Annotated in this window: 105 protein-coding genes and 1 pseudogene (1 of these 106 running past the window's edge); 56 read left to right on the top strand and 50 right to left on the bottom strand. The window is 70.6% G+C overall.

The genetic code is table 11. The features are described 5' to 3' along the window. Positions 1–22: the 3' portion of a hypothetical protein gene (locus AC067Z_RS26565; protein ID WP_478792119.1), read on the top strand. It extends 539 nt beyond the left edge of the window; 22 of the gene's 561 nt are visible here — the last part of the coding sequence; its start codon lies beyond the left edge, outside the window; it ends in the stop codon at positions 20–22. A 115-nt stretch (positions 23–137) separates the two neighbouring features. Further along, positions 138–269 carry a hypothetical protein gene (locus AC067Z_RS26560; RefSeq protein ID WP_478792118.1) on the top strand — a complete coding sequence of 44 codons (132 nt, stop codon included), beginning with the start codon at positions 138–140 and terminating at the stop codon, positions 267–269. 74 nt (positions 270–343) lie between these two features. Here AC067Z_RS26560 and AC067Z_RS26555 read toward each other — a convergent pair whose 3' ends face one another. Together AC067Z_RS26555 and AC067Z_RS26550 are read right to left on the bottom strand one after the other, a co-directional pair. Next, on the bottom strand, positions 344–1,063 hold the full coding sequence (locus AC067Z_RS26555; protein WP_478792117.1) for an SMI1/KNR4 family protein: 720 nt from the start codon (positions 1,061–1,063) through the stop codon (positions 344–346). 155 nt (positions 1,064–1,218) lie between these two features. Beyond that, the gene (locus AC067Z_RS26550; protein WP_478792116.1) at positions 1,219–1,653 is read right to left on the bottom strand and encodes a VOC family protein; all 435 of its coding nucleotides are present in this window, start codon (positions 1,651–1,653) and stop codon (positions 1,219–1,221) included. A 532-nt stretch (positions 1,654–2,185) separates the two neighbouring features. Here AC067Z_RS26550 and AC067Z_RS26545 point away from each other — a divergent pair. Beyond that, positions 2,186–2,908, top strand: coding sequence for an RNA polymerase sigma factor (locus AC067Z_RS26545; protein WP_478792115.1), 723 nt, complete (start codon positions 2,186–2,188; stop codon positions 2,906–2,908). Beyond that, positions 2,908–3,906 carry a hypothetical protein gene (locus AC067Z_RS26540; protein ID WP_478792114.1) on the top strand — a complete coding sequence of 333 codons (999 nt, stop codon included), beginning with the start codon at positions 2,908–2,910 and terminating at the stop codon, positions 3,904–3,906. The genes AC067Z_RS26545 and AC067Z_RS26540 overlap by 1 nt, the downstream gene beginning before the upstream one ends. A gap of 221 nt (positions 3,907–4,127) precedes the next feature. Here the strand turns inward: AC067Z_RS26540 and AC067Z_RS26535 are convergent, their stop codons facing one another. After that, complete coding sequence (locus AC067Z_RS26535; protein ID WP_478792113.1) at positions 4,128–4,994, bottom strand: L,D-transpeptidase family protein; 867 nt, start codon at positions 4,992–4,994, stop codon at positions 4,128–4,130. 302 nt (positions 4,995–5,296) lie between these two features. Between AC067Z_RS26535 and AC067Z_RS26530 the strand changes: the two genes are divergently transcribed. Then, the gene (locus AC067Z_RS26530) at positions 5,297–6,877 is read left to right on the top strand and encodes an acyl-CoA mutase large subunit family protein (protein ID WP_478792112.1); all 1,581 of its coding nucleotides are present in this window, start codon (positions 5,297–5,299) and stop codon (positions 6,875–6,877) included. A gap of 88 nt (positions 6,878–6,965) precedes the next feature. Beyond that, positions 6,966–7,619, top strand: a complete 654-nt coding sequence (gene leuE, locus AC067Z_RS26525) for a leucine efflux protein LeuE (protein ID WP_478792111.1) — start codon at positions 6,966–6,968, stop codon at positions 7,617–7,619. On the opposite strand, the gene AC067Z_RS26520 is transcribed toward leuE, so the two are convergent. Next, on the bottom strand, positions 7,606–9,018 hold the full coding sequence (locus AC067Z_RS26520) for an FAD-dependent monooxygenase (protein ID WP_478792110.1): 1,413 nt from the start codon (positions 9,016–9,018) through the stop codon (positions 7,606–7,608). The two genes, leuE and AC067Z_RS26520, sit on opposite strands and share 14 nt — an antisense overlap. A 38-nt stretch (positions 9,019–9,056) precedes the next feature. Between AC067Z_RS26520 and AC067Z_RS26515 the strand changes: the two genes are divergently transcribed. Further along, a complete protein-coding gene (locus tag AC067Z_RS26515; protein ID WP_478792109.1) occupies positions 9,057–9,722 on the top strand; it encodes a TetR/AcrR family transcriptional regulator C-terminal domain-containing protein in 666 nt (221 codons plus the stop codon). A 141-nt stretch (positions 9,723–9,863) separates the two neighbouring features. On the opposite strand, the gene AC067Z_RS26510 is transcribed toward AC067Z_RS26515, so the two are convergent. Both AC067Z_RS26510 and AC067Z_RS26505 read right to left on the bottom strand, forming a co-directional pair. Further along, on the bottom strand, positions 9,864–11,192 hold the full coding sequence (locus AC067Z_RS26510) for a polysialyltransferase family glycosyltransferase (RefSeq protein WP_478792108.1): 1,329 nt from the start codon (positions 11,190–11,192) through the stop codon (positions 9,864–9,866). Further along, positions 11,192–12,175, bottom strand: coding sequence for a glycosyltransferase family 2 protein (locus tag AC067Z_RS26505; protein WP_478792107.1), 984 nt, complete (start codon positions 12,173–12,175; stop codon positions 11,192–11,194). Before AC067Z_RS26505 ends, AC067Z_RS26510 begins: the two co-directional genes overlap by 1 nt. A 187-nt stretch (positions 12,176–12,362) precedes the next feature. Here AC067Z_RS26505 and AC067Z_RS26500 point away from each other — a divergent pair, with 187 nt between their 5' ends. The 12 genes from AC067Z_RS26500 to AC067Z_RS26445 all read left to right on the top strand — a co-directional run bounded on the left by AC067Z_RS26500 (position 12,363) and on the right by AC067Z_RS26445 (position 26,484). Further along, positions 12,363–13,679 (top strand): DUF6716 putative glycosyltransferase, encoded by a 1,317-nt coding sequence (locus AC067Z_RS26500; protein ID WP_478792106.1) that lies wholly within the window; start codon positions 12,363–12,365, stop codon positions 13,677–13,679. A gap of 41 nt (positions 13,680–13,720) precedes the next feature. Next, on the top strand, positions 13,721–14,995 hold the full coding sequence (locus AC067Z_RS26495; RefSeq protein ID WP_478792105.1) for a cytidylyltransferase domain-containing protein: 1,275 nt from the start codon (positions 13,721–13,723) through the stop codon (positions 14,993–14,995). A gap of 14 nt (positions 14,996–15,009) precedes the next feature. Then, complete coding sequence (locus tag AC067Z_RS26490; RefSeq protein WP_478792104.1) at positions 15,010–15,933, top strand: N-acetylneuraminate synthase family protein; 924 nt, start codon at positions 15,010–15,012, stop codon at positions 15,931–15,933. Between the two features lie 177 nt (positions 15,934–16,110). After that, positions 16,111–17,139 carry a hypothetical protein gene (locus tag AC067Z_RS26485; RefSeq protein ID WP_478792103.1) on the top strand — a complete coding sequence of 343 codons (1,029 nt, stop codon included), beginning with the start codon at positions 16,111–16,113 and terminating at the stop codon, positions 17,137–17,139. 176 nt (positions 17,140–17,315) lie between these two features. Beyond that, complete coding sequence (locus AC067Z_RS26480) at positions 17,316–18,590, top strand: amidohydrolase (protein ID WP_478792187.1); 1,275 nt, start codon at positions 17,316–17,318, stop codon at positions 18,588–18,590. A gap of 280 nt (positions 18,591–18,870) precedes the next feature. Next, positions 18,871–19,920, top strand: coding sequence for a BMP family lipoprotein (locus AC067Z_RS26475; RefSeq protein ID WP_478792102.1), 1,050 nt, complete (start codon positions 18,871–18,873; stop codon positions 19,918–19,920). A 291-nt stretch (positions 19,921–20,211) separates the two neighbouring features. Next, entirely contained in the window at positions 20,212–21,756 is a 1,545-nt protein-coding gene (locus AC067Z_RS26470; RefSeq protein ID WP_478792101.1) for an ABC transporter ATP-binding protein, read from the top strand. Beyond that, positions 21,753–22,862, top strand: a complete 1,110-nt coding sequence (locus tag AC067Z_RS26465; RefSeq protein ID WP_478792100.1) for an ABC transporter permease — start codon at positions 21,753–21,755, stop codon at positions 22,860–22,862. The genes AC067Z_RS26470 and AC067Z_RS26465 overlap by 4 nt, the downstream gene beginning before the upstream one ends. Positions 22,863–22,953: 91 nt before the next feature. Further along, entirely contained in the window at positions 22,954–24,225 is a 1,272-nt protein-coding gene (locus AC067Z_RS26460) for an ABC transporter permease (protein WP_478792099.1), read from the top strand. Beyond that, the gene (locus tag AC067Z_RS26455; RefSeq protein ID WP_478792098.1) at positions 24,222–24,632 is read left to right on the top strand and encodes a cytidine deaminase; all 411 of its coding nucleotides are present in this window, start codon (positions 24,222–24,224) and stop codon (positions 24,630–24,632) included. The genes AC067Z_RS26460 and AC067Z_RS26455 overlap by 4 nt, the downstream gene beginning before the upstream one ends. Positions 24,633–24,743: 111 nt before the next feature. After that, entirely contained in the window at positions 24,744–26,021 is a 1,278-nt protein-coding gene (locus AC067Z_RS26450; RefSeq protein ID WP_478792097.1) for a thymidine phosphorylase, read from the top strand. A 103-nt stretch (positions 26,022–26,124) separates the two neighbouring features. Continuing rightward, positions 26,125–26,484, top strand: coding sequence for an STAS domain-containing protein (locus tag AC067Z_RS26445; protein ID WP_478792096.1), 360 nt, complete (start codon positions 26,125–26,127; stop codon positions 26,482–26,484). Positions 26,485–26,492: 8 nt separating this feature from the next. Here the strand turns inward: AC067Z_RS26445 and AC067Z_RS26440 are convergent, their stop codons facing one another. The 3 genes from AC067Z_RS26440 to AC067Z_RS26430 all read right to left on the bottom strand — a co-directional run bounded on the left by AC067Z_RS26440 (position 26,493) and on the right by AC067Z_RS26430 (position 29,755). Next, the gene (locus AC067Z_RS26440; RefSeq protein ID WP_478792095.1) at positions 26,493–27,515 is read right to left on the bottom strand and encodes a sigma-70 family RNA polymerase sigma factor; all 1,023 of its coding nucleotides are present in this window, start codon (positions 27,513–27,515) and stop codon (positions 26,493–26,495) included. A 137-nt stretch (positions 27,516–27,652) separates the two neighbouring features. Then, on the bottom strand, positions 27,653–28,351 hold the full coding sequence (locus tag AC067Z_RS26435) for a L,D-transpeptidase family protein (RefSeq protein WP_478792094.1): 699 nt from the start codon (positions 28,349–28,351) through the stop codon (positions 27,653–27,655). A gap of 126 nt (positions 28,352–28,477) precedes the next feature. After that, positions 28,478–29,755, bottom strand: a complete 1,278-nt coding sequence (locus AC067Z_RS26430; RefSeq protein ID WP_478792093.1) for an MFS transporter — start codon at positions 29,753–29,755, stop codon at positions 28,478–28,480. Positions 29,756–29,817: 62 nt separating this feature from the next. Between AC067Z_RS26430 and AC067Z_RS26425 the strand changes: the two genes are divergently transcribed. After that, positions 29,818–30,780: a LysR family transcriptional regulator gene (locus AC067Z_RS26425; RefSeq protein ID WP_478792092.1), complete on the top strand. Its 963-nt coding sequence runs from the start codon at positions 29,818–29,820 to the stop codon at positions 30,778–30,780. Between the two features lie 37 nt (positions 30,781–30,817). Here AC067Z_RS26425 and AC067Z_RS26420 read toward each other — a convergent pair whose 3' ends face one another. Next, positions 30,818–31,678, bottom strand: coding sequence for an alpha/beta hydrolase (locus AC067Z_RS26420; protein ID WP_478792091.1), 861 nt, complete (start codon positions 31,676–31,678; stop codon positions 30,818–30,820). 115 nt (positions 31,679–31,793) lie between these two features. Between AC067Z_RS26420 and AC067Z_RS26415 the strand changes: the two genes are divergently transcribed. From AC067Z_RS26415 to AC067Z_RS26405, 3 genes are all read left to right on the top strand, one after another. Further along, positions 31,794–32,930 (top strand): adenosine deaminase, encoded by a 1,137-nt coding sequence (locus AC067Z_RS26415; RefSeq protein WP_478792090.1) that lies wholly within the window; start codon positions 31,794–31,796, stop codon positions 32,928–32,930. Between the two features lie 144 nt (positions 32,931–33,074). Further along, positions 33,075–33,443 carry an ATP-binding protein gene (locus AC067Z_RS26410; RefSeq protein ID WP_478792089.1) on the top strand — a complete coding sequence of 123 codons (369 nt, stop codon included), beginning with the start codon at positions 33,075–33,077 and terminating at the stop codon, positions 33,441–33,443. A gap of 82 nt (positions 33,444–33,525) precedes the next feature. Continuing rightward, the gene (locus AC067Z_RS26405) at positions 33,526–34,290 is read left to right on the top strand and encodes a hypothetical protein (RefSeq protein ID WP_478792088.1); all 765 of its coding nucleotides are present in this window, start codon (positions 33,526–33,528) and stop codon (positions 34,288–34,290) included. 28 nt (positions 34,291–34,318) lie between these two features. On the opposite strand, the gene AC067Z_RS26400 is transcribed toward AC067Z_RS26405, so the two are convergent. The 5 genes from AC067Z_RS26400 to afsQ1 form a co-directional block, all read right to left on the bottom strand. Beyond that, positions 34,319–34,528, bottom strand: coding sequence for a PspC domain-containing protein (locus AC067Z_RS26400; RefSeq protein WP_478792087.1), 210 nt, complete (start codon positions 34,526–34,528; stop codon positions 34,319–34,321). A gap of 89 nt (positions 34,529–34,617) precedes the next feature. Continuing rightward, positions 34,618–35,211: a VanZ family protein gene (locus AC067Z_RS26395; protein ID WP_478792086.1), complete on the bottom strand. Its 594-nt coding sequence runs from the start codon at positions 35,209–35,211 to the stop codon at positions 34,618–34,620. A gap of 74 nt (positions 35,212–35,285) precedes the next feature. After that, positions 35,286–35,915, bottom strand: coding sequence for a hypothetical protein (locus AC067Z_RS26390; protein ID WP_478792085.1), 630 nt, complete (start codon positions 35,913–35,915; stop codon positions 35,286–35,288). Next, positions 35,912–37,510, bottom strand: coding sequence for an ATP-binding protein (locus AC067Z_RS26385; protein ID WP_478792084.1), 1,599 nt, complete (start codon positions 37,508–37,510; stop codon positions 35,912–35,914). Before AC067Z_RS26385 ends, AC067Z_RS26390 begins: the two co-directional genes overlap by 4 nt. A 40-nt stretch (positions 37,511–37,550) precedes the next feature. Beyond that, entirely contained in the window at positions 37,551–38,228 is a 678-nt protein-coding gene (afsQ1, locus tag AC067Z_RS26380; protein ID WP_478792083.1) for a two-component system response regulator AfsQ1, read from the bottom strand. Positions 38,229–38,408: 180 nt separating this feature from the next. Between afsQ1 and AC067Z_RS26375 the strand changes: the two genes are divergently transcribed. Beyond that, positions 38,409–39,143 carry a SigE family RNA polymerase sigma factor gene (locus AC067Z_RS26375; protein WP_478792082.1) on the top strand — a complete coding sequence of 245 codons (735 nt, stop codon included), beginning with the start codon at positions 38,409–38,411 and terminating at the stop codon, positions 39,141–39,143. A 186-nt stretch (positions 39,144–39,329) separates the two neighbouring features. Here the strand turns inward: AC067Z_RS26375 and AC067Z_RS26370 are convergent, their stop codons facing one another. Then, entirely contained in the window at positions 39,330–39,968 is a 639-nt protein-coding gene (locus tag AC067Z_RS26370) for a uridine kinase family protein (protein ID WP_478792081.1), read from the bottom strand. A 131-nt stretch (positions 39,969–40,099) separates the two neighbouring features. On the opposite strand from AC067Z_RS26370, the gene AC067Z_RS26365 reads away from it, so the two are divergent. Then, positions 40,100–40,504, top strand: a complete 405-nt coding sequence (locus AC067Z_RS26365) for a hypothetical protein (RefSeq protein WP_478792080.1) — start codon at positions 40,100–40,102, stop codon at positions 40,502–40,504. Positions 40,505–40,592: 88 nt separating this feature from the next. On the opposite strand, the gene AC067Z_RS26360 is transcribed toward AC067Z_RS26365, so the two are convergent. The 3 genes from AC067Z_RS26360 to deoC are packed head-to-tail and all read right to left on the bottom strand — an operon-like array spanning position 40,593 to position 43,862. Continuing rightward, on the bottom strand, positions 40,593–41,480 hold the full coding sequence (locus tag AC067Z_RS26360) for an aldehyde dehydrogenase family protein (RefSeq protein ID WP_478792079.1): 888 nt from the start codon (positions 41,478–41,480) through the stop codon (positions 40,593–40,595). Continuing rightward, a complete protein-coding gene (locus AC067Z_RS26355; RefSeq protein ID WP_478792078.1) occupies positions 41,473–42,909 on the bottom strand; it encodes an aldehyde dehydrogenase family protein in 1,437 nt (478 codons plus the stop codon). Before AC067Z_RS26355 ends, AC067Z_RS26360 begins: the two co-directional genes overlap by 8 nt. Positions 42,910–42,914: 5 nt before the next feature. Further along, positions 42,915–43,862 (bottom strand): deoxyribose-phosphate aldolase, encoded by a 948-nt coding sequence (deoC, locus tag AC067Z_RS26350; protein ID WP_478792186.1) that lies wholly within the window; start codon positions 43,860–43,862, stop codon positions 42,915–42,917. Between the two features lie 144 nt (positions 43,863–44,006). Here deoC and AC067Z_RS26345 point away from each other — a divergent pair, with 144 nt between their 5' ends. Beyond that, positions 44,007–44,639: a PH domain-containing protein gene (locus AC067Z_RS26345; RefSeq protein WP_478792077.1), complete on the top strand. Its 633-nt coding sequence runs from the start codon at positions 44,007–44,009 to the stop codon at positions 44,637–44,639. A gap of 567 nt (positions 44,640–45,206) precedes the next feature. Here the strand turns inward: AC067Z_RS26345 and AC067Z_RS26340 are convergent. The 3 genes from AC067Z_RS26340 to AC067Z_RS26330 form a co-directional block, all read right to left on the bottom strand. After that, positions 45,207–46,856, bottom strand: a complete 1,650-nt coding sequence (locus AC067Z_RS26340) for a phospho-sugar mutase (RefSeq protein ID WP_478792076.1) — start codon at positions 46,854–46,856, stop codon at positions 45,207–45,209. Positions 46,857–47,423: 567 nt separating this feature from the next. Further along, the gene (locus AC067Z_RS26335) at positions 47,424–48,254 is read right to left on the bottom strand and encodes a purine-nucleoside phosphorylase (protein ID WP_478792075.1); all 831 of its coding nucleotides are present in this window, start codon (positions 48,252–48,254) and stop codon (positions 47,424–47,426) included. 169 nt (positions 48,255–48,423) lie between these two features. Then, positions 48,424–48,861, bottom strand: a complete 438-nt coding sequence (locus tag AC067Z_RS26330) for a gamma-glutamylcyclotransferase family protein (protein WP_478792074.1) — start codon at positions 48,859–48,861, stop codon at positions 48,424–48,426. Positions 48,862–49,098: 237 nt separating this feature from the next. On the opposite strand from AC067Z_RS26330, the gene AC067Z_RS26325 reads away from it, so the two are divergent. Beyond that, positions 49,099–50,538 carry an NAD(P)H-quinone dehydrogenase gene (locus AC067Z_RS26325; protein ID WP_478792073.1) on the top strand — a complete coding sequence of 480 codons (1,440 nt, stop codon included), beginning with the start codon at positions 49,099–49,101 and terminating at the stop codon, positions 50,536–50,538. A 201-nt stretch (positions 50,539–50,739) separates the two neighbouring features. Next, complete coding sequence (locus tag AC067Z_RS26320; protein ID WP_478792185.1) at positions 50,740–51,633, top strand: DeoR/GlpR family DNA-binding transcription regulator; 894 nt, start codon at positions 50,740–50,742, stop codon at positions 51,631–51,633. 74 nt (positions 51,634–51,707) lie between these two features. Here the strand turns inward: AC067Z_RS26320 and AC067Z_RS26315 are convergent, their stop codons facing one another. Together AC067Z_RS26315 and AC067Z_RS26310 are read right to left on the bottom strand one after the other, a co-directional pair. Continuing rightward, complete coding sequence (locus AC067Z_RS26315; protein ID WP_478792072.1) at positions 51,708–52,274, bottom strand: TetR/AcrR family transcriptional regulator; 567 nt, start codon at positions 52,272–52,274, stop codon at positions 51,708–51,710. Positions 52,275–52,405: 131 nt separating this feature from the next. Then, positions 52,406–54,157, bottom strand: coding sequence for an acetyl/propionyl/methylcrotonyl-CoA carboxylase subunit alpha (locus AC067Z_RS26310; RefSeq protein ID WP_478792071.1), 1,752 nt, complete (start codon positions 54,155–54,157; stop codon positions 52,406–52,408). 354 nt (positions 54,158–54,511) lie between these two features. Here AC067Z_RS26310 and AC067Z_RS26305 point away from each other — a divergent pair, with 354 nt between their 5' ends. Next, a complete protein-coding gene (locus AC067Z_RS26305) occupies positions 54,512–54,967 on the top strand; it encodes a hypothetical protein (RefSeq protein WP_478792070.1) in 456 nt (151 codons plus the stop codon). A gap of 41 nt (positions 54,968–55,008) precedes the next feature. On the opposite strand, the gene AC067Z_RS26300 is transcribed toward AC067Z_RS26305, so the two are convergent. From AC067Z_RS26300 to AC067Z_RS26285, 4 genes are all read right to left on the bottom strand, one after another. Continuing rightward, the gene (locus AC067Z_RS26300) at positions 55,009–55,623 is read right to left on the bottom strand and encodes a Maf family protein (protein WP_478792069.1); all 615 of its coding nucleotides are present in this window, start codon (positions 55,621–55,623) and stop codon (positions 55,009–55,011) included. 671 nt (positions 55,624–56,294) lie between these two features. Continuing rightward, positions 56,295–56,423, bottom strand: a complete 129-nt coding sequence (gene mmpB / locus AC067Z_RS26295; RefSeq protein WP_478792068.1) for a morphogenic membrane protein MmpB — start codon at positions 56,421–56,423, stop codon at positions 56,295–56,297. 126 nt (positions 56,424–56,549) lie between these two features. Further along, positions 56,550–56,759 (bottom strand): acyl-CoA carboxylase epsilon subunit, encoded by a 210-nt coding sequence (locus tag AC067Z_RS26290; protein WP_478792067.1) that lies wholly within the window; start codon positions 56,757–56,759, stop codon positions 56,550–56,552. Positions 56,760–56,772: 13 nt separating this feature from the next. Further along, a complete protein-coding gene (locus AC067Z_RS26285; protein ID WP_478792066.1) occupies positions 56,773–58,365 on the bottom strand; it encodes an acyl-CoA carboxylase subunit beta in 1,593 nt (530 codons plus the stop codon). Positions 58,366–58,499: 134 nt separating this feature from the next. Here AC067Z_RS26285 and AC067Z_RS26280 point away from each other — a divergent pair, with 134 nt between their 5' ends. The 5 genes from AC067Z_RS26280 (at position 58,500) to hutH (ending at position 64,464) form a co-directional block, all read left to right on the top strand. Next, complete coding sequence (locus tag AC067Z_RS26280; protein WP_478792065.1) at positions 58,500–59,375, top strand: biotin--[acetyl-CoA-carboxylase] ligase; 876 nt, start codon at positions 58,500–58,502, stop codon at positions 59,373–59,375. Positions 59,376–59,548: 173 nt separating this feature from the next. Continuing rightward, positions 59,549–60,703, top strand: coding sequence for an adenylate/guanylate cyclase domain-containing protein (locus tag AC067Z_RS26275; RefSeq protein ID WP_478792064.1), 1,155 nt, complete (start codon positions 59,549–59,551; stop codon positions 60,701–60,703). Positions 60,704–60,817: 114 nt separating this feature from the next. Then, on the top strand, positions 60,818–61,618 hold the full coding sequence (locus AC067Z_RS26270; RefSeq protein WP_478792063.1) for an enoyl-CoA hydratase/isomerase family protein: 801 nt from the start codon (positions 60,818–60,820) through the stop codon (positions 61,616–61,618). A 53-nt stretch (positions 61,619–61,671) separates the two neighbouring features. Beyond that, a complete protein-coding gene (locus tag AC067Z_RS26265) occupies positions 61,672–62,844 on the top strand; it encodes a GGDEF domain-containing protein (RefSeq protein ID WP_478792062.1) in 1,173 nt (390 codons plus the stop codon). A 78-nt stretch (positions 62,845–62,922) separates the two neighbouring features. Beyond that, positions 62,923–64,464: a histidine ammonia-lyase gene (gene hutH / locus AC067Z_RS26260; protein WP_478792184.1), complete on the top strand. Its 1,542-nt coding sequence runs from the start codon at positions 62,923–62,925 to the stop codon at positions 64,462–64,464. Positions 64,465–64,537: 73 nt separating this feature from the next. On the opposite strand, the gene AC067Z_RS26255 is transcribed toward hutH, so the two are convergent. Next, entirely contained in the window at positions 64,538–64,825 is a 288-nt protein-coding gene (locus tag AC067Z_RS26255; protein WP_478792061.1) for an LAETG motif-containing sortase-dependent surface protein, read from the bottom strand. 108 nt (positions 64,826–64,933) lie between these two features. On the opposite strand from AC067Z_RS26255, the gene AC067Z_RS26250 reads away from it, so the two are divergent. Further along, positions 64,934–65,305, top strand: coding sequence for a hypothetical protein (locus tag AC067Z_RS26250; RefSeq protein ID WP_478792060.1), 372 nt, complete (start codon positions 64,934–64,936; stop codon positions 65,303–65,305). 332 nt (positions 65,306–65,637) lie between these two features. After that, positions 65,638–66,903 carry a L,D-transpeptidase gene (locus AC067Z_RS26245; protein WP_478792059.1) on the top strand — a complete coding sequence of 422 codons (1,266 nt, stop codon included), beginning with the start codon at positions 65,638–65,640 and terminating at the stop codon, positions 66,901–66,903. Positions 66,904–66,972: 69 nt separating this feature from the next. Here AC067Z_RS26245 and AC067Z_RS26240 read toward each other — a convergent pair whose 3' ends face one another. Next, positions 66,973–67,836 carry a helix-turn-helix transcriptional regulator gene (locus AC067Z_RS26240; protein WP_478792058.1) on the bottom strand — a complete coding sequence of 288 codons (864 nt, stop codon included), beginning with the start codon at positions 67,834–67,836 and terminating at the stop codon, positions 66,973–66,975. Between the two features lie 127 nt (positions 67,837–67,963). Between AC067Z_RS26240 and AC067Z_RS26235 the strand changes: the two genes are divergently transcribed. After that, positions 67,964–69,016 (top strand): NAD(P)-dependent alcohol dehydrogenase, encoded by a 1,053-nt coding sequence (locus tag AC067Z_RS26235; RefSeq protein ID WP_478792057.1) that lies wholly within the window; start codon positions 67,964–67,966, stop codon positions 69,014–69,016. A 149-nt stretch (positions 69,017–69,165) separates the two neighbouring features. After that, complete coding sequence (locus AC067Z_RS26230; protein ID WP_478792056.1) at positions 69,166–69,651, top strand: hypothetical protein; 486 nt, start codon at positions 69,166–69,168, stop codon at positions 69,649–69,651. Positions 69,652–69,672: 21 nt separating this feature from the next. On the opposite strand, the gene AC067Z_RS26225 is transcribed toward AC067Z_RS26230, so the two are convergent. Next, positions 69,673–70,047, bottom strand: a complete 375-nt coding sequence (locus AC067Z_RS26225; RefSeq protein WP_478792055.1) for a VOC family protein — start codon at positions 70,045–70,047, stop codon at positions 69,673–69,675. Between the two features lie 46 nt (positions 70,048–70,093). Beyond that, positions 70,094–71,689, bottom strand: coding sequence for a hypothetical protein (locus AC067Z_RS26220; RefSeq protein ID WP_478792054.1), 1,596 nt, complete (start codon positions 71,687–71,689; stop codon positions 70,094–70,096). 97 nt (positions 71,690–71,786) lie between these two features. Between AC067Z_RS26220 and AC067Z_RS26215 the strand changes: the two genes are divergently transcribed. Further along, positions 71,787–72,188 (top strand): PPOX class F420-dependent oxidoreductase, encoded by a 402-nt coding sequence (locus AC067Z_RS26215; protein ID WP_478792053.1) that lies wholly within the window; start codon positions 71,787–71,789, stop codon positions 72,186–72,188. 280 nt (positions 72,189–72,468) lie between these two features. Next, positions 72,469–73,083: an HdeD family acid-resistance protein gene (locus AC067Z_RS26210; RefSeq protein WP_478792052.1), complete on the top strand. Its 615-nt coding sequence runs from the start codon at positions 72,469–72,471 to the stop codon at positions 73,081–73,083. A gap of 914 nt (positions 73,084–73,997) precedes the next feature. Here AC067Z_RS26210 and AC067Z_RS26205 read toward each other — a convergent pair. The 3 genes from AC067Z_RS26205 to AC067Z_RS26195 all read right to left on the bottom strand — a co-directional run bounded on the left by AC067Z_RS26205 (position 73,998) and on the right by AC067Z_RS26195 (position 76,196). Beyond that, a complete protein-coding gene (locus tag AC067Z_RS26205) occupies positions 73,998–74,297 on the bottom strand; it encodes a DUF3885 domain-containing protein (protein ID WP_478792183.1) in 300 nt (99 codons plus the stop codon). Positions 74,298–74,317: 20 nt separating this feature from the next. Next, positions 74,318–74,986, bottom strand: a complete 669-nt coding sequence (gene msrA / locus AC067Z_RS26200; RefSeq protein WP_478792051.1) for a peptide-methionine (S)-S-oxide reductase MsrA — start codon at positions 74,984–74,986, stop codon at positions 74,318–74,320. Between the two features lie 106 nt (positions 74,987–75,092). Beyond that, the gene (locus AC067Z_RS26195; RefSeq protein ID WP_478792050.1) at positions 75,093–76,196 is read right to left on the bottom strand and encodes a hypothetical protein; all 1,104 of its coding nucleotides are present in this window, start codon (positions 76,194–76,196) and stop codon (positions 75,093–75,095) included. Between the two features lie 87 nt (positions 76,197–76,283). Here AC067Z_RS26195 and AC067Z_RS26190 point away from each other — a divergent pair, with 87 nt between their 5' ends. Further along, positions 76,284–77,438 (top strand): cystathionine gamma-synthase, encoded by a 1,155-nt coding sequence (locus AC067Z_RS26190; protein WP_478792049.1) that lies wholly within the window; start codon positions 76,284–76,286, stop codon positions 77,436–77,438. Positions 77,439–77,530: 92 nt separating this feature from the next. Here the strand turns inward: AC067Z_RS26190 and AC067Z_RS26185 are convergent, their stop codons facing one another. The 4 genes from AC067Z_RS26185 to AC067Z_RS26170 all read right to left on the bottom strand — a co-directional run bounded on the left by AC067Z_RS26185 (position 77,531) and on the right by AC067Z_RS26170 (position 79,137). Further along, positions 77,531–77,722, bottom strand: a complete 192-nt coding sequence (locus AC067Z_RS26185; protein WP_478792048.1) for a DUF1059 domain-containing protein — start codon at positions 77,720–77,722, stop codon at positions 77,531–77,533. Between the two features lie 100 nt (positions 77,723–77,822). Then, on the bottom strand, positions 77,823–78,074 hold the full coding sequence (locus AC067Z_RS26180) for a hypothetical protein (protein ID WP_478792047.1): 252 nt from the start codon (positions 78,072–78,074) through the stop codon (positions 77,823–77,825). Beyond that, complete coding sequence (locus AC067Z_RS26175) at positions 78,071–78,556, bottom strand: sigma factor-like helix-turn-helix DNA-binding protein (protein WP_478792046.1); 486 nt, start codon at positions 78,554–78,556, stop codon at positions 78,071–78,073. Before AC067Z_RS26175 ends, AC067Z_RS26180 begins: the two co-directional genes overlap by 4 nt. 68 nt (positions 78,557–78,624) lie before the next feature. After that, positions 78,625–79,137: a MarR family winged helix-turn-helix transcriptional regulator gene (locus AC067Z_RS26170; RefSeq protein ID WP_478792045.1), complete on the bottom strand. Its 513-nt coding sequence runs from the start codon at positions 79,135–79,137 to the stop codon at positions 78,625–78,627. 153 nt (positions 79,138–79,290) lie between these two features. Here AC067Z_RS26170 and ilvA point away from each other — a divergent pair, with 153 nt between their 5' ends. The 3 genes from ilvA to AC067Z_RS26155 all read left to right on the top strand — a co-directional run bounded on the left by ilvA (position 79,291) and on the right by AC067Z_RS26155 (position 82,634). Then, positions 79,291–80,520 (top strand): threonine ammonia-lyase, encoded by a 1,230-nt coding sequence (ilvA, locus tag AC067Z_RS26165; RefSeq protein ID WP_478792044.1) that lies wholly within the window; start codon positions 79,291–79,293, stop codon positions 80,518–80,520. A 225-nt stretch (positions 80,521–80,745) separates the two neighbouring features. Further along, positions 80,746–81,780, top strand: a complete 1,035-nt coding sequence (locus tag AC067Z_RS26160; protein ID WP_478792043.1) for an ATP-binding cassette domain-containing protein — start codon at positions 80,746–80,748, stop codon at positions 81,778–81,780. Further along, the gene (locus tag AC067Z_RS26155) at positions 81,777–82,634 is read left to right on the top strand and encodes an ABC transporter permease (protein WP_478792042.1); all 858 of its coding nucleotides are present in this window, start codon (positions 81,777–81,779) and stop codon (positions 82,632–82,634) included. Before AC067Z_RS26160 ends, AC067Z_RS26155 begins: the two co-directional genes overlap by 4 nt. A gap of 68 nt (positions 82,635–82,702) precedes the next feature. On the opposite strand, the gene greA is transcribed toward AC067Z_RS26155, so the two are convergent. Together greA and AC067Z_RS26145 are read right to left on the bottom strand one after the other, a co-directional pair. Then, positions 82,703–83,200: a transcription elongation factor GreA gene (gene greA, locus AC067Z_RS26150; RefSeq protein WP_478792041.1), complete on the bottom strand. Its 498-nt coding sequence runs from the start codon at positions 83,198–83,200 to the stop codon at positions 82,703–82,705. 187 nt (positions 83,201–83,387) lie between these two features. Continuing rightward, positions 83,388–83,795: a DUF4307 domain-containing protein gene (locus AC067Z_RS26145; RefSeq protein WP_478792040.1), complete on the bottom strand. Its 408-nt coding sequence runs from the start codon at positions 83,793–83,795 to the stop codon at positions 83,388–83,390. A 97-nt stretch (positions 83,796–83,892) separates the two neighbouring features. Between AC067Z_RS26145 and mca the strand changes: the two genes are divergently transcribed. Then, complete coding sequence (mca, locus tag AC067Z_RS26140) at positions 83,893–84,774, top strand: mycothiol conjugate amidase Mca (RefSeq protein ID WP_478792039.1); 882 nt, start codon at positions 83,893–83,895, stop codon at positions 84,772–84,774. Next, the gene (locus AC067Z_RS26135; RefSeq protein ID WP_478792038.1) at positions 84,767–85,015 is read left to right on the top strand and encodes a hypothetical protein; all 249 of its coding nucleotides are present in this window, start codon (positions 84,767–84,769) and stop codon (positions 85,013–85,015) included. Before mca ends, AC067Z_RS26135 begins: the two co-directional genes overlap by 8 nt. Positions 85,016–85,126: 111 nt before the next feature. Here AC067Z_RS26135 and AC067Z_RS26130 read toward each other — a convergent pair whose 3' ends face one another. Then, entirely contained in the window at positions 85,127–88,333 is a 3,207-nt protein-coding gene (locus tag AC067Z_RS26130; RefSeq protein WP_478792037.1) for a tetratricopeptide repeat protein, read from the bottom strand. A gap of 166 nt (positions 88,334–88,499) precedes the next feature. Here AC067Z_RS26130 and AC067Z_RS26125 point away from each other — a divergent pair, with 166 nt between their 5' ends. The 5 genes from AC067Z_RS26125 to AC067Z_RS26105 all read left to right on the top strand — a co-directional run bounded on the left by AC067Z_RS26125 (position 88,500) and on the right by AC067Z_RS26105 (position 97,390). Next, the gene (locus tag AC067Z_RS26125; RefSeq protein WP_478792036.1) at positions 88,500–90,518 is read left to right on the top strand and encodes a thioredoxin domain-containing protein; all 2,019 of its coding nucleotides are present in this window, start codon (positions 88,500–88,502) and stop codon (positions 90,516–90,518) included. A 169-nt stretch (positions 90,519–90,687) separates the two neighbouring features. Further along, the gene (locus AC067Z_RS26120; RefSeq protein WP_478792035.1) at positions 90,688–91,959 is read left to right on the top strand and encodes a glycosyltransferase; all 1,272 of its coding nucleotides are present in this window, start codon (positions 90,688–90,690) and stop codon (positions 91,957–91,959) included. After that, positions 91,956–93,683 (top strand): ArnT family glycosyltransferase, encoded by a 1,728-nt coding sequence (locus AC067Z_RS26115; protein ID WP_478792034.1) that lies wholly within the window; start codon positions 91,956–91,958, stop codon positions 93,681–93,683. The genes AC067Z_RS26120 and AC067Z_RS26115 overlap by 4 nt, the downstream gene beginning before the upstream one ends. Further along, positions 93,680–94,882: a glycosyltransferase gene (locus AC067Z_RS26110; RefSeq protein ID WP_478792033.1), complete on the top strand. Its 1,203-nt coding sequence runs from the start codon at positions 93,680–93,682 to the stop codon at positions 94,880–94,882. The genes AC067Z_RS26115 and AC067Z_RS26110 overlap by 4 nt, the downstream gene beginning before the upstream one ends. A gap of 138 nt (positions 94,883–95,020) precedes the next feature. Further along, the gene (locus AC067Z_RS26105) at positions 95,021–97,390 is read left to right on the top strand and encodes a galactose oxidase-like domain-containing protein (RefSeq protein ID WP_478792182.1); all 2,370 of its coding nucleotides are present in this window, start codon (positions 95,021–95,023) and stop codon (positions 97,388–97,390) included. 95 nt (positions 97,391–97,485) lie between these two features. Here the strand turns inward: AC067Z_RS26105 and AC067Z_RS26100 are convergent, their stop codons facing one another. After that, on the bottom strand, positions 97,486–100,482 hold the full coding sequence (locus AC067Z_RS26100; protein ID WP_478792181.1) for an ABC transporter substrate-binding protein: 2,997 nt from the start codon (positions 100,480–100,482) through the stop codon (positions 97,486–97,488). 208 nt (positions 100,483–100,690) lie between these two features. Here AC067Z_RS26100 and AC067Z_RS26095 point away from each other — a divergent pair, with 208 nt between their 5' ends. Further along, on the top strand, positions 100,691–101,743 hold the full coding sequence (locus AC067Z_RS26095; RefSeq protein WP_478792032.1) for a chitinase: 1,053 nt from the start codon (positions 100,691–100,693) through the stop codon (positions 101,741–101,743). Between the two features lie 5 nt (positions 101,744–101,748). Here the strand turns inward: AC067Z_RS26095 and AC067Z_RS26090 are convergent, their stop codons facing one another. The 3 genes from AC067Z_RS26090 to trhA all read right to left on the bottom strand — a co-directional run bounded on the left by AC067Z_RS26090 (position 101,749) and on the right by trhA (position 104,654). Continuing rightward, entirely contained in the window at positions 101,749–102,372 is a 624-nt protein-coding gene (locus tag AC067Z_RS26090; RefSeq protein ID WP_478792031.1) for a TetR/AcrR family transcriptional regulator, read from the bottom strand. Positions 102,373–102,377: 5 nt separating this feature from the next. After that, on the bottom strand, positions 102,378–103,838 hold the full coding sequence (locus tag AC067Z_RS26085; protein ID WP_478792180.1) for an MFS transporter: 1,461 nt from the start codon (positions 103,836–103,838) through the stop codon (positions 102,378–102,380). Between the two features lie 138 nt (positions 103,839–103,976). Further along, the gene (trhA, locus tag AC067Z_RS26080) at positions 103,977–104,654 is read right to left on the bottom strand and encodes a PAQR family membrane homeostasis protein TrhA (RefSeq protein WP_478792030.1); all 678 of its coding nucleotides are present in this window, start codon (positions 104,652–104,654) and stop codon (positions 103,977–103,979) included. Positions 104,655–104,881: 227 nt separating this feature from the next. Here trhA and AC067Z_RS26075 point away from each other — a divergent pair, with 227 nt between their 5' ends. Both AC067Z_RS26075 and AC067Z_RS26070 read left to right on the top strand, forming a co-directional pair. Continuing rightward, the gene (locus AC067Z_RS26075; protein ID WP_478792029.1) at positions 104,882–106,699 is read left to right on the top strand and encodes a phosphoenolpyruvate carboxykinase (GTP); all 1,818 of its coding nucleotides are present in this window, start codon (positions 104,882–104,884) and stop codon (positions 106,697–106,699) included. A 220-nt stretch (positions 106,700–106,919) separates the two neighbouring features. Further along, entirely contained in the window at positions 106,920–108,656 is a 1,737-nt protein-coding gene (locus tag AC067Z_RS26070) for an Ig-like domain repeat protein (RefSeq protein WP_478792028.1), read from the top strand. Between the two features lie 97 nt (positions 108,657–108,753). Here the strand turns inward: AC067Z_RS26070 and AC067Z_RS26065 are convergent, their stop codons facing one another. Both AC067Z_RS26065 and AC067Z_RS26060 read right to left on the bottom strand, forming a co-directional pair. After that, positions 108,754–109,140, bottom strand: a complete 387-nt coding sequence (locus AC067Z_RS26065; RefSeq protein ID WP_478792027.1) for an SCO4983 family protein — start codon at positions 109,138–109,140, stop codon at positions 108,754–108,756. Positions 109,141–109,234: 94 nt separating this feature from the next. Further along, on the bottom strand, positions 109,235–110,446 hold the full coding sequence (locus AC067Z_RS26060; RefSeq protein WP_478792026.1) for a pyridoxal phosphate-dependent aminotransferase: 1,212 nt from the start codon (positions 110,444–110,446) through the stop codon (positions 109,235–109,237). Between the two features lie 375 nt (positions 110,447–110,821). On the opposite strand from AC067Z_RS26060, the gene AC067Z_RS26055 reads away from it, so the two are divergent. Then, positions 110,822–111,613: a putative protein N(5)-glutamine methyltransferase gene (locus AC067Z_RS26055; protein WP_478792025.1), complete on the top strand. Its 792-nt coding sequence runs from the start codon at positions 110,822–110,824 to the stop codon at positions 111,611–111,613. A gap of 83 nt (positions 111,614–111,696) precedes the next feature. Here AC067Z_RS26055 and AC067Z_RS26050 read toward each other — a convergent pair whose 3' ends face one another. Together AC067Z_RS26050 and AC067Z_RS26045 are read right to left on the bottom strand one after the other, a co-directional pair. Beyond that, entirely contained in the window at positions 111,697–111,933 is a 237-nt protein-coding gene (locus AC067Z_RS26050) for a chaplin (RefSeq protein ID WP_478792024.1), read from the bottom strand. Between the two features lie 291 nt (positions 111,934–112,224). Then, entirely contained in the window at positions 112,225–112,635 is a 411-nt protein-coding gene (locus tag AC067Z_RS26045) for a rodlin (protein ID WP_478792023.1), read from the bottom strand. Between the two features lie 226 nt (positions 112,636–112,861). On the opposite strand from AC067Z_RS26045, the pseudogene AC067Z_RS26040 reads away from it, so the two are divergent. Then, positions 112,862–113,024: pseudogene (locus AC067Z_RS26040) on the top strand (vitamin K epoxide reductase family protein); the annotation flags it as partial.

Raw genomic sequence — 113,024 nt, 5'->3', positions numbered from 1 at the left:
CCGCGCCCGCGTCACCGGCTGAGGCCGGGGTCGGCACGCCGCCGGCACCTGTGTGACTTTTTCCGGGGCCGTGACGCAGTGACGCATGAGCCGACTGGTCATCGAGCGGACAGAGCGCACGATGCGATGGAGGCACTGTGGGACGGCAGTTCTGGCGGACGATCCGGATGGCGATCGAGGAAGACAATTGGACGGCCCGGCTTGCCGTCGTCCTCCTCACGACAGCGCCGGCCGCGCTCGGCGCGTACGCGATCACCGCAGGCAGGTAGTCCCGACGGCGAGCCGGCCCCACCGTGCGGTTCCGGGCCCGCGGCCACGAAGGCCGCGGAGTTCGTGTCGGACCTCAACCCAGCCAGTCGCCGCCGAACGTCTCCCGGAAGGCGTCGAGGGCCTCCTGGGTGCGGCCCCTGGCCTGGAGCCAGACGTCCGCCTCGACACGGAGCAGCACGTCGCCGCGCCGGAACCAGCGGACGCACGGGTCCGTGACCGGATACGGCGGGAACGGCAGCCTCGTCCCGCCCTGTTCCAGCTCTTCGACGAACTCGTCCTCCGGCGCGTCCAGGCCGTCGACCAGTTCCTCCGGCGCGTGCGTCGCCTCGGACAGCACGATCTCCAGGAACGCGAGCGACGTCCGGTCCAGCCAGCCCTCCCACTTCTCGGAGCTCTTATCGGCCATGTCGGGGCGCATCAGGACCGGCGGGTCGTCGTGTGCCAGGTCCGTGAGCAGGATGCCCCAGCGGGCCGCTCCCTGGTTCTCGTCGCGGAAGACCAGCGCCTCGCCGGCCTCGTCGATGCACAGCTCGGCAGGGGTGCGCAGCGTGTCGTGGTTCGAGGTCAGGTCCCCGCGCCTGCCGAGCAGTGCGTACGCCTCGCGCAGGGCCGCCGGCAGCCGCAGTCCCAGCCGTGCCTCGGCCGCCGCGAGTTCGGCCTCGGACGATCCGTCACCGTCGCCGAGGGCGGCGCCCGTCCAGTGCTGCGCGAAGCCGCGGACGAATTCCCATGCCGCGTGCCGGTCCTCGACGGCCGCAGCCAGCGACCGGACCATGTCGAACTCGTGTGTCATGCGGCGACCGTACCGGCGGGCTCGGACAGCAAGCCCGGGCCCGCGAGCCGGGCCGGGTGCCCCTGCCCGCTCGGCGACTCCTTGAGCCGGACGTACCGTGGCGCCGCGCCGCGCGCCTCAGCGGTTGTCGCAGCGGCCGAGCCGCGCCGCCCGCCTCAGAGGCTGCCGAAGTCCGGGATGGCGACCGAGCCGTCGTCCGCGAGCGGGAAGCCGGGGTTGTGCGCGATCTCCCAGGCGTGGCCGTCCGGGTCGGTGAAAGCGCTGGAGTAGAAGCCCAAGGCGTTGGTGGCCGCCGGTTTGGTGATGGTCGCTCCGGCCCTCTCCGCGGTCGCGAGCAGATCGTCGACCTCGGCCCGGGAGCGGACGTTGTGCGCCAGAGCGATCCCGCCGAAGCCGGTCGCGGGTCCGTCCTGCAGTCCGCAGTCCCGGGCGAGCTTGTCGCGCCCCCACAGGACCAGGCCCAGGCCACCCGCCTGGAAGAAGACGGTCTCCTCGACCTCCTGCCCGCGCCAGCCCAGGGCTTCGTAGAAGGCCTTGGCCCGCGCCAGGTCGAGGACCCCCAGGGTGACCAGAGTGATGCGCTGCTCCATGCGATCACGCTAACTCCGGCCGTCCGGCGGCGCTCCGCGTTCGAGCCCGCACGTGTCCGGCCGGAGGCCGTTCCCCTGCGCGCGCAGGGGAACGAAAGGTCGGGGTGGGGAATGAAAAGTCGGGGGCGACGGCTTCACGCCCGGGGTGCGTCCCCTCCACAGGGCGCGCACAGGTGTGCCCTCCGCCGGACGCAAGGCATGCCTCGGCCGGTATCGAATCCATTACGGAATGACGGGCCGATTTCGGGCGGGATCCGGCTGCTGCGACCGCTCCACGGGCCCCGATTGAAGGACGACCGGGGCCGCCACCCCCCACAGGAGAGGCCCCGGTCGTCGTTCGCGACGGGGTCGCAGTGGAACCCCGTACTAATCTCAGCGCCGTGCGTGCTGTTTCTGTCACACCGCGCTGCATTGTTAGGTTGTTGCGGGTTCTACTAGGCATGGACGTGCACCCGGACGACGACGTAGCGTGCTGGTTCGCGCAGGGTGGCGCGGCAGTGGTGACCAGCTGCAATTCAGACAGGTTGAGGTAGTGCTGGGGGACGACGCGGAGCTGACCGCCGCGGTGCTCGCGGCTCAGGACGGGGACGAAGGCGCCTTCCGGACTGTGTACCGCGCCGTGCATCCGCGGCTGATCGGCTATGTGCGCACGCTCGTCGGTGAGTCGGAAGCCGAGGATGTGGCCTCCGAGGCCTGGCTGCAGATCGCACGGGACTTGGACCGCTTCACCGGGGACGCCGACCGCTTTCGCGGCTGGGCGGCCCGGATCGCCCGCAACCGCGCGCTCGACCACATACGCATGCGTGGGCGCAGACCCGCCGTCGGTGGCGACGAGACCGAGCTGACGGGCAAGCCCGCCGAGTCCGACACCGCGGACGAGGCGATGGAGTCCATCACCACCAACAGCACCATGGCGCTGATCGCGCAGCTGCCGCAGGACCAGGCCGAGGCCGTCGTGTTGCGGGTCGTCGTGGGGCTCGACGCCAAGAGCGCCGCGCAGGCACTCGGCAAACGTCCTGGGGCCGTACGCACCGCCGCCCATCGCGGACTGAAACGGCTCGCCGAACTGCTCGGTGCGGACGGCGCCGCCTTCCCGGAGAATCCGCAGGTCATCGATGGGTTTTCCGACCGGACGGAAGGGGAAGGTGCTGCTCCGGATCTCAACGGCCTACCCGTGCAGCGTGGCCGCAGACCCGGTGCCTCGGCGCCCGCCGGTGTGACGCATTTGCGCTCGCGGACGCAGAAGGACATGTGATGGCCGACGAGCGGTACGAGTGGCTTGACGGGGCTGCGGCAGAACGCCTGCTGCGTGGCGAGCCCGTCGAGGCCGCCGACGAACACGCCCGCGCCCAGGCCGCACGGCTCCTCCACGCCCTGGACGCCGCGAGCGACCCCGGATACCGCTACCACGACGGCGAACTGCCCGGCGAGGCGGCCGCGATGGCCGCGTTCCGCAAGTCCAGGGCCGATGCTGCGGCACCGGCGGGCGACTCCCTCGGCACCGTACGGGTCTCCCGGCCGGCCGTGCCGGTGCGCACGCTCCGCTTCGGCCGCCCCGTGCGCTTCGGGATCGCCGCCGCGGTGGCAGGTTTCGCGCTCGGCGGGGTCGCCGTCGCGGCCGGTACCGGCGTGCTGCCCGCGCCCTTCGGCGGAGACGAGACACCGCTCCCGGCGGCCTCCGTCTCGGCGGCCGCGACACCCGGCCCCCTCGTATCCGATTCGCCGAGCGACGACGGCGGCGTCACCACTTCGCCCGGCGCCGTCACCACGTCCCCGTCGGCGCCCGCGCCGAGCGGCACGCCGTCCGGTACGCCCCGCGGCCACGACGGCACGGCCACCCCCGGCGGTCCGGGCGACAACGAGGGCGGACAGGCCACGCCCCGCGACGGCGAGCGGGACAAGAGGGCCGAACTGCGCCGCAGGGCCATCGAGGCTTGCAAGGACTACCGCAGCGGACACATCGCCCCCGAGCGCAAGAAGCGGCTCGAGGAGATGGCGAACGGCGCGGAGCGGGTGCAGCGGTTCTGCGACCGGCTGCTGAGCGGCGGCTCCGGCGGCGGCAGCAATGGCGACGGCGACAGGGACAACGACGGCTCCGGTGACGGCGACCAGGGCTCCGACGGCGAGAGCGGTTCCGGCGGCTCCGACGACTCCGGCGGGTCAGGCTCCGACACTCCGCCCGTCTCCTGGACGCTCGAGCCCCGGACATCCGTGTCCGCGCCCCCGGCGTCTGCCTCGCTCAGCGCCGGCTGAGCCCCTCTGACCTGCGGATTTACCGCGTGTCGTTCAAGGTGTGACGTTTTTCGGGCTTACGGCGCAGTAAGAAGTGAGCCGACTGGTCATCGGCCGCGCGAAGAGCCGGGGTTCCCCCCGTACCTACGGCTCAGCGCATATGGCGCGGGCGGGACACGTTCCCCCGGTCCCGCCCGCGCCCTCTCTTCTCTCTCGAGTTGTCACTGCCGCTCAGCCGGCGCTCACCAGTAGATGACGACCTTGTCGCCCGCGCGCACCTGGTCGAAGAGCGCCGCGATCTTCCCCTTGTCCCGGACGTTCACGCAGCCGTGCGAGGCGCCGTTGTAGCCGCGGGCCGCGAAGTCGGACGAGTAGTGGACCGCCTGGCCGCCGCTGAAGAACATCGCGTACGGCATGGGCGTGTGGTAGATCGTCGAGACGTGGTCCCGTGACTTCCAGCCGACGTTGAACGAGCCCTCGCGGGTGGGCGTGTACTGCGAGCCGAAGCGGACGTCCATCGTCGACACGACCTTGCCGTCGACCATCCAGGACAGCGTGCGCGTGGTCTTGCTGATGCACATCACGCGGCCCGTCATGCAGCGCGGGTCCAGCTTCGCCTTCGGCTTCTCGACGTCCTTGCCGTCCAGTTCGGCGCGCGTCGGCTTGGTCGTCATGCCGAGCAGCTTCTGCCAGGTGACGGTGTCCGTGCTGCCGGTGGCGGGCAGTTCGCGCTTGCCCTGGAAACCCTTGACGGCCGTGGTGGTGACAGGACCGTACGAGCCGGTCGGCTTGTCGTCGAACCAGCCGATCTGGGCCAGCCGCGCCTGCAGTTCGCGTACCTGTTCGCCCTGCGCGCCGGGGGCCATGAGGATCTTCGGCGCGGGGGTGGTCGCGGTGGGCGACGGCGACCGGGTCGGCTCGGCCGACTCGGACGGGGACGTCGACGCGGAAGGCGACGGCTCCGCCGTCGTCGGTGCCGACGCCTTCGGCTTGTTGTCCACCGCCGGCGCGTCCGTCGCGGCCTGCGCCGTGCAGCCGGCGGTGACAGCGGCCACTACGAGCGCGGCCGCGGCGGCCAGTGTTCTGACCGCAACGTTTTTCCTGAGCATGATCGCCCCCCTTTGTCCTTGTGCCTGATGAGACAGCTTCCCCTGCGGCCCGGTTGCCCATTCCCACGCATCATGGAGGTAACAGTTGGGGGACGGCGACGCTACGACGCGGACGGCGTGCCGCGGGACCCTGACCGGTTCGGCGTCGTTCTGGCGGTGCTGCTGCCCCCGTTCGGGTCAGCCATGGGCGGGCTGTGAGCAAGGTCCCAGCGTGCGGCACTCCACCCGTCGCACGGGCGCCGCTACAGTCCGTCGCGGGGGTTCGTTACCAGCCAGTAGCTTCAAGTGGGAGGCACAGAGATATGGCGCGCGAGTCCGAGTCGGGACTGCCCATCGAGCCGGTCTACGGTCCGGCGGACCTGGCGGGCTGGGACCCGGCCGAGAAGCTGGGTGAGCCCGGCGCGTACCCGTTCACACGTGGCGTCTACCCGTCGATGTACACCGGCCGGCCCTGGACGATGCGCCAGTACGCGGGCTTCGGCACCGCCGTCGAGTCCAACGCGCGCTACAAGCAGCTGATCGCCAACGGCACCATGGGCCTGTCCGTCGCCTTCGACCTGCCCACCCAGATGGGTCACGACTCCGACGCCCCGATCGCGCACGGCGAGGTCGGCAAGGTCGGCGTCGCCATCGACTCGATCGACGACATGCGCGTGCTGTTCGGCGGGATCCCGCTCGACAAGGTCTCCACGTCGATGACCATCAACGCACCCGCCGCGCTGCTCCTGCTGCTCTACCAACTCGTCGGCGAGGAGCAGGGCGTCCCTGCGGACAAGCTGACCGGCACGATCCAGAACGACGTGCTGAAGGAGTACATCGCCCGGGGCACGTACATCTTCCCGCCCAAGCCCTCGCTGCGGCTGATCGCCGACATCTTCAAGTACTGCAGGGCCGAGATCCCGAAGTGGAACACCATCTCGATCTCCGGCTACCACATGGCGGAGGCCGGGGCATCGCCCGCGCAGGAGATCGCGTTCACGCTCGCCGACGGCATCGAGTACGTGCGCACCGCGGTCGCCGCCGGCATGGACGTCGACGACTTCGCTCCCCGTCTGTCGTTCTTCTTCGTCGCACGCACGACGATCCTCGAAGAGGTCGCCAAGTTCCGTGCCGCCCGCCGCATCTGGGCGCGGGTGATGAAGGACGAGTTCGGCGCGAGGAACCCGAAGTCGCTGATGCTGCGCTTCCACACGCAGACGGCGGGTGTGCAGCTGACCGCGCAGCAGCCCGAGGTGAACCTGGTCCGCGTCGCGGTGCAGGGCCTCGCGGCGGTCATGGGCGGTACGCAGTCGCTGCACACCAACTCGTTCGACGAGGCCATCGCGCTCCCCACGGACAAGAGCGCGCGCCTCGCGCTGCGGACGCAGCAGGTCCTCGCGTACGAGACCGATGTGACCGCCACCGTGGACCCGTTCGCCGGTTCGTACGTCGTCGAGAAGCTGACGGACGACGTCGAGGCCGCGGCGGTCTCCCTGATGGAGCGGGTCGAGGACCAGGGCGGTGCGGTCAGCGCGATCGAGCGCGGCTTCCAGAAGAGCGAGATCGAACGCTCCGCCTACCGCGTCGCCCAGGAGACCGACTCGGGCGAGCGCGTCGTCGTGGGCGTCAACCGCTTCACCCTCGACGCCGAGGAGCCGTACGAGCCGCTGCGTGTCGACCCGGCCATCGAGGCGCAGCAGGCCGAACGGCTCGCCCGGCTGCGCGCCGAGCGCGACCAGGGAGCTGTCGACGAGGCGCTGGCCGCGCTGAAGAAGGCCGCCGAGGGCACGGACAACGTGCTCTACCCGATGAAGGACGCGCTCAAGGCGCGGGCCACGGTCGGCGAGGTGTGCAACGCGCTGCGCGAGGTGTGGGGCACGTACACGCCCAGCGACGTGTTCTGAGGCGGGGCTGCGGGATGAGCGGAGGTGGCCATTCCGCCCTGTGAAACCGGAAAGCGGAGTGTCGTACCCGTGTGCGACACTCCGCTTCATGCTGGGTGTAACCGATCTGCCGACCTACCTCGTGGGTCTCGTCCTCATCATTCTTCTGCCGGGACCGAACTCCCTCTATGTGCTGTCCGTCGCCGCCCGCAAGGGCACCCGGACCGGTTACAAGGCGGCGGCCGGAGTCTTCACCGGGGACACGATCCTGATGACACTCGCCGCGCTCGGCGCGGCCTCGCTGCTCCAGACCACGCCGCTGCTCTTCACGGTCGTGAAGTACGCGGGCGCGGGCTATCTGACGTGGATGGCGATCGGCATGCTGCGGGCGGCATGGAGCATGTGGCGCACCCGCGGCGAGACAGCCGCGGCCGACGACGTACCGGCGGCGACCGGGGCGGCCGAGCGCCCGTACCGCCGCGCGCTGATCATCAGCCTCGTCAACCCGAAGGCGATCCTCTTCCTGATCTCCTTCTTCGTGCAGTTCGTCGACCCGTCCTACGCCTACCCGGCGTTGTCCTTCGTGGTCCTGGGCACCCTGCTCCAGCTCGGCAGCTTCCTGTACCTGACCACGCTGATCTTCGGGGGTTCCCGTCTCGCGACCGCCTTCCGCCGCCGCAGGCGGCTGTCGGCGACGGCGACGTCGGCGGCCGGTGCGCTGTTCCTCGGCTTCGCCGTGAAGCTTTCTCTCAGCAGCGCATGACGCGTTCCAGGTGGGCGGGGAGGCCCGTCGCCGTGTCGCCCGCCCAGCCGACGTAACCGTCCGGCCGGATCAGGAACAGGCCCTTGCCGTACGGCTCGCGGGCCGCGATGCGGTGGACGTGGACGCCCTCCGGCAGGGAGGGTAGCGGCGCGTCCGTGCCCACGGCGAGCAGGGTGAAATGCGGGCCGCGCAGGAGGTCGAAGATGCGCCGCCCGTCGGACAGACGCCCGTCGGGTGCCCGGTCGCCCGCCTCCAGAGCGCCCGCCGAGCCGTCGGCTAGCGGGCCGCCGCGGTAGCCGAGTCCGAGCTGACGTGTCTCGCTGCCGCGACGGGCGGTGCCGCGGTGGATCCGGGTCGACAGGCCGAGCATGTCGGCGGCGACGGGACGGCGCTCCTCCTCGTAGCTGTCGAGCAGCCCCTCCGGGGCGCCCTCGCGCAGCACCTGGCCGAGCTTCCAGCCGAGGTTGTACGCGTCCTGCACACTCGTGTTGAGGCCCTGGCCGCCTGCGGGGGAGTGGACATGGGCCGTGTCCCCGGCGAGGAAGATCCGCCCGACGCGGAACCGCTCGGCGAGCGCGGCGCGCGGCCGGAAGTCGGAGGACCAGCGCACCTCGGTGACCTGGTCCGGCCGCAGATGGGTACGGGCGGCGACGACGGCGCGCACGCCGTCCGGTGAGATGTCCGGCTCGCCGTCCAGGAACTGTGCGACCAACTGGAAGTCGTCGGTGCCGGGCAGCGGGCAGATCGCGAGGAAACCCGCGTCCGCGCCGAACATGTGCCAGTTGTCGCGGTCGAGATCCGGTACGCGGATGTCCGCGACGAGCATCGGCGCCGGGTCCACGCTCTCCCCGTCCATCGCGATGCCGAGCGCGCGGCGGACCGTGCTGCGGCCGCCGTCGGCGGCCACGGCGTACTCGGCGCGCACGGTGATCCCCGTCGAGAGGGTCGCCGTGACGCCGGCCGCGTCCTGTGCCATGCCCGTCACCGCATGGCCGAAGGCCACGTCGCCGCCGAGCGCGCGCAGCCGGGCCAGCAGGATCTCCTGCGTGCGCCACTGCGGCAGCAGCCAGGGCTCGCGGTACGGCTCGGCGTCGAAGGGGCCGGAGTCGCCGCGGCCGAGGATGTCGTGTTCTGCGACCCGTCGCCCGTCCTGCCAGACCATGCCGACGGGTGCGCTGCCGCCCGCGGCCAGTGCCGCGTCCACGACGCCGAGGTCGTCGAAGACCTCCATCGTGCGGGGCTGGATGCCCTTGCCGCGCGAGCCGGGAAAGAGCCCGTCCGCCTTCTCGGCGACGAAGACGTCCACGCCGCGGCGGGTCAGATCGCAGGCGAGGGTCAGGCCCGTGGGACCGGCACCGACGACGAGCACCGAGGTTTCCTTAACGCTGTTAAGTTCCATGGTCCCGAGCATGTGCTTAACGCCGTTAAGCTGTCAAGGTGGGAACGACGAAGATCGACCGCGCCAAGGTCGCCGACACGGCGCTGCGCCTGCTGAACGAGGTGGGCCTGGAGGGCCTGACTCTGCGCGCCATCGCGAAGGAGCTGGACGTCAAGGCGCCCGCCCTCTACTGGCACTTCAAGGACAAGCAGGCGCTGCTCGACGAGATGGCGACGGAGATGCTGCGGCGGATGACGGCGGAAGCGGCGTCGTCCGCGCCGCCCGCGGACTGGCGCGAGGGCCTCACGGCGGCGATGCGCGGCCTGCGGTCATACCTGCTGCGGTACCGCGACGGCGCGAAGGTCTACAGCGGCACGCACTTCACGGACACGAGCTACGGGGCGCCGATGGAGGCGCATCTGCGCATGCTCGTGGACGCGGGCTTCACACCGGGTGCGGCTGCACGGGCGTGGCTGACGGCGTACAGCTACACGATCGGTTACGTGATCGAGGAACAGACGACGAGCCGCCCGGACGAGGCGGGCGCGGAGGCGTACGACCTGACGGCGCGAGCGGAGCGCCTGTCGGAGTACCCCACGGCTGCGGCGGCGGGCGAAGAGCTCTTCGCGAACCAGGAGCAGGGTTTCGAGGCGGGCCTGTCGGCGGTGGTGGTGGGTGTGGGTGCGGTGCTGGGGCCGGTGAAGTCCGGCCCGTCCCGCGATTGAGGACACCGCGGGAAGCACGTTACGGGGTCCGGGGCCTGCCCCGGCTCCGGGAAGAGGGGGCGGGCACAGCCCGCCGCAGGCGCCCCCGCGGTGCAGCCCCCGCCCCCGCTACCGCGCGCCCACGCGCTACCGCAGCACCCGCTACCGCAGTACCCGCTTCAAGCGTCGCGCCCGCCGCACCACTCGCCGCACCGTCGCATTCCGCGGGACCGGGATGCCGCCCGGCAGACCCAGCACCGTCAGACGGCGGCGCTTGAAGTACCGCAGCGTGCTTGCGTCCAGCGACGTGCGGAGGAAGCGTTCCGCCTCCGGACGCAGGTCCGGGCGGATCTGCGGCTGCATCGCGAAGCCCACCGCGCTCAGCAGGCCGTCGAGCCGTTCGTCCGCCTGTGCCGGCGCGCCCGTCGCGCCCGTCGCCAGGTCGGGCACGAGCGCGTCGACGATGGTCAGCGGCACCCGGTTGCTGTTCTGGTACGGCGTCAGCCGGTCCAGCAGCGGCTCCGTGCCCAGACGGGCCACGGGAATGCCGTAGAACGTGGCCGCGGTGAACAGCGCCGTGGAGAAGCAGCCCGCCACCAGCGCCGGACGCAGCTGCCGGTACAGCACCTCCGCGAGCACCGGCCGTTCCACGACGGTCAGTTCGACGCCCAACTCCCGGGCCTCACGTTCCAGGGTGTGCATCCACGCGGCCGGGGCCGTCGGGTGCGGCTTGAACACGATCCGGCGGTGGCCGAGTTCTGCCGCGCCCCGCAGCATGCGCAGGTGCTGGCTCTCCTCCTCCTCCGCCGTGATGATGCCGAGCGCGGCGAGATACTGGCCGAGCAGCAGCGCGGGTCCGTCCGCAGAGGCACCTGCCCCGGAACCGTCCGGTTCCTGCGCCGGGTCGGACAGTTCCGCGACGACCTTGAGGAAAGCTTCCGTCGGCACCAGCTGCGGTGCGGCCTCGAACTCCGCAAGCAGCAGCGGTTTCAGACCGGGCACCAGGTCCAGATGGAACAGGCGCCGCACCCGTTCGCCGACCAGCGGGTCGATCTTGTTGCGGGTGGGGCCGTAGCTCATCAGCCCGTCCGCGTACACATCCAGTGCCGCGTCCGGGAAGAGCTGGGCGATCGCCAGGGCCGGGGCCACCTGGATCGACTCGACGGCCAGCTCGATGCAGTCGTCACCGAGCGCCCACAGCTGCCGCAGATACCTCTCCCACAGGGGGACGTCGTCCGAGCGGGGCGACCAACCTCCCGGATGGAAGGGGGAGATGGTCTCGTTCCAGGAGAGTACGCCGTCGAAGCGGCCGCGCAGCCGCTCGAAGCCGGGCATCTCGTCCAGCGGGGGCGTGGTCTCCGGAGTGGCCGCATTGTTGGAGACCAGCAGCAGCCTCCGGTCGGCGGCAGCGAAGCAGCCGCTGTCGATCGCGGCGGCCAACGTCGCGGCCCCGTAGAGGGAGGAGGCGAAGAAGATCTGGGTGGTGGGCATCAGGCCACGGCCTCCACGGACAGCGGGGCGGGTCGCCGGCGAACCCTGCGCAGCCGGGAGGCGCGCTCGGAGTCCATCGAGTCGAGTGCTTCGTTCAGTACGTCCTGCGGCATACGTTTCAGCGCGGCAGCGCACATCGAGCGCAGTTTGCGTGCCACGGCGGGCTCGTACCTTTCGATCGATCCCAAGTGGTGGGAAATGAGTGCGCAGTAGGTACGGACGGCTTTCGGCATCAGGAGGGCGGATTCCTCGTCCTTTGCCGTCTCGTCGAGCACCTGGTCGAATGCGCGGATGAAATCGAGCTGGCGGATATCACCGATCTGTGTGAGCGACGAAGCGACTCCGCGACGGTAGAAGATTCCCAGCTGACTGATCACGGCGAAGGTTTCCGCGTCCCGGTGCAGCCGCCAGATCCACGGCCGGTCCTCGGCGGTGCGCAGACCGTGCGTGAAGTGCAGCAGCCCCCGGTCGACGAGCCGGCGGTGGTACATCCCGGCCCACGCGTACGGGTAGTCGACGGCGGTCGAGCGGGTGGAGGGCAGGATCCACTCGCGCGGCCGCAGCACCTCACCGCGCCGGCCGACCGGGACCCGGTGCACCGAGCGCCCACGCCCGGTGCACTGCACGTGATCGGTGCGGACGAAGTCGCAGCCCAGATCCTCCATGGCGGTCAGCAGACCCGCGAAATGGCCGGGGGCCAGCCAGTCGTCGCCGTCGAGGAAGGCGAGGTACTCGCCCCGCGCCGCGTCCAGACCGGTGTTGCGGGCGGTGGCCAGCCCCCCGTTCTGCTCGTGTCTGAGCAGGACCGCGCCCGGGATCTCCCGCTCCGCCCGCTCCAGGATCTCCGGCGTCCCGTCCGTCGAGCAGTCGTCGACAAGGAGGAACTCGAAGTCTTCGCGGGCGTTCGCCTGCAGGCTTCTGAGTGTGTCGGGGGCGTATGTCTGCACGTTGTAGAACGGCACGATGACGGAGAGCTTAACCACCCGCATGAGGCTAGGGGCCACCACGGCATTCGCACTGACACGAAGAGGGATGGCAGGTGAACGCTGGGCGTCGGGCTTATTAACCAGTCCGCTTTCCAGCCCGGAGCCCCGTTCGTAGGCGCTCTGTTAACCCGTTGTTGCGGCTGAGTTGGGCCGTGAAACGAAATGCCTTCCTAGCGTCCTCGACGTGCCAACACGTACCAGTGAGGCCGTACGGGTAGCCGTACTGGCCGACTCCGACACCCGGTGGAAATGGGGTGCGCTCACCGCGCGCCGCATCGCCCCGAGCACCTCCGTCGAGCTGAGCGGATTCCTGCTGCGCGGCCGGGCCACTCCGACGGCCCGCCAGCTCGCCGAGGTGGGTGTGCGCGCCGACGCGCTGCGCGAGGTGACGGGGAACGACTTCCTGCGGGAGGTCAAGGACGGTTCGTACGACATCGTTGTACTCGCGCTGGTCGGAGGCGGAGTGCAGGCCATGCTGCACGGCCTTGCCGCGCTCGGCATGGAGCGCCGGCCCGTCGTCGTCACCGGCTACGTCGGCGTCGTCTACGAGAAGCTCGCCGACGGTCTGCTGCTGCGCCACGGAGCAGACGTCGTCCTCGCCAACTCCCGCCACGACGCGGACCGTTTCCGCGCCGTGTACGAGGGGGTCGGCGCCGACGCGTCGGCCGTCACGGAAGCCGCACTGCCCTTCCTCGGCGGCGCGTCGTACGAGGCGGAGGAGGGCCGCGACACCGTCGTCTTCGCCGTCCAGCCCTCCGTGCCCGACAGCCGCGCCGACCGTGCCTATCTGCTGCGCCGCCTCGTGGAGCACGCCCGGCTGCACCCCCGGCGCGAGGTGCTGCTCAAGCTGCGCTCGCGGCCCGGCGAGCACACCACGCACCTCGAAGAGGTGCCGTACCAGAAGCTGGCGGAGAAGCTGCCCGGCGGCCTGCCGCCCAACTTCCGCCTCGTGTACGGGAACATGGGCGACGTCCTGGACCGGACGGACCTCCTGGTCACCGTGTCCTCGACCGCCGCGCTCGAATCGCTGCACCGCGGCATCCCCACCGCCGTCCTCAGCGACCTCGGCGTCCGCGAGGTGCTCGGCAACCACCACTTCCTCGGCTCGGGCCTCCTGACCTCCTGGGACCGGCTCGACGGCGGCCACCGCCCGACCCCCAACCCCGACTGGCTGGCCCGTCAGGGCGTCGCCGCGGACGGGTCGTACGACAACGCCTTCGACAACGCCCGCGCGCGGGTCGCCGAACTGCTGCTCGCCCCCGGACTCGGGCCCGTCGAGCCGTACTACACACCGAGCACCGCGCCCGGCTATCTGCCGAACATCCTCGCCCGCCACCATCTCGCCCCCGACGGCACGCCGCTGACCGGCGTGGCCCCCAGGACCGAGGTCACGGGCGTACGGCGAGTGGTGCGCGACGCGGTCCGCGAGGCCGCCCGCGGCGCCTACCGCCACGGCGTCCAGCGCGTCGCCCCCGTCATCCGCCGGATGGGCGAGCTGTGACCGCCCCGACCCCCCTGCAACCGCCCCCTTCAGGAGCCCCGATGACCGTACTCGCCGTGATCCCCGCCCGGGGCGGATCCAAGGGCGTCCCGGCCAAGAACCTGGCACCCGTTGCCGGTGTGCCGCTCGTCGCGCGCGCCGTCAGGGCCTGCCTCGACGCCCCGCTGATCACCCATGTCGCCGTCTCCACCGACGACGCCGACATCGCGGCCGCCGCGCGCAGGGCCGGCGCCGAGGTCGTGCAGCGGCCCGCCGCGATCGCCGGTGACACCGCGACCAGCGAGTCCGCCGTCCTGCACGCCATGGACGCGCACGAGGCGGTGTACGGCTCACCCGTCGACGTGGTGCTGCTCGTCCAGTGCACCAGCCCGTTCATCGTCCGCGAGGACATCGAGGGCGTCGCCCGCGCCGTCGTCGAGGACGGCGCGGACAGCGCGGTGACGGTCGCGCCCTTCCACGGCTTCGTCTGGCGGGAGAACGACACCGCGGGTGCCCCCGGCGAGCGGGCCGAGCAGGCCGTCGGCTCCACCGCGGTCCTCACCGCCACCGCCACCGCGGCAGGTTCCGGATACGGCGTCAACCACGACTCGTCCTTCCGGCCCCGCCGCCAGGACCGCCCGCAGGACTTCCTGGAGACCGGTGCCGCGTACGCGATGCGGGCATCCGGATTCCGCGAGTCCGGGCATCGCTTCTTCGGCCGCACCGCCCTGGTGCGCACCGACCCCGCCCGTGTCCTCGAGGTCGACGACCCGCACGAACTGGCCCGCGCCCGGGCCCTCGCGCCGCTGCTCGACGCGACCGCGCTGCCCGCCCGCGAGGACATCGACGCGGTCGTGCTCGACTTCGACGGCACCCAGACCGACGACCGCGTCCTCATCGACGCGGACGGCCGCGAGATCGTCGCCGTCCACCGCGGTGACGGCCTCGGCGTCGCCCATCTGCGCAAGGCCGGACTGGAACTGCTGATCCTGTCCACCGAGCAGAACCCGGTCGTCGCCGCCCGCGCCCGAAAGCTCCGGATCCCCGTCCTGCACGGAATCGACCGCAAGGACCTCGCACTCAAGCAGTGGTGCGAGGAGCAGGGGATCGCGCCCGAGCGCGTGCTCTACGTCGGCAACGACGTCAACGACCTCCCGTGCTTCCACCTCGTCGGCTGGCCCGTGGCCGTCGCGAGCGCGCACGACTCCGTACGGGCCGCCGCGCGGGCTGTCACCGCCAAACCCGGTGGCGAGGGCGCGATCCGCGAGATCGCCGCCTGGCTTCTCGGCCCGCACCTCAACACCCCTGAAACCACCCCCCTGTCCCCCAAGAAGTAAAGGAAATACCCCCCATGAGCACGTCCCGTCTGCGCACCCTCGGCAGCAAGACCGCCGGCCCCGGCCACCCCGTGTACATCACTGGTGAGATCGGCATCAACCACAACGGCGACCTGGAGAACGCGTTCAAGCTCATCGACGCCGCCGCCGACGCCGGCTGCGACGCGGTCAAGTTCCAGAAGCGCACCCCCGAGATCTGCACCCCCCGCGACCAGTGGGACATCGAGCGCGACACCCCCTGGGGCCGGATGACGTACATCGACTACCGCCACCGCGTCGAGTTCGGCGAGGACGAGTACCGCCAGATCGACGAGCACTGCAAGAAGCGCGGCATCGACTGGTTCGCCTCCCCGTGGGACACCGAGGCCGTCGCGTTCCTGGAGAAGTTCGACGTCCCCGCCCACAAGGTCGCCTCCGCGTCGCTCACCGACGACGAGCTGCTGCGCGCCCTGCGCGCCACGAACCGCACGATCATCCTGTCGACGGGCATGTCCACCCCGAAGCAGATCCGCCACGCGGTCGAGGTCCTGGGCAGCGACAACATCCTGCTGTGCCACGCCACCTCGACGTACCCGGCGAAGGCCGAGGAGCTCAACCTGCGCGTCATCAACACCCTGCAGGCCGAGTACCCGAACGTGCCGATCGGCTACTCCGGCCACGAGACCGGTCTGCAGACCACCCTCGCCGCCGTCGCCCTCGGCGCCGCGTTCGTCGAGCGCCACATCACCCTCGACCGCGCCATGTGGGGCTCCGACCAGGCTGCCTCCGTGGAGCCGCAGGGCCTGACCCGTCTCGTCCGTGACATCCGCGTCGTCGAGGAGTCCCTCGGTGACGGCGTCAAGAAGGTCTACGAGAGCGAGCTCGGCCCGATGAAGAAGCTGCGCCGCGTCGCCGGCGTCGTCGCCGAGGCGGACGAGCGTGAGCCTGCCGCGGTCTGACGAGCGGGCCCGCGCCGCCCGGACCCGGTACCGCGTTCCGTGCGGTGCCCCCGGCTGCGGGAAGCGGCGGTGTGGGGAGACGCCACCACGCGGTGGCGTCGCCCCACACCGCGCCCCGCATCGGGTCACCCACGCCCCGCAATCCCTGGCCCGCCCGGAATCACGAGGTGACACCCAGTGAATCTCGCCTTCGTCGAGAGTCCGGTCCAGCTCCTGAACATCCTGGAGTGGGCACACGCCGCCAGGACTCCAGCCGCCGACCTCACCGTGGTCGTCCTGTCGCCGACCGACCCCATGTCGCGGGGACAGCTGCGCCGCATGGCGGAGCTGGCCCGCGACGAAGGGTTCGCCGTCCGCTGGCAGGAGGCCCGCGGCGGCGCCGGGGCGCCCCTGCGGACCATCCGCGAGCTCGGCCCGATACTGCGCCGTGCCGAGCGGATCGTGATCGGGGACCCGTTCTCCCGTTACGTACAGCTGCTGCTGACCCTCGTCGGCGGCAAGGACCTGACCGTGGTGGACGACGGCACGGCGACCATGGAGTTCGTCGCGCAGGTCGCCCGGGGCGAGCAGCTGGTGCGTTGGCACCGGCGCGGCGGGCGCCGCGGGCCGCGTGAGCTGGTGCTCGCACCGGTGACGTTCCTGGCGCGGCGCAGGCTCACCCCGTCGAGGGCCCGCACCGTCGAGGTCTTCACCTCGATGCCGGTGGAGCCGCCGCCGGGGATCAGGGTGACGGTGAACGACTTCGCGTGGACGCGCGCGCGTTTCGGTCCGCCGACCCTCACCCGCGGAGCCGACATGGTCGGCACGTCGCTGGTCGAGACGGGGGTGGTGGACCTTGAGCAGTACCTGGAGGCGGTCGGTTCGCTCGCCCGCTCCCACGGTGCGACGCGCTATTTCGCCCACCGCAGGGAGAGCGCGGACAAGCTCCACCGGCTCGCCGCGGAGACGGGACTCGAGGTGGTCCGCCCGGACCTCCCGCTGGAGCTGATCGCCCGCCGGGGCCCGATAGGCTCAACGGTGCTCAGTTTTCCGTCGACCGTCGTGCACACCCTGCCGCTGGCCCTGGCCGGCACGGGCATCCAGGTCGCGGTGTGCGACATCGCGCCGGAGTGGCTGCGGGAGAGCGCCTCGCCGCGCGCCCAGGGCTTCCTCGCGGTTGTGACGGGCACGGCCCGGGATGTGCACCGGCTGGCCGCGCCCGTTTGAAGGGGCGGAACGGTGACCGAAAGTCGCCCCGGAAAAAGAGTGGAGTGAGCTTACCCACTACGACTGACGACCATGCGCCTCGGACCAGGTTTTCTTCCCCTATGAGGCTGATCTTTTGTTGATCGCACGGTAGTTGGGGCCCGAAGGGGCATACCCTTCACTGGGTGAACCAGTTGATGTCCCGCGATTCAGAAGAAGCCGAACAGCCCGGCGCAGACGCGGCCCCCCTCATGGGCGGCGTACCGGGCGACGCGGCGCTGCCCGGCCGGCTGTCCGAATCCCTGCGTACGGAGCTGATCGCCTTCCGGCGCGACCTCCACATGCATCCCGAACTCGGCAACCAGGAGTTCCGGACCACCGCCGCGATCAAGGACCGCCTGGAAAAGGCGGGCCTGCGGCCGCGTGTGCTCTCCATGGGCACCGGCCTCATCTGCGACATCGGCACCGGCTCCGCCCTGGCGCAGGGCAAGCCGCTGTTCGCGATCCGCGCCGACATCGACGCACTCCCCATTCCCGACACCAAGACCGGGGTGCCCTACCGCTCCACCGTGCCCGACCGGGCCCACGCCTGCGGTCACGACGTCCACACCACCAGCGTCCTGGGCGCCGGGCTGGTGCTGGCCGAGCTGGACCGGCAGGGGCTGCTCACCCAGCCCGTGCGACTGCTCTTCCAGCCCGCGGAGGAGGTGCTGCCCGGCGGTGCGGCGGACGCCATCGTCTCCGGGGTGCTCGAGGGCGTCGGGAAGATCATCGCGGTGCACTGCGACCCTCGGGTCGACGCGGGGTCGATCGGGCTGCGGCCCGGCCCCATCACCTCGGCCTGCGACCGCCTGGAGGTCACACTCGACGGCCCCGGCGGGCACACCGCCCGGCCGCATCTGACGACCGACCTGGTCACGGCCGCGGCGAAGATCGCCACCGAGGTCCCCGCGCTGCTCTCCCGACGGGTCGACTCCCGCTCGGGACTCGCCGTCACCTGGGGTCGTATCGAGGCGGGCCACGCCCCCAACGTCATCCCGCAGCACGCCGAACTCTCCGGCACGGTCCGCTGCCTGGACCTGGCCGGTTGGCGTGCCGCCCCGGACCTGGTGCACGCCGCGATCGACGAGATCGCCACCCTGCACCGGGCCAAGTCGCAGATCGACTACATTCGCGGAGTCCCGCCCGTCGTCAACGACCCCGCCGTCACGGAACTGCTGCGCGACGCGCATGCCGCGCGGCGCGGCGTGTATGCGATCGAGGACACCGAACAGAGCCTCGGCGGCGAGGACTTCTCCTGGTACCTGGAGCACGTGCCCGGCGCGATGGCCCGGCTCGGCGTGCGTACGCCGGGTGACACCACCCGTCGTGACCTGCACAGGGGCGACTTCGACGTCGACGAGGAAGCCATCACGGCCGGCGTCGAGCTGTTCACCGCCGCGGCGCTGCTGGACGGCCTGCAGGCGCAGTGAAGTTCTCCCGGGTCTGGTTGCCGTGCGCGGCCGGACCCGGGAGCGTACGGTGCCAGGCATGGGTACGGCCCGGGCGACACCGGCGCGCAGCCCGCGCGACACGCCGGGGCACGGCCGGGAGCACGGCCGCCCTGCCGCGCCGCACAAGGCGCGTGGCTCGTTCGCGACGATCCGATAACGACTGATGAACGGGTCTTTAACTGACATCTACGCGCGTTACGATCGCCGCGAACCCAGCGCCGGAAGTGGCGCTTTCGGTCAGGTTTAAAGGAGCCTCCCAGTGCGCCGGATCACCAGGATCGCCACCGCGGGCATTGCGTCCGCGGCTCTCGCACTGTCTGTCACCGCGTGTGGCAGCGACTCGTCGTCCAGCGCAGGATCGGACGACAACGGCGGCAAGGCCGCCATTGCCTACGACATCGGTGGCCGCGGCGACCAGTCGTTCAACGACGCCGCCTTCGCCGGTCTGGAAAAGGCCGAGAAGGAACTCGACATCACGGGCACCGAGCAGGAGCCCACCGAGGGCGAAGGTGACCCGGACAAGGTCCAGCGGCTCACCGCCCTGGCCCGTGCCGGCAACAACCCGGTGATCGGCGTCGGCTTCGCCTACGCGCCGGCCATCGCCGAGGTCGCCCCGAAGTTCCCGAAGGTCACCTTCGGGCTCATCGACGACACGTCGAAGACCGGCCCCAACATCGCCAACCTGGTCTTCAACGAGGAGCAGGGCTCCTACCTGGCCGGCGTCGCCGCCGCCAAGGTGACCAAGTCCAAGACCGTCGGCTTCATCGGCGGTGTCGAGACCCCGCTGATCAAGAAGTTCGAGGCGGGCTTCGTCCAGGGCGTCAAGGACACCAACAAGGACGTCAACGTCAAGGTCCAGTACCTGACGCAGCCGCCGGACTTCGGTGGCTTCTCCAAGCCCGACCTCGGCAAGGCCGCCGCGGAGGGCCAGCTGGACGCGGGCGCCGACGTGATCTACGCCGCCGCCGGTCTCGCCGGTGCCGGCGCCATCGAGGCGACCGCCAAGGCGGGCAAGTGGGCCATCGGCGTCGACTCCGACCAGTACAACCAGAAGGGTCTTGCCGCCTACAAGGACAGGATCCTGACCTCGGTGACCAAGAACGTCTCGGGCGCCGTGTTCAACCTGATCAAGTCGGTCCAGGACGGCAAGCCGCAGAACGGTGAGGTCCGCTACGGCCTCGAGGACAACGGCGTGGGTCTGGCCACCTCCAACCCGGCCTTCACCGAGATGACCGATGTCATCGCCGCGGTCGACAAGGCCAAGGCCGACATCACCGCCGGCAAGATCAAGGTCGACACGGCTCCGTAACCCGGTCTCCGATCGAGGCGTTCGGACCACGGTCCGGGGCCCGCGGCGCGCGACGAACAGTCGCCGCTGCGGGGCCCGGGCCGAGTTATGGCCATCGGTTTTTGCTCTTCGGCATTGCTACGCGCGTAGATACCTCTCCGGCGCGATAACTTCGCCCCCAACCCCTGCCCGCCGAGCTCCGCCTTCCCGCCTGCCCGACAGCAGCTCCCGCGCCTGCCCCCGGGCTCCCTTTCCCGCCAAGGAGAGTGCGTCATCAACGCGTCCAGTTCGTCACCGCCGTCGGCTGCTGCCGTGGAACTGCGCGGCATCACCAAGCGCTTCCCCGGCGTCGTCGCCAATCACGACATCGACATCACCGTCCGCAAGGGCAGTGTCCACGCCCTCGTGGGTGAGAACGGCGCCGGCAAGTCGACGCTGATGAAGATCCTCTACGGCATGCAGAAGCCGGACGAGGGCACCATCACCGTCGACGGCAACCAGGTCACGTTCTCCAGCCCCGCCGACGCCATTGCCCGCGGCATCGGCATGGTCCACCAGCACTTCATGCTGGCCGACAACCTCACCGTGCTGGAGAACGTCGTCCTCGGGGGCGAGAAGCTGTACGGCATCGGCTCCCGCGCCCGCAAGAAGATCCAGGAGATCTCCGACGCCTACGGCCTCGGGGTCCGCCCCGACGTCCTCGTCGAGCAGCTCGGCGTCGCCGACCGCCAGCGCGTCGAGATCCTCAAGGTCCTCTACCGCGGCGCCCGCACCCTGATCCTCGACGAGCCGACCGCCGTGCTCGTCCCGCAGGAGGTCGACGCGCTCTTCGACAACCTTCGCGAGCTCAAGGCCGAGGGCCTGACGGTCATCTTCATCTCCCACAAGCTGGGCGAGGTGCTGTCGGTCGCCGACGAGATCACCGTGATCCGGCGCGGCACCACCGTCGGCACCGCCGACCCGAGGACCACCACGACCAAGCAGCTCGCCGAGCTGATGGTCGGCAGCGAGCTGCCCTCGCCGGAGACCCGCGAGTCGACCGTCACCGACGTCCCGATGCTGAAGGTCGACGGCCTCAGGCTCACCGAGACCGACCCCGACGGCGTCGTCCGCGAGGTCCTCGCCGGTATCGGCTTCACCATCCACAAGGGTGAGGTCATGGGCATCGCCGGCGTCGAGGGCAACGGCCAGACCGAGCTCATCGAGGCACTGATCGGCCTGCGCATCCCCGACGGCGGCGTCATCACCCTCGACACCGCCGACATCTCCACCGCGCCCACCCGCAAGCGGCGCGAGGGCGGCATCGGCTACATCCCCGAGGACCGCCACCGGCACGGGCTGCTGCTGGAGTCCCCGCTGTGGGAGAACCGCATCCTCGGCCATGTCACCGAGCGGCCCAACAGCAAGAAGGGCCTGCTCGACCTCCGGGCGGCCCGCAAGGACACCGAGCGCATCGTCCGCGAGTACGACGTCCGCACCCCCGGCATCGAGGTCACCGCGGCCTCCCTCTCGGGCGGCAACCAACAGAAGCTGATCGTCGGCCGCGAGATGAGCCACGCGCCCAAGCTGCTGATCGCCGCCCACCCGACCCGCGGTGTGGACGTCGGCGCACAGGCCCAGATCTGGGACCAGATCCGGGAGGCGCGCCGCGAGGGCCTGGCCGTCCTGCTGATCTCCGCCGACCTGGACGAGCTCATCGGGCTCTCCGACACCCTGCGGGTGATGTACCGGGGCCGGCTGGTCGCGGACGCGGACCCCGCCACAATCACCCCCGAGGAGCTGGGCTCTGCCATGACCGGCGCTGCCACCGGACACCTCGAAGCACCCGAGCAGCCTGAGAACGGTGAGGGCCGATGAAGAAGTTCGACAAGGACCGGCTGATCCTGGCCCTGGCCGGCCCGGTGCTCGCGCTGGTCGTGGCCTTCCTGCTCACGTCCGTGGTGCTGCTCCTCTCGGACCGCAGCCCCTTCGAGCCGTACGTGCTCATGGCGAAGCAGCTCGAGTTCACCGATGTCCAGGTGCTGATCATCAATCAGACCGGCATCTACTACCTCGCCGCGCTCGCCGTCGCCATCGGCTTCCGGATGAACCTGTTCAACATCGGTGTCGACGGCCAGTACCGCCTCGCGGTCATGCTCGCCGCCGTCGTCGGTGCCGCGGTCGAGCTGCCCGGCCCGCTGCACATCCTGCTGATCGTGGTCGTCGCCATGGCCGTCGGTGCCTTCTGGGCCGGTATCGCGGGTGTCCTCAAGACGACCCGCGGCGTCAGCGAGGTCGTCTCCACGATCATGCTGAACGCCATCGCGACCAGCCTGATCGCCTGGATGATCCTGCCGAAGAACCTCGGCGTGCAGCCGGAGGGCTCCAACGACCTGACGACCGGTGAGATCGCCGAGTCCGGCTGGTTCCCCGGCGTCGACACGGGCGACGGCGGGTTCATCTACGGCTTCACATTTGTCGCCTTCGCGCTGGGACTCGTCTACTGGTTCGTCCTCAACCGCACCCGCTTCGGCTTCGACCTGCGCGCCACCGGTGCCAGTGAGTCCGCCGCCCAGGCGAGCGGCGTCGACTCCAAGAAGATGATCCTCACCGCGATGCTGATCTCCGGTGCGGTCGCCGGTCTGGCAGGTATGCCGATGCTGCTGGGCCAGACCCACACCTACAGCCTCAGCTTCCCCGTCGGTGTCGGCTTCACCGGCATCACGATCGCCCTGCTGGGCCGCAACAACCCGATCGGCATCTTCTTCGCGGCCCTGCTCGTCGCCTTCCTCGACAAGACGGCCGAGGGCCTCGCGCTGGAGGGCTACGAGAAGGAGATCGCCACGATCATGCAGGGCCTGATCGTGATCGCGGTCGTCGTGTCCTACGAACTCGTCCGCCAGTACGGGCTGCGCCGTCAGCAGCAGAAGGTCGGCGAGGAACTTGCCGCCCAGGCCAAGAAGAAGCAGGAGGTCGTCCTGTGAGCGACGCACGCGCGGCCGCCGGGCCGCAGACGAACACGAAAGCCGCGCCTCTGCGCCGCGCGGGCGGAGAAGCAAGCGGAAAGAGGACGGCATGACCGAGTCCACGAGCACGGTCTCGATGGCGAGCACCGCGCCCAAGAAGGGCGGCGGCCGCCGCAAACTGTCCCTGCCCGTGATCCTGCTGATCATCGCGGGCGGCCTGGTGCTGTTCTCGGTGGTCCGGCTGATCAGCGGTGCCAACGACCTCACCTCCGTGGGCCAGGTCTCCGGTGCCCTCCAGCTCGCCGTGCCCATCGGCCTCGCCGGCCTCGGCGGCCTCTGGGCGGAACGGGCCGGTGTGATCAACATCGGCCTCGAGGGCATGATGATCCTCGGCACCTGGTTCGGCGCATGGGCCGGCTACCAGTGGGGGCCGTGGACCGGTGTGCTGGTCGGTATCGCAGGCGGCGCCCTCGGCGGCGCGCTGCACGCGCTGATGACGGTGACGTTCAACGTCAACCACATCGTCTCCGGTGTGGCCATCACCATCCTGGCCACCGGGCTGACCCGGTACCTGTCGAACTTCACCTTCGCCAACGCCGAGGGCGGCTCGTCCAAGCAGTCGCCGCGCATCGAACAGATCGACCGGATCACGATCCCGGGACTGTCCGACTGGCTCGCGGATGTGCAGGGCAGGCACTGGTTCTTCGTCTCGGACCTGGCCGGTGTGCTGGGCGGCCTGATCACCAACCTGTCGCTTCTGACGGTCGTGGCGCTGCTGCTGGTCCCCGGCACCTGGTGGGTGCTGTGGCGCACGTCCTTCGGCCTGCGGCTGCGGTCCTGCGGCGAGAACCCGATCGCCGCCGAGTCCCTCGGTGTCAACGTCTACAAGTACAAGTACATCGCCGTCATCGTCTCCGGTGGGCTCGCCGGCCTCGGCGGTGCCTTCCTCGCCATCGTCTCCACCGGCATCTACCAGGAGGGTCAGACCGGCGGCCGCGGCTACATCGGTCTCGCCGCCATGATCTTCGGCAACTGGATGCCGGGCGGTATGGCGCTGGGCGCCGGTCTCTTCGGCTTCACCGACAGCCTCAAGCTGCGTGGCGGCGCCGAGAACGTCCACGCGATGCTCCTGCTGCTGGCGATCCTGCTCGTGCTGGTGTTCGCCTGGCAGCTGTACAAGAAGAAGCACTGGCAGGCCGCGATCTGCCTCGCCGTGGCGGCGGGGCTGTTCGCCTGGTACTCGCTGACCGACGCGCTGCCGAGCCAATTCGTCGACGCCGCGCCGTACGTCACCACGCTGCTCGTCCTCGCGCTGTCCGCGCAGCGGCTGCGCCCGCCGAAGGCGGACGGTCTGCCGTACAAGAGGGGTCAGGGCAAGTGACGACTCCGGCCCCGGTCCGGAAGCCGGCCGACTGGGAAGCGCTGCGGGAGCGGGCGCGCGAGGCCATGTCGCACGCGTACGCGCCCTACTCGGGCTACCCCGTCGGTGCGGCGGCCCTCGTCGACGACGGCCGTACGGTCACCGGCTGCAATGTCGAGAACGCGTCGTACGGGCTCGGACTGTGCGCCGAGTGCGGGCTCGTCTCGCAGCTTCAGGCGACCGGCGGCGGACGCCTGACGCACTTCACGTGCGTGGACGGCCGGGGCGAAACCCTCGTGCCGTGCGGCCGGTGCCGTCAGCTGCTGTCCGAGTTCGGCGGGCCGGATCTGCTGCTGGACACCCCGGGCGGGATCCTGTCGCTGTCCGAGATGCTTCCGCAGGCCTTCGGACCGGCCCATCTCGGGTAACGCACCGATCTTCCGCGGCCCTCCCGTTCCGGTGGGAGGGCCGCTCCCATACCCTTGTTCTATGCGCGTAGAGCCGCCCTCTGTGCGTGGAACCACTCTGGAGGAAATGCCATGGACGTCATCTCCGTCATCCGCACCAAGCGGGACCGGGGCGCGCTGAGCCCCGAGCAGATCGACTGGGTCATCGACGCCTACACGCGCGGCGAGGTCGCCGACGAGCAGATGTCGGCCCTGGCGATGGCCATCCTGCTGAACGGGATGGACCGCACGGAGATCGCCCGTTGGACCGCCGCGATGATCGCCAGCGGCGAGCGCATGGACTTCTCCTCGCTGTCCCGGCCGACCTCCGACAAGCACTCCACCGGCGGCGTCGGCGACAAGATCACGCTGCCGCTCGCGCCGCTCGTGGCCGCCTGCGGCGTAGCCGTCCCGCAGCTCTCCGGGCGCGGCCTCGGCCACACCGGCGGAACGCTCGACAAGCTGGAGTCGATCCCCGGCTGGCGCGCCCTGCTCTCCAACGAGGAGATGCTGCACGTCCTCGACACCACCGGCGCGGTCATCTGCGCGGCGGGTGACGGACTGGCCCCCGCCGACAAGAAGCTGTACGCACTGCGCGACGTCACCGGCACCGTCGAGGCCATCCCGCTGATCGCCTCCTCGATCATGTCGAAGAAGATCGCCGAGGGCACCGGCTCGCTCGTCCTCGACGTCAAGGTCGGCACCGGCGCGTTCATGAAGAACATCGAGGACGCCCGCGAACTGGCCTCCACCATGGTCGCGCTGGGCACCGACAGCGGCGTGAAGACGGTCGCCCTGCTCACCGACATGGCCACCCCGCTCGGCCTCACCGCGGGCAACGCGCTCGAGGTCCGCGAGTCGGTCGAGGTCCTGGCCGGCGGCGGCCCCGCGGACGTCGTCGAACTGACCCTCGCGCTCGCCCACGAGATGCTCGACGCGGCCGGCATCAAGGACGCCGACCCGGCGAAGGCGCTCGCGGACGGTTCCGCGATGGACGTCTGGCGCCGGATGATCGCGGCCCAGGGCGGCGACCCGGACGCCAGCCTGCCCGTCGCCCGTGAGCAGCACGTCGTCACGGCGCCCGCATCCGGCGTCCTGACCCAGCTCGACGCCTACGACATCGGCATCGCCGCCTGGCGCCTCGGTGCGGGCCGCGCCCGCAAGGAGGACCGGGTCCAGGCGGGCGCGGGAGTCGAACTGCACGCCAAGCCGGGCGACACGGTGACGGCGGGGCAGCCGCTGCTGACGCTGCACACGGACACGCCGGAGAAGTTCGCCTACGCGCTGAAGTCCCTGGAGGGTGCGTACCACGTGTCCCCGGAGGGCACGGCGTTCACCGCGAACCCGATCGTGCTGGACCGGATCGCCTGACGCGCGATGCCGCCCAGCTCAACGGCGGCCGGTGGGCATCCGCCGGTCCCGTTGAGCCCGGGCGGGCACGCACGTACCGCGCACGCCGATGCACCCTGCGGCGATGAGTTTCCACGGCCTCGGTCGTCTCTTCCATGTGGACGCCATGGAGCCGATCGTCATGCGCATCACCGGGAGGGTCGTCCCGAGTGATGTGCCGCGCCTGTGCGAGCAGTTGAGCACGAGGTTGCGGGACGACGGCCCCGTCCCCGGTGATGTGGTCTGCGACGTGGGCGGACTCGCGCAGCTCAGCCTGGCCGTCATCGACGCCCTCGCCCGCCTCCGGCTCACCGCCCGCCGCCATGGCGCCCGCATCCGGGTGGTGAACGCCGGGCCGGAGCTCACCGCGCTGCTGGAACTGGTGGGGCTGGCGGGTCTGCTGCTCCCGGACCCGGAAGAGGCGGCCGAGCGCCCCAAGCCCTGACCCGCCGGTCAGGACACCTGAGGGCTGTCCTCCTCCACCACCGGCGCGCCCGCCTTGTCCAGCCGCGCAGGCAGGTCGAACAGCGGGAACCAGCGCTTCGTGTCGAGGAAGAAGTCCATCCCGCCGACCTTGCCGTCCGAGAGCTCCAGCACGATCAGCGCCCACGGCTCGTAGCCCTCGCCTTCCTGGCTCGGGTGGTAGTGGGCGAACGCCGGGGCGCCGTTGGCCACCGTCGGGACGAGCTTCGAGCCGCGGCAGACCTCGCCGACGCCGAGCATCCAGCCCACGATGTCGTCGTGGCCGCGCAGCCACAGGTCGTACGGCGGCATGGACATCGTCGCGTCCTCGTGGAGCAGCGCCGTCAGCGCCTTCATGTCGTAGCCCTCGAAGGCCGCGACATAGCGTTCCAGCAGATCGCGCTGCTCCTCGTCGAGCGGGTCCGCCGCGTCCGACTCGGACGGCTCCTGCTCGGCGAGCGTCGCGCGGGCACGCTGCAGCGCACTGTTGACCGAGGCCACCGTCGAGCCAAGCAGCTCGGCCACCTCGCTCGCCTTCCAGGCCAGCACCTCGCGCAGGATCAGCACCGCGCGCTGCTTCGGCGGCAGATGCTGCAGCGCCGCGACGAACGCCAGCCGGATCGTCTCCCGCTCGACCGCCGTCTCCGCCGGGTCCACGACCGACGGCAGCACCCGCCCGTCCGGCACCGGCTCCAGCCAGGTGATCTCCGGACGGGCGTTGAGCTGGGCCTGTGCCACCGGCGTCGGTGCCGTCAGGTCCATCGGACGCGCACGGCGGTTGCCCGCGTTCAGCATGTCCAGGCAGACGTTCGTCGCGATGCGGTACAGCCAGGAGCGCAGCGACGAGCGGCCCTCGAACTTGTCGATGTTCCGCCAGGCGCGGACCATCGTGTCCTGGACCGCGTCCTCGGCCTCGAAGGAGGAGCCGAGCATGCGGTAGCAGTAGCCGGTCAGCTCTCTTCGGTGCTGCTCCAGCTTTGAATCGAGATCCTGCGTCGTTGCGAGGTCACTCATCGGGTCCACCCCTGTCGCCCATCGGCACCGGCGCTTCGAAGCTACCGCAGCCCACTGACAAACAGGCCCGACCTGCAGATTCCGGGACCGTCCGGACTGCTTCCGTGGCACTGTGGAGGGGTGTGTGGCCGACCGGCTCAGGTCCCGGGCTTGCGCCCGTACACGTACACGTCGTCGCCGTTCCTCAGCAGGTTCCAGTATGCCTTCGCGTCGGCGGAGCGCATGTTCACACAGCCGCCGGACCCCGGCGGGTTGTACATGGACTTCGTGGTGGAGTGGAAGGCCTGGCCGCCGTCGAAGAACTGGGAGTACGGCATCCGTACGTTGTAGATCGTCGACCAGTGGTTGATGCTGCGCCAGTAGATCTTCTTGGCGCCGGTACGCGTCTCGGTGCCGTTCTTCCCGGTGCGTACCGGGACGGGCCCGTACTTGAGCGTCTTGCCGTCCTGGATCCAGCTCAGCTGGCGGGTCAGGTCGACGCAGGCGATGCGGCCCTTGTTGGTCGGGCACTTGCCGGCCTTGTTCGGGTTCTTCCCGGCGGCACGCTGCTGGAGCATCGTGTTCATCGTGCGCCAGGTGATCGGGCCCGCGTAGCCGATCGTGGGCGTGATCCCGTGCTTGGACTGGAAGGAACGGATGGCCGAGCAGTCGGCCGCCGACTGACGCCCGTCGACCGGGCGGCCGAGGAACTTCTCCACCTGCTTCTGGTACGGCCCCGTCGACGTCGTGCACGACGCGGCGTGCGCCGGCGCGGCGGCGAGTACGGCGGTCAGCGGCACCAGCAGTCCCGTCAGTCCGAGCGTTATGCCCGCACGACGGCCCCAATTGTCTCTCATGTCCCCCAACTCCCCTTCACGTGCCTTCCGGTTGGGATGGTCTGCCGGTTGAGACACCCGAAAGGGGGTTGGAGTTGCATGAATCCGCGACGTATTTCTCGCACGCCGCGCGACCCGCGGGAGGTGTTACGCGGCAGCCGCCGCGAGCTGCCGGTCCTGGACGCGCGCCGCATGCGTCCCGTAGAGCGTGATCGACACGACGCCCAGCACCGCCAGCAGACCCAGGGCGACCGTGCCGAGCCAGCCGCCCGTGTGGAAGGCGACCGCGCCGAGCGTGCCGCCCGCGCTGCTGCCCAGGTAGTACGCCGACTGGTACAGCGCCGACGCCTGGGCGCGACCCGTCTTCGCCGTACGGCTCACCGAGGAGGAGGCCACGGCGTGGCCCGCGAAGAAGCCTGCCGTGATCAGGACGAGGCCCAGCAGCACCGTGGCCAGCGAGTCGGCGAGGGAGAACAGCAGGCCCGCGGCGGTCGTGGTGACCGCGAGGTACAGCGCGCCGCGCCTGCCCAGCCGCGCCACCAGCCTGCCCGCCGCGGCGGAGGAGACCGTGCCCACCAGATAGACCAGGAAGATCGAACCGATCACGCCCTGGGGCAGGTTGAACGGTGCCTCGACCAGCCGGTAGCCGATCACGGTGTACACCGCGCCGAACACCGTCATGAACAGCGCGCCTATCGCGTACAGCCGCAGCAGCAACGGGTCGGCGAGGTGGCCGCGTACCGTCCTCGCCAGGGCGAGCGGGTTCAGCGTGCCGGGCGTGAAGTGCCCGGCCCGGGGGAGCAGCAGGCGGAAGACCAGCGCGCAGCCCAGGGCCAGTACGCCGACCGCCGCCAGCGCCACGCGCCAGTTCGTGAGCTGGGCCACCCAACCGGTGAGGATCCGGCCGCTCATGCCACCGATGCTGTTGCCCGCCACGAACAGGCCGATCGCGGCGACCAGCGCCTTCGGCCTGACCTCCTCCGCGAGATATGCCATCGCCGACGCCGGCAGACCGGCCAGGGCGACGCCCTGAACCGCACGCAGCGCAACCAGCCACTCCAGGTTCGGCGCGAACGGCACGAGCAGGCCGACGACGACCGCAACCGCGAGCGAGACCGTCATCACGGAACGGCGCCCGAACCGCTCCGACAGGGCACTCATCGGCAGTACACACAGAGCCAGCGCGCCCGTCGCCGCGGACACCGTCCAGCTGGCGGCGCTCGCGGTCACGCCGAAGTCGGCGGAGACCGCGGGCAGCAGCGCCTGCGTGGAGTACAGGAGCGCGAACGTCGCCATACCTGCGGCGAAGAGCGCGAAGCTCATCCGGCGGTAGCCGGGGACGCCGGGGGCGAGGCGGGTGTCGGGGGACTGGGACGGGGAGGCGGCACCCACGGTGGTGGGCGCCTTGGTACTGGCGGAAGGCATACGTCGAAGGTAGGTCGCGCTTTTTCATGCGTCCAATGCATGGAATGGCGATAATCGTTCCCATGGTGCATGAACGCAGGTCAGACGCTCGGCTGTCACCCAGCAGTTACGAAGGAGACGAAGAAGACACAGGGCTGCTGCTCGCGCCGCGTCTCGCGTACTTCGCCGGTGTCGCCCGGCACGAGCACGTGACACGCGCGGCGCAGGAGATGGGCGTACCCCAGTCGACCCTGTCGCGGGCCATGGTCCGCCTCGAACAGGACCTCGGCGTCACGCTGTTCGCCCGCCGGGGGCGCACCGTCTCGCTCACCCCGGCAGGGCGGACCCTGCTCGCCCCGGTGGAACGCGCGCTCGCGGAGGTGGAACGGGCCGCGGAGTCCGTCCGCGCGGACGCCGACCCCCGGGCGGGCAAGGTCGCCTTCGGTTTCCTCCACACGATGGGCTCGGAAACGGTCCCGTCCCTGATCCGTGCGTTCCGCGCGGACCATCCCGGGGTCCGCTTCACCCTCGTCCAGAACTACGGCGAGGCGATGATCGAACGGCTCCGCGCGGGGGAGCTCGACATGTGTCTGACCTCGCCGGTCCCGGACGCCCCCGACCTGGTTGCGCGCCGTCTCGACGAACAGCGCCTGCGGCTGGTGGTCCCCGACGACCACCGCCTCGCCAACCGCAAACGAGTCCGCCTGGCCGAGGCTGCCGACGAGACGTTCGTGACCCTGGAACCGGGCTACGGCCTGCGCCGCATCACCGACGACCTCTGCGTGGAGGCGGGCTTCACACCCCGTGTCGCGTTCGAGGGCGAGGAGGCGGAGACGCTGCGAGGGCTGGTGGCGGCCGGCCTGGGCGTCGCGCTCCTGCCGCCGCCCGCCGTCGCACGCCCCGGCGTGGTGGAACTGACGGTGACGGCCCCGAGGGCGGTCCGCGAGATCGGCCTGGCCTGGCTGGACGGACACCCCGACACGCCACCGGTGGCGTCCTTCAAACGCTTCCTCCTGTCCCGCCGGGGGAACCTTCTGCCGCGCTGACGGCCGAGGACGGCGTGAGGGACGCATCGCCCGCGGCCTACCTCCGCAGTGCCCGCCCGAAGCCCCCCGACAGCGGCATCCGCAGCCCCAGCGGCGGCGGAGCCGCCAGCGCGTCCGCCACCGGGCGGGCGTACGTGCCCGTGAACAACGTCCCCAGGACGAAGTCCGCGGACAGTGACAGGACTTCGTCCTGGTACTGGCGCAGCCCATGGCCGTCGGAATGGACCTCGAAGCGGCACGTGTCGCGGTTCGCCTTCTTCGCGCGTTCCGCGAGACGGAACGAGAGCTCCGGGTCCGTCGTCCGGTCGTTCGTGCCGTGCACGATCAGCACCCGCCGGCCCACCAGTTGTTTCACCGGCTCCGGCGTCGCCGGGTCCTCCGGCAGCCAGGGCGCCAGTGCCAGCACCGAGTTGACCGCCGGGTGGCCCGCCGCCCGCAGCGCCGCCCGGCCGCCCATGCCGTGGCCGGCCAGGCACACCGATACGTCGCCGTAGCGGCGTACGACCTCTTCCACCGCCCATGTCGCGTCTGCCGCAAGATCGGCGCCGGCGCCGTTCCAGCCGCGGGTGCGATAGCGCACCGAGTGCACCAGCAGTCCCTCGTCGCGCCCGGCGCGCGCCAGCGAGCGGCCCAGCGGCCGCACCGCGGCGTACGAGCGCGCCGACGCCCTGCGTGCCGATTCCGGTTCACCGTCCGGGAGCAGGAGAACTACTGCCGCGACCGTGGGATCCGCACCGTTCCGAGTGCCGGAGAGACCCGACGGCCGGCCCAGCCGGGCCTGCGCCGGTATGCGGCTACCGCGTTCCGCTCGTTCAACTGTCGTCTCACGGCGGGCCGTCGCCCCTTCGCCCGGAGCGGCCGGACGCCCCCACCACCGGGGCAGTGCGTGGTGTGCCATGGCTCAACAGTCTCAGAATGTCAGGTGTACTCCACCCGTACGCGCGGTCACTGTTACGTATCGACGAGTGCCGCCAAGGGGGGCGCTCTACGCGCGTAGGGGCTAGAGTGCGCAGATGACGAGCCAGACCCTCAATTCGCCCACCGGGGACCAGATCCGCCGCGCCCCGAAGGTGCTGCTCCACGACCACCTCGACGGCGGTCTGCGCCCCGGCACGATCATCGAACTCGCCCGTGACACCGGTTACGAGGCACTTCCCGAGACCGAGCCCGACAAGCTCGGCATCTGGTTCCGCGAGGCCGCCGACTCCGGCTCGCTGGAACGCTATCTGGAGACGTTCGCGCACACCTGCGCCGTGATGCAGACGCGCGACGCACTGTTCCGCGTGGCCGCCGAGTGCGCCGAGGATCTGGCCGAGGACGGTGTCGTCTACGCCGAGGTCCGCTACGCACCCGAGCAGCACCTGGAGGGCGGCCTCACCCTCGAGGAGGTCGTCGAAGCGGTCAACGACGGCTTCCGCGAAGGCGAACGGCGCGCCCGCGAGAGCGGTCACCGCATCCGTGTGGGCGCCCTGCTCACCGCGATGCGCCACGCCGCCCGCGCCCTGGAGATCGCCGAACTGGCGAACCGCTACCGCGACACCGGCGTCGTCGGCTTCGACATCGCGGGCGCCGAGGCCGGCTTCCCGCCCACCCGGCACCTCGACGCCTTCGAGTACCTGAAGCGCGAGAACAACCACTTCACGATCCACGCGGGCGAGGCCTTCGGCCTTCCGTCGATCTGGCAGGCCCTGCAGTGGTGCGGCGCCGACCGCCTCGGCCACGGCGTGCGGATCATCGACGACATCGAGGTGGCGGAGGACGGCTCCGTGACCCTGGGCCGGCTCGCCTCGTACGTCCGGGACAAGCGCATTCCGCTGGAGATGTGCCCGACGTCCAACCTGCAGACCGGCGCGGCCGACTCGTATGCCGACCACCCCATCGGTCTGCTGCGCAAGCTGCACTTCAGGACGACGGTCAACACCGACAACCGGCTGATGAGCGGCACGAGCATGAGCCGTGAATTCGAGCATCTGGCCGGGGCTTTCGGATACACGCTCGACGACATGCAGTGGTTCACCGTCAACGCGATGAAGTCCGCGTTCATCCCTTTCGATGAACGACTCGCGATGATCAATGACGTCATCAAGCCGGGCTACGCCGAACTCAAGTCCGAATGGCTGTTCAAGCAGACCGTCACGACCGGTAACTGACCACCCGTAGTGACCGCACCACCTCCTACACCCGAGCGGCCGGACACGTCAATTTCCGGCCGCTTCGCGGTGTTTGCGACCCCTGTGCGACGCTGACTAGCTTGCGGAGCCGCTCATACTTCCGTCCCCAAGGATTCCTCTGTGATGAAGCAGTCCGCAAAGACCCTCGGTGCCGCCGCCCTCGGCGCCGCGTTCGCCGCTGCCGCCGCCGGTACCGCCTCGGCCGCGCCCGTACCCGCTCTGCCCGACGCCACCGGTGTGCTCGGCACCGTCTCCCAGGTCGCGCCGGTTCAGGACCTCGCCACCAAGCTCCCGACGGGCGCCCCGCAGTCCCTGGCGGGCAGCCAGACCGCGCTGACGAGCTCCGCCTCGATGGTGCCTGCCGCCGTTCAGCAGACCACGGGCCGGGTGCTGTCGAGCGACAACGCCGCTGCCCCGGTCACCGGCCTGCTCGGCGGCCTCAAGACGGGCGAGCTGGGCGGCGGTGTGCTGCCCGGCGGTCTCACGGGCTGACGTACCACGACGACCGCACGCGCGTGGGGCGCACACCCGAACAGGGTGTGCGCCCCACCGTGCTTGTGTCAGGATCGCCGTCATGCGAGCCAAGACCGCTCCACTGTCCGCACTCGTCGCCGTCCTCGCCCTGCTGCCGCTCACGGCCTGCACGAGCGACGGCGACACCGGCCCGGACGCCGAGCCGTCCGCCGCGCGCACGGGAAGCAGCACGCCCCCTGGCACGGCCGGTGACACCGGCACGGGCGGCGGCGACGCCTCCGTCCCCCTCACCGGAACGCAGCTGGAACACGCCGCCCTCGCGGGCGACGACCTCTCCGGCTTCCAGGTCTCCGGCGAGAGCAGCGCCCTCGCACCCAGCGGGCAGCCCACCGCAGGCACGAAGCGGTGCCAGCCGCTCGCCGACGCGATGGGCGACAAGCCCGATCCGCGGGCCGCGCACACCGTCAACCGCGGGCTCGGCTCCCTGAAGAACCTCGGGCTCGCGGTGTCCGCGTCGCTCAGCTCGTACAGCGACGGCGACGCGGCTGCGCTGATGTCGGGGCTCAAGGCCGCGCTCGCGGACTGCGGCGACGGCTTCGACGCGAGCCTGGACGGCCGCAGCGCCTCCTACGATGCGGTGAAGAGCAGCCCCTTCACCGCGGACGCCGCGGACGAGGTGGTCAGCTGGACCGTCGTCGCGACGAATGAGGGCGTCGAGGCGCCCCTGCATCTGGTCGTCGTCCGCAAGGGGGCGACGGTGGCCCGCTTCATGGCGCTCGACCTGGCACGCCGGACACCGCCGCGCGTGCCCCCGGAGGTCGCCGACAAGCAGCTGGCCAAGGTCGGCCGCACGATCGGCGGCTGATCCGCCGGCAACGGCCGGCGGATCGGGGTCACCAGGCGGTGCTCGCGGTGCTTGCGGTCTTCTCCGACGGCAGCAGCAGCCACAGCGCCAGGTAGAGAATGAACTGCGGGCCGGGCAGCAGGCACGAGACCAGGAAGATCACGCGCATCGTGGTCGCCGAGGTGCCGAAGCGCCGGGCCAGCGCTGCGCACACTCCGCCGAGCATGCGTCCGTCACGGGGGCGGGCAAGTGCGGCCATGGTGGGCTCCTTCGCGAGAACCGAGGGGAGCCGTCTGTGTGCTCCCGATGTCTCCATGGTCGCGTCGCGAATGGGGTCGAAGCGTCGCTCTACGGGGCGATCCCGACCCTGGGAATGCTCGGGGTCGTACCCGGAGAACCCTCGTCCCTGAGCATGGCCTGCCGTCCAGGGCTCCGCTCCGCGTTGCGCAGTGCGTGCCCGCCGCCGGGGTGCAGCAGCCTGCGGCGCAGCCGCGCCCGGCCTGCGGGCACCACGGCGATATGGGCCAGCGCGACGCCCACGGTGTTCAGCAGCAGCGAGTCCACGTCCACGACCTGCCCCGGCACCCCGGTCTGCAGCAGTTCGATCCCCAGCGACAGCAACGCGCCGGCCGCCACCGTACGGGCCAGTGACGCCCACGGGGAGACGGCCAGCCGTCCACTGGCCATGGGCAGCAGGACACCGAGCGGGGCGAGCAGCAGCAGACCCTCGCCGATGTGCCGGGCGGCATGCAGCGGCCCCAGTTCCAGGGCTGCCTCGATCCCGGCGAACGGTTCGAGGTTCGCCGCGGTCACCCACAGCACATCGCGTGGGCGCAGTGTCAGCCACGCGACGAGCAGCAGATGGCCGAGGAGGAGCACGAGCCCCGCCGCGCGGAAGCGGATGGCGGCGTTGCCGCCCGAACCTTGACGCACGACCCCCAAGACGCACACTCCTCGGGAAACGGTTCCGCACCACGCGTACGGGCCACGTCGGCGCGCTCCCGGAAGTGCCGCGCTCAGCCGGTCGGCGACAGCGCCCCCGCTGTCGGCACCGTGTCCTCGGGACGTTCCTTCGTCCCGTCCGGGCACCGGTACGCCCGCGGCTCGTACTCCCCGGGACCGCCCAGCGGCACCGACCCGCCGGTCGTCACCGCCCGGCTCTCCACCAGCGTGCACACGATCTGCGCCAGTGCCGCGGTCGGCAGGTCCTCCGGCTGGCGGTTCAGCCGCAGCGTGCCGTCGGGATCGCCGCGCCGGCCGTCGCTCAGCTGCAGCGGCCCGCGTACGTACGTGGAAAAGCCCGCCTCGTGCTCCGGCGACGATGGCTCACGCAGGAGCTCGTCGACGAGGGCCTGCGCGGTCATGGCCCGATGGCTCGCCGCGCCGGCCTCCGGTATCTCGGCCGTCCGGTCGACGGACACCAGCTGCGACGCGCACACGAGATACACCCGCACGGGAACGCCCGGCCGACCGGCCTGCGGGGTGATGTCCGCCGCGGACACCGCGCACGGCACCCGGGACGGCGCGGCCCCCGCGTCGACGGGCACCTGTGTGGTCCTGATCCCGCAGCCGGCGAGCATCAGCGTGCCTGCCGCCGCGGCGAGCGCGGCCACCGCCCGGCGGCCACGCCTCCTGGGGAGTGTCACTGAGCGTCTTCCTCTCCCCGGCGGTCCGTGTCGCGGACGCCTCCGTTCCCGTCGGCCGCCCGTCCGGCCTCGTCCATGTCGTCGGCGCCTGCCGCCTCGCAGTCGGCGAGCGCCGCCGCGTCGTGCGGCAAGCGCAGTACGAAGACCGCACCGTCCCCGTCCGGGGAGTTGGCCGCGGTGATGTCACCGCCGTGGATATGGGCGTTCTCGACCGCGATCGACAGTCCCAGCCCGCTGCCCTCGGAACGCGGCCGTGACGCGCTGGCCTTGTAGAAGCGGTCGAAGACATGCGGCAGCACGTCCTCCGGGATGCCGGGCCCGTGGTCCCGCACCTCGATCAGCAACTCGTCGTCGCCCGGCCGCACCGACACGCGCACCGGAGAGCCGCCGTGCTTGAGGGCGTTGCCGATCAGATTCGCCAGGATCACGTCGAGCCTGCGCGGGTCGAGCTGCGCCATGATGCCGCGTTCGGCATCCAGCTCCACCGCGTCCAGCCAGGCCCGGGCGTCGATGCAAGCGGTGACCTGGTCGGCGACGTCCACCGTGTCCAGGACCAGCCGGGCGGTACCCGCGTCGAAGCGGGTCACCTCCATCAGGTTCTCCACCAGGTCGTACAGCCGCCGGGTCTCGCTCACCACCAGGTTCACGGCAGGGGCGATCATCGGGTCGAGACTGTCCGCCTCGTCCTCCAGCACCTCCGTGACGGCCGTCAGCGCGGTCAGCGGGGTGCGCAGCTCGTGGGACATGTCGGCGACGAAACGCCTGCTCGACTCCTCCCGCGCGCTCATGTCCGCGACCTTCTTCTCCAGCGACGCGGCGGTCTTGTTGAACGTCCTTGCCAGCTCGGCCAGTTCGTCGGTTCCCGAGACCCGCAGCCGGGTGTCCAGCTTGCCCTCGCCGAGCCGCCGGGCCGCGTCGCCCAGCCGATGCACCGGCCTGAGGACGGTCGTGGCGGCCGCCTGGGCGAGCAGCGCCGATCCGACGAGCGCGAGCAGCGTCGCGATGGCCAGCGACCAGGCAAGGGAGTTGAGGTCCTGGCGTTCCTGGTCCAGCGACTTGAAGAGGAACCCGGTCGGCCCGCCGCCCACGATCCGGGTGCCGCCGACCAGATACGGCTCGCCGCCACGCTGGGTGCGCTGCCAGTAGAGGTGGTACGGCACCGTGTTGCCCGCGCCGATCTCCTGCCGGTCGTTCACCGCGTCCCGCAGCGACTGCGGCACGTCCTCCATCGTGAACTCGTCACGGTCGGAGACCCCGGTGATCGGCTTGCCCTCGGCGCGCTCACCGATCAGTACCACGCTGTATTCGCCGTTGCCCGCCATCTGCTCGGCGGTCTTCTGCAGTTCGAGCTGCGTGGGTCGCAGCGGCAGTGCCGCGGCGCGGTTCTGCATCTCCTGCCGGAAGTTGCCGAGCGCGGCGTCCTGGGTGCGGGTCAGCACCGCTTCGCGGTTGAGCCAGTACGCGATGCCCGACGCGGACACGGCAGCAGTGAGCGCGACCAGCGCGAAGACGACAACCAGCCGCAGCCGCAGGCTGGTCAGCCGAAGGCCGGAGATCAGCGCGCGCTTCGTCCCGCCACGCGTGCCACCGCTCACCGGAGGATCCCGTCCGGCGCGGGCGCACCGTGCCCGTGTGTCACTGCGGAACGTCCAGCCGGTAGCCGACGCCACGCACCGTACGGATCAGGGTCGGTGAGGACGGCACGTCCTCCACCTTCGCCCGCAGCCGCTGCACACAGGCGTCCACGAGACGTGAGTCGCCCAGGTAGTCGTGCTCCCACACCAGCCGCAACAGCTGCTGACGTGACAGCGCCTGCCCCGGCCGACGGCTCAGCTCCAGCAGCAACCTCAGCTCGGTCGGCGTGAGCTGCAGGTCGTCGCCGTTCTTGGTGACCGTCATCGCGGAACGGTCGATCACCAGGGATCCGAAGGTCGCCGAGTCCGTCGACTCCCGCTCCCCGCGGCGCAGTACGGCGCGGATACGGGCGTCGAGCACCCGCCCCTGCACCGGTTTGACGACATAGTCGTCGGCGCCGGACTCGAGCCCCACGACCACGTCGATGTCGTCGCTGCGGGCGGTCAGCAAAATGATCGGCAGCTGATCGGTGCGCCTGATGCGGCGGCACACCTCGAAGCCGTCGATCCCGGGCAGCATCACATCCAGCACGATCAGGTCCGGCCGCTGCTCGCGCAGCAGCTGCAGGCCGTCTTCTCCCGTCGCCGCAGTGGCCACACGGTGGCCCTGGCGGGACAGGGAGAGTTCGAGGGCCGTGCGGATGGCGTCGTCGTCCTCGATCAGCAACAGGAAAGGCACGGGCCCATTCTGGCCCATGGGTCGCTCTGGTTCGACTCCCCGGTGCACAGCGGACGTCGGGCGTACGTCACAGGGCTCTGTGACGTGCCTGTGACAGTCGGCGGACACCGCGATGAAACAGCCCGGGCAAGCTTCTTGTCACACGGAACGAAGCAGACTCCATTCGACGGGGGGCGCGAGATGAACGCACTGCACAGCACCAACTCAAGCGCAGTTGTCACGCGTCTCCACGACGTCGTACGGAGCGCGGAGAAGTCCGGCGCGGTGAACGGGCGGGGGTGCGTTCGCGGCGCCGGGCGGCAGCACAAGCCGGCCTACATGTCGGTTGTCGACGCTGCCGCGGGGGGCAGCGGGGCCGCGTACGGAGAGGCGACGGGGGACCGGACGTCCCTGTCCGAGGCGGAATTCACCGCCTACGTCCAGGAACGGCGGGCCTCTCTGTACGCGACCGCCTACCACCTGACCGGCGACCGTTACGAGGCCGAGGACCTGCTGCAGAGCGCGCTGTTCTCGACGTACCGGGCGTGGGACAGGATCAGCGACAAGGCGGCGGTCGGTGGCTATCTGCGCCGCACCATGACGAATCTGCACATCAGCGCCTGGCGTCGGCGCAAGCTCAACGAGTACCCGACGGAGGAGCTGCCGGAGACGGCGGGCGACACCGACGCGATGCGGGGCACGGAGCTGCGCGCGGTCCTGTGGCAGGCGCTCGCCAGGCTCCCCGAACTTCAGCGGACGATGCTGGTCCTTCGCTACTACGAGGGCCGCACGGACCCTGAGATCGCGGACATCCTGGACATCAGTGTCGGCACGGTCAAGTCGAGCATCTGGCGGTCGCTCCGCCGGCTGCGCGAGGACGAGGTCCTCAGCTTCGGCCGTGACGAGGAGGAGTCCTTCGGCGAGCTGGTGGCCTGAAGGCAGCGGGGGGCACGGGGGAATCACGGGGGCCCGCTGTTTCGGGGGAGACGGCGGGGCATGGGATCCACGGGGGACACGGGGATCCACGGGGGAAAACGGAGTGGGGCCGGACAGGCCGGGGGGTTCTGTCCGGCCCCACTCCCATGTCCGGGGCCGTCGGGCCTTCCGGCCGCGGAACAGGCCCTACGCGGCCACGTGCGTCGCGGGGGTGCGGCAGCGGCCCGCTGCCGCGTCCGCGAGCCGGCCCAGGGCCTCGGCCTTGCCGCAGGGGTGCGCGCCCAGGCCGGCCTGCCGGGCGACTATCCCGCGTTCGGCGCGCATCAGGCGCCAGCCGCGGCGCAGCAGGAACGGGACCGACTTGCGGCCCTCCCGCAGATCGCGCGCCAGCCGGCGGCGGAACGTGGTGGACGGGCGGCCCCGCAGGCACAGCGCATCGGCCAGCACGCCCTGCTCCTGGCAGCGGCGGACTATCTCGGCCGCGAAGATGCCCTCCGCGACGAACAGTGGGGTGCGCCCTATGTCGAACGTCTCCTTGTCCACGCGGGAGCTCGTGGCGATGTCGTACACCGGGACGCCGGTGCGGCCCGTGGCGCACAGCTCCGTGATCGCCGCGACCGCGGCGTCGGCGTCCCAGGACGCGGGTGAGTCCCAGTCGATGTCGGTGCTGCCCGTCACCAGGGGGAGCGTCGGGTCGTTGCCCTCTTTGTAGAAGTCGTCCAGGCGCAGGACCGGAAGACCGGTGCGGGCGGCGAGGGACGACTTTCCGGAACCGGAGGGGCCCGCGAGCAGTACGACGCGGGTCGGGATGGGTTGGGAACTCACGGGAGACAAGTGTGACGCATCCGGCCGCGCATGGGACCCCCCGAGGCGCCTGTCGCTCACGTGCGTCGCACCACAACTACCGCCCGCACGCGCACGATCACTCATCGGGACCATCGAGACAGGAAAAGACCATGGCTCGTCATGCAGCTTCCAACAACCAGCGGCGCACGCTCCTGCGCGCCGGCCTGACCGTGGCCGCGGCGGGTGCGGCTCTCGGCGCCGGCTCGGCGGCGGCACAGGCGGCACCCGTCGCCGCGCCCGTGCCCGTGGGCGCGGAGTCGGTGGCCGGCGCAGTCCCGTTGGGTGCCGCGACCGGGGTGGTGGCGAACTCGGTGGAGGGCGTCGGCCAGCTCAAGAGCCTCCAGCTCCACCCGCTGGCGAACACCGGCGTGGACCCGCTCGACAACGCGGTGGGCACCCAGGTCGCCGACTTCCAGCCCGTCACCACCGCGGTGGTGACCGACAACGTCACCAGGGGCCAGGCTCTGGAGGACCTGCCGGTGGCAGGCCCCCTCGCCGCGACCGTGATGCCGTAGGCCCGGCATCCCCGGCCCACGCACGCATGAGGAAGCCCCCTCGCTGCCGGACGGGACAGCGAGGGGGCTTCGGCGGTGGGGGCGCGGCTCAGTACGCCGAACCCGATGCGCCCAGCGAACCGGTGGGGTGCCAGACCGTCTTGGTCTCGAGGAACGACGTCAGGCGATGCGTGCCAGGGTCCGCCGAGAAATCCACAGCCTGTGGACGGAGAACACGCTTGAGGTTGTCTGCCGCCGCGATCTCGAGCTCCTTGGCCAGCACTTCGTCGGCGCCCGTCAGGTCGATGCCGTTCACGTCCTGGTGTGCGGCCAGCGGGGCCGCGATCTCCGCCGTACGGCCGGAGAGCACGTTGACCACACCGCCCGGCAGGTCGGACGTGGCGAGCACCTCGCCCAGCGACAGGGCGGGCAGCGGGGAGTTCTCGGACGCGATGACGATCGCCGTGTTGCCCGTGGCGATCACCGGGGCGAGCACCGACACCAGACCGAGGAACGACGACTTCTGCGGCGCCACGATGGTGACGACGCCGGTCGGCTCGGGTGTGGACAGATTGAAGAACGGGCCCGCGACCGGGTTCGCCCCGCCGACGACCTGGCCGATCTTGTCGGTCCAGCCCGCGTACCAGACCCAACGGTCGATCGCGGCGTCGACGACGTCCGCGGCCTTCGACTTGGACAGGCCCTCGGCGTCGGCGACCTCGCGCACGAACTGGGCCTTGCGGCCCTCCAGCATCTCGGCGACGCGGTAGAGGATCTGGCCACGGTTGTAGGCCGTCGCGCCCGACCAGCCGCCGAACGCCTTGCGTGCCGCGACGACCGCGTCACGTGCGTCCTTGCGTGAGGAGAGCGGCGCGTTGGCCAGCCAGTTGCCCTTGGAGTCGGTCACCTCGTACACCCGCCCGCTCTCGCTGCGGGGGAACTTGCCCCCGACGAACAGCTTGTAGGTCTTGAAGACACTGAGGCGCGAATCAGACATCGAGGTAGGCCTCCAGACCGTGGCGGCCGCCCTCGCGGCCGAAGCCCGACTCCTTGTAGCCGCCGAACGGCGAGGTCGGGTCGAACTTGTTGAACGTGTTGGCCCACACCACGCCCGCGCGGAGCTTGTTCGCCACCGCGAGGATGCGGGAGCCCTTCTCCGTCCAGATGCCGGCGGACAGGCCGTACTGGCTGTTGTTGGCCTTGGCGACCGCCTCGTCCGGCGTACGGAACGTCAGCACGGACAGCACCGGGCCGAAGATCTCGTCCCGGGCGACCGTGTGCGCCTGGGTGACGTTCGTGAACAGCGTCGGCGCGAACCAGTAGCCGGAGGTCGGCAGCTCGCACGCAGGCGACCAGCGCTCGGCGCCCTCCGCCTCACCGGCCTCGACCAGCGTGGTGATCCGGGAGAGCTGCTCCTCGGAGTTGATCGCACCGATGTCGGTGTTCTTGTCCAGCGGGTCGCCGAGGCGCAGCGTGGACAGCCGGCGCTTCAGCGAATCCAGCAGCTCGTCCTGGATCGACTCCTGGACGAGGAGGCGCGAGCCCGCGCAGCAGACCTGCCCCTGGTTGAAGAAGATGCCGTTGACGATGCCCTCGACGGCCTGGTCGATGGGGGCGTCGTCGAAGACGATGTTGGCGCCCTTGCCGCCCAGCTCCAGGGTGACCTTCTTCTTCGTACCGGCGATCTCACGGGCGATGGCCTTGCCGACGGCGGTCGAGCCGGTGAAGGCCACCTTGTTCACGTCGGGATGGGCGACGAGCGCGGCGCCCGTGTCCCCGTAACCGGGAAGGATGTTGACGACGCCCCTCGGCAGACCGGCCTGGCGGCAGATGTCCGCGAAGAAGAGTGCCGACAGCGGGGTCGTCTCGGCGGGCTTCAGGACGACCGTGTTGCCCGTGGCGAGAGCCGGGGCGATCTTCCACGCCAGCATCAGCAGGGGGAAGTTCCAGGGGATGACCTGGCCCGCGACGCCGAGCGGGCGCGGGTCCCGGCCGTAACCGGCGTGGTCGAGCTTGTCGGCCCAGCCCGCGTAGTAGAAGAAGTGCGCCGCGACCAGCGGGAGGTCCGCGTCGCGGGTCTCCTTGATCGGCTTGCCGTTGTCCAGGGTCTCCAGGACGGCCAGCTCGCGGCTGCGCTCCTGGATGATCCGGGCGATACGGAACAGGTACTTCGCACGCTCGGCGCCGGGCAGCGCCGACCAGGTGCCGAACGCCTTGCGGGCCGCCTTCACGGCGCGGTCCACGTCCTCCGCGCCCGCCTGGGCGATCTCGGAGAGGACCTCCTCGCTCGACGGCGAGACGGTCTTGAAGACCTTGCCGTCGGCGGCGTCGGTGAACTCGCCGTCGATGAACAGGCCGTACGACGGTGCGATGTCGACGACCGACCGCGACTCGGGAGCGGGTGCGTAGTCGAATACGGAAGCCATGATGATCAGTCCACCGTCACGTAGTCGGGGCCGGAGTAGCGGCCGGTGGCGAGCTTCTGCCGCTGCATCAGCAGGTCGTTCAGCAGGCTCGATGCGCCGAAGCGGAACCAGTGGTTGTCCAGCCAGTCCTCGCCCGCCGTCTCGTTGACGATCACGAGGAACTTGATCGCGTCCTTGCTGGTGCGGATGCCGCCTGCGGGCTTCACGCCCACCTGCACTCCAGTCTGCTCCCGGAAGTCGCGAACGGCTTCGAGCATGAGCAGGGTGTTCGCCGGGGTGGCGTTGACCGCCACCTTGCCCGTCGACGTCTTGATGAAGTCGGCTCCGGCGATCATGCCGAGCCAGGAGGCGCGGCGGATGTTGTCGTACGTGGAGAGCTCGCCGGTCTCGAAGATGACCTTGAGCCGGGCGCTGCCGGAGGCCTCCTTGACGGCCCGGATCTCCTCGAACACCTTCAGGTACTTGCCGGCCAGGAAGGCGCCGCGGTCGATCACCATGTCGATCTCGTCCGCCCCGGCGGCGACGGCGTCACGGGTGTCCGCGAGCTTCACGTCGAGGGCTGCGCGGCCGGCCGGGAAGGCGGTGGCGACGGAGGCGACCTTGACGTCGGAGCCCTTCAGGGCGGCTTTGGCGGTCGCCACCATGTCGGGATAGACGCAGACCGCGGCGGTCGTCGGGGTGCTGCGGTCGGTCGGGTCGGGATTGACCGCCTTGGCGGCGAGCGCCCGGACCTTGCCCGGGGTGTCCGCGCCTTCGAGCGTCGTCAGATCGATCATCGAGATGGCCAGGTCGATGGCATACGCCTTCGCCGTGGTCTTGATCGAACGGGTGCCGAGGGACGCGGCGCGCGCTTCGAGGCCGACGGCGTCGACGCCGGGCAGCCCGTGCAGGAAGCGGCGCAGCGAGCCGTCGGACGCTGTCACGTCGGCGAATGCTGGTGCAATGGTGGGCATGGTCACCAGATGAGCATATCTACGCGCGTAGCGACCTGTACAGGGGGCCGGGTGTTCCGCGTCGGTCACGAGAGGGTCGCGGTGGCGTGGGCCCGGCGCACTCCCCTCCGCCGGACGAGCGGGGCGTACGGCAGAATCGAAAGCATGACGACCCCCCAGCAGCCTGCCGAGCCGACCTACGCCGACCGGATCTTCCGCTCGCCCGCCGCGCTGGCGGGCGGTGTGCTGCTGCTCGCGCTCATCGCCTGGATGCTCATCGACGCCTTCGTACACGGCGAGGGCCGCACCCCGTGGGTGGCGCTGGCGGTCGCGCTGCTGGCGGTGCCGCTGATCGTGGCGTTCACGCTGCGGCCCGCGGTGTTCGTCAACGACGACCGCGTGCGGATCCGGAACCCGTTCCGCACGATCACGCTGCCGTGGGCGGCGGTCGCGGACGTACGGGCCGGCTACTCGAGCGAGATCTTCACGCAGGAAGGCGCGAAGTACCAGCTCTGGGCGATCCCGGTCTCGCTGCGGCAGCGCAAGCGGGCGGTGCGGCGGCAGATGCAGGCGGAGCGGGGCGCTGCGCGTGGCGGGCGGGGGGCGGCGTCGGCCACGTCGGTCGACGAACCGACGAAGGCGCCGGCGGACCAGACGGTCGCGGACCTCCGCGAGATGGCGGAACGCCACGCCACGGCCCCGTCGGCGCAGGGCGCCCCCCAGATCCGCTGGGCGTACGAGGTGGTGGGCCCGGCGGCGGCGGGCGTGATCCTGCTGGCGGTCCTGCTCGCGATCTAGCCCTCCGGGCTCACGCTGCCGAGCGTGGCCGGGTCCGTGGCGTCACGGCGTGTGCTTGTGCGTGGCCGGGGCCGGGTGCGCGCTTCGTGCGTGGCCGGGTCCGTGTGGTTCGGCGTCCGGATGCCGCTCCGGGGGCATGTCCGGGACTGGTTTCCCATACTTGCCCCACTCCAGACTCACGACGCCTTACGTCCCGAACACGTCCCCTGCGCGTCCCCCTCCCCGGTCCGGTTGTCTCGCTCCCGCCCGGTGAGCGGCTGTCCGCACTCGCCCCCGGACGAGGAGTCACCCCTGCCCGTGGGGCGACCACTGGCCGCAACGGTTGAGTCCGGCGTGAGGGGGACGGGGCCGGAGGAGGGGGGTGCCCGGACGTAAGGCGTCGTGAGCAGGGGAGCGCAAGTACGGGAAAGCAGTCCGGGCACCGCCCTCCGGAGGCCCCGGCCCCCGGCACCCACCACCAGCCCCCCGGCAGGGCCGGACCGCGCGCGTCAGGCCAACGAGGGCCCAGCCCCCGGCCCCGCACCCACAACCGGCCCCCGCGCACCCACCCCCCGCAAGGGGACGGCGTCAGATGCCCGCCGCCGTCGACAGGTCCCGCTTGATGCCCGACAGCACCTCCGCCGCCCGCTCGCGCGCCGACTCCAGGCCGCTCGCGTCCGCGACCGGGACGACGACCTCCAGGTAGCACTTCAGCTTGGGCTCCGTGCCGCTCGGGCGGACGATGACGCGGGCCGTGAACTCGCCGTCCAGGTAGTAGCGCAGGCCGTCCGTCGGCGGGAGCTCGTCCGTACCCTGCGTCAGATCCTCCGCGCTCGTGACACGCAGCCCCGCCAGCGTCACCGGAGGCCGCTCACGCAGCGCGCGCATCGCGTTCGCGATGATCCCCAGGTCCTCGACGCGCACCGACAGCTGGTCGGTGGCGTGCAGTCCGTGCTCGACGGCGAGGTCGTCCAGCAGGTCGGAGAGTGTACGGCCCTGCTCCTTCAGCTCCGAGACCAGCTCGGCGACGAGCAGCGCGGCCGTGATGCCGTCCTTGTCGCGTACGCCCTCGGGGTCGACGCAGTAGCCGAGCGCCTCCTCGTAGCCGTAGCGCAGCCCGTCGACGCGGGCGATCCACTTGAAGCCCGTCAGCGTCTCCTTGTGCCGCAGCCCTGCCGCCTGCGCGATCCGGCCCAGCAGTGACGAGGACACGATCGACTCGGCGAAGACGCCCGAGACGCCCTTGCGCACGAGGTGCGCGGCGAGCAGCGCGCCGACCTCGTCGCCGCGGAGCATCCGCCAGCCGCCCTCGACCCCCTCGTCGGGCACCGCGACGGCGCAGCGGTCGGCGTCGGGGTCGTTGGCGATGACGACGTCCGGGGCCACGGCACGGGCCGCCTCGAACGCAAGGTCCATCGCTCCCGGCTCCTCCGGGTTGGGGAAGGCGACGGTCGGGAACGCGGGGTCCGGGTCGGCCTGTTCGGCGACCAGGGCCGGCGGGGGGAAGCCCGCGCGACCGAACGCGGCGGTCAGCACGTCCTTGCCCACGCCGTGCATCGCGGTGTACACGACACGGGCCGTGCGCGGCGAGCCGGCGGTCAGCACGGCGTCCGTCCGCTCCAGGTACGCCTCCAGGACCTCGTCCCCGAGCGTCTCCCAGCCTTCTTCGGCACGCGGTACGTCGGCGAGGCCGGCGATCGCGTCGATCGCGGTGGCGATCTCCACGTCGGCGGGCGGCACGATCTGCGAGCCGTCGCCCAGGTAGACCTTGTAGCCGTTGTCGCGCGGCGGATTGTGGCTCGCGGTGACCTCGACACCCGCGACTGCGCCCAACTTCCTTATGGCGAAGGCCAGTACGGGCGTCGGCAGCGGACGCGGCAGCACGGCGGCACGCAGGCCGGCGCCGACCATGACCGCGGCGGTGTCGCGTGCGAAGTCCGCGGACTTGTAGCGCGCGTCGTATCCGATGACGACGAGGCCGTCGCCCCGGCCCTGCGCCTTCAGGTACGCGGCGAGACCGGCGGCGGCCCGGATGACCACGGCGCGGTTCATCCGCATGGGCCCGGCTCCCAGCTCGCCACGCAGGCCGGCGGTCCCGAACTGCAGCGTTCCGCCGAACCGGTCGGCCAGTTCGTCGAGGTCCTGCGCCTCGATGAGCTTGGCGAGTTCGTCCCGGGTCTCACTGTCCGGGTCCTCCGCGAGCCATGCCTTGGCCCGCGCGATGAGGTTCTGCTGCACGTTTGCTCCGCCTCTCGTCTCCGACTACGTCGAGTGTGCGCGCCCGGGGCGCGCGCGCCCTGCAATTCGCCGTTCCGCGGCGGGTGGCCGGGGCCTTCGCCCCGGCACCGACGGGCCCCGATCTCCCGCTGGCACAGGGGTCTCCCCGGAGGGGCTGGTGGTGGCCGGTGCGACGCCCCAGGTCACCGCTGCCGCCCGACCGGGCTCATGGGGGCGTCCCGCGACGGGTCGCCGGCCGGGTGGTTGACCGGCCTCGTGAGGCCGTCCCGCCCGGGGCGGACCGGGTGCCGGCCCCCGCCGGCGCACCCGGGCGATGCTGATCGCCCATCAGCCGGATGCCCTCGGTACGGCCGGTGCCGGCCCTGCCGAGGCCGCACCGGACCGGAGCGACGGCCCGCCGGCCCGCAGCAGCCGGTCCCGTGTTCAGCAAGGGCGGAGGCCGTTGGGGCCCGGGGGGACCCGGTCATGGGGCGGGAGCGCGGCCACCGGGCCGCAGGGGTGCGAGGACACCGGGCGCACACCGCGCGGCAGACGCGCCGTCCGCGCCCCGCGTCCCCACCCCCGACCTCAGATGCGCTCAAGCACCCGCGTCAGCAGCTCGCCCATCCGCGCGGCCGAGTCGCGGCCCGCCTGCAGCACTTCCTCGTGGTTCAGCGGCTCACCCGTCAGGCCCGCCGCCAGGTTCGTGACCAGCGAGATGCCCAGCACCTCCGCGCCCGCCTCGCGGGCCGCGATCGCCTCCAGGACCGTGGACATGCCGACCAGGTCGCCGCCCAGCACGCGGACCATGTTGATCTCGGCCGGGGTCTCGTAGTGCGGGCCGGGGAACTGGACGTACACGCCTTCCTCCAGCGTCTCGTCCACCTCCTTGCACAGCGCTCGCAGCCGCGGCGAGTAGAGGTCCGTCAGGTCGACGAAGTTCGCGCCGATGATCGGCGACGTGGCCGTCAGGTTGATGTGGTCGCTGATCAGCACCGGCTGACCCGGACGCATGCCCTCGCGCAGGCCGCCACAGCCGTTCGTCAGCACGACCGTCTTGCAGCCCGCGGCCACCGCCGTGCGCACGCCGTGCGCCACGGCCGCGACGCCCCGGCCCTCGTAGAAGTGTGTACGGCCGAGGAAGACCAGCGCCCTCTTCGCGCCGATGCGGTACGAGCGGACCTTGCCGCCGTGGCCCTCGACCGCCGGGGGCGGGAAGCCGGGCAGCTCGGTGACGGGGAACTCGGCCTCGGGCGCGCCGAGCGCATCGACGGCAGGTGCCCAGCCGGAGCCCATCACCAGGGCGACGTCATGGGTCTCGGTGCCGGTCAGCTCGCGCAGCCGCGCGGCGGCGGCGTCGGCCGCGGCATGAGGGTCGGCGAGTGCGCCGACGAGGTCCGGATTCACAGATGCGTTCACGCCGATGAGGGTAACCCGAGGATCCCTACGCGCGTAGATGACGCAGCGCACGACGATCGGATCGTTGCCTTGTCGTTTCCGACGAACGACCGGCGCGTGTCACCCGGATGTTGCGCCACGACTGCGTCACCAGCTGCCGCGACGTGGTGTGCGGCCCGGCCGGGGCCGGTCAGCACGGCCGCTTGCGCATCTCCATCACGTAGTCGTGCGGGGCGCCCGCGGACTCCGCCGCGTCGGCGAGCTCGCCCAGATAGCGCGCGGACGGCAGTCCGCCCTCGTAGGCGTTCAGTACGTACACCCAGGCGGGTTCCTCGCCGTCCAGGGTGTGCACCCGGACCCGCATACGCCGGTAGATGTCGAGACCGACACCCTCCCAGCGGTCCATCGAGTCCTCGTCCATGGGGGCGATGTCGTACAGCGCGACGAAGACCTGGGAGCGAGGTGCCTCCACGATCGTGGCCAGCGCTCCCTCCCAGCCCATCTGCTCCCCGCCGAAGGTCAGCCGCCAGCCGTTGAGCCAGCCGGTGCCGCGCAGCGGTGAGTGCGGGGCGCGGCGTGACATCAGCCGCGCGTCGAGGTTGCCGGCGTACGCGGCGTAGAGCGACATGGGATCGAGGGTACGGGAGCGCGGGGTGAGGCTGCCGACCTCAGTGCTGCGAAAGGGGCCCGTGGAGGACCCCGGCGGGGCAACTGCCGTGGTTGCGGCCGTATGCCGCCCCCGGGGCGAGAACGCTTACCCGGTGCGGGACAATGAAGTACGTACTGCATTCCCCGGGGGACAGCCCCGGACCCCCGGCAGAGCGGGCAGGCGGGCCGGGATCGACAATGCGAGGCGGACTTTTTCGTGACCCGGATCGTGATCATCGGTGGCGGACCAGGCGGATATGAGGCGGCCCTGGTGGCGGCCCAGCTCGGCGCGGAGGTGACCGTCGTCGACTGCGACGGTCTGGGCGGGGCGTCGGTGCTGACCGACTGCGTACCGTCCAAGACCCTGATCGCCACCGCCGAGGTCATGACGACCTTCGACTCCTCCTACGAGGAGCTCGGCATCATCGTGGCCGACGACACCCCGCACATCGAGCAGGCCGCCCGCGTCGTCGGTGTCGATCTCGGCAAGGTCAACCGCCGCGTCAAGCGCCTCGCGCTCGCCCAGTCCCACGACATCACCGCCTCCGTCACCCGGGCCGGTGCCCGGGTGATGCGCGGCCGCGGCCGGCTGGACGGCCAGCAGGCGATGGACGGTTCCCGCACGGTGATCGTGCGTGCCGCCGACGGCAGCGAGGAGACGCTCACCGCGGACGCCGTGCTGATCGCGACCGGCGGCCACCCGCGCGAGATCCCCGACGCCCTGCCCGACGGCGAGCGCATCCTGAACTGGACGCAGGTGTACGACCTGACCGAGCTCCCCGAGGAGCTCATCGTGGTCGGTTCCGGTGTCACGGGCGCCGAGTTCGCGGGTGCGTACCAGGCCCTCGGCTCCCGGGTCACCCTCGTCTCCTCCCGCGACCGCGTGCTGCCGGGTGAGGACCCGGACGCCGCCGCGGTCCTGGAGGACGTCTTCCGTCGCCGCGGCATGAACGTGATGGCCCGCTCCCGCGCCGAGTCCGCCAAACGCGTGGGCGACCGGGTCGAGGTCACCCTCTCCGACGGCCGGGTCATCTCCGGCTCGCACTGCCTCATGGCTGTCGGTGCGATCCCGAACACCGCGGGCATGGGCCTGGAGGAGGCCGGGGTCCGGCTGAAGGACTCGGGACACATCTGGACCGACAAGGTCTCGCGCACCTCGGCCCCGGGCGTGTACGCGGCAGGCGACGTGACCGGCATCTTCGCGCTCGCGTCGGTTGCGGCGATGCAGGGCCGTATCGCGATGTACCACTTCCTCGGCGACGCGGTCACGCCGCTGAACCTGAAGACGGTGTCGGCGAACGTGTTCACCGACCCGGAGATCGCCACGGTCGGCTACTCGCAGGCGGACGTGGACGCGGGCAAGATCGACGCCCGTGTCGTCAAGCTGCCGCTGCTGCGCAACCCGCGTGCCAAGATGCAGGGCATCAGGGACGGCTTCGTGAAGATCTTCTGCCGGCCGGGCACGGGCATCGTGGTCGGCGGCGTGGTCGTATCGCCGCGCGCCTCGGAACTGATCCACCCCATCTCGATCGCGGTCGACAACAACCTGACGGTGGAACAGATCGCAAACGCTTTCACCGTGTACCCGTCTCTGTCGGGCTCGATCGCCGAAGTGGCACGCCAGCTGCACACCCGCAAGGCCACCGGCGAGGGCTGACCGCCCGGGGCGACGGACGAAACCCGGCGAACCCCGGGCACTCCACCCGCGAAACGATCAATCGAGAGGCCGCCTATACCACTTGGCGGCCTCTCAAATGCGCAATTTCCGCTATCCGGCGCATAGAGCTGAAAACTGACGGGCGGTGGGGTTACTGTCAGTTTCGTGTTCGCTGCAGAACGTCGTCAGTTGATCCTCGAAATGGTGCGCGCCAACGGAGCCGTGTCGCTCCGGGAGCTCGCCCGCGTCGTCCAGACCTCCGAAGTGACCGTACGGCGGGACGTGCGGGCACTGGAGGCAGAAGGACTCCTCGATCGCCGCCACGGCGGTGCGGTACTGCCGGGCGGCTTCACCCGCGAATCCGGCTTCCCGCAGAAATCCCTGTCCGCGACCGCGGAGAAGACGGCCATCGCCGATCTCGCCGCGGGCCTCGTCGAAGAGGGCGAGGCCATCGTGGTCGGCGCCGGGACGACGACGCAGGAGCTCGCGCGCCGCCTCGCCCGCGTCCCCGGCCTGACCGTGGTCACCAACTCCCTCCTGGTGGCGCAGGCGCTGGCGCACGCCAACCGCGTCGAAGTCGTCATGACCGGCGGGACGCTGCGCGGCTCCAACTACGCCCTGGTGGGCAGTGGCGCCGAACAGTCCCTCCAGGGTCTGCGGGTCTCCCGCGCGTTCCTGTCCGGCAGCGGTCTGACCGCCGAGCGGGGCCTGTCCACGTCCAACATGCTCTCGGCGAGCGTGGACCGGGCGCTGGTGCAGGCAGCGGCCGAGGTCGTGGTCCTGGCGGACCACACCAAGCTGGGCACCGACACCATGTTCCAGACGGTGCCGACGGATGTCATCACCCGCCTGGTCACGGACGAGCCGCCGGTCCACGACGACCGGGCGGCGACGGAGCTCCAGGCGCTGGCCGACCAGGGAGTGCAGATCGCGGTCGCCGGAGCGGGCACCGCCACGGCCCCCGCACACCACGACGTCCCCCTCCCCGGCCAGCGCCGCACCCGCTCCGGGCTGCGCGCCGCGCCCGGCTCCCTGGCGCCGGAGCCGCTCCCGGACCGTGCCGCCTCACGGGTGGCGGACCTGCGCCGCCGCTGACGCTGCCCGGGGCGGATGCCGACCGGCGCCGCGCGCTCCGCGACGCGGCCCCGGCGGTCATGTCCCGGACGGTGTCAGCCCGCCTTCAGCCCCCGCAGCGTCAGCGTCAGCAGCCGGTCCGCCAACCCGCTGTCCTCCGGGGTCTGTTCCGCCGCCAGCGCGATCGCGTTCGTCAGTTGCATCAGATCGCCGATCGACACATCGGTACGGACCGCGCCGCTCTCCTGGGCCCGGACCAGCAGGCGCTCGCCGGCCCCGCGCATCGGGACGCTGCACCCCGCCAGGGCGGAACTCTCGTCGTGCGACGCCGACATGAGCGCCTGAGCCAGGCCTCGGTACTCACCCGCATGAGTGATGATGGCGCGCAGCCACTCCACGAGCGCCTCGCACGGCCTGTCCGCGCCCGCCAGTTCACGCGAGCGCTCCAGCAGCGCCGACAGGGCCTCCTGGAAGACCGCGTTCATCATGGCGTGCCGGTTCGGGAAGTGGCGGTAAAGCGTGCCGATGCCCACGCCCGAGCGGCGCGCGATCTCCTCCAGTGACGCGTCGGTGCCGTGCTCCGCGAACGCCGCGCGGGCTTCGGTGAGCAGTCGCTCGTAGTTGCGGCGCGCATCCGCGCGCTTGGGCCTGGTGTCCGTCACGTCGTCAAGGATGCCGGACGCGTTCCGGATCAACCCGGCGATGGCCCCACGCGCATCGCGCCGGGCGCCGCAGGGACAGACGCGAAGGGCCCCGGCACAGGTGCCGGGGCCCTTCGACGAGCAGCGGGGCGTCAGTCCTTGATCTCGCAGATCGTCGCGCCCGACGTCAGCGAGGCGCCGACCTCGGCCGACAGGCCCTTGATCGTGCCGGAGCGGTGCGCGTTCAGCGGCTGCTCCATCTTCATCGCCTCGAGGACGACGATCAGGTCGCCTTCGGTGACCTGCTGGCCCTCCTCGACCGCGACCTTGACGATCGTGCCCTGCATCGGCGAGGCGAGCGTGTCGCCGGAGGCCGCCGACGCGGACTTCTTCGCCGCACGGCGCTTCGGCTTCGCACCCGCCGCCAGGCCCGTGCGCGCCAGCGTCATGCCCAGCGACGAGGGCAGCGAGACCTCGAGACGCTTGCCGCCGACCTCGACGACGATGGTCTCGCGGCCGGTCTCGTCCTCCTCCTCCTGACCCGGCACGGTGAAGGGCTTGATCTCGTTGACGAACTCGGTCTCGATCCAGCGCGTGTGCACCGTGAACGGGTCCGCGGTGAACGCCGGGTCCGCCACGACCGCACGATGGAACGGAATGGCCGTGGCCATGCCCTCCACCTCGAACTCCGCGAGAGCACGCGCCGCGCGCTGCAGTGCCTGCTCACGGCTCGCGCCGGTGACGATCAGCTTGGCGAGGAGGGAGTCCCACGCCGGGCCGATGACGCTGCCGGACTCGACCCCCGCGTCGAGGCGGACACCCGGGCCGGTCGGCGCGCGGAACGTGGTGACGGTGCCGGGCGCGGGCAGGAAGCCCCGGCCCGGGTCCTCACCGTTGATGCGGAACTCGAAGGAGTGACCGCGCACCGCCGGGTCGTCGTAGCCCAGCTCCTCGCCGTCGGCGATACGGAACATCTCGCGCACCAGGTCGATGCCGGTGACCTCTTCGGTGACCGGGTGCTCGACCTGCAGACGGGTGTTGACCTCCAGGAAGGAGATCGTGCCGTCCACGCCGACGAGGAACTCGACCGTGCCGGCGCCGACGTAGCCGGCCTCCTTCAGGATCGCCTTCGACGCGGCGTACAGCTCGGCGTTCTGAGCGTCCGACAGGAACGGCGCCGGGGCCTCCTCCACCAGCTTCTGGTGGCGGCGCTGCAGCGAGCAGTCACGCGTAGAGACGACCACGACGTTGCCGTGCGAGTCGGCGAGGCACTGGGTCTCGACGTGACGCGGCTTGTCCAGGTAACGCTCGACGAAGCACTCGCCCCGACCGAACGCGGCGACGGCCTCGCGGACCGCCGAGTCGTACAGCTCCGGCACCTCTTCCAGGGTGCGGGCGACCTTCAGACCGCGGCCGCCGCCGCCGAAGGCGGCCTTGATCGCGATCGGCAGACCGTGCTCCTGGGCGAACGCGACGACCTCATCGGCCCCCGAGACCGGGTCGGGCGTTCCCGCGACCAGCGGCGCACCGGCGCGCTGCGCGATATGACGGGCGGCGACCTTGTCACCCAGATCGCGGATCGCCTGTGGCGGCGGGCCGATCCAGGTCAGGCCCGCGTCGAGGACCGCCTGAGCGAACTCGGCGTTCTCGGACAGGAAGCCGTATCCGGGGTGGACGGCGTCCGCTCCCGAATCGGCCGCGGCCTGAAGCACCTTGGCCATGTCCAGATAGCTGGCGGCCGGGGTGTCACCGCCCAGGGCAAACGCTTCGTCGGCTGCCCGGACATGCAGAGCATCCCGGTCCGGGTCGGCGTAGACGGCTACGCTCGAGATCCCGGCATCCCGGCAGGCACGGGCAACGCGGACAGCGATTTCGCCACGGTTGGCGATGAGCACCTTGCGCACGATGGCTCCCTCCTTGAAACAAGCTGAGTTTAGGGACTGCCGACACGGCCTTTCGACCCGTCCCCAATGGTGAGCTTGCCCACACGGAGCGTGATTCGAGGCTCGCTCGATCGCGAAATCCCTTGTCGCACCACGGTACGACGGGATCCTTCCTCGCACAGTAGCCCTCAGGTGTGGTCAAGGTCTCTGTTGTTGAGGTCAGCGGCCGATCGCGATTCTTTGTCGAGTCCCTACGAATGGCCCAATGATTCTTTGCGATGTGGTCGAGTGTGCACACCTCTTGTCCCGGCGTTTACCGGTCAGTAGCGTTCACGCTGTCGTACGTACGTCCGGTGACGAGGGGTTGGGGGCGCCGTGGTGCGCAGACCGGTGGCCGTGGTGGCTGCGCTTGTCCTGCTGGTGGAGGCCGTCGGCATCGTCGTGCTCAACGGCATCATGGCCCGCTTCGTCGAGGGGCAGCAGATGTCCCTCGACGGCCTGGACCCGGACGCGATGGTCGCCGGCACGTGGGCCATGGGTATCGGCTCGGGGCTGTTCCTCGCGGCGTGCGGCGTGTTGCTGCTCCTGATGGGCATACGCGACCGGGCACCCGGCCGCTTCACCCGCATTCTGCTGATCGCCTGCGCCGTCGTGCACGGTGTACTGGGCGCACTGACGGTGGGTCTGGTCGGCTGGCCGGCATTCACGTACATGATGCTGGTGCTCGGGCTGGTGGTGCTGTCGCTGATCGCGTACGGCAAGGAGCCGGCGGAGCCGGCCGCGTCGGGCCCGGCCCCCTCCCCCTCGACGGACGGCGCGGCGCCTGCGTGACGGAGGGCCGGCGCGGTCCGGTCGGCCGGGTGCGCAGGTCTTCAGACCCAAAGGTCGGTGATCGAGAAGCCGAGCTCGCCCAGCAGCGTGCGCAGCAGCGGCAGTGAGAGCCCGATGACGTTGCCCGGGTCGCCGTCGATGCCGTCGATGAACGGCGCGGAGAGTCCGTCGAGGGTGAACGCGCCCGCCACGTGCAGCGGTTCGCCGCTCGCCACGTAGGCCGCGACCTCGGCGTCCGTCGGCTCGCCGAACCGCACGGTCGTGGACGCGGTCGCCGCCGCGCGACGGCCGGTCGCGGTGTCGATCACGCAGTGCCCGGTCTGCAGCACGCCGTCCCGCCCGCGCATCGCCTTCCAGCGGGCGGTCGCCTCCTCGGCGTCGGCGGGCTTGCCGAGCGCCTGCCCGTCCAGCTCGAGCACGGAATCGCACCCGATGACGAGTGCCCCGGCAACCTCGGGCCGCGCGGCGACGGCGTCGGCCTTGGCCTCGGCGAGTACCAGCGCGAGCTCGGCGGGGGTCGGTGCGTTGAGGGCGTCCTCGTCGACGCCGCTGACGACGACCTCCGGGTGCATCCCGGCCTGCTTGAGCAGGTTCAGCCGGGCGGGGGAGGCGGAGGCGAGGACGAGACGGGGCGCTGCGGAGGTCATGGGGGCCATGGTAGGCGCCGGGGCGCCGCCATTTCCCCTCCCTGCCCTTCCCCGAAACCGGGGCAAGCCCCGGGCCCCGTACCGCGCTTCACGCGCGCGGCGTGCCCCGTGTGGAGGCCGTGGGGCGACCCGTGGACGGGACGGGCTGGAATCGCCGCGGCCCGACGAACGAACCCGTCGCGGTGCTCCGGCAACGCCGGACGGGCCGAAACTGCCGCTCCCGCTGGAGGCCAGTCCCCAGCGGGCATCGAGCCTTGCCGGGGGATGCCCCTGGGTTCGTCCGTGGGCACCGGCGTGGCTGCCGGGCGGCAGGCCCCGCACATACGGCTGCCCGGGGCGGTGGCGAGTCGGCGGCCGGCGCTAGACCCATGGTTCCCTCGCGTCCGCGAGCCGGGGGCAGGCCCCGGGGTTCGTCCGTGGGCACCGGCGTGGCTGCCGGGCCGCAGGGCCCGCGCACGGCTGCCGGCGGCTGTGGTGAGTCGGCGACGCTGCACGCCCATGGCTCCCTCGCGTCCGCCGGCGGCGGCCCCGCACACGGCTGCCGCGGCGGTGGAGAGTCGGCGGCAGGCTCCACGCCCATGGTTCCCCCCGTCCGTCGGCCGCGGGGGCACGCCCCGGCCACCGCCCGGCGGGCGGGTAGGGGGCCGGGCGGAGTCCAGGAGCATCGCGCGCAGCGCGCGTCAGCGGACCCCGGCCGCCACCATCGCCACCACCATGGCCAGCGCCAGCAGAACCCCCGCACGCCGGAGCATGGCCTGCATCGCGCGCAGTTCCTCGGGGGGTTCGTTCTTCGGGTCGGACCAGAGCATGCCTTCGATCCTGCGGGTGCAGGGCGCTTTGCGCCTGAGTACGCGTACTCAACCGTCGAGGCATGCGGAAGGGCCGGGCCCCCCAACGCGGGCCCGGCCCTTCCCGTACAACAGCCGTCAGTGGCCTCAGAGCGGCCAGTAGCTGCGTGCCCACGACCGTGGCCCCGGCTGGGGCCTGCGGCTGCGCGCGATGCGGGCCGGGTCCGACCAGCCCTCCGGCAGTGCCGGCGCATCCGTCCCCGCCGCCGCCGCGCTCGCCGCCGCACGCGCCTGGACCACCGCCAGTGCGGCGGCCAGCTCCTCCGGGGTCGGGTTTCCTCGTACGACCTTGATCATCGAGCAGTCCCTCCTAGAGCGGGATGTTGCCGTGCTTCTTCGGCGGCAGGCTTTCCCGCTTGGTCCGCAGCTGACGCAGCCCCTTCACGATCTGCGTGCGCGTCTCCGACGGCATGATGACCCCGTCGATGTAGCCACGCTCGGCCGCCGTGTACGGGTTCAGCAGCGCGTCCTCGTACTCCTGGATCAGCCGCGCGCGGGTCGCCTCCTGTTCCTCGGCGCCCTCGACGGCGGCGATCGTCCTGCGGTGCAGGATGTTGACCGCGCCCTGCGCGCCCATGACCGCGATCTGCGACGTCGGCCACGCCAGGTTGAGGTCGGCGCCCAGGTGCTTGGAGCCCATGACGTCGTACGCGCCGCCGAACGCCTTGCGCGTGATGATCGTGATCAGCGGGACGGTCGCCTCGGCGTACGCGTAGATCAGCTTGGCGCCGCGCCGGATGATGCCGCCGTACTCCTGGTCGACGCCCGGCAGGAAGCCCGGCACGTCCACGAAGGTCAGCACCGGCACGTTGAACGCGTCGCAGGTGCGGACGAAACGTGCCGCCTTCTCCGAGGCGTTGATGTCCAGGCAGCCGGCGAACTGCATCGGCTGGTTGGCCACGATGCCGACGGGGAAGCCCTCCACGCGCCCGAAGCCGGTCACGATGTTCGGCGCGAACATCGCCTGCGTCTCCAGGAACTCGCCCTCGTCCACCACGTGCTCGACGACGGTGCGGATGTCGTACGGCTGGTTCGCCGAGTCCGGGATGAGCGTGTCCAGCTCGCGGTCCTCGTCGCTCACCGCGGTGTCCGAGGTCTCCGGGAACGCGGGCGGCTCGGAGAGGTTGTTGGACGGCAGGTACGACAGCAGCGACTTGACGTACTCGATCGCGTCCTTCTCGTCGCCCGACATGTGGTGGGCGACACCGGAGGTGGTGTTGTGCGTGCGTGCGCCGCCGAGCTCCTCGAAGCCGACGTCCTCGCCCGTCACCGTCTTGATGACGTCCGGGCCGGTGATGAACATGTGCGACGTCTGGTCGACCATCACCGTGAAGTCGGTGATCGCGGGGGAGTAGACCGCGCCGCCCGCGCACGGGCCGACGACCAGCGAAATCTGCGGAATGACGCCCGACGCATGGGTGTTGCGGCGGAAGATCTCGCCGTACATGCCGAGCGCGCTGACACCCTCCTGGATGCGCGCGCCGCCGGAGTCGTTGATGCCGATGACCGGGCAGCCGGTCTTCAGCGCGAAGTCCATCACCTTGATGATCTTCTGTCCGAACACCTCGCCGAGAGCACCGCCGAAGACGGTGAAGTCCTGCGAGAAGACGGCGACGGGCCGGCCGTCGACCGTCCCGTAACCGGTGACGACACCGTCGCCGTACGGGCGGGTCTTCTCCAGGCCGAAATTGGTCGAGCGGTGACGCGCGAACTCGTCCAGCTCCACGAACGAGTCCTCGTCGAGCAGCAGGTCGATGCGCTCACGGGCGGTCAACTTGCCCTTCGCATGCTGCTTTTCCACGGCGCGTGCGGAGCCGGCGTGCGTCGCCTCTTCGATACGGCGCTGAAGATCCGCGATCTTTCCCGCGGTGGTGTGGATGTCGATTGCTTCCGGCTCGGACATCGGGATGCGGCTCCCTGGCTGGTCACGGGGACGGTAACGGAAGTCGATGATGGGTTCCGTTGCTACTGACTCGTAGCGTATCGGCGCGGATACCGTTCAGCAGTGCGGCGTTTGCCACACCTAACCTGGGTTGCATGACGCCAGACAATGCGCCCGAGAGCCCCTGGTCCGACCTCGACCGGCCCCCGCTGAACGTCGCCGCGCTGCGCCGCGCCCTCCTCGTCCCCGACAGCCTGTGGACCTCCCTGGACGTCGTCCCGGCGACCGGCTCCACGAACTCCGACCTCGCCGCGCGTGCGGCGTCCCTGCCGGAGGGCGCAGTCCTGATCGCCGAGGAGCAGACCGCCGGCCGCGGCCGGCTCGACCGCAGCTGGACCGCGCCCGCGCGTTCGGGTCTGTTCTTCTCCGTACTGCTGCGGCCCGGCCCGGACGTGCCCGTCGAGCGCTGGGGATGGCTTCCGCTGCTCGCCGGGGTCGCCGCGGCGACGGGCCTCGCACGGGCCGCCGGCACCGACCTGTCCCTCAAGTGGCCCAACGACCTCCTCGTGACTGTGGACGGCGAGGAACGCAAGACCGGCGGCATCCTCGCCGAGCGCGCCGGGGACGACGCGGTCGTGCTCGGCATCGGCATCAATGTGTCCCTGCACGCCGAGGAACTCCCCGTACCCGGCGCGGGCTCCCTCGGCCTCGCGAACGCGGTCTCCACCGACCGCGACCCGCTGTTGCGGGCCGTTCTGCGTGCGCTGGAGAAGTGGTACGGCGACTGGCGTGCCGCCGGCGGCGACCCCGCGGCCTCCGGACTCCAGGCGGCGTACGCGGCGGGGTGCGCCACCCTGGGCCGCACCGTGCGCGCCGAGCTGCCCGGCGGGCGGACGGTCACCGGTGAGGCGGTCGCGCTGGACGGCGACGGCCGATTGGTGATCCGGAGCGCGGGCGAGGGCGGCGCGGGTGCCGGGGAGCGAATCGCGGTGAGCGCGGGCGACATCGTGCACCTGAGGACGGCGGACTGACGCGACGCACGGACACGGGCGACGGAGGCGCCGGGAGTGACCTGATTCCGATCCGAATCGGTCCGAACGGGGTCCGTCGCCGGGACGTGAGCTGGGGCACACCTGCCGTATCGTTGAGGCGATCGAGCGACAGATCGGCAGGGAATGCGCAGGGAACGGGCAGGAGGCGGCTGGTGACCGTCGACGACACCACCGGCGCGGGCGCGCAGCCGCCGTCGGACTCCTCGTCGGGTTCCTCGGGGCCCGTGCACCCGCCGCACCACGAGGTCGATCACACAGTGGAGCCGAGCGTCGACCCGCTGGCGATCCGGCTGGAACAGCTGATCCTCGGCGCCGAGCGGCGCTACACCCCCTTCCAGGCGGCCCGCACCGCCGGCGTCTCCATGGAGCTCGCCTCCCGGTTCTGGCGGGCCATGGGCTTCGCCGACATCGGCCAGGCGAAGGCGCTCACCGAGGCGGACGTGCTGGCCCTGCGACGGCTCGCCGGTCTCGTCGAGGCGGGCCTGCTCAGCGAGCCGATGGCGATCCAGGTGGCCCGCTCCACCGGGCAGACCACCGCCCGACTGGCCGAATGGCAGATCGATTCCTTCCTGGAGGGCCTGACCGAGCCGCCCGAGCCCGGCATGACCCGCACCGAGGTCACCTACCCCCTCGTCGAGCTGCTCCTGCCGGAGCTGGAGGAGTTCCTCGTCTACGTCTGGCGGCGGCAGCTCGCCGCGGCGACCGGACGGGTGGTGCAGGCCGCCGACGACGAGGAGATGGTCGACCGCCGGCTCGCCGTCGGCTTCGCGGACCTCGTGGGCTTCACACGGCTGACCCGCCGCCTGGAGGAGGAGGAGCTGGGCGAGCTCGTCGAATCCTTCGAGACCACCTGCGCGGATCTCGTCGCCGCGCACGGCGGCCGGCTGATCAAGACTCTCGGCGACGAGGTCCTGTACGCGGCGGACGACGCCCGCACGGCTGCGGAGATCGCACTGCGCCTGATCGACGCGATGACGCAGGACGAGACGATGCCCGCGCTGCGCGTGGGCATCGCGTTCGGCACCGTCACGACCCGGATGGGCGACGTCTTCGGTACGACGGTGAATCTGGCGAGCCGGCTGACGTCGATAGCGCCGAAGGACGCGGTGCTGGTGGACGGGGCGTTCGCGGAGGAGCTGGTCCGGACGGGCGACGCACCGGCGTCGGAGACGGAGGCGGCCGCGGCGGAGAAGGAGAGCGAGGAGCCCTCGCCGTACCGGTTCGCGCTGCAGCCGATGTGGCAGCGGCCGGTGCGAGGTCTGGGCGTCGTGGAGCCCTGGCTCCTCTCGCGCCGCCCATTGCCCTGACGGCGCGGGGGCCGCGTTTCGTGCGGTGTCCTCGGGTCGCCCGAGGGCTGACCTGTGCCGACCCGCACCACCTATGATCCCCGTGAACCAGCGTTAACCGGGAGGGTGGCCGTCATGTCGGAGTCCGAGCAGCGGTTCGGGGAGTTCGTCGTCGTGCGCAGGCACGAGCAGGGGCACGTCGCCGAGCTCGTGCTCGACCGGCCCAAGGCCATGAACGCCGTGTCCACCGAGATGGCACGGTCCATCCGCGAGGCCTGTGACGCGCTCGGGGCCGACCGGGACGTACGGGTCACCGTGCTGACTTCCAGCCACGAGCGGGCGTTCTGCGTGGGCGCCGATCTCAAGGAGCGCAACTCCTTCTCCGACGCCGACCTCGTGCGTCAGCGGCCGACCGCCCGTGGTGCGTACACCGGTGTGCTGGAGCTGCCCATGCCGACCGTCGCCGCCGTGCACGGTTTCGCCCTCGGCGGCGGATTCGAACTCGCGCTCTCCTGCGATGTGATCGTCGCCGACGCCACCGCCGTCGTCGGGCTGCCCGAGGTGTCCGTAGGGGTCATTCCCGGCGGCGGAGGGACCCAGTTGCTGCCGCGGCGGGTGGGCGCGGCTCGTGCTGCGGAGCTGGTGTTCACCGCGCGTCGCGTGGAGGCGGGCGAGGCGCGGGAGTTGGGGCTTGTGGACGTGCTTGCGGAGGATGCCCGCACCGAGGCGCTCGCGCTCGCGGCCCGGATTGCCGCCAACTCGCCCGTCGGCCTGCGCAACGCCAAGAAGGCGATGCGGCTCGGGCAGGGGCTCGACCTGCGGGCCGGCCTGGAGGTCGAGGACGCCGCATGGCGGGCGACCGCCTTCTCCGGGGACCGAGCCGAGGGCGTCGCCGCCTTCAACGAGAAGCGCAAGCCGGAGTGGCCCGGCGAGTGACCGGACGCCGCACCTACCGATCAGATCCGGCCAAACCTCCCTAAGCTGGGCAGATGGCTGAGGATCGGCGGTTGCGGGCCGTGGTGGCGCTGGCGCAGGCGATGGCGGCCGCGCACACTCCGCGCGAGTCCTGGCGGGCGGCAGCCCTGGGCGCCTGTGTCGCCCTGGACGCGACCTTCGCGGCGTTGTCCGTGTGGGAGCGGGAACTCGGACGGCTCAAGGTGCTGGTGAACGCCGGGCAACGGGCTGAGGGGGAGGAGGAGTTCCCGGAGACGGAGACGTATCCGGTGAACCGCTTCCCCGAGATCACCGAGTTCCTGCACGAGCAGTGGGCCGGCGGCGGCGAGCCCGACGCGTGGGTGGAGACCGCCGAGGGGCCGGCGACACCCGACCACGGCTACTGCCACCAGCGGGTCGCCGCCCTGCGCCGCCGCCGCCGCGGGAGCTGTGTCGTCGCGCCCATCGTGCTGCACGGCCGGGCGTGGGGCGAGCTGTACGTGGCCCGCCCGCTCGGCACGCGCGTCTTCGACCGTCACGACGCCGATTTCGCGACGGTGCTCGCCTCGGTGGTGGCCTCGGGGCTCGCGCAGACCGAGCGGCTGGAGGAGGTGCGGCGGCTCGCGTTCACCGATCCGCTGACCGGCCTCGCCAATCGCCGGGCCGTGGACACCCGTCTGGACGAGGCGCTGGAGCGGCATCGCAGGGACGGTTCGGTGGTGAGCCTGGTGGTGTGCGACCTCAACGGGCTCAAGCAGGTCAACGACACCCTCGGACACGCGGTGGGGGACCGTCTGCTGGAGCGGTTCGGCTCGGTGCTGTCCCTGTGCGGGGCGATGCTGCCGGGCGCCCTGGCGGCGCGGCTGGGCGGTGACGAGTTCTGTCTTCTCACGGTCGGCCCCCCGGCGGACGACGTGATCAAGGCGGCCGAGGAACTCTGCGTCAGGGCCGGGGGGTTGGAGCTCGGTGCCGGTGTCGCCTGCGGGGTCGCCTCGACCGGGGACCCGATCGGCCAGGTCCGGTCCGGGCGCAGGCTGTTCCGGCTGGCGGACGCCGCCCAGTACCGGGCGAAGGCGGCCCGCTCGGCCAAGCCGGTGGTCGCGGGACGGGACGGCGCGGTACTGCGGCTCGCCGACACCCCGCCGCGCTCTCCTCAGGACCGCCGCCGCTTCCGCGACGCGCGGCCGGAGGACGACGCGGAGGCGCACGAGCCGTGGAGCGAGCCGTGACGGGACCGGCGTAAGGGGCGAACCGCGGCCCTACTGGTGACAGGTTGGGATTCAGTCCGTACGCTGCTGAATATGGATATGCAAACAGTCGTGGTGGGGACGTCCGGTACCACCGCCGATGACGTCATCGCCGTGGCCCGCGAAGGTGCCCGCGTCGAGCTCTCCGCCGAAGCCCTCACCGCCCTCGCCGAGGCCCGCTCCATCGTGGACGCCCTGGCTGCCAAGCCCGAGCCCGTCTACGGGGTCTCCACCGGATTCGGCGCCCTCGCCACCCGGCACATCAGCCCCGAGCTCCGCGCCCAGCTGCAGCGCAACATCGTCCGCTCGCACGCCGCGGGCATGGGCCCGCGCGTCGAGCGCGAGGTCGTGCGGGCGCTGATGTTCCTGCGTCTGAAGACGGTGTGCTCCGGCCGCACCGGCGTACGCCCCGAGGTCGCGCAGACCATGGCGGACGTGCTGAACGCGGGTATCACGCCCGTCGTCCACGAATACGGCTCGCTCGGCTGCTCCGGCGACCTCGCCCCGCTGTCCCACTGCGCCCTGGCGCTGATGGGCGAGGGTGACGCAGAGGGCCCCGACGGCACCGTACGCCCGGCCGGCGAGCTGCTCGCCGCGCACGGCATCGCCCCCGTCGAGCTGCGCGAGAAGGAGGGCCTCGCCCTCCTCAACGGCACCGACGGCATGCTCGGCATGCTGGTCATGGCCCTCGCCGACCTCGACCGCCTCTACAAGTCCGCCGACATCACCGCCGCCCTGTCGCTGGAGGCGCTGCTCGGCACCGAAAAGGTCCTCGCCCCCGAGCTCCACGCGATCCGCCCGCATCCCGGCCAGGGCGCCGCCGCGGCCAACATGCTCGCCGTCCTCAAGGACTCCGGGCTCACCCGCCACTTCCAGGAGGAAGAGGCCCCCCGCGTCCAGGACGCCTACTCCGTGCGCTGCGCCCCGCAGGTCGCGGGCGCCGGCCGCGACACCATGGCGCACGCCCGCCTGGTCGCCGACCGCGAGCTCGCCTCCGCCGTCGACAACCCCGTCGTCCTGCCCGACGGCCGGGTCGAGTCCAACGGCAACTTCCACGGCGCGCCCGTCGCGTACGTGCTGGACTTCCTGGCCATCGCAGCCGCCGACCTCGGCTCCATCGCCGAGCGCCGCACCGACCGGCTCCTCGACAAGAACCGCAGCCACGGCCTGCCGCCGTTCCTCGCCGACGACGCCGGCGTCGACTCCGGTCTGATGATCGCCCAGTACACGCAGGCGGCCCTCGTCAGCGAGATGAAGCGGCTCGCCGTCCCGGCCTCGGCCGACTCCATCCCGTCCTCCGCCATGCAGGAGGACCACGTCTCCATGGGCTGGTCCGCAGCGCGCAAGCTGCGCACCGCCGTCGGCAACCTCAACCGGATCATCGCCGTCGAGCTGTACGCGGCGACCCGCGCCATCGAGCTGCGCCGCCACCTCACCCCGGCCCCGGCGTCGCAGGCAGCCATCGATGCGCTGCGCGCCGCGGGTGTCGAGGGCCCCGGCCCGGACCGCTTCCTCGCGCCCGACCTGGATGCCGCGGACGCGTTCGTACGGGAGGGCCGGCTCGTCGCCGCCGTGGAACCGGTGACCGGCCCGCTCGCCTGACGCGCCGCTTCACGCCGAAAGGGCCGCCCCGCCGTCACGGCGGGGCGGCGGGGCGGCCCCTTCACACACGGTGTCAGGCCGCGTACTCGGCGCGCCTGCGCACGGAATACGCCACGAAACCGGCGCCCACCGCCAGGAACGCGGTGCCGCCGATCACGTACGGGGTGGTGTCCACGCTGCCCGTCTCGGCGAGCCTCAATTCCTGCTCGCCGCCCGTCTTCTGCTCGGCCGCCGCCCCGGTGCCCGACGGCTTTCCGGGCTGTCTCTCGGCAGTGGCGTTCGCCGAGGGGACGAACCACAGCGCACACAGCAGACTTCCTGCGGCAGTGGCGGTCAGCAGCGGTCGACGTGCGACGGACACGGAGTCGATCCCCCTTGAGGATTCCTCGAATTGGCCGGGTGCGCTGATGCTAGTGAACGCAGCGGGTCGCGGGAAAGCCGGGAGCTCGGGCGCCCTACGCTCCGTCCCATGACCACTTCTGAGACATCACGTTTTGTGCGGCTACGCGTCGACCTGGTGCTGGAGATCGACGACCCCGGCGCCCTGACCGGAGCCGCCCTGGAGCGGATCACGGCGGACGAGTTCATGCCGGACGACGAGCGCGCGCATGCGCAGTCCGCCGTGCGCGAGGACGAGGCGGAGGCACTCGCGTATCTGGTGGACCCGTTCGACCTGGTGGGCGAGGTGCCGGGCGTGGAGCTCGCCCAGGCGTCCTGGAGCAGCGAGCAGGTCGACTACGACCCCGAGGCCGAGGAATGGGACCTCGGGGACGAGGACGGCGACGAAGCGCCCGACGAGGACGGCGAGGACGCGGAAGGTGCCGAGGGCGACGGGCGGTAGACGGACGGTGAGGGCGGGTACGGGGCGCGGCCCGGCGAGGGGGATGATGTAGGGGGACCGGCAGCCGCCCGCACCCGCAGTGGCCGGTCCTCCGCCGAACGACATGCTTCGGACCCGGATCGCCGGGCAGGCGAACCGGGACCCGGAGATTTCCGTGCCGAACTGTGGGATCGGTGCAACCAGCGGGACGAAAGGAGCGTCGATCAGATCGGTGAGGTGGGTGTCGGGGGTCACGCCACCGGCAGTGGTGTTCCCCACATCCCTTGCGGATGTGGAACCGGATACCCCGATATGGGGGTTGTCCATGGAGAGGCTCAGGGGAAGCGGCAACGATGGAGAAGCGTGTGATGACGGACAGCAAGCGGCGCAAGAGCCTGATGGTCGCGTCCGCAGTGCTCGGTGGCGTGCTGGTGCTTTCCGCCTGCAGTGACGGGGACAAGGAAGCCGGCAGCGCCGAGAGCTCGAAGGCGTCACAGGCGGAGGTCGACGAGGCGGCCGCCAAGGAAGTCTCCAAGGCCCGAATAGCGATCGCGCCGAAGAACGGCTCGACGAACGCCAGCATCAACAACGCCGCCAAGGTCACCGTCACCCAGGGCACCCTCACCCAGGTCACCATGACCACCGCGGAAGGCGCCGACGTCAAGGGCACGCTCTCCTCCGACGGCAAGACCTGGAAGCCGGACGCCCAGCTGGAGCGCTCCACCACCTACAAGATCGCTGCGACCGCCAAGGACTCCGCGGGCCTCGAGGCCCACGAGAACTCCTCCTTCACGACCGTCTCGCCCGACAACAGCTTCATCGGCAACTTCACGCCCGAGGACGGCTCCACCGTCGGCGTCGGCATGCCGGTCTCGATCAACTTCAACAAGGCGATCACGGACCGCAAGGCCGTCCAGTCCGGTATCACCGTCACGTCCAGCAGCGGCCAGGAAGTCGTCGGCCACTGGTTCAACAGCCAGCGCCTGGACTTCCGTCCCGAGCAGTACTGGGCCGAGGGCTCCACCGTCACGCTGAAGCTCGCCCTGGACGGTGTCGAGGGCGCGGACGGCGTCTACGGCGTCCAGCAGAAGACCGTCACCTTCACGATCGGCCGCAACCAGGTCTCCACCGTCGACGTCGCCACGAAGATGATGACGATCACGCAGGACGGCAAGACGGTCAAGGCCATCCCGATCTCCGCCGGCTCGCCCGACAACCCGACGTACAACGGTCAGATGGTGATCTCCGAGAAGTTCAAGGAGACCCGGATGAACGGCGCCACCGTCGGCTTCACCGACGACGACGGCAAGGGCGAGTACGACATCAAGGACGTCCCGCATGCCGCGCGGCTGTCCTCGTCGGGCACGTTCATCCACGGCAACTACTGGGGTGCCGACTCCGTCTTCGGCAACGCCAACACCAGCCACGGCTGCATCGGCCTCAACGACGTCAAGGGCGCGGGCGACGACAAGCAGCCCGCCGCCTGGTTCTTCAACAACTCGATGATCGGCGATGTGGTGGTCGTGAAGAACTCCCAGGACACCACCATCAAGCCGGAGAACGGCCTGAACGGCTGGAACATGGACTGGACGCAGTGGAAGGCCGGCTCCGCCGCCTGATCCCGCCCACCGGCACACACGAGAGCGGCGGCACCCGGAAACGGGTGCCGCCGCTCTCGTCTTCCCCACTCACGTCGCCTCGGCGTTCGCCACCTCGCCCACGCCCCAGCCGGACAGCAGCCTCAGCGACTCCGCGGACCGGGTGCCGGGCTCCGCGTGGTACGTGACCAGTGACAGATCGTGTTCGTCCGGGAACCTGAGGGTCTCGTACGCCAGCGTCAGCTCGCCCACCAGCGGATGGTGCAGCCGCTTGGTGCCATGGCCCTTTTCCTGCACAGTGTGCGCCGCCCACAGGGAGCGGAACTCCTCGCTCTTGACGGACAGTTCACCGACCAGCGCCGACAGCTGGGGATCGTCCGGATAGCAGCCCGCGCACAGTCGCAGCACGCTCACCACCTCGACCGCCTTGCACTCCCAGTCGAGATACAGGGCGCGCGCGTTCGGGTCCAGGAACACGAGCCGGGCCATGTTGCGCTCCTCCGGCGCCATCGCCGCGAAGTCGCCGAGCAGCGCGCGGGCCATGCGGTTCCACGCAAGGACGTCCAGCCGCCGGCCGAGGAACAGCGCGGGCACCGTCTCCATCGCGTCGATCAGCTGCTGCAGCTGCGGCCGGACCTTCTGCGGCCGACCGCCCGCAGCCCGCTTCTTCTTCGCCTTCGGCTTGGCGAGATGCGTCAGATGGTCGCGCTCGGTGTCCGTGAGCCGCAGCGCACGGGCGATCGAGTCCAGCACCTCTGTGGACACGTTCTGCCCGTTGCCCTGCTCCAGGCGCGTGTAGTACGCCACCGACACCCCGGCCAGCTGCGCCAGCTCCTCGCGCCGCAGTCCCGGCACCCGCCGGTGGCGGCCGAAATCGGGCAGCCCGACGTCCTCCGGCTTCAGCCGGGCCCGCCGGGACCGGAGGAATTCGCTGAGTTCGGCACGCTGGTCCATCCCTCAAGTATTCAGGGTCGGGCTGCCCTGCAGGCGTACGAAGCTGACCCTGCCAGTAGTAGGCACAGCGGACGTAGGCACAACAGAGGGCTGGGTGACGTGCAAGGGAAGGGGCAGGGTGGACGCCATGACCACGAACGCTTCCACTGTCCCCGCCTACGCCGCTCCCGCTGCCAACGCGCCGCTGGAGCGCACCACCATCCCCCGTCGCGCCGTCGGCGAGCACGACGTGCTGATCGACATCAAGTTCGCGGGCATCTGTCACTCCGACATCCACCAGGCGCGCGACGGCTGGGGCACCGGCATCTATCCGATGGTCCCCGGCCACGAGATCGCCGGCGTCGTCACCGAGGTGGGCTCCGCCGTCACCAGGTTCAACGTCGGCGACCGTGTCGGCGTCGGCTGCCTCGTCGACTCCTGCCGCGAGTGCGAGAACTGCAAGGCCGGACTCGAGCAGTACTGCCTCGGCGGCAACGTGGGCACGTACAACGCCCTCGACAAGAACGGCGAGCCGACCTACGGCGGCTACTCCTCGCACATCGTCGTCGACGAGGCGTTCACCGTCCGTATCCCCGACGGCCTGGCCCTCGACGAGGCCGCCCCGCTGCTCTGCGCCGGCATCACGCTCTACTCGCCGCTGCGGCACTGGAACGCAGGCCCCGGCAAGAAGGTCGCCATCGTCGGACTCGGCGGTCTCGGCCACATGGGCGTCAAGATCGCCCACGCGCTCGGCGCCGAGGTGACCGTGCTGTCCCAGTCGCTGCGCAAGAAGGACGACGGACTGAAGCTCGGCGCCGACCACTACTACGCGACCGCCGACGAGTCCACGTTCGAGGCTCTCGCGGGCACCTTCGACCTCATCGTCTCGACGGTCTCCGCGCCGCTGCCGTTCGACAAGTACCTCGGCCTGCTGAAGACCGACGGCGCCATGGTCAACGTCGGCGCACCCGAAGAGCCCGTGTCGCTCAATGTGTTCTCCCTCATGGGTGGCCGCAAGACGCTCGCGGGCTCCGGTATCGGCGGCATCCGCGAGACCCAGGAGATGCTCGATTTCTGCGCCGAGCACGGCTTCGGCGCCGAGATCGAACTGATCAGTGCGGACCGGATCAACGAGGCGTACGAGCGGGTGCTGAACAGCGACGTGCGCTACCGCTTCGTGATCGACACCGCGACGATCTGAGGCACCCGGCACCCGGCACCCCACGCCAGGCGCCACGCAGCCGTAGCCGACCTGTGAGGCAGGTCGGCTACGGCTGCCGCCATTCCCTGGCCGGATCGGCGCTCTGCTGTGGCATCATGCGCGCATGATGACGATCTGCCGAAAGGGCAATGCCGCGTAAGCGGCCGGGCGCGATCCGCGCCGAACGAACCGACGAGCACCGCCCGCAGACCTGGGCGTGCGAACTCGCCCCCGTGGACCGGCTGTCGGTCCCGACGAGCGCTGCCGTCCACGTGGCGGAGCTGACCTCCCGCAGCAGTTGGCACATCAGCCCGGGCGTCACCGAACGCATGCTGCGCCGCTACCGCGCCTTCCTCGACCAGCCCGGCGGCAGGCTCGAACTCATCGCCTCCGAGTGCCCCGCATGCCCCGGCTGCCAGTACGACGACATCGCCGTCTGCCGGGACGCGCTGGAGGATGTCGTGGCGGCCCTCCCGCCCCGCGCGGCCGGTGAACTACGGTGGGTACTCGACCGTCTCGACACGCGATTCCGCCGACGCACCTGGCCCAACCCGGTTGCCCGGCAAGTCCCATGGCGAGCGGAACCGCACCGCTGGTGGCTGCGCCGGGCCTACCAGGGCGACCACGGATGGTGAGGCGCCCGGTGCGGCACGCACCTACTCCGGCACGTGGCAGACCGCCTCCACGTTGTTCCCGTCCGGGTCCCGCACGAACGCCCCGTAGTACGACGGGTGGTACTCCGGCCACACCCGCGGCTCGTGCAGCACCTCCGCGCCCGCGTCGACCGCCGCCGTGAAGAAGGCCCGCACGGCGGCCCGGTCGGGCGCCGCGAACGCGAGATGCGCCTCGCGCGCCGTACCGCCGGTCGTCACCGGGCCGATCCAGAACGTCGGAAATCCCGTCCCGTAACCGATCACCCGGCCCTCGTCACGCTCGAACAGCCGCTTGCCGCCGAGCGTGGCGAGCACACGGTCGTAGAACGCGGCACTGACCGCCGGGTCCGTCACCTGTACCGAGATGTGGTCGATCATTGCCCGAGCGTGACACACGCCACCGACAATCCCCGTGCCACGGGCGTCAGTCGCAGCCCGCACCCGCCGAACGGTTCAGCCCGTACACCGAATCGAGCCGGTACTCGCCCGCCACCGCCACCGTCAGCCGTGTCCACTCACCGTCCCGCGTCACACATGCCCCCGCCGCCCGCAGCCACGGCGAGTACGCCACACGCACCGTCACCGAACCGGCCCGCGGCACCTCGACGACCAGCTCGGCGTCATTGCCGCGCACCACGCTCGCCGGAGCCGACACCAGCGGCACCGCATCCCGCACCCGGTAGACCGTCCAGCTTTCGTCCTGCCACACCCGCTCCAGCCAGTCCGGCCCGCTCCTGACTATCGCCGCCTCCCCCTCGGCCGGCCCGTCCGGTCTGCCGTGGTGCAGCACCACCAACCCGACGGCCCACGTGTCCAGCCACTTCCGGTACGTCGCCGGGGACAGCGAACCGTCGTAGAACAACCGCCCGCGTTCCACGTCCAGCTGACGGTTCCAGCCGCGCGCCATGCTGACGTGCGGGGCGAGCGCGGTCGCCTCGCGGTGGTTGCGGGCCGGCACCACCTCGACCCGCATCCGGTCCGCGCCCAGCCGCCGCAACTCCCGTATGACATCGTCCGTGTCCGCGGCCCACGCCGGCACGTCGTTGGAGACGACGAGGTCGTCCTCGGTCTTGTCGGCCAGCCAGTACGCGTTCACCGCCAGCGTCGCCGCCAGCACCGCACGCATCGCACGGGCGAGCCCGCCCGCCAGAACCGCCGCCAGCAGCAGGGGCGGACCCGCGAGGCCCAGCAGCCGCTCGACATTCGTCCCGATCGGCGAGGCGACGAGATACGTCAGCACCACGCCGAGTCCGTAGACCCCGGCGCCGAACCGCACGATCCGCCACTCACGCGGCGCCGCGACGGCCACCGCCGCCGAGACCACCACCGGCAGCCACACCTTCCCCGCCGCCATGGGCTGTTCGCCCTCGAACGGGAACAGCAGTGTCACCACCCCGACCACGACGACCGGCGGGACCACCAGCGCCGCAGCCGCGCGCCACTGCCGGTCCAGTCCGTACGCGGCCCCCGCCACCAGCAGGAACAGCCCCGCCACCGGGCTCGCCGCCGTCGCCAGCACCGCACAGACCACCGCGGGAGCCGTCCGGTGCACGTACAGCAGAGCCACGAGGCCCACCGCGACACCGACGGCGAACGTCGTACGCCCGGACGCGACGTTGCACCACAGCGCCACCGCGCCCGCGAGCGCGGGCAACAGCGGCAGCCGCACCCCGCGGCGGACGAACAGCAGCGCCAGCACCCATGTCCCGGCCAGCCCGGCCGCCACGGACACCGCGCGGACACCGAACAGCGCCATCAGGGGCGGGGTCAGCAGACTGTAGTTGGCGGTGTGCGTGCCTCCGTACCAGGACAGGTTGTACGCGGACGTGGGATGCCGCTCCATGAATCCGGCCCACGCGAGCTGTGCGGCCAGATCACCACCGCCGGTCGCCAGCACGGCGGCCCACAGGACGTACAAGGGCACGACGGCGCACGTCACGACGAGCGGGACGCGCCACCAGGGCGCGTCCCGCTCACCGGTCCCGGCCTCGGCCGTGACGACTCGTTCACTGATCCCCACGGCGCAAACCCTAGTCGGCCGGAATGAAGGCACCCCGCCCCACGTTGACGGTGATCACAAGTCGCCTGTCACACCGATGAGTTGGAGGTCTGAGACCATGGCGGAATCAGTGGAGTTCGACGAGGCGGTCCGCGCGCTCCTGGACGGGAAGAACTTCGCCACCGTCGCCACGCTCGGCCCGTCCGGCGCACCGCAGTCCTCGGTGGTCTGGGTACGGCGGGAGGGGGACACAGTCCTCTTCTCCACCACCGCGCACCGCCAGAAGGCCCGCAACATCGCACGGGAACCGCGCGTGAGCGTCTCGGTCTTCGACCTGGCGAACCCGTACAGCTCGGCGGAGATCCGCGGCCGGGCGGAGCTGCTCCCGGACGAGGGCAAGCGCCTTCCGCACGAGCTGTCCCACAAGTACCTGGGCATCGACCCGCCTGAGGAGAAGGACGACGAGGTGCGCCTGATCGTGCGCATCACACCGGACAAGGTGATCCGGTTCGGGGTGTAGCGAACGCCCCGCCGCCCCCGGCCGGGGTCCAAGGGGTCAGTCCCCAACCTCAAGGACGCGGCGGGCGGGGTCCTATGCCCAGTGTCCGACGACGGACCGGCACCCGACAGTGTGGGACGAGGAGTTCCGCCCCTCCCCCCGGTCTCGGCGCATGGGCTTACCCGCCCGGAGCAGCGAGCCGTACCACAACGGCCTAAAATGGGCCTGACAGGCAAACAAGGCATGTCCGAAGGCTTCGAGGTGGCCCCTACGGGGCCGTTCGGCTGGCCCGGGAGGCGTGATGACCGTACCCCCCGACGCGGCACCGCAGCACACGCAGAGCGATCCCGAAGACGTCCTCAAGCAGCTCGGAGGCTCGTGGCACTGGGCGCTCGGCTTCGCCCTCGCAACCCTGATCCCAGGCATCCTGGTGCTCGTCTGGCCCGACGAGACTCTGCACATCCTGGCCGTGATCATCGGTCTGCAGCTCCTGGTGGCGGGGGTCTTCCGTTTCGTCACTGCCTTCTCGCACAGCAGCGACGGGGGCGGCAGCAGACTGGCGGGCGTCCTGATCGCCATGCTGGCGTTCCTGGCGGGCGTCCTGGTGCTGCGGCATCCGATGCAGACGATCGGCGCGCTGTCCCTGATCGTCGGGGTGTTCTGGTTGCTGACCGGAGTGCTCACGGCGTACGTCGCGATCGCCGACCGCGCGCTCGTACATCGCGGCCTGCTCTTCGCCCTGGGCGCCCTCGGTGCCGTCGCCGGAATCGTCGTGCTCTGCTTCCCGGTGGACTCTGCGGTCGCCCTGACACGACTGCTGGGACTGTGGCTCGTCCTGCTCGGCGTATTCGAAGTGGTGATGGCCTTCGCACTTCGCTCCGCCACCCGCCGGATCAAGCCCACGCCTCCAGGGTGAACGCCAGGCGTTGACGGACCCCGCGTGGCGTTCCCCGTGCCGCGTACGGTCGGGCCATGACGAGGACCACGCCGGCCAGACCGGTGGACCTGCTCCCGGCGCTGGCCGTTCACCGGGGCCGGACGACCCGGCTGCACCCCAGGCCGGGGCTGCCCGGCAGACACGAGACCATGTCGGCGGGCCGATGCTGTGGCCGGCCGGGGAACCGTGGCCCGTCTGCCGCGAGCCGCACCAGCCCGAGACCGAGGGCTACGCGCCGGACGAGATCCGCAGCGCCCGGGCTGCGGACGTATGGCCGAAGCGCCTTGCCGTGGCTTGCCGAGGCGGCGCCGGGGGGGGGCTGTCCTAAGAGGGCATCCGATCTGAGTAGTGGTGTTGTGGGATGTTCTTGTGACTGCACGCGTCGGTGGTTTTGAGTGCTCGGCGTGCGTATCGCAGCGATGTCTCCGATGCCCGCTGGGCGTCGATCGAGCCGGTGTTTGTCGCCTGGCGGGCCGCCCGTTCGGGGCCTGGGACCGCAGCGCGTGTGCATGAGCCACCTCACCGGAAAACGGTGATGCGCACGTACTTGTCCGACGGATACAACGGCAGGCATGACGGTCTTCCTCTGCTCCAAGTGCGGCACCGAGCTCACACCTGACGTGGCGGCGCTGCCCGCTGTCCCCGACCAGTCGTATGACGACAGTGATCGGGACAAGGAGACGGGGCGGGCACCGTCCACCGTGCCTCGAGGCCACTACGCGATCGAGCCCGAGCCGTGGGGTGCTCCGTACGTGCCGCACCCGGATCAGGAGAACGGCGGCGCCGCCCAGTCACGAGGCCCGTGGATGTCCCGGCACGGCGTATTCATGGTTTCTGCGGGGTCGCGCAAAAACGTCGTCGTACATCCCGAAGATGCCGTCGGCCTCCAGCCGTTACCCAACTGGGAGAACAGCGTGGGCTGCTGTGGTCCGTCCGGTGACTGTGGGCTCAATCGAGCGTGTCCCTGCGGCGCCCGCGTCGCGAACTCGCCGCTGATTGCTGCGGCCCGTACGAACTGCACCTTGATCCGCTGCGGGTGTACGCGTTCGATCCCGACTGATCAGAGCCCCAGTAGGTGGCGAGAGCCACCCGGAGTGGCGGTCGCGGAGCCTGTCGCGCTCTTCGGGTGTCGTCAGGATGACGTCGGCGCCCCCGTCGTACGGATGGTGGATGCGTCGAAGTTCCGCCGGCACCTCGGGGATGAGGACAGGACTCACTGGTCCCCGGCCGGCGCCACCCCGATCGGGCAGGAGACGCCCGTGCCGCCGATGCCGCAGTAGCCGGCCGGATTCTTGTCGAGATACTGCTGGTGGTATGCCTCGGCCGGATAGAACGGGCGGCCTTCCGCCGGGAGCAGTTCCGTCGTGATGGTGCCGTAGCCCGACCCCGTCAGGACCTGCTGGTACGACTCGCGGGACGCCTCCGCCGCCTTCGTCTGGGCCGGGGAGTGGGGGTAGATCGCCGAGCGGTACTGCGTGCCCACGTCATTGCCCTGCCGGAACCCCTGGGTCGGGTTGTGGGACTCCCAGAACAGCTTCAGCAGCTGCTCGTAGGACACGACCGACGGGTCGAAGACGACCCGGACCGCCTCCGTGTGGCCGGTCAGGCCCGAGCATGCCTCTTCGTACGTCGGGTTCGGCGTGTGGCCGCCCTGATATCCGACGAGGGTCGTCCATACGCCCGGCGTCTGCCAGAACTTGCGCTCCGCGCCCCAGAAGCAGCCCAGGGCGAAGTCCGCGACCTCAAGGTGCTCGGGGTAGGGGCCGAGCAGGGGGTTGCCGAGGACCGTGTGGCGGGCGGGGACGTCGAAGGCGGGGGTTTCGCGGCCGCGCAGGGCCTGCTCGGGGGTGGGCAGCTCGGGGACGCGGCGGTTCAGAAACATACGAGGGCTCCTCGGGGAGTGGTTCCGTACGCCTCAACGTGCGGCGGGCGCGGGAGATTCCCCGCCGCCGGCCGGCCCGTCGCCGGCCCGCCCGTCGCCGCGCGCCTCAGCGCGGCAGGGTCGCCGGGCTGCCGCCGTTCGCCTCGTAGCCGGCGACCGCCAGTGCGCGGTAGACCGTGTACTCCGCGGCCGGGTCGCTGTTGTGGGTCCACGGCAGTGCGCCGACGTGGCCGTCGACGTGGACGAGCTGGTTCATCGCCTCGCCCCACCGCTCGGAGCGCACCAGGAACATGATCAGCAGATGGCGCACGTGCGCGAGCATCGGGTCGTCGGGGCGGGCCGAGTGGACGGCGTACAGGGCGCCCTCCAGCGCCTTGGTGACCACCGCGCTCTGATAGAAGCCGGAGACGAGGTTGACCTCGGGCAGGTGCTCGTACACGGCGAAGAGCGGCAGCGCGGCGAGCAGTGAGCCCTGCGGGGCGCGGGCGGCCGTGGTCGTCGCGAAGTGGTCCGCGTCCTCTCGGGAGCCGTGCCACTTCTCGCACAGATAGTGGAGGGCGGCGAGATGGGCGCCCATGTGGCTGGGCGCGCGGTCGATGACCTTCGCCCACAGCTGGTCGAACTGCTCGTTGGAGTCGCCGAGGCCGCGCGCGACGGCCAGTTCGATGATGTAGGGGACCGGGTCGCCGGGCGCGAGGAGCGTGGCTTCGGCGCAGATGGACCGGGCCTCTTCGAGGATGATGCGGAAGTCGTCGGTGCCTGCGGTCGACGAGCGCCATGCCTGCTGCACCAGGAACTCGGCGTGCACCTGCGCGCCGCCCGCGTCCTTGGGTGACTCGGAGCGCCAGGCGCGCAGCCAGGCGCCGCCCGTGCCGGGCTGCTGCTGGAGTTCGAGCGAGGCCGCTCCGGCGAAGGCCTGGATGCGCTGCCAGCGCACCTCGCCCTCCTTCGGCGTGCCCGCGAGGAGCTGGGCGGCGGCCCGCCAGTCCTGGGTGCGCTGGACGACGTCGAGTACGTCGAGGAGGTCCTGGTCGGGTCCCGGGAGCCGGACGTCCAGTTCTTCCTGGCGCAGGAAGCCGTAGGTGTCCGGGTCGGCGGCGTCGGGCGAGCCGGGCGCTGCCAGCTGGATGCCCCCGCGGCGGCGCCTCATGAAGGGGACGAGGACCGCGGCCAGCATGCCCATCGCGATCAGGAACCAGAGAATCTCCATGGCTCCATTGTCCCGGACGCGACGGACTACGAGACCGACCGGATCCCGGGCCGCGTACCCGTCGTCGCGGGACTACGCTCGGTCCTCATGAGCGACGACCACACTTTGCACAGCTTCGAGACCCGCGCCATCCACGCGGGCAACACCGCAGACCCGCTGACCGGCGCCGTCGTGCCGCCGATCTACCAGGTGTCCACCTACAAACAGGACGGCGTGGGCGGGCTGCGCGGCGGTTACGAGTACAGCCGCAGCGCCAATCCGACCCGTACCGCGCTGGAGGAGAACCTCGCGGCGATCGAGGGCGGGCGGCGCGGTCTCGCGTTCGCGTCCGGTCTCGCGGCGGAGGACGCTCTGCTGCGTGCGGTTCTGCACCCGGGCGCGCACGTGGTGATCCCGAACGATGCCTACGGCGGAACGTTCCGGCTGTTCGCCAAGGTGGTCCAGCGCTGGGGCGTGGACTTCTCGGTGGCCGACACCTCGGACCCGGCGGCGGTGCGGGCGGCGGTCAACGACCGTACGGAGGTGATCTGGGTCGAGACCCCGTCGAACCCGCTGCTCGGGATCACGGACATCGCGGCGATCGCGGAGGTGGCGCGGGCGGCGGGGGCGAAGCTCGTCGTCGACAACACGTTCGCGAGCCCGTATCTGCAGCAGCCGATCGCGCTCGGCGCCGATGTCGTCGTGCACTCCTTGACGAAGTACATGGGAGGGCACTCGGACGTCGTCGGCGGTGCGCTGATCGCGGCGGACGCGGAGCTGGGCGAGGAACTGGCGTATCACCAGAACGCGATGGGCGCGGTCGCGGGTCCGTTCGACGCGTGGCTGGTGCTGCGCGGCATCAAGACGCTGCCGGTGCGGATGGACCGGCACAGCGAGAACGCGACACGTGTCGCGGAGATGCTGACCAGCCACCCCAAGGTGTCGAAGGTGCTGTACCCGGGGCTGCCGGAGCACCCCGGGCACGAGGTCGCGGCGAAGCAGATGAAGGCCTTCGGCGGGATGGTGTCCTTCCGGGTCGAGGGCGGCGAGGCTGCGGCGGTCGAGGTCTGCAACCGCGCGAAGCTGTTCACGCTGGGAGAGTCGCTCGGCGGTGTGGAGTCGCTGATCGAGCACCCGGGCCGGATGACGCACGCGTCGGTGGTCGGTTCGGCGCTGGAGGTGCCGGGCGATCTGGTGCGTCTTTCGGTGGGCATCGAGGCTGTCGACGATCTGCTGGCGGACCTCAAGCAGGCGCTGGGCTGAGGGAACTGACGCCCTCTTCGGGGTTTTCCCTCGGCGGCACAGGGCCCCGGTCGCGGTTGCGCGGCCGGGGCCCTGTGCGCGGGGTCACCGGATCAGGCGGCCACTCTCTCGTCCTCGAGGGATTCACGGATCATCTGCCGCAGCTCGGGGCTGTCGGCGTGCTCGTGGACGGAGACGGCGTGCTCCGCGGCCGCCCGTACGACTTCCTCCTCCTCGCCGGTAATGGTGAGGGTGCAGCCCGAGACACTGGGGCTGTTACGGCAATCGGCCACTTTCCTGGTCATGAGGGCCTCCTCGACTTGCAGCATGCGCCGCTGCTACCAGGATAGATCCGCCGGGAACGGGTGAATCGGACGGTTCCGTGACATAGCGGAACCCTGCGGCTCAGACGCCCTCCAGCGGGGGCGTCGTGTCCGACGGCGGCACCACCCACGGTTCGTTCGCGAGCGCCCACACCGTGAAGGCGAGGACGGCGGCGAGCAGCAGCAGCCAGACCGCGCAGCGCACCGCGCGGTGCCGGCGCAACAGCCGGTTGCCGTGGGCGGCGGCACGGAGCGCGAGGTCGGAGGGGACGACGGGCTGCCGGGGCTCCAGCATCCTGCGTACCTCGCTCTCCTTGCGGTCGGAGCCGCTCATGTCGTCTCCCGCAGTCGGGCCCGTGGCTCCGTGGAACCCCGCGCCGGCGTGCGGCTGCGCATGGCGGAGACGGCGCGGAGCAGGATCGCCCGGACCCGGTCCGCGGGGATGCCGAGCAGCGCCGCGGCCTGCTCCTCGGCGACTCCTTCGTACAGCCGCAGGACCAGTACCAGGCGTTCTTGCGGCGTGAGGCGGTCGAGCACCCCGCCGCGGCCCCGGTGGTGACGCCACGCGCCGTGCGCGAAGCGGGTGGCGAGTTCCTTGCGGGTGCGGTCGTACGGATCCTCGCCGCGCAGCCTGTCCCAGTCGGCGTAGGTGCGGGCGAGCGCGGCGACGATCAGCTGCTCGGCGCGCGGGTTGGCGCCGGGCGGCTCGGCCGTGAGCAGCGTGGCGGCATGGAGGAGCCGACCGGCTGCGCCCGCGACGAAGGACTCGAACTCCTGGGCGCGGCGGTGATCCCGGGCCGTGTGCCGCTCGCTCACGTCCTCATATAGGGCCCAGAACGGCACCGGGGTCAAGGGGTGCGCCGCGGGCGCGCGTGCGGCCCTGGTCAGGAGGCCTGTCCGGGCTCCGTCTCCGAGGAGGGAAGCCCTGCCGCGCGGGCGGACAGGGCGGAGTTGAAGCGCGTGAGCAGGGTGCAGAACGACTCGCGCTCGCTCTCCGTCCAGCCCTCGGTCACCTGTCGCATCAGCTCGCGCCGGGAGGCACGGACCTCGTCGAGGCGGGCCTGGCCGCGCGGCGAGAGCTGGAGAACGACCGCGCGGCCGTCCTCCGGGTGGGAGGTGCGTTTGACCAGACCGGTGTCGACGAGCGGCGCGACCTGGCGGGTCACGGTCGACGAGTCGATCCCCATGCCCGCGGCGAGGGCCTTGACGCCCATCGGGCCTTCCTGGTCGAGGCGGTTGAGCAGCAGGTAGGCGGCGCGGTCCATGGAGTTGCGGACCTGGCCGACGCCGCCGAGGCGCGTCTGCTCCGCGCGCCGTGCGAACACGGCCACCTGGTGCTGTAGGGCATCGAGGAGGCCGGGACCGAGATCTGTCGTCATGTCCTGAGAAGTGGGCATGGCTGCGGGGGCTCTCTCGTGCGGTGGTCGGTTGGTGGGGGACAGAGTACGCGGCCCTGACGTGCTGCGTAGGGGCGCTGCACAATCCCGTGGGATCCCGACCGGGATTCGGACAGCAACCCGGCGTGCGGGGCGAACTGTCAGACTTGTTCCATGAGCTTCCACCCGCCCGAGATCCTGCGTTCCGTCATCCTCGACGACATCCGCGGGGCGCAGAAAATGCTGGCCGGGGTCGCTCGGGTGACCGCGATGGAGGGCAGCCGTCATCTGTCCCAGCTCGTGGGTGCGCCGGTGCATCTGAAGTGCGAGAACCTGCAGCGCACGGGCTCGTTCAAGCTGCGCGGTGCGTATGTGCGGATCGCCGGTCTGCGGCCGGAGGAGCGGGCCGCCGGGGTGGTCGCCGCGTCCGCGGGAAACCATGCGCAGGGGGTGGCGCTGGCTTCGTCGCTGCTGGGGGTGCGCTCCACGGTCTTCATGCCGGTGGGGGCGCCGCTGCCGAAGGTTGCCGCGACCAGGGAGTACGGCGCGGACGTGCGGCTGGAGGGTCAGGTCGTCGACGAGGCCCTGGCAGCGGCCGAGGAGTTCGCGCGCGAGACGGGCGCGGTCCTCATCCACCCCTTCGACCACCCGGACATCATCGCGGGCCAGGGCACGGTGGGTCTGGAGATCCTGGAGCAGTGCCCGGAGGTGCGCACGATCCTCGTCGGGGTCGGGGGCGGCGGTCTGGTGGCCGGTGTCGCGGTGGCGGTGAAGGCACTGCGGCCCGATGTGAAGGTGATCGGCGTGCAGGCGGAGGGTGCGGCCGCGTATCCGCCGTCGCTGGCGGCCGGGCGGCCGGTGTCGGTCCGTACGCCGACGACGATGGCGGACGGGATCAAGGTGGGCCGGCCCGGCGACGTTCCCTTCAAAATCGTTGGCGATCTTGTGGACGAGGTCCGTACGGTCTCCGAGGACGAGCTCTCCAGCGCGCTGCTGCTCTGTCTGGAACGGGCCAAGCTGGTCGTCGAACCGGCCGGGGCGAGCACGGTGGCGGCGCTGCTGAGCGATCCACGGTCGTTCGAGGGCCCGGTCGTCGCGCTGCTGTCCGGCGGCAACGTGGATCCGCTGCTGATGCAGCGGATCCTGCGGCACGGCATGGCGGCGGCCGGACGGTATCTGTCGTTGCGGCTGCGTCTGACCGACCGGCCGGGTGCGCTGGCGGCGCTTTTGGGGGCGTTGTCAGTGGCGGATGCCAATGTTCTCGATGTGAGCCATGTACGGACCGACCCGCGGCTCGGGCTCACGGAGGTGGAGGTGGAGCTGCACCTGGAGACCAAGGGTCCGGAGCACTGCGAGGAGGTCGCGGCGACGCTGCGCTCCGCGGGGTACACGGTCCTGGCCTGACACCTCCTCCGTCACGACCCGGCCGGTGCCGGGCTCGGCGACAGAGCCCCGGCGACGGGGCTCGGCACAACGCGATACCCGCTTGCGGGTAGTCGCGACATACTTGAGTAACGCGATACATCGCGTTATGGTTTGAGCATGCCAGGCGGCTCCCATGGGTCCGCCGTGATGTCCACGCTTTCGCACAGACGTGCCCCATCCACCTGTCACCTTGGGAGACCCCCTATGCCAGGCGCCATCTACGCCGAAGGACTGGTGAAGACCTTCGGCGACGTACGGGCTCTGGACGGCGTCGATCTCGACGTCCCCGAAGGCACGGTCCTCGGACTTCTCGGCCCGAACGGCGCCGGCAAGACCACCACCGTGCGCGTCCTGACCACTCTGCTCCAGCCCGACAGCGGGTCCGCCGTCGTCGCGGGGATCGACGTCCTCAAGCACCCCAACGAGGTGCGCCGGTCCATCGGCCTGTCCGGCCAGTTCGCCGCGGTCGACGAGTATCTGACCGGCCGCGAGAACCTCCAGATGGTCGGCCGCCTCTACCAGATGAACGCACGCGCGGCGAAGAACCGCGCGGGCGAGCTGCTCGAGAAGTTCCACCTGGCCGATGCCGCCGACCGCCCCGCCAAGACCTACTCCGGCGGCATGCGTCGCCGGCTCGACCTCGCAGCGGCCCTCGTCGTCTCCCCGCCCGTGATGTTCATGGACGAACCGACCACCGGCCTCGACCCGCGCAACCGCCAGCAGTTGTGGGAGGTCATCCAGGAACTGGTCGGCGGCGGCACGACCCTGCTGCTCACCACCCAGTACCTGGAAGAGGCGGACCACCTGGCCGACGACATCTGCGTCGTCGACCACGGCAAGGTCATCGCCCGCGGCACCTCCGACCAGCTCAAGGCCCGCACGGGCGGCGAGCGCGTGGAGGTCGTCGTCCACCAGCCCGACCAGATCACCCCCGCCCGCGAGGTCCTCGCCTCCTACGGCAAGGGCGAGGTCGCCATCGCGCAGCACACCCGCAAGCTCACCGTCCCGGTCACCGGTGGCGCCAAGCTTCTCGCCGAGGTCATCCGCGACCTCGACACCCGCGGTGTGGAGATCGATGACATCGGTCTGCGCCGCCCCACCCTCGACGACGTCTTCATCTCGCTGACCGGCCACGCGGCCGAGGTCGCGAGCGAGAGCAACGGCGAGCCCGAGGACGCCCGGCCGGTGAACGGAGAACCCGGCCACGACCGCAAGTCCCGTAAGGAGAGCGCGAAGTGAGCACCTCGACGGAGTCCGCGCGGATCGCGGCACCCCGGCCCCGCGGCGGCATCCAGCAGTCGGTCAGCGACTCGCTCGTCGTCGCCAAGCGCAATCTGATCCGGATGACCCGGATCCCCGAGATGATCATCTTCGGCCTGATCCAGCCGGTGATGTTCGTCGTGCTGTTCAGCTACGTCTTCGGCGGCTCGATCTCCGTGGGAGGCAGCCTCTCCGCGGCCGACTACCGCGAATTCCTGATGGCCGGCATCTTCGCGCAGACCGTCACCTTCGCCACCGCCGGAGCGGGTGCGGGCATCGCCGACGACATGCACAAGGGCCTCATCGATCGGTTCCGCTCCCTGCCCATGGCGCGCGGGGCGGTGCTCACGGGCCGCACACTCGCCGACCTGGTGCAGACCACGCTCACCCTGGTCGTTCTCGCCGTCGTCGCCCTGCTCGTCGGCTGGCGCACCCACGAGAACGGGCTGAAGGTGCTGTCGGGCTTCGCCCTGCTGCTCCTGCTCGGCTACGCCTTCTCCTGGATCGGCGCGCTGATCGGTCTCTCGGTGCGGACGCCGGAGGCGGCCACCTCCGGTGGCCTGATCTGGCTCTTCCCGCTGACGTTCATCTCGAACGCGTTCGTCCCCTCGGACAACATGCCGACCGTCCTGCGGCACATTGCCGAGTGGAACCCCTTCAGCGCGACCGTCCAGGCGGCGCGTGAGCTGTTCGGGAATTTCCCGCCGGGCTACAAGGCTCCCGATGCCTGGCCCATGCAGCACCCGGTGATTGCTTCGGTGCTCTGGTCCGTCCTCATCATCGTGCTCTTCCGCTCCCTCGCGGTGCGCAAGTACCGCTCGGCGGCTGCCTGAGCCGGACACGGCAAGGGGCCGGACCGCGCATTGCGGTCCGGCCCCTTCGTCGTGTGTCTGCGGCGGGCTCAGCCGGTGTACGGCTTGGCCGCGAGGATCTTCACGGAGGCCGTCCTGCCGTTCGGTAGTTCGTACTCCGCGTCCTCGCCGACCTTCTTGCCGTTCACGCCGACGCCCAGCGGGGACTGCGGAGAGTACGTCTCGATGTCGGCGCTCGCGTACTCCCGCGAGGCGAGCAGGAACGTCGTCGTGTCGTCCTCGTCGCCGTCGAACGCGATCGTGACGACCATGCCCGGCTCGACGACGCCGTCGTCCGCGGGGGCCTCGCCCACCTTGGCGTGTTCCAGGAGCTGGGTCAGCTGGCGCACACGGAGCTCCTGCTTGCCCTGCTCCTCCTTGGCCGCGTGGTACCCGCCGTTCTCGCGCAGGTCGCCCTCCTCGCGCGCCGCCGCGATCTTGGTGGCGATCTCGGTTCGCGCGGGACCAGACAGGTACTCCAGCTCGGCCTTGAGCTGGTTGTACGCCTCCTGGGTGAGCCAGGTGACGTTGTCGCTGGTCTGGGTCACAGGTGCTCCTCGTAGGTACTGGGAATACAAAGCATCGCCCTACCCAGAAGGATTGTCCTTCCTGGATGGGCGAAACCACGAGCCTAACAATTTCGGGGCGAAAGGGGGAGGACAAAAGCCCCCAGTAGGGGAGAGCCCCAGGTCAGCGCGGCGACCCGCCCTGCAGAAGGAGGGGCTCGGGCAGGGATCAGGCGGCGGCGCAGCCCATGAGCTCGGCACTTGTCGCCTGCTTGGTCGTGCGGATCGTCACGACCTGGTCGATCCTGCTCTCGCCCCGGGCGTCGATCCGTACGTCGAGACGGCCCACCTCGCCGCCGTCCTCGGCGAGCGAGCGCAGGGTGCACGTGCCCGTGGCGTCCGCGTCCTTGCGCACCTCGAGGTGGACCTGCACCTCGTCGGCACCCTCGACCACGTCGAACTTGATCATCTCGGCGCTGATCTTCTGCTCGGCGATGTAGTCGTAGCCGAACCAGCCGACCATCGCGAGCAGACCCGCACCCAGCACCGCGCCGACCGTCCGCAGCGTGCGGTCCGCGCGCTCGTCCGCCGAGCGCCCGTAGCGCCCCTGCGGAAGCTCCTCGCGTCCAGCCGCCATGATCGATCCTCTCGCATGCCCGAGACAGGAATTTTCCGTCTCCCGGTTCGGTCACTATAGAGAGCGCACGACGCGACGAATCATTGAGGATCGAGTCTTGACTGAGCAGCTGCGACTGATGGCCGTGCACGCCCACCCCGACGACGAGTCGAGCAAGGGCGCGGCCACGATGGCCAAGTATGTGTCCGAGGGGGTGGACGTGCTGGTCGTGACCTGCACGGGAGGCGAGCGCGGCTCCATCCTCAATCCCAAGCTTCAGGGCGACGCCTATATCGAGGAGAACATCCACGAGGTCCGCAGGAAGGAGATGGACGAGGCGCGCGAGATTCTCGGCGTCAAGCAGGAGTGGCTCGGCTTCGTCGACTCCGGCCTGCCCGAGGGCGACCCGCTCCCGCCGCTGCCCGAGGGCTGCTTCGCGCTGGAGGACATCGACAAGGCGGCCGGTGAGCTGGTCCGCAGCATCCGCGCCTTCCGCCCGCAGGTCATCACGACCTACGACGAGAACGGCGGCTATCCGCACCCCGACCACATCATGACGCACAAGATCACGATGGTGGCGTTCGAGGGCGCGGCGGACACCGAGAAGTTCCCCGAGTCCGAGTACGGCGACGCGTACCAGCCGCAGAAGCTCTACTACAACCAGGGCTTCAACCGCCCGCGCACGGTCGCGCTGCACGAGGCCCTGCTGGCGCGGGGCATCGAGTCCCCGTACGGGGAGTGGCTGGAGCGCTGGAAGGAGTTCCAGCGCGCCGAGCGGACTCTGACCACGTATGTGCCGTGCGCCGACTTCTTCGAGACCCGCGACAAGGCGCTGATCGCGCACGCGACGCAGATCGACCCCGACGGCGGCTGGTTCCGGGTGCCGATGGAGATCCAGAAGGAGGTCTGGCCCACGGAGGAGTACGAGCTCGCCAAGTCCCTCGTCGATACCTCCCTCCCCGAGAGCGACCTCTTCGCGGGCATCCGCGACAATGCCTGACATGAGCGCAAGCGCAAACCTCGCCATGACACACGTCGCCACCCTCGCCAAGGAGCTCGACGAGAACAAGGTCACCCCCGGTGTCCTGGGCTTTCTCGTCTTCGCGGCGCTGGCGGTGGGGGTCTGGCTCCTGATGAAGTCGATGAACCGCCACATGGGGCGGGTCAACTTCGAGGAGGAGCCGGAGGAGCCGAAGACGCCCAAGGCCCGGAAGGCACCCGAGGCTCACGGCTCGGCCTGACGACACCGGCGGGCGGACCCGAGACACCCGGGCGCACGGCCGCCGTCGTGGGCACGGCCCTGGGCCGTGCCCACGATCGCCGGACGGAACATGTCCGTCCGGCGGGCGGGGTCACTTCACCGCCTCCAGCGGTACCCCCATCACCTCCCGCGCGTGCCGGTTGGGCACCAGGCCCAGGTGCCAGGCCTGCCAGCCGTCCTCCAGGCGGACACCGCGTTCCAGCATCACCGCCAGCGCCTCCGCGCAGTCCTCCAGCTTCGCGTCGCGGAACGCATGCGGCGTCGCCATCAGACGTGACAGCTCCTCCTGCGCCACCACCGTGCCGACCTCCGTCCCGCCCGGGGACGCGTACGGCAGCAGCGTGCAGCGCAGGAACGACGCCCAGTCCGCGCCCCGCCTGTCCTCGTACGCGGCGAACAGCTTTGCCGCCTCGTCGCACAGGGCCAGCGCCTGCGGAGCCCGGTTGTTGCCCGCGTCGATCAGCGCCAGTTCCAGGCAGGTCCACGCCTCGCCGTGCGCGACCTTGATCCGGGCGAAGTCCGCACGCGCGTCCATCAGCAGCTGGCGGGCGAACCCCGAATTGCGCAGGTTGCCCGTCTGCGCCGCCCGCTGGTCGCGGGTGACCCGGCCCGAGTGGTGCCGCGCGCAGGCCAGCCCGTACACGTCCCGCATCCGCGAGAACATCGTCCGCGCCCGCTCCAGCTCCCGCACCGCCTGGTCACGGTCGCCGCGCTCCTCCAGCGCCTGGCCCAGGTAGTAGAGCGTCCACGCCTCGCCGCGGGCGTCCTCGTTCTCGCGATGCCGCGACAGGGCCGACCGCAGTTCGTCGACCGCTGCGCCAGGGTCGCCGTCCACCAGCCGGGCCCGGGCCAGCTGTGTCAGCGCCCATGCCTCACCGCGGTCGTCGTGTGTGCGGCCGTACAGATCGAGCGCCGTGCGCAGCGCCGACTCGGCGTCCGCCACATCACCCATCCGCAGACACACCTGGCCCAGCTGGAACTGCGTCCAGGCCTCCCCGTGCAGCGACTCGCCCTCGCGGTGCAGCCGCAGCGCGGTGTCCAGCAGACGCAGCGACTCCGCCAGGTTCGCCCGGTCCCGTTCCACCGCCGCCAGCGCATGCAGCGACCACGCCCGGTCCTCGGCCTGCTCGTCCGGCGACTGCAGCTCGATCGCCTCGTGCAGCTTCGCCGCCGCCTCCGTCAGATTGCCCTGGTGGTGCAGCGTGATCCCCAGCGAGCACAGCGCGAGCGCCGCACCCGCGTCGTGCTGCGCCTCCCGGTACAGGCCCACGACGGACGACAGCGTCGTCCGTGCCTTGTCCAGCTCACCGAGCTGACGTGCCGCGATACCGGTACGCCAGCGCACCGAACGCTCCAGCAGCCCCTGGTCCACCGCCTGCGTCAGCTCGCTGATCTCACCCAGGCGGTACAGGTCGCCGCGCAGCAGGCAGTAGTCGCACAACGCACCCAGCAGCCCGAGCACGGCCTGCTGGTTCACCCCCTCCGCATGCCGCAGCGCGGAGGTGATGAAGCTCGACTCGTCGTCCAGCCAGCGCAGGGCGGCATCCAGCGACGAGAAGCCGTGCGCGCCGAACCGGCCCGCCCGTGTCGACATCTTCCCGTCGACCATACGGATCACCGCACCGGCCAGATCCGCGTAGTTCTCGATCAGCCTCTCCTGCGCGGCCGTACGGTCCGTCGCGTCCTCCTCGTCCAGCAGCCGGGCCGCCGCAAACGCCCGCACCACGTCGTGCAGCCGGTAGCGGCTCGCCCGCACATGGTCGATCAGGCCTGCCCGCGCCAACGAGGACAGCAGCCGCTGCGCCTCCTGCTCGTCCGCCCCCAGCAGCGCCGCCGCAGCCGCCGCCCCGAGCGAGGCGCGGCCGGCCAGTGCGAGGCGGCGAAGCAGCCGCCGGCCCTGCTCCGACTGGTCGGTGTAGCGCAGCCACAGCGCACGCTCCACCGGCTCCACCGGCCCGTACGCGCCCAGGTCCGCCGCCAGCCGGTCCGCGCTGCGTTCGCCGAGGGAGGACCCCGCGATCCGCAGCGCGAGCGGCAGTCCGCCGCACATCTCCCGCACCGCGTCCGTCGCCTGGGCGTCGTACGGGCCGGGCGCGGTCTCCACGGCCGCCGCCCGGAGCAGCTCGTCGGCGCCCGCTGCGTCCAGCGCCTCCACGGGCAGCTGGTGCACCCACGCCGGAATGTCCTCCGGCAGGTCGAGACGCTGCCGGGCCGTCACCAGCACCAGGCTGTCCGAACGCTCCGGCACCAGCGTCCGCACCTGCGCCGGATCGCTCGCGTCGTCCAGCACCACGGTCACGGGCAGGCCCGTCAGATGCTGGTGGTACAGCTCGCCGAGCCGCCGCACCTGCTGCTCCGGGGACGACCGCTCACGGAACAGCAACTGCTCGCGCGGTGCTCCCAGCCGGTTCAGCAGATGCAGCAGCGCGTCCCGCGTGGACAGCGGATGCCCGCTCTCGCCCCGCAGATCCACCACGCACGCTCCCCGGAACTGGTCCTTGAGCTGATGCGCGGCCCGTATCGCCAGCGTCGTGCGCCCCGAGCCCGCGGCGCCGTACAGCACGACCACCGTCGGCTGCGTCTGCGTCGACGCACGCGCCGCGTGCACCCACTGCGCGATCTGGCTCATCTGCTCACGCCGGCCCGCGAACGGGCCGTCGGGCTCCGGGAGATGACCGAACGACTGCTCCAGCACCGATCTGCGGCGGGCCGCCGCGCTGCGGTCCGCTCCGCGCAGCTGCGGCACCACCGCTGCCTTCTTCGCCGGCCGTGCCGCCGACGCCAGCATCCGCTGCTGGTCGAGGAACGGGCGGATGCCCCGCACCTCCAGCGCCGTCAGCCACTGCAGCCGCAGCTGCTCCGCCCCGCCGGGCTGCCCCGCCGCTCCCGCGCTGCGGTGCGCCGCAGGCCAGTGCGATGCGGTCACCTTGGCGACCGTGGTCGCGGCCCCCGCGACCGCGACCACGGCCCCGGCACCGATCGCGGTACCGGGCGTGGTGCCCAGGGCCACGTCCGCGACCGCCGCCGCGACGGCGGCAACCGCTGTCACCAGTGCGGGAGTCGACAGATTGCGCCGGCTGAACCGCTCCGACAGCGGCTGCCGCTCCGCCTCGATCTCCGCGAGCGCCTGCTCGTACGCGGCGTACTCCTCGCTCGCGCTCGCGGCCATCACATCCAGCGCCGCCCGCCCGCGTGCGAGCAGTATCGCGTCGTCCGTGCGGCCGCCGCTGCGCCGCACCTCCTCCTCCACGGCGCGGCCCAACAGCCGCTCCGCTTCAGCCCGGTGGCTGTCCCGCATGTGCGTCCCCCTCGAAGAGCTCCGGTTCCGTTCCGTACCCAGTTGTCGCGCCGTCAAGTGTCCTGCGGACGGCGCACGCGCGGGAGGGAACCGGATGAGGAGATCCGGGGGACACCGCACTCGTGCCCTGCGGGCGGTGTTCGGGCGGGTGCGCAAGGATGGGTGTATGCCGAACCGCCTCGCCCATGAGACTTCCCCCTACCTCCTCCAGCACGCCGACAACCCCGTCGACTGGTGGCCCTGGTCGGACGAGGCCTTCGAGGAGGCCCGCAGGCGCGGGGTGCCGGTGCTGCTCAGCGTCGGGTACTCGAGCTGTCACTGGTGCCATGTGATGGCACACGAATCGTTCGAGGACGCCGCGACGGCCGCCGTCATGAACGAGCGCTTCGTCAACATCAAGGTCGACCGCGAGGAACGCCCCGACGTCGACGCCGTCTACATGGAGGCCGTGCAGGCCGCCACGGGGCAGGGTGGCTGGCCCATGACCGTGTTCCTGACGCCCGCGGCCGAGCCCTTCTACTTCGGTACCTACTTCCCGCCCGAGCCCCGGCACGGCATGCCCTCCTTCCAGCAGGTGCTGGAGGGTGTGGCCGCGGCCTGGACCGGCCGCCGGGAGGAGGTCGACGAGGTCGCGCAGAAGATCACCCGCGATCTGGCAGGACGTTCCCTCGCTCACGGCGGGCAGGGCGTTCCCGGCGAGCAGGAACTGGCACAGGCCCTGCTGGGGCTGACCAGGGAGTACGACGAGAAGCACGGGGGATTCGGCGGGGCGCCGAAGTTCCCGCCGTCGATGGTGGTCGAGTTCCTGCTGCGGCATTACGCCCGCACGGGGGCCGAGGGTGCGCTGCAGATGGCGGCCGACACCTGTGAGGCGATGGCGCGGGGCGGGATGTACGACCAGCTCGGCGGCGGTTTCGCCCGGTACTCCGTGGACCGCGAGTGGGTCGTACCGCACTTCGAGAAGATGCTCTACGACAACGCGCTGCTCTGCCGCGTCTACGCCCATCTCTGGCGGGCCACCGGCAGCGACCTCGCGAAGCGGGTGGCGCTGGAGACCGCGGACTTCATGGTGCGGGAACTGCGCACCGCCGAGGGCGGGTTCGCCTCCGCGCTGGACGCGGACAGTGACACGGCCGACGGCGGCCACGCCGAGGGCGCCTTCTACGTCTGGACGCCGGCGCAGCTGCGCGCGGTGCTCGGGGACGAGGACGGGGCGCGGGCCGCCGAGCTGTTCGGGGTCACCGAGGAGGGCACCTTCGAAGAGGGTGCGTCCGTGTTGCAGCTGCCGGGCGCGGAGGCCGACGGCGGGATGAGGGCGCGGCTGCTCGCGGCCCGTGAGGAGCGCCCGCGGCCCGGCCGGGACGACAAGATCGTGGCCGCGTGGAACGGGCTGGCGATCGCCGCACTCGCCGAGACCGGCGCGTATTTCGACCGGCCCGATCTGATCGAGCGGGCCACGGAGGCCGCCGATCTGCTGGTGCGGCTGCACATGGACTTCTCCGCCGGCGGCGTGCGGATGCACCGTACGTCCAAGGACGGCCGTGCGGGCGCGAACGCCGGGGTCCTGGAGGACTACGCGGATGTCGCCGAGGGATTCCTCGCCCTCGCGGCGGTCGGCGGCGAGGGCACCTGGCTGGAATTCGCCGGGTTCCTGCTGGACATGGTCATCGACCGGTTCACCGGGGAGGGCGGGGTGCTGTTCGACACCGCCCATGACGCCGAGCAGCTGATCCGCCGTCCCCAGGACCCGACGGACGGCGCAGCGCCCTCGGGCTGGTCGGCGGCGGCCGGTGCGTTGCTGTCGTATGCGGCGCACACCGGTTCCGAGGCCCATCGCGCGGCCGCGGAGGGCGCGCTGGGCGTGGTGAAGGCGCTGGGGCCGCGGGCGCCGCGCTTCATCGGCTGGGGTCTCGCGGTGGCGGAGGCGCTGCTGGACGGGCCGCGCGAGGTGGCGGTGGTGGGTGTGCAGGACGATCCGCGGGCCGGGGAACTGCACCGTACGGCGCTGCTGGCGACGGCGCCCGGGGCGGTCGTCGCGGCGGGACGGCCGGACGGTGGCGAGTTTCCGCTGCTGCGGGACCGCCCGTTGGTGAACGGGAGTTCGGCTGCGTACGTCTGTCGTCGATTCGTGTGCGAAGCACCGGTCACAGAAGCATCAGAGCTTGCCCGGAAACTCACCAACTGAGTACAGAACAGCGGAATTTATCTGACGAGCACCGGAACGCAATCCTCCGCCTCTATTGTCCTGAACCAATGCCAGTTGGTGCACGTACTGGGGAGTGCGTGTGGGGGAAGTGTGAGCGTCGTACGGCCAGGGGGGTCCTTGCCGCGGCGCTGGGGGCCAAGGGGGGCTCGTGCTCATTTCGTTGTTCGTTGTTGCCATTTCCGTTGCGCTGTTCTGGATGGCGGCGTTCACGCTCTGGTGGCAGATGCATGCCTGGCGTACGCCGGAGACGCTTGCGTCGACCCGGTTCGACAGTCCGGACGGCGGCACAGGGCTGTCGTTCTCGCTTCTGCTGCCCGCCCGCCACGAACAGGCGGTGCTGGAACACACCATCGAGCGGCTGCTCGAATCCAGTCACTCCAATTTCGAGATCATCGTCATCGTCGGCCACGACGACCCGGAGACCGCGGCGGTGGCCGAGCGCGCCGCCGCGCGCGACCCGGTGCGGGTACGGGTCGTCACCGACACCCATGAGGTGAAGAACAAACCCAAGGCACTCAACACCGCGCTCCCGCACTGCCGCGGCGACATCGTCGGCGTCTTCGACGCCGAGGACCAGGTCCACCCCGAGCTGCTCGCCCATGTCGACCACGCCTTCACCTCCACCGGCGCGGACGTGGTGCAGGGCGGAGTGCAGCTGATCAACTTCCACTCCAGCTGGTACAGCCTGCGCAACTGCCTGGAGTACTTCTTCTGGTTCCGCAGCCGACTGCACCTGCATGCCCAGAAGGGATTCATCCCGCTGGGCGGCAACACCGTCTTCGTGCGCACCGAGGTGCTGCGCGAGGCCGACGGCTGGGATCCCAACTGCCTTGCCGAGGACTGCGATCTGGGCGTGCGGCTGTCGTCGGTCGGCAAGCGGGTCGTCGTCGCGTACGACAGCGACATGGTCACCCGGGAGGAGACTCCGGGCACCCTGATGAGCCTGCTCAAGCAGCGCACCCGCTGGAACCAGGGCTTCCTGCAGGTCTACCGCAAGAAGGACTGGAAGCAGCTTCCGGGCCGCGGGCAGCGGATGCTCGCCCGCTACACCTTGATGACACCGTTCCTGCAGGCGTTCTCCGGCGTGATCATTCCGCTGAACGTCGCCATCGCACTCTTCCTCGACGTCCCCGTCGGGATCGCCATCGTGACGTTCCTGCCACTGGTCACGGCGATGGTCACCTTCGTCTTCGAAGTCGTCGGACTGCACGACTTCGGTGTGCAGTACGGCCTCCGTGTCCGCTTCGTCCACTATCTCAAGCTCGTCGTCGGCGGCCCGTTCTACCAGGTGCTGCTGGCCGGCGCCGCGGTACGCGCGGTCTGGCGGGAACAGCGCGGCCGTAACGAGTGGGAGCTGACCAGCCACGTCGGCGCGCATCTCACCGCTCTCACCGAGATCAGAGAGGACGCCCACCGGTGACCACCACACTGCCTCCGGCGCCGGAGGCCACCGGGGCTTCCGACCGGGCCACCGTCCCCGCCAAGCGCGCCGTCCCGGCGGCAACGCCCGTCCATGTCCGCCCCATCGTTCGGTTTCGCAGCTCACGGCCCGATCTGCTGCTCTGCGCAGGGCTGTTGTGCGTGATCATGCTGGTCCAGGGCTGGAACATCACCCACTTCCCGACCCTCAGCGACGACGAGGGCACCTATCTCGCCCAGGCGTGGGCGGTGCAGCAGGGTGAGGGCCTCGCGCACTACACGTACTGGTACGACCATCCGCCGCTCGGCTGGATCCAGATCGCGTTCCTGACCTGGATACCGTCGTTGATCGCGCCCGAATCGATGAACGTCGCCTCGATGCGGTTCGCGATGCTCGTGGTCAGCGCGGCGTGCGCGGTGCTGCTGTACGTCCTGGCTCGCCGGCTGTTCCTGCCGCGCTGGGCGGCGGGGCTCGCGATGCTGCTGTTCGGCCTCTCGCCGCTGTCGGTCGTGCTCCAGCGCGAGATCTTCCTCGACAACATCGCGGTCATGTGGATGCTGCTGGCGTTCTGTCTGGCCGCGTCGCCGAGCCGGCATCTGTGGCACCACTTCGCGGCGGGACTCACGGCCGCGACGTCCGTCCTCACCAAGGAGACGATGCTGCTGGTGCTGCCCGCGCTGCTGGTGACGATGTGGCGGCACAGCCACCGTGACACCCGCAAGTTCGCGGTGACCGGAGCGGTCACGGCGTGCGCGCTGATAGGTCTGTCCTATCCGCTGTACGCGCTGCTGAACAACGAGTTGTTCCCCGGTCCGGGCCATGTGTCACTGATCGACGGGATCACGTACCAGATGAGCCGTACGGGCTCGGGATCCATCTTCGACAGTGCGTCCGGCTCGCACGGAGTGTTCCGCTCCTGGCTCTACTACGACCGGGTGCTGCCGCTGGGCGGCCTGGCGGGCGCCGCGCTGCTGCTGCTCACCATGCGCTGGTCGGTGACGGCCCGGGCACTGGCGGGCCCGTCCCTCGTCGTCGCCATCCTCGCCGTGGTCGCCATGCGGCCTTCCGGCTACCTCCCGGCGATGTACGTGATCCAGGCGCTGCCGTTCCTCGCGCTGGTCCTGGCGGGCGGTGCGGCGAGCGTGGCGCACGCGGTGCTCCGGCGGCGTTTTCGGCCCCGCCGGAGTGCGAGGCGCGGGGGCGTGGGGACAGTGCCCCCACCGGAGACCGTTCACGCCAAGGGCGCATCGCGGCTGGAGCACCGCTTCCGGCTCGGCGCGGCCGCGCTGCTCGCCCTCGCGGCCGCCGCGTACGTGGTGCCGCTCTGGTACGACGGAAACCGCGCCGCCCTCACTGTCGACGCCAACGCCCCCTACCGCTCCGCCGCCACCTGGCTGCAGGACGAGGTCGACGACCCGGCCGACACCCGCGTGCTCGTGGACGACGCCCTCTGGCTGGATCTCGTCCACGACGGTTTCACACCAGGCACCGGGGCGATCTGGTTCTACAAGGCCGACCTCGACCCCGCGGTGACGAAGACCATGCCGCGCGGCTGGCGCGACATCGACTACGTCGTCTCGTCGCCGACCGTCCGGCGGGACGCGGTCGATCTGCCCAACGTCAAGGCCGCCCTGGAGCATTCGACGCCGGTCGCCGTGTTCGGCGAGGGCGAGGACCGCATCGAGATCCGCCGGATCAGCCCCATCGCTGGAGGCGAACTGTGACCACCCCCCGTACGGGCGCCGAGGAACTCGGCGATCCGGAGCTGAGTGCTTCCCAGGTCGCCGAGCCGGGCGCCGTCACCGTCGTCATCCCGACCTTCAACGAGTCCGGAAACATCCGTGAACTGCTGCGCAGGCTCACCGATTCGGTGCCGTCCCGGCTGCCGTGCGAGGTCGTGTTCGTCGACGACTCCACCGACGACACACCGGAGGTGATCCGCAGCGCCGCACAGGACTGCCCCTTTCCGGTGTCCGTGCTGCACCGCGACGAACCGGCCGGCGGCCTCGGCGGCGCGGTCGTCGAGGGCATGAAGCAGGCAGGGTCCGACTGGATCGTCGTCATGGACGCCGATCTGCAGCATCCACCCGCACTCGTACCGGAGTTGGTTGCCGCCGGGGAGCGGTCGGGTGCCGATCTCGTCGTGGCGAGCCGCTACATCCGCGGCGGCAGCCGCGAAGGGCTCGCCGGGGGCTACCGCATCGCCGTCTCGCGCGGCGCGACCTGGCTGACCAAGGGGCTCTTCCCGCGCAGGCTGCGCGGCATCAGTGACCCCATGAGCGGGTTCTTCGCGATCCGGCGCAGCGTCGTGACGGCGGACGCCCTCAAACCCCTCGGCTACAAGATCCTCCTCGAACTGGCGGTGCGCTGCCGCCCGGAGACGGTCGCCGAGGTGCCGTTCGTCTTCCAGGACCGGTTCGCCGGCGAGTCCAAGTCGACGGCCAGGGAAGGGATGCGGTTCCTCGGGCATCTCGTCGGGCTGCGCACCGCCTCGCCCTTGGCACGGATGCTCGCGTTCGGGCTGATCGGGCTGACCGGCTTCGTACCGAACCTCCTGGGGCTGCATCTGCTGACAGGCGCCGGGATGCACTATCTGCCGGCCGAGATCGTCGCCAACCAGTTCGGCGTCGTCTGGAACTTCCTGCTCATCGAGGTGCTGCTGTTCCGCGACCGCCGCCGTCACCGGCACTGGGCGGACCGGGTGGGCCGCTTCGCGCTGCTCGCCAACGCCGATCTGCTGCTGCGCATCCCGCTCATCGCCGTCTTCGTGTCCCAGCTGGGGATGACGGTGCTGCCCGCGACCGCGCTCGCCCTGCTGACCACGTTCGTCCTGCGGTTCGCCGCGACCGAGGCGCTGGTCTATCTGCCGCGCCGCAACAGCGCGGCGGCCCGCTCCCTGGCCGGCGAGCGCGTCAGCTCCTGACCACCCGGGCCCCCCACGCCATCAAGCCGCACGGAAGAGAGCCGCACGAAGGGAACCACCATGTCACCACCGATCCGCCCGGTCCGGGCCGCTCCGCCCCGGCGCAGACGCACAACTGCGCTCCTCGCGGTCGGCGTCATGACCACGGCGCTGCTGATGTCCGCCCCGCAGGCCGCCCAGGCGGGGCCGCCCAATCTGATCTCCAACCCCGGTTTCGAGACGGCCGGTTCCGGCGACATGCCGTCCTGCTGGTCGAAGTCCGGCTGGGGCGACAACGACTACACCTTCGAGACGGTCGCCGACGCGCACTCCGGTTCCAAGGCGATGAAGGTGTCGCTGACCCGGCGGGTCGACGGTGACCGCAAAGCCCTGATCACCGAGAACACGGCCTGCGCTCCGGTGGTGGCGCCGGAGAAGCAGTACGACCTCTCGCTCTGGTACAAGTCGACCACCCCCGACACGTCCGTCACCCTCTTCCGGCACGACACCACGGCGGGCTGGCAGTACTGGACGGATCTCAAGACACTGGACATGAGCGCCGGTTACCAGCGTGCCGAGGTCCGTACCCCGGCCGTCCCGCCCGGCACCGACCGGATCGCGTGGGGTGTGTCGGTGTACGGGACCGGATCGGTCACCACCGACGACTACGTCATGGAAGAGGTGTCGGTCCCGGCGCCCGAGCCGCAGTGCACGGGCACGCCCGAGGAGTGCCTGAAGGGCCGCTGGGACGTGCTGCCCGTGCAGAACCCGGTGCGCTCCATGCACTCCGTCGTGCTCCACAACGGCAAGGTGCTGGTGATCGCGGGCTCCGGCAACGACGAGTCGCTGTTCGAGGCGGGCACGTTCACCTCGGCGATCTACGACCCGGCCGACGGCACGTTCCGTACGATCCCGACCCCCGTCGACATGTTCTGCGCCGGTCACGTCCAGCTCCAGGACGGCAAGGTGCTGGTCATGTCCGGGAACAAGGGCTATCCGTCGGCGGACGGCACCATCGGCTACCAGGGTCTGAAGGACTCGTTCGTCTTCGACCCCGCGACCGAGACGTACACCCGCACCAACGACATGAACGGCGGCCACTGGTATCCGTCGGCGACCGTCCTCGGCAACGGTGACGTCATCTCCTTCGGCGGCCTGAAGGAGGACTCCACCGGCAACGTGACCGCCGAGAGGTTCTCCGCGGCGCAGAACAAGTGGCTTCCGCTGAACGAGGTCAACCAGACCTGGTCGTTCTGGGGTCTGTACCCGTCGATGATCCTGATGCAGGACGGCCGGCTGTTCTACTCGGGCAGCCATGTCTTCGGCAACGGAACCCAGGGCACCGGCGCCTCGATCTACGACTACGAGGCCAACACGATCACCGACGTACCCGGTCTGCAGAACAAGGACCAGCGGGACGAGTCGGCGAGCGTGCTGCTGCCGCCCGCGCAGGACCAGCGGGTCCTGACGGTCGGCGGCGGCAACAACGAGACGAACCCGGTCGCCAACCGGCTCACCGACATCATCGACCTGAAGGAGCCGAACCCGGGCTACGTGCACGGGCCGTTGCTGCCGCAGGGTGAGGTGGACCAGGGTCAGGGCCGCCGTGCGCAGACGGACGCGGAGGGCAAGATGTTCGTCTCGGCGGTACTGCTGCCGGACGGCAAGGTCCTGGAGACCGGGGGCGGACTGCACGACCGGGCGGACCCGGTGTACGAGGCGTCGTTCTTCGACCCGGTGACCAACACCTGGGAGGCGGGACTGGCGACGGACCCGATCCCCCGGACGTACCACTCGTCGTCCTTCCTGCTGCCCGACGGCCGGGTGATGTCGGTCGGTGACAACCCGGGCAACGGCTCGTACAACCACAACGTGTCGGTCTACACGCCGCCGTATCTGCTCAAGGGCGCGCGCCCGCAGATCACTTCGGTGATCGACGGCGAGTGGACGTACGGCGACACCCAGCGGATCACGGTCGACCGTCCGATCGCCAAGGCGGAACTGATCCGCCCGGCGGCGGTGACGCACTCGTCCGACCCCAACCAGCGTTTCGTGGACCTGCCGATGACGGTGGACGGCAACAACGTGGACCTCAACGTCACCAGCAACCCGAATCTGGCACCCCCCGGCTGGTACATGCTCTTCGCGGTCGACGCGAACGGGGTGCCGTCGGTGGCGAAGTGGGTGCACCTCGGCGGCCCGGCCGCGCTCGCGGCGGATGCGCCGTCGGCGCACGTCCACTCGTTCGCGGACGCCCCGGCCAGGGCTGCGAAGAAGCCGCTGAAGAAGCGGAGCTCGGTCCCGGTGAGCCCGCAGATCGCCGGCTGCGACCGGCACTACGGCAACGCGGGTGTGTGCGTGCCGACCGTCTTCCCGAACACGGTGAAACGGTCGACTGCGTCGCGCTGCGAGTGGCTGACGGCGCACGACTACGGCCGGCTGAAGGTGAACGGCGCGGACGACCCCCTGCGGCTGGACCCGAACCGCGACGGAGTCGCCTGCGGGAAGGGGGACGTGCGGAAGCGGTGAGCGTCTGGCGGTGAGCCGGGCGCGGTACGGGCCCTACCTGCCGACGGGCAGGTAGGGCTCGACGCATTTCCGCTCCCGGTCGGCCGGTCGGAGCGTCACTTGCCGTCGCTGGTGCCGAGGGCCTGGAAGTCGACCATGCCGAAGGCCTCGTGGACGTAGACGTTGGTCAGTCGCGGGTTGCGGTAGTTCAGGACCTTGTCGGCGACGATCGGAAGGTAGTACGCGCCGTCGGTGACCTTGTGGTTGATCCGGCGCTGGATGCCGGCGGCCTTGGCGGTGTCCGTCTCGGCCGACGCCTGGTCGAAGAGGTCGTTGATTCCGGGGTCGTTGATCTGGGAGTGGTTGGTGTTGCCGCTCGCCGTGATGAGGCGGCCGTCGGCCAGGGGCTGGAGGAAGCCGGAGCCGGTGGGGTAGTCGGCGCCCCACCCCAGCAGGATCAGGCCGTGGCCCTTGTCCTCGACCTTGCTGGGAGAGCCGACTGTCGAGAAGAACTCCGTAATGTCGTACCGGTCGATCTCGAGGGTGATGCCGGCGGCCTTGAGGGCGCTCTGCAGGGCGGCGGCGGACTGGACGTCCTGGTCCCGCACGCTGCGGACAGCGATCCTGGTGGTGAAGCCTGCGGGCTTGCCGCACGCCCGCAGTTCCTCCTTGGCCTTCTCGAGCCGGGACTTGCCGTCGGTCAGACCGAACGGGTCGTAGTCGTCGGAGCCCAGGACCGTCGGCGGCAGCATGTTGCCGTGCAGCGAACCGGCCGTCGGACCGCCGCGTGCGGTCTGCAGGGAAGCGGTGTCGGCCGCGTACAACACCGCCTTGCGGCAGTGCACGTTGTCGAGCGGTGCGGTCTTCGAGACGAGCGAGACGTAACGGATGTAGCCGCTGTACGGGTTGTCCGCGTTGACCTTCCGCTCCGGGTCCTGCACCACCTTGCTCACGGCGCTCGGCGTCAGACCGGCTTGCAGTGCGTCGAGGTCGGCGGTGCCCGCGAGGAGCCGTGAGGCCACCTCTTCGGGGTTGGTGGAGACGGTCAGTTCGATCCTGTCCGGCAGCGCCTTCCGCAGCGGATCGGTGGCCCGGTCCCATTGCTCGTTGCGGACGAGGACCAGCGACTTCCCCGGCGTGTACGACGAGAATCTGTACGGGCCGGAGGAGACGGGCTTGTCACCGTAACGGGCGCCGGTGTCCTTCTGCTGCGGCACGGGAGAAGCGGCACCCATGGCCAGCAGGTACGGGAAATGGGAGTTCGCCTTGGCCAGCCGGAACACGAGGGTCAGGTCGTCCGGTGTCCCGACCGACTTCAGGCCGAGCTTCCCGGGGGCGTTGTCCTTGTACGGGCCCGTGTAGTTCTGGTTCTGGTCCAGCGACTCGACGAAGTAGGTGGGGCCGCCGCTCACGACCTCCTGCGCGAAGACGCGCTCGATCCCGTACTTGACGTCCTTGGAGGTGATCGGCGTGCCGTCCTCGAACTTCAGGCCGGGCTTCAGCTTGACGGTGTAGGTCCTGCCGTCTGTCGAGACATCCGGCTGGGCCGCTGCCAGGTCCGGAACGAGGCCCAGGCCCTTCTTGCCCGGCTCGGCGTCGTACGTCAGCAGCGTGCGGGCGTAGAGGCGCTGCATGTTCCAGACCCACCCGTAGTAGGAGCGGGCCGGGTCCCAGGAATCGGCGTCCGAGGAGCTCAACAGGCGGAGGGTGCCGCCCTTCCTGTCGGACGCGTTGACCACGCCACCGACCGCGGCGTTGAAGCCCGCGGGACGTGTGGAGGCGTTCGGCTCTCCTTGTTTCCCCTCGGCCTTGTCCTTGTCCTTGCCCTGGTTGGCGAGCAGGGCGGTGATGCCGCCACCGGTGACGAGGGCCACGGTGAGAGCGATCGCCGCGAGACGGCGGAGCCGGGCGCGGCCGTGCGCTCGTGCGGGGAGGCGCCCGGGTGACAGCGGGGGCGACGGGGCCGGCGTCCAGTTGGTGACGACCGGGGGCTCGGTGGCGGGCGGTGCGGGCTGCTTGTCGACGACCGGGGGCCCGAACGGGGGCACGGGCGGTGCGGGCGGCGCGTCGGGCCGCTTGCCGAGGTGAATACGTGGATCAGGTGTGGGCACCGTGTCGGCACGAGGCGCGGCGCCCTGCGTGTCCCCGGAGCCGGGCTCGGGGCGGCCGTCCGCAGCGGCGGGGGCGGCCCCGTCCTGCGGCGGCCCTGGGTTCTTTGTGGGTGCGGGTGCGGGTGCGGGTGCGGGGTCAGTGGTGGTGCGGCCGGAGAGGGCCGACGCCACCGCTTCGGGGAGCCAGTCGGTCTCCTTCGGCAGCCCGCCCGCGTATGTCTGCCCGCCCGTCTCGCCGAGCATCTGTGCGAAGTCCGCCAGCAGCACCGGCACGGTGGGACGCCGGGCTGGGTCCTTCTCGAGACACCGCCCGATGAACTCCGTCCCCGGCGGCAGCCCGCGCAGGTCCGGTTCCTCGTAGACGGCACGGAAGTTCACCGAGTGCGGGGAGCCGGTCCCGAACGGGCCGGCCCCGCTGGCCGCGAAGGCCAGTACCGCGCCCAAGGAGAACACGTCGCTGGCGGGGCCTACCGCCTTCCCCGTCACCTGCTCGGGCGACATGAACCCGGGGGTCCCGATCACCATGCCCGTCTGCGTCAGGACACTCGCCTCGGAGGCGATCGAGATACCGAAATCGATCACCCGGGGTCCGTCGCCGGCGATCAGCACGTTCGACGGTTTCAGGTCCCGGTGGATCAGTCCCGTGCCGTGAATGGCCTCCAGGGCTTCGACCAACCCGGCGCCCAGGAAGAGCAGCGAACGCCGGGGCCACGCCCCGTGGGTGCGCACCGCGTCGTCGAGCGGCAGTCCCGGAACGTAGGCGGTGGCGAGCCAGGCGGGGGAGCCCGCGGGATCGGCGTCGACCACGGCCGCGGTGAAGAATCCGGTGACGCGCCGGGCGGCCTCCACCTCGCGGGCGAAACGGCGCTGGAAGTCCGGGTCCTCGGCCAGTTCGGCGCGCACCACCTTGACGGCGACCATCCGGCCGCTGGTGGAGCGCCCCAGGTACACGCGGCCCATCCCGCCTGCTCCCAGGCGCGCGAGGATCCGATACCGCCCCACCTGCCGCGGATCTGCCGTGTCCAGCTCCTGCAACGCCGTCCCCCAGCCTCTGACCCCACCCCCGGGGGATTGTCGGAGACGATTACACCAGATCACCTGCAACCGGCGCCTTACGGCAACTGCCTTGTGGTCCAGACCCATTGACGAATGGTCTGGACCAACTTACGTTGCCCGGAGCGGAACCCCCCACCCGCCCGAAGGAGCCCGTATGTCACTCCGGCTCGCACGTCTCCTCGCCATCGGCCTCACGCTGCTCTTCGCCGTTCCGGCGACCACGACCGCCACCGCCGCCCCACCCCCCGCCGAAACCTGCGCCGTCAAGTCCAAGCCCTCGGGCAAGGTCCTCCAGGGCTACTGGGAGAACTGGGACGGCGCATCCAACGGCGTGCACCCGCCCTTCGGCTGGGCTCCGATCACCGACAGCCGGTTCCGTGACCACGGCTACAACGTCGTCAACACCGCCTTCCCCGTCATCCGTTCCGACGGCACCGTGCTGTGGGAGGACGGCATGGACAGCACCGTCAAGGTCGCCACCCCCGCCGAGATGTGCCAGGCCAAGGCCGCCGGGGCGACCATCCTGATGTCCATCGGCGGCGCAACCGCCGGGATCGATCTCAGCTCCAGCGCCGTCGCAGACCGGTTCGTCGAGACCATCGTGCCGATCCTGAAGGCGTACAACTTCGACGGCATCGACATCGACATCGAGACCGGTCTCGTCGGCAGCGGCAACATCAGCCAGTTGTCACCGTCGCAGGCCAATCTCATCCGCATCATCGACGGCGTACTCGCCAGAATGCCCGCGAATTTCGGACTGACGATGGCTCCGGAGACGGCGTACGTCACCGGCGGGAGCGTCGTTTACGGCTCGATCTGGGGCGCGTATCTGCCCATCGTCAAGAAGTACGCGGACAACGGCCGTCTGTGGTGGCTCAACATGCAGTACTACAACGGCAGCATGTACGGCTGCTCGGGCGACTCGTACTCCGCCGGTACGGTCGCCGGGTTCACCGCACAGACCGACTGCCTGAACAGGGGCCTGGTGATCCAGGGCACCACGATCCGAGTCCCGTACGACAAGCAGGTGCCGGGGCTGCCGGCCCAGCCGGGCGCGGGTGGCGGCTACATGACGCCGGACCTGGTGGCGCAGGCGTGGAACCACTACAACGGGGCGCTGAAGGGCCTGATGACCTGGTCCGCCAACTGGGACGGGTCGAAGAACTGGACGTTCGGCGACAACGTCAAGGCGCTCCAGGCCCGTTGACGGTGCTAGAGGCGCAGGCCGTCCTTGAGGACGTCCAGCGTGCGGTTGACGAGAGCGACCAGGTCGTCCTTCTGGCCGCTCTCGGCCCAGTGGATCATCGCCTCGCGCAGTGCGGCCATCACCGCGGCGGTGAAGACCCGCACCTCGAGATCGTCGGGGGAACGTCCCGTCCGGTCGGCGATGGGGCGTGCCAGCAGCTGTGAGGTCTCGGCCATGGTCTCGGTCATCCGGGCGCGCAGGGCCGGGACCTCGACCATCAGGCGGGTGCGCTGGTACATCTCCTCGGGCTGGTTCTCCAGGATGGAGGCGACGGCCCCGGTCAGGATGAACCGCAGTGACTCGATGGGCGGTTCGTCGGCGGGCCGCCCCCGCAGCACCGATTCCATCACCGGGTCGTACTCGTCGGTGAGGACGATGTCTTCCTTGGTGGGGAAGTAGCGGAAGACGGTCGAGGGGGAGACCTCGGCCGCCGCCGCGATCTGCTCGATGGTGGTCGCCTCGTAACCCTGCTCGGCGATCAGCCGGTAGGTGGCCTCGCGGATCGCCGTACGGGTTTTGATCTTCTTGCGTTCCCGCAGCCCCATCGGGGCCTGGTGCTGTTCGAAGGGCATAGGTGCTGAGGCGGCCATGGTCGTCATTGTCGGGCATTCGCCGGTGCCCCGGCCACGTCAGGGTCGGCGCTGAGCGGCCGGGCCTTGGGCAGGAGGGCGGCCGCGAGCAGCGCGATGACCAGAGCGGCGATGCCGCAGACGAGCAGGACGACCGCCATGCCGTGCACGAACGCGGCGTCCGCCGACGCCGCGAGGGCGGGATCCCCCAGCAGATGGGCAGCGACCACCGAGTCGCCGGCCGCCTCCGGTGCGTAGGAGGGGAGCCGGTTCACGTACACGTCCGCGAGCAGCGAGCCGATCAGCGCGATCCCGATGGCGCTGCCCACCTGCCGTACGGTCATCAGCAGTCCGGAGCCCGAGCCGGCCCGGTCCGGTGGCAGGGTGTCGAGGGCGGCCGTCATCGCGGGCACCATCGAGAAGCCGAAGCCGAGCCCGGCGACGGACAGCCAGACGGCGGCGAATCCGTAGCCGCTGTCGACAGTGATGCGGCTGCCGAGGAGCCCGGCGAAGGCGAGGACGACCAGACCGGCCGCGATCACCCCGCGCGCGCCGAACCGTTCCACCGCCGGGCCGCTGCCCTTCGCGGCGACGATCAGACCGCCCATCAGCGGCAGCATCCGGACGCCGGTGCCGAACGCGTCGTTGCCGAGGACGGCCTGCAGATACTGCGGGAGCACGAACATCAGCCCTGCCAGCACGAACATCACCAGCGTCACGGTCAGGGTGTTGAGCAGGAACGGCCGGTGGGCCAGCAGGCCGAGGTCGAGCATGGGGCGCACGGAGCGCCGTTCGCGGACGACCAGTCCGGCGAGCAGCAGCGCACCTGCGGCGAGTGCCGTGAGGATCACCGGGTCCGTCCAGCCGCGCACCGGTGCCTCGATGATCCCGTAGATGAGCGCGCCGAGGCCGGCCGCGGTCAGCGCGGTGGAGAGGGCGGCGACACGGGGCGCCGACGGGTCCCGTGTCTCGGGCAGCAGGAACAGGCAGGCGGCGATGCCGATGGCGACCATCGGGATGTTGACCACGAAGACGGAGCCCCACCAGAAGTGGTCGAGCAGCCATCCGCCGACGAGCGGGCCGAGCGGCAGCCCGAGCGCGGACGCGGCGGTGACGATGCCGACGGCCTTCGCCCGCTCGCTGCCGGAGAAGAGAGAGGGGACGACGGCGAGGCTGAGCGGCATCACGAGGGCGGCGCCGACACCCATCACGGCGCGCGCGGAGACGACGGTGGTGACATCGTCGGTGAAGGTGCCGACGACGGAGCCCGCGAGGAAGACAGTCAGGCCGACGACGAGCATGCGACGGCGTCCGAAGCGATCGCCGAGGAGCCCGGCGGGGAGCATCAGGGCGGCGAAGACGACGACGTAGCCGTCGGCCATCCACTGCTGCTGGCCGGTGGTGGCGCCGAGCTGTTCGGCCATGGTCGGCAGGGCCACGTTGAGGATGGTCATGTCGAAGCCGAGGACCAGCGTGCTCGCGACCATGGCGCCGAGCGCCCACCAGCGACGGGAATCGGTCAGGGGTACGGACACGACAAGCCCCCTTCGAAGAGTCGATGTCAAATGACAGTAACTCCCAAAAGAGGGCTTGCGTCAATATGTGGTTGTGATGCGCCGCCCCCGTCAGGAGTGCCGGTAGGCCACCAGCGAGATCCCCACGTAGTGGACGATGAACGCCGCGAGCGTCAGGGAGTGGAACACCTCGTGGAAGCCGAACCACCGCGGTGAGGGGTTCGGCCGCTTGATCCCGTAGATCACGCCGCCCGCGCTGTAGAGCAGTCCGCCGACGATCACCAGCACGAGCACGGCGATACCGCCCGTGCGCATGAAGTCCGGCAGGAAGAAGACGGCGGCCCAGCCCATCGCGATGTAGCAGGGCGTGTACAGCCAACGAGGGGCGCCGACCCAGAACACCCGGAAGGCGATCCCCGCGACCGCGGCCGCCCACACCGCCCAGAGCAGCACCCGTCCCGTGGCGTCGGGGAGCAGTAGCAGGGTGAGCGGGGTGTACGTGCCCGCGATGATCAGGAAGATGTTCGCGTGGTCGAGTCGGCGCAGGACGGCGGTCGCCCGCGGGCCCCAGTTGCCGCGGTGGTAGACCGCGCTCACGCCGAACAGCAGGCAGGCGGTGAGCATGTAGATGCCGCAGGCGATCTTGCCGCGCGTCGAATCCGCGAGCGTCGTGAGGACGACACCCGAGATCAGTACGGCCGGGAACATCGCCGCGTGCAGCCAGCCGCGCAGTCGCGGCTTCACCGGCGGTGGGTCTAGCTCGGTCACTTCGGGCGCGGCTGGCGTCATGCTCGCATGCTACCTACGCAACCGTAGGTAACGGCACGGGGTGGCCGTGCTCGCCGCGCGAGTGGCGATGCTCACGTGAGAGGTCCTCTGGACATATGGGCGTTCGGCATCGATGATCAGATGAGTGCGGTCGGCACCGGATGAGCGCCAGCCACAAGTAGGTCGAAGCATCCGGGTCGCAGCCCCCACGGGGCAACAACCAACGAACCCCTCACTTAGGAGCGATCGTGGCGCGCGACATCGCGGCTCCCCTGCCCACCAATCACCAGGAACTGATCACCTGGGTCGATGAGATCGCTGCCATCACGCAGCCGGACGACATCGTCTGGTGCGACGGCTCGGAGTCCGAGTACGAGCGGCTCTGCGAGGAGCTGGTCGCCAAGGGCACGTTCAAGAAGCTGGACCCGATCAAGCGCCCCAACTCGTACTACGCCGCCTCCGACCCCTCCGACGTCGCGCGCGTCGAGGACCGCACCTTCATCTGCTCCGAGAAGGAGGAGGACGCGGGCCCCACGAACCACTGGAAGGCCCCGGCGGAGATGAAGGACATCTTCGCCGGCGAGAAGGGCATCTTCCGCGGCTCGATGAAGGGCCGGACGATGTACGTCGTCCCGTTCTGCATGGGCCCGCTGGGCTCGCCGCTCTCCGCGATCGGCGTCGAGATCACCGACTCCGCCTACGTCGCCGTCTCCATGCGCACCATGACCCGTATGGGGCAGCCCGTCCTCGACGAGCTCGGCACCGACGGCTTCTTCGTCAAGGCCGTACACACGCTGGGCGCGCCCCTGGCGGAGGGCGAGGCCGACGTCCCGTGGCCGTGCAACTCCACCAAGTACATCTCGCACTTCCCCGAGACCCGTGAGATCTGGTCCTACGGCTCCGGCTACGGCGGCAACGCCCTGCTCGGCAAGAAGTGCTACGCCCTGCGCATCGCGTCCGTCATGGCCCGCGACGAGGGCTGGCTCGCCGAGCACATGCTGATCCTCAAGCTGACCCCGCCGCAGGGCGAGTCGAAGTACGTCGCCGCCGCGTTCCCGTCCGCCTGCGGCAAGACCAACCTCGCGATGCTGGAGCCCACGATCTCCGGCTGGACCGTCGAGACCATCGGTGACGACATCGCCTGGATGCGCTTCGGTCAGGACGGCCGTCTCTACGCGATCAACCCCGAGGCCGGCTTCTTCGGCGTCGCGCCCGGCACCGGCGAGCACACCAACGCCAACGCCATGAAGACGCTGTGGGGCAACGCCGTCTTCACCAATGTCGCGCTCACCGACGACAACGACATCTGGTGGGAGGGCATGACCGAGGAGGCCCCGGCCCACCTCACGGACTGGAAGGGCAACGACTGGACGCCCGCGTCCGAGACCCCGGCCGCCCACCCGAACGCCCGCTTCACCGTCCCGGCCTCGCAGTGCCCGATCGCCGCGCCCGAGTGGGAGGACCCGAAGGGTGTGCCGATCTCGGCGATCCTCTTCGGCGGCCGCCGCGCCTCCGCCGTGCCGCTGGTGACCGAGTCCTTCGACTGGCAGCACGGCGTGTTCCTCGGCGCGAACGTCGCCTCCGAGAAGACCGCCGCCGCCGAGGGCAAGGTCGGCGAGCTGCGCCGCGACCCGTTCGCCATGCTGCCGTTCTGCGGCTACAACATGGGCGACTACATGGCGCACTGGATCAAGGTCGGCAAGAACGCCGACGCCGCGAAGCTCCCGAAGATCTACTACGTGAACTGGTTCCGCAAGAACGACGCGGGCAAGTTCGTGTGGCCCGGCTTCGGCGAGAACAGCCGCGTCCTGAAGTGGATCGTGGAGCGCCTGGAGGGCAAGGCCGAGGGAGTCGAGACCCCCATCGGCATCCTGCCGACGCGCGACGCGCTCGACACCGAGGGCCTGGACATGCCGGAGGAGGACCTCGACTTCCTGCTGAAGGTCGACACCGAGGTGTGGCGCGAGGAGGCCGCCCTGGTCCCCGAGCACCTGAACACCTTCGGTGACCACACGCCCAAGGAGCTGTGGGACGAGTACCGCTCCCTGGTCGCCCGCCTCGGCTGACCCGGCAAGCCTCGTGGCGGGTTCGCCCGACATCCGCCCTGACCTGTGGGGTCACGAACGACCCGCCACGTGAAGACGGCCCCCGAAGCCCCCTCAGGCTTCGGGGGCCGAAACGTTTCCCGACCCTCCGCGCGGCGCCTTGCGCACACGCTTCGCTCACATGTTCCATGGGATCTTCATGTTCGACGGCGGACGTGAACTGAGCCTGTGGGGGGCATAGTTGAGCACGTATCAGCACAAGGGCAGACGTCTTGCGGCGATGGTCGCCGCCTTCGCGATCGGCGGCGCGGGACTCGTCCTCGCGGCACCCGCCGCACACGCGGCCGAGGCGTCCGACGTGGTCGCCAAGCTGCCGTTCTCCTCGTTCTCCGACATGGTGGTCGACTCGGTGAACGAGCGGGTGTTCGTGTCCGACAAGGCGGGCTACGCGCACTACGGCGGCACTGTCGCCGCCTACAACTTCCAGGGGCAGAGGGTCGGTTCGTTCTTCACCACGTCGCGCGCCTCCGGCCTGGCCCTGAGCGCGGACGCCACCATCCTCTACGTGGGCCAGCACGAGAGCATCGTCGCCTACGACACCCGGACCCTGCTGGAGACCGGCCGCACCGCCGTGTACCAGGACTCCTGCACCCGTGACCTCGCGGTCACCGGCACCAAGCGCTGGCACACCACCACCTACGCGTCCAACGACTTCTACTGCGACCAGAACCGGACCGACCTGGACTCCGTGATCAATGGGGCCCACACGCGCACCAATTGGAATGCTGCGGGCAAGGTGCTGCTCGCCACCGGCGACGGCGCGGCGGACCGCCTGTTCATGGGGCAGGCCAAGGGGCCGGTCGCGGCGGACCCGTTCCTCACGTCCTTCGACACCACCGGGGACACGCCCGTGCGCGGCGATTCACGCCGCTTCGCGGACGCCGAGGGCAAGGGCGCGCTGGACCTCAAGGACGTGGCCGTCAGCGCGGACGGCGAGCGTCTGGCCGTCGCCGATGCCGCCTACGGCACCCGCCTGCTGAACTCCGGCGATCTGAGCGACGCGGGCCAGGGTTACCAACCGCTGCCGGAGGGCGCCACCTCGTCGGCCGTCGCGTTCGGCGGCGACGGGAAGTACGTGGCGCGCGGCGCCTCGGCCGCGGGCAGTACGCCCGATCTGCTGATCCAGCCGGCGGATCCGGCGAACGGCACGACGGCGATGGAGTTCGCCTACGAAGGCGACCTCGACGGCAACCGGGTCGTTCCGCGCGGACTGGAGTGGGCCAAGGACGGCTCGCGGCTGTTCGCCGTCACCACCAACGCGTCCGGCAATGCTTTCTGGCTGCACGTCATCCAGCCGCCGGCCGCCCAGTACGACACCCTCTTCGCCGACGCGCTGACACACACCCCGGGACAGGCCGTCGTCGGTGAACCGCTGGGCATCCGGGGCCGCCTCGAACTCGACGGCCCCGCGCCCGGCGAGCCGGCCAGGGTGGCCGCCGTACGCACCACGGCAGACGGCACCCGCAAGCTCGCCGCGGCAGAGGTGGCGGCGGACGGGACGTTCACGGTGCTCGACGTACCGGACGCGGTCGGCAGCGCGACGTACACGGTGTCGTTCCTCGGCGACGTCACCCACCGCCCGGCCGAGGACGTCTCGATCACCGTCGAGGTGGGCAAGGCGCCGACGTCGATCGCGCTCACAGCCCCTGAGGAGGCGTCGATGAGCGGCGGCGTGGAGATCACCGGCAGGCTGACGGCCCAGGGCCGCGCGCTCCCGGCCGGAGCGACGCTCGCCGTCAAGCGCACCGACCGGCTGGGCACCGGCACGCTGTCGTCGGTCCCGGTGGCGGCCGACGGCACGTTCACGGTCAACGACCTGCCGCGGACGCGGCGCAACGTGACCTACACGGTGTCGTACGGCGGCGACGGCCTGCACGCGGGGAGCACGGCGTCGGCGACGGTGTTCGTCAGGCGCTGAGCCGCAAGCAGGTGTGCCGTGCCCCGACTGTTCCGGGCACGGCGCACTGCGGAGGTGGCACCCGGTCCGTGGCCTCCCCGGCCGCGGACCGGGGCCGTCAGGAGGCGCCGACCAGGGCGCGGTTCTTCAGCGCGGCGGTGTGGGCGTCCATCCGCTCGGCGGACAGGATCGCGGCGGCCGTGTCGGCGCGGGAGGCGGCGACGACCAGGGCACGGCCCGCGAGGGCGAGGGCGCGCTGGTGCAGGGCGGCGGGATCGGCGTGGCTCAGGGCCGCATGACGGGCCGGCGGGGTGCCGCGGAGCCGGGACACCTGGGCGGCGATCTCCTCGGCGGGCCCGTTGAGGCCGAGCTCGTCGGTGACGGCGAGGAGCGCGGCGAGGTGCCCCGCGAGCTGGATGTCCAGCTCCTCCTCGCGGCTGCGGTGGGGGTACTGCGCCTCGTCGGCCATCGAATGGACCGACTTGGTGCGGATCGGCTCGTACATGGGGATGGCCTCCTGCTCACGGTCAGGAGACCATCCTACATTGGATTCAGTCTAAAGTTGAGTGGGGTCGGAACTTTGTCAGGTCGGTGACACGTCAGTGCTGGCTGTAACCGTCCAGGAAGCTGCCGATCCGGGAGACCGCGTCCGCAAGGTCCTTCGTCGGCGGCAGAGTGACGATGCGGAAGTGGTCCGGCTCCGGCCAGTTGAAGCCCGTTCCGTGCACGACCATGATCTTCTCGGCACGCAGCAGATCGAGCACCATCTGCCGGTCGTCCTTGATCTTGTGGACCGAGGGGTCCAGGCGCGGGAAGAGGTACAGCGCGCCCTTCGGCTTCACACAGGTGATACCCGGGATCTGCGTCAGCAGGTCGTACGCCGCGTCGCGCTGCTCCAGCAGCCGTCCGCCGGGCAGCACCAGCTGCTCGATCGACTGCCGGCCCCCGAGTGCCGTGGCCACCGCATGCTGCGAGGGCATGTTGGCGCACAGCCGCATGTTGGCCAGGATCGTCAGCCCCTCGATGTACGAGGAGGCGTGCGCCTTCGGCCCGCACACCGCGAGCCAGCCGGAGCGGTACCCGGCGACGCGGTAGTTCTTGGAGAGCCCGTTGAAGGTGAGGACCATCAGATCGGGCGCGATCGCGGCGGTGGGGGTGTGCGTGGCACCGTCGTAGAGGATCTTGTCGTAGATCTCGTCGGAGCAGACGACCAGGTTGTGGCGCCGGGCGATCTCGGTGAGCCCGCGCAGCATCTCGTCGTCGTAGACGGCACCGGTGGGGTTGTTCGGGTTGATGATCACGATCGCCTTGGTGCGGTCGGTGATCTTGCGCTCGATGTCGACGAGGTCGGGCATCCAGTCCGACTGTTCGTCGCAGCGGTAGTGCACGGCGGTACCACCGGACAGCGACACGGAGGCCGTCCACAGCGGGTAGTCGGGCGCGGGCACGAGCACCTCGTCGCCGTCGTCGAGCAGCGCCTGCATCGACATCTGGATCAGCTCGGAGACACCGTTGCCGAGGTAGATGTCCTCGACGTCGAGGTCGATGCCCTTGGTCTGGTAGTGCTGCATGACGGCCCGGCGGGCGGAAAGCAGTCCCTTCGCGTCGCCGTATCCGTGCGCGCTGCCGACATTGCGCAGGACGTCCTCGAGGATCTCCGGCGGACAGTCGAAGCCGAAGGCCGCGGGATTGCCGGTGTTCAGCTTGAGGATGCGATGACCTGCCGCCTCGAGCCGCATTGCCTCCTCGAGGACCGGGCCCCGGATTTCGTAACAGACGTTTGCGAGCTTCGTGGACTGGATCACCTGCATGACGTGAGCTTACGGGGGCCGGGAAGTGATCGCCCGTGCTCAGGGCCACGAGCGCATGGCATGAATGTCCGATTTGATTGCTTCCGGTGGTGCAGGCGCCGGGGACCCTTCGAATGCTCTCCGTGAACGGGCGGACCGCCTGCGATTCTCCTGGTGCCCGACCGGATGTTGCGCTCGTCACCCCGAGGGCCCGACGGGCGGTCCGTACGCGATAGGGTTTGCGTCCACGCGGTGCACGACAGGACGGTGCACGACCGACCCGGGAGGTGAGACCCATTTCCGCAACAGCAGGCCGGGTGCCCTCATCTCATGGCCGTGCGGTCGACCGGATCTAGGTGACCGCGAGGGTGCCCTTCGGTACCCGAAAGGCTCTTCATGCCGGTTTCACCGACCGACTTCTCCCTCCCCTCTCTCGTCACCACGCTGCGCTCCGCCGGCTGTGTCTTCGCCGAGGACGAGGCGGCACTGCTGATCGCCACCGCCCGCGACGCCGCCGAGCTCGCCGCGATGACCGACCGCCGCGTCGCTGGGCTGCCCCTTGAACACGTCCTCGGCTGGGCCGAGTTCGGCGGTGCGCGGATGGCCGTCGACCCCGGGGTGTTCGTTCCCCGGCGCCGAACCGAGTTCCTCGTCGAGTGCGCCGTCGCGCTCTCGCCCACCGCGCCCGTCGTCGTCGACCTGTGCTGCGGTTCGGGCGCGCTCGGCGTGGCCGTCAAACGGGCGCTCGGCGGCGGCGAACTGCATGCCTCCGACATCGAGGCCGCCGCCGTGCGCTGCGCACGGCGCAACGTCGGATTGGTCGGCGGGCGGGTGTACGAGGGTGACCTCTACGATCCCCTGCCCGCGGCGCTCTTGGGCCGCGTCGACGTGCTCGTCGTCAACGCGCCGTACGTACCGACCACCGAGATCGGGTTCCTGCCGCCCGAGGCGAGGGACCACGAACCGCGGGTGGCGCTCGACGGCGGGGCGGACGGGCTGGACATCCAGCGGCGGGTGACCGCCGGCGCCGGGAAGTGGCTGGCTCCGGGCGGAGTGCTGCTCGTCGAGACGAGCGAGCGCCAGGCCCCACACACGGTCGCCGCGTTCGCCGCGCACGGTCTCGACCCCCGTATCGCGCAGTGCGACGAGCGGGACGCCACCGTGGTGATCGGGTCGAGCGGCGGGTAGCCGGGACGGATTGCACGACAACGGCCCCGAGGAGTGCGGACGCTCCTCGGGGCCGTGACCGCCCCGCACCCGGGGGCGAAGTGTCAGTCGCTGTTGAGGCAGAAGTTGCCGACTGCCGGGTTCAGGACGCCGATCACGCTGACGGTGTTGCCGCAGATGTTCGCCTGGGCCTCGATCGGGATCTGGACCACGTTGCCGGAGAGGAAGCCCGGGGAGCCGTACGCGACACCCACGGTCTCATCGTCGGCCATGGCGGGCGTGGCCATGCCGAGCGCCATGATCAGACCGGCGACGACGGCTGCAGCCTTCGTGTGCTTCATTTCGATCCTTTCAGCAGGGGCACTGTGCGCGGTACGGCCTTCGTAACGCGCATTCGCATTTCCGTCATGCAGGCGTGCGCCTCCGCAGAACTGTTGACGAACCCTTTCCCGCTGAGAAACCATAAACGACTGCCGATTCGAAACGTCACTCGTATGCCTCACGGATTATTCGTCGAACCGATGCGCGGAATCGAAAGGGAAAGATCACGCCATTCTGCGGAAATATCCTTCCGGCACGGAGCTGCCCCCGTGCGCGGTGCGCACGGGGGCAGATCTGCGGCCTGCGGTCGATCAGCGGGTGGACTCGCCGTTCTCCGAGAGGACCGGGATGTCGCTGAGGATGTGCGACAGCGGCTCGTCACCCTTGGCCTGGGTGGAGTTCTCGACGCACTGCTGGTTCTGCGGGGCCGACAGGATCGGGATGTCCTGGGCGCCGATCTGCGCCAGGCCGAGGATGTTCTGGATGTTGGCCTTGGCCGGCAGACCGATGCAGGGCTTGTTGAACGAGCCCTGGATCAGGCCGATCTGCGGGCTCAGCTCGCCGTAGGTGGCGGAGTTGCCGTAGTACTGCGAGGCGCCGTTGCCGCTCGCGGAGAAGGTGCCCTGGTCGTCGCCGACGGCCAGCGCCTGCGGGGCCATCGTCGCGCCGGCGCCCACCATCGAAGCGGTGACCATGGCCGTCGTCAGAATCTTCTTGATCACTTACTTGTCCTTTTTCGTTTGAACACGCGAACGCGGTGCAGCCTGATCAACTGACCTTGGGGAGTTTGGTTGCGGGCGTTCACCCGATTGCCGCACACGGTGCGATGTCCACCGTTGGCGTCAATGCCTTCAACCGTTTTGCCGAATGGATTCTTCGCCCCGAATGGCGTCTTCGCTTACGGCACAATGGGCAGATCCATCGGGTCGAACGAGTGGTGAATTCAATATGACAATTACGGCTGCCGGATCTTTGTCCGTCGAACAGGGAGGAAGGCGGCGAGCCGCCAAGGGTCCCGCCCACGGCTCCGTCGGCGCGAGTCGCGCTTTCGCCTGGATGCTCGTGATCACGGGTGCGGCCGGGCTGCTGGCGGCGTGGGTGATCACGATCG

The organism is Streptomyces sp. NPDC043812 (genome assembly GCF_056436245.1).
This window is presented reverse-complemented; position numbering and strand designations above follow the sequence as displayed.

What these genes read in the sequence shown, in the direction of transcription:
- AC067Z_RS26195 (WP_478792050.1), bottom strand. Translation starts at nt 76,196, where the DNA reads ATGGAGATTCTCTGGTTCCTGATCGCGATGGGCATGCTGGCCGCGGTC.
- AC067Z_RS26105 (WP_478792182.1), top strand. Translation starts at nt 95,021, where the DNA reads ATGACCACGGCGCTGCTGATGTCCGCCCCGCAGGCCGCCCAGGCGGGG.
- AC067Z_RS26190 (WP_478792049.1), top strand. Translation starts at nt 76,284, where the DNA reads ATGAGCGACGACCACACTTTGCACAGCTTCGAGACCCGCGCCATCCAC.
- AC067Z_RS26160 (WP_478792043.1), top strand. Translation starts at nt 80,746, where the DNA reads ATGCCAGGCGCCATCTACGCCGAAGGACTGGTGAAGACCTTCGGCGAC.
- AC067Z_RS26210 (WP_478792052.1), top strand. Translation starts at nt 72,469, where the DNA reads ATGACCGTACCCCCCGACGCGGCACCGCAGCACACGCAGAGCGATCCC.
- AC067Z_RS26065 (WP_478792027.1), bottom strand. Translation starts at nt 109,140, where the DNA reads ATGTACGAGCCGATCCGCACCAAGTCGGTCCATTCGATGGCCGACGAG.
- AC067Z_RS26095 (WP_478792032.1), top strand. Translation starts at nt 100,691, where the DNA reads ATGTCACTCCGGCTCGCACGTCTCCTCGCCATCGGCCTCACGCTGCTC.
- deoC (WP_478792186.1), bottom strand. Translation starts at nt 43,862, where the DNA reads ATGCCCACCATTGCACCAGCATTCGCCGACGTGACAGCGTCCGACGGC.
- AC067Z_RS26240 (WP_478792058.1), bottom strand. Translation starts at nt 67,836, where the DNA reads ATGGACCAGCGTGCCGAACTCAGCGAATTCCTCCGGTCCCGGCGGGCC.
- AC067Z_RS26180 (WP_478792047.1), bottom strand. Translation starts at nt 78,074, where the DNA reads ATGAGCGGCTCCGACCGCAAGGAGAGCGAGGTACGCAGGATGCTGGAG.
- AC067Z_RS26420 (WP_478792091.1), bottom strand. Translation starts at nt 31,678, where the DNA reads ATGGCACACCACGCACTGCCCCGGTGGTGGGGGCGTCCGGCCGCTCCG.
- AC067Z_RS26290 (WP_478792067.1), bottom strand. Translation starts at nt 56,759, where the DNA reads ATGATCAAGGTCGTACGAGGAAACCCGACCCCGGAGGAGCTGGCCGCC.
- AC067Z_RS26460 (WP_478792099.1), top strand. Translation starts at nt 22,954, where the DNA reads ATGACCGAGTCCACGAGCACGGTCTCGATGGCGAGCACCGCGCCCAAG.
- AC067Z_RS26495 (WP_478792105.1), top strand. Translation starts at nt 13,721, where the DNA reads ATGACCGTACTCGCCGTGATCCCCGCCCGGGGCGGATCCAAGGGCGTC.
- msrA (WP_478792051.1), bottom strand. Translation starts at nt 74,986, where the DNA reads ATGTTTCTGAACCGCCGCGTCCCCGAGCTGCCCACCCCCGAGCAGGCC.
- AC067Z_RS26055 (WP_478792025.1), top strand. Translation starts at nt 110,822, where the DNA reads ATGCCGGTTTCACCGACCGACTTCTCCCTCCCCTCTCTCGTCACCACG.
- AC067Z_RS26550 (WP_478792116.1), bottom strand. Translation starts at nt 1,653, where the DNA reads ATGGAGCAGCGCATCACTCTGGTCACCCTGGGGGTCCTCGACCTGGCG.
- mmpB (WP_478792068.1), bottom strand. Translation starts at nt 56,423, where the DNA reads ATGCTCTGGTCCGACCCGAAGAACGAACCCCCCGAGGAACTGCGCGCG.
- AC067Z_RS26540 (WP_478792114.1), top strand. Translation starts at nt 2,908, where the DNA reads ATGGCCGACGAGCGGTACGAGTGGCTTGACGGGGCTGCGGCAGAACGC.
- AC067Z_RS26410 (WP_478792089.1), top strand. Translation starts at nt 33,075, where the DNA reads ATGAAGCAGTCCGCAAAGACCCTCGGTGCCGCCGCCCTCGGCGCCGCG.
- AC067Z_RS26365 (WP_478792080.1), top strand. Translation starts at nt 40,100, where the DNA reads ATGGCTCGTCATGCAGCTTCCAACAACCAGCGGCGCACGCTCCTGCGC.
- AC067Z_RS26415 (WP_478792090.1), top strand. Translation starts at nt 31,794, where the DNA reads ATGACGAGCCAGACCCTCAATTCGCCCACCGGGGACCAGATCCGCCGC.
- AC067Z_RS26360 (WP_478792079.1), bottom strand. Translation starts at nt 41,480, where the DNA reads ATGTCTGATTCGCGCCTCAGTGTCTTCAAGACCTACAAGCTGTTCGTC.
- AC067Z_RS26450 (WP_478792097.1), top strand. Translation starts at nt 24,744, where the DNA reads ATGGACGTCATCTCCGTCATCCGCACCAAGCGGGACCGGGGCGCGCTG.
- AC067Z_RS26060 (WP_478792026.1), bottom strand. Translation starts at nt 110,446, where the DNA reads ATGCAGGTGATCCAGTCCACGAAGCTCGCAAACGTCTGTTACGAAATC.
- AC067Z_RS26085 (WP_478792180.1), bottom strand. Translation starts at nt 103,838, where the DNA reads ATGGTCGCGAGCACGCTGGTCCTCGGCTTCGACATGACCATCCTCAAC.
- AC067Z_RS26480 (WP_478792187.1), top strand. Translation starts at nt 17,316, where the DNA reads ATGTCCCGCGATTCAGAAGAAGCCGAACAGCCCGGCGCAGACGCGGCC.
- AC067Z_RS26465 (WP_478792100.1), top strand. Translation starts at nt 21,753, where the DNA reads ATGAAGAAGTTCGACAAGGACCGGCTGATCCTGGCCCTGGCCGGCCCG.
- AC067Z_RS26170 (WP_478792045.1), bottom strand. Translation starts at nt 79,137, where the DNA reads ATGCCCACTTCTCAGGACATGACGACAGATCTCGGTCCCGGCCTCCTC.
- AC067Z_RS26530 (WP_478792112.1), top strand. Translation starts at nt 5,297, where the DNA reads ATGGCGCGCGAGTCCGAGTCGGGACTGCCCATCGAGCCGGTCTACGGT.
- AC067Z_RS26430 (WP_478792093.1), bottom strand. Translation starts at nt 29,755, where the DNA reads ATGCCTTCCGCCAGTACCAAGGCGCCCACCACCGTGGGTGCCGCCTCC.
- AC067Z_RS26050 (WP_478792024.1), bottom strand. Translation starts at nt 111,933, where the DNA reads ATGAAGCACACGAAGGCTGCAGCCGTCGTCGCCGGTCTGATCATGGCG.
- AC067Z_RS26345 (WP_478792077.1), top strand. Translation starts at nt 44,007, where the DNA reads ATGACGACCCCCCAGCAGCCTGCCGAGCCGACCTACGCCGACCGGATC.
- AC067Z_RS26535 (WP_478792113.1), bottom strand. Translation starts at nt 4,994, where the DNA reads ATGCTCAGGAAAAACGTTGCGGTCAGAACACTGGCCGCCGCGGCCGCG.
- AC067Z_RS26225 (WP_478792055.1), bottom strand. Translation starts at nt 70,047, where the DNA reads ATGATCGACCACATCTCGGTACAGGTGACGGACCCGGCGGTCAGTGCC.
- hutH (WP_478792184.1), top strand. Translation starts at nt 62,923, where the DNA reads ATGCAAACAGTCGTGGTGGGGACGTCCGGTACCACCGCCGATGACGTC.
- AC067Z_RS26520 (WP_478792110.1), bottom strand. Translation starts at nt 9,018, where the DNA reads ATGGAACTTAACAGCGTTAAGGAAACCTCGGTGCTCGTCGTCGGTGCC.
- leuE (WP_478792111.1), top strand. Translation starts at nt 6,966, where the DNA reads ATGCTGGGTGTAACCGATCTGCCGACCTACCTCGTGGGTCTCGTCCTC.
- AC067Z_RS26265 (WP_478792062.1), top strand. Translation starts at nt 61,672, where the DNA reads ATGGCTGAGGATCGGCGGTTGCGGGCCGTGGTGGCGCTGGCGCAGGCG.
- AC067Z_RS26490 (WP_478792104.1), top strand. Translation starts at nt 15,010, where the DNA reads ATGAGCACGTCCCGTCTGCGCACCCTCGGCAGCAAGACCGCCGGCCCC.
- AC067Z_RS26090 (WP_478792031.1), bottom strand. Translation starts at nt 102,372, where the DNA reads ATGGCCGCCTCAGCACCTATGCCCTTCGAACAGCACCAGGCCCCGATG.
- AC067Z_RS26135 (WP_478792038.1), top strand. Translation starts at nt 84,767, where the DNA reads ATGCCTGACATGAGCGCAAGCGCAAACCTCGCCATGACACACGTCGCC.
- AC067Z_RS26330 (WP_478792074.1), bottom strand. Translation starts at nt 48,861, where the DNA reads ATGTCGCTCTACGCCGCGTACGCCGGCAACCTCGACGCGCGGCTGATG.
- AC067Z_RS26245 (WP_478792059.1), top strand. Translation starts at nt 65,638, where the DNA reads ATGGAGAAGCGTGTGATGACGGACAGCAAGCGGCGCAAGAGCCTGATG.
- AC067Z_RS26270 (WP_478792063.1), top strand. Translation starts at nt 60,818, where the DNA reads ATGTCGGAGTCCGAGCAGCGGTTCGGGGAGTTCGTCGTCGTGCGCAGG.
- AC067Z_RS26125 (WP_478792036.1), top strand. Translation starts at nt 88,500, where the DNA reads ATGCCGAACCGCCTCGCCCATGAGACTTCCCCCTACCTCCTCCAGCAC.
- AC067Z_RS26435 (WP_478792094.1), bottom strand. Translation starts at nt 28,351, where the DNA reads ATGAGAGACAATTGGGGCCGTCGTGCGGGCATAACGCTCGGACTGACG.
- AC067Z_RS26445 (WP_478792096.1), top strand. Translation starts at nt 26,125, where the DNA reads ATGAGTTTCCACGGCCTCGGTCGTCTCTTCCATGTGGACGCCATGGAG.
- AC067Z_RS26400 (WP_478792087.1), bottom strand. Translation starts at nt 34,528, where the DNA reads ATGGCCGCACTTGCCCGCCCCCGTGACGGACGCATGCTCGGCGGAGTG.
- AC067Z_RS26425 (WP_478792092.1), top strand. Translation starts at nt 29,818, where the DNA reads ATGGTGCATGAACGCAGGTCAGACGCTCGGCTGTCACCCAGCAGTTAC.
- AC067Z_RS26510 (WP_478792108.1), bottom strand. Translation starts at nt 11,192, where the DNA reads ATGCCCACCACCCAGATCTTCTTCGCCTCCTCCCTCTACGGGGCCGCG.
- AC067Z_RS26300 (WP_478792069.1), bottom strand. Translation starts at nt 55,623, where the DNA reads ATGGCCCCCATGACCTCCGCAGCGCCCCGTCTCGTCCTCGCCTCCGCC.
- AC067Z_RS26285 (WP_478792066.1), bottom strand. Translation starts at nt 58,365, where the DNA reads ATGTCCGAGCCGGAAGCAATCGACATCCACACCACCGCGGGAAAGATC.
- AC067Z_RS26250 (WP_478792060.1), top strand. Translation starts at nt 64,934, where the DNA reads ATGACCACTTCTGAGACATCACGTTTTGTGCGGCTACGCGTCGACCTG.
- AC067Z_RS26235 (WP_478792057.1), top strand. Translation starts at nt 67,964, where the DNA reads ATGACCACGAACGCTTCCACTGTCCCCGCCTACGCCGCTCCCGCTGCC.
- trhA (WP_478792030.1), bottom strand. Translation starts at nt 104,654, where the DNA reads ATGACGCCAGCCGCGCCCGAAGTGACCGAGCTAGACCCACCGCCGGTG.
- AC067Z_RS26440 (WP_478792095.1), bottom strand. Translation starts at nt 27,515, where the DNA reads ATGAGTGACCTCGCAACGACGCAGGATCTCGATTCAAAGCTGGAGCAG.
- AC067Z_RS26405 (WP_478792088.1), top strand. Translation starts at nt 33,526, where the DNA reads ATGCGAGCCAAGACCGCTCCACTGTCCGCACTCGTCGCCGTCCTCGCC.
- AC067Z_RS26280 (WP_478792065.1), top strand. Translation starts at nt 58,500, where the DNA reads ATGACGCCAGACAATGCGCCCGAGAGCCCCTGGTCCGACCTCGACCGG.
- AC067Z_RS26375 (WP_478792082.1), top strand. Translation starts at nt 38,409, where the DNA reads ATGAACGCACTGCACAGCACCAACTCAAGCGCAGTTGTCACGCGTCTC.
- AC067Z_RS26320 (WP_478792185.1), top strand. Translation starts at nt 50,740, where the DNA reads ATGGTGCGCGCCAACGGAGCCGTGTCGCTCCGGGAGCTCGCCCGCGTC.
- AC067Z_RS26230 (WP_478792056.1), top strand. Translation starts at nt 69,166, where the DNA reads ATGCCGCGTAAGCGGCCGGGCGCGATCCGCGCCGAACGAACCGACGAG.
- AC067Z_RS26215 (WP_478792053.1), top strand. Translation starts at nt 71,787, where the DNA reads ATGGCGGAATCAGTGGAGTTCGACGAGGCGGTCCGCGCGCTCCTGGAC.
- AC067Z_RS26355 (WP_478792078.1), bottom strand. Translation starts at nt 42,909, where the DNA reads ATGGCTTCCGTATTCGACTACGCACCCGCTCCCGAGTCGCGGTCGGTC.
- AC067Z_RS26555 (WP_478792117.1), bottom strand. Translation starts at nt 1,063, where the DNA reads ATGACACACGAGTTCGACATGGTCCGGTCGCTGGCTGCGGCCGTCGAG.
- AC067Z_RS26130 (WP_478792037.1), bottom strand. Translation starts at nt 88,333, where the DNA reads ATGCGGGACAGCCACCGGGCTGAAGCGGAGCGGCTGTTGGGCCGCGCC.
- AC067Z_RS26185 (WP_478792048.1), bottom strand. Translation starts at nt 77,722, where the DNA reads ATGACCAGGAAAGTGGCCGATTGCCGTAACAGCCCCAGTGTCTCGGGC.
- ilvA (WP_478792044.1), top strand. Translation starts at nt 79,291, where the DNA reads ATGAGCTTCCACCCGCCCGAGATCCTGCGTTCCGTCATCCTCGACGAC.
- AC067Z_RS26145 (WP_478792040.1), bottom strand. Translation starts at nt 83,795, where the DNA reads ATGGCGGCTGGACGCGAGGAGCTTCCGCAGGGGCGCTACGGGCGCTCG.